Below are 115,343 nucleotides of genomic sequence, written 5' to 3'. Positions count from 1 at the left end.
GCCGAAGATCGCCGACTACCCCTTCACCACCCTGGTGCCCAACCTCGGTGTGGTGACGGCCGGTTCGACCGTCTACACCATCGCGGACGTCCCCGGCCTCATCCCCGGCGCCAGCCAGGGCAAGGGCCTGGGCCTGGAGTTCCTGCGGCACGTCGAGCGCTGCTCGGTGCTCGTGCACGTCCTGGACACCGCGACCCTCGAATCCGAGCGCGACCCGGTCTCCGACCTCGACATCATCGAGGAGGAGCTGAAGCAGTACGGCGGCCTCGGCGACCGGCCCCGCATGGTCGTCCTCAACAAGATCGACGTGCCCGACGGCAAGGACCTCGCCGAGATGGTCCGCCCTGACCTGGAGGCCCGCGGCTACCGCGTCTTCGAGGTCTCCGCCGTCGCCCGCACCGGCCTCAAGGAGCTGTCGTACGCGCTGGCCGAGGTGGTCGCGGAGGCCCGTGCCGCCAAGCCCGTCGAGGAGGCCACGCGGGTCGTGATCCGGCCGAAGGCCGTGGACGAGAGCGGCTTCACCGTGAAGGCCGAGCAGCTCGACGGCGAGCCGGTGTTCCGCGTACGCGGTGAGAAGCCGGAGCGCTGGGTGCGCCAGACCGACTTCAACAACGACGAGGCCGTCGGCTACCTGGCCGACCGGCTCAACCGCCTCGGCGTCGAGGACGAGCTGATGAAGGCAGGCGCCCGCGCGGGTGACGCCGTCGCGATCGGCCCCGAGGACAACGCGGTCGTCTTCGACTTCGAGCCGTCGATGATGACCGGCGCGGAGATGCTGGGCCGCCGCGGCGAGGACCACCGTTTCGACGCACCGCGGCCGGCGGCGCAGCGACGCTCGGACAAGCAGGCGGCGCGGGACGAGGCGCAGCAGGAGTTCGACGACTTCGAGGCGTTTTGATCCGCGCCGTACTGGCAGGTCCGACACAGATCCATCCATGGCCCGCCGCACAACAGTCCAGGCCTCCGTTCTCGGAGGCCTGGACTGTGGCAGGTGGACGCCCTAGGTGAGTGAGGCTGCCTCGAGGCGTTCCGACGGAACCCCGGAGTGCCGAAGTGTGTCGCTCATGGGGTGCTCTGGTCCCGCGCGGGGCGTTCAGCCTCCTGCCGGAATGCCCACTCCATCTTCGGCTCCGTCACGAACCGGAAGAGGGACCGCACCGGCGAGGTGCACAGAAGGGTGACCGCGGTGGCCGCGACGAGAGAAACAAAGATCATTCCCACTGGCTCGTGCAGCCATCCGTCCCAGGCGTCGTACCAGCCCGCGTAGAGGGCGCCCTTGGCGAGGAAGCCATGGAGGAGGTAGCCGTACAGAGTGCCTGTGCCCAGGGCCGTGAACCAGAGTCTCCGCCTCGGGGTCCAGGCGAGGAAACAGGTGGTCAACAGCATGGCGCAGGCGAAGAGCGCCAGAGCCATGACGATCCCGATCCACGACGGGAAGCCGATCTCCTGAGCGCTGCTGCGGTGGAAGAACCACTCTCGGTCCATCCGCGGTACCGCCCAGTAGGCCGTCAACAGCGCACACACGGTGACCGGTATCGATGCCAGGCGTACCTCGCGGCGTTGAACGAACGCGAAGTGCTCGGGCTTCAGGTGAAGGCCGATGACAAAGTACGGCAGGAACTGGAGCGCGCGCTGGAGATCGAGGTCGTTGCTGATCGAGGGCGACACCGAGGCGAGCACGGAGACGCTCAGTGCGATCGGCACCGGATACCGGACCAGCCGCCACAGGGGTGTGGTCAACCGCCAGATGAACAGTGCGGCCAGGAACCACATCAGATACATGGGGTTGAGGAGACTGAAGGGATGGGTCGGATCGTCGTCCGCCCACCTCTTGTGGAGGGTGTATGCGACCTCGAAGACCAAGTAGGGCACCACTACACCGGTGACCAGCCGCTTGAGCTGGTCGGGCCGCATGGTGAATCCACGCGAGAGGTAACCGGAGATGAGGATGAACGCCGGCATGTGAAAGGCGTAAACCGTCATATACAGTGCGTCTGCTGTCCGGCTGTCGTCGCGGAACGGTTCCCAGGAGTGGGCCACGGCCACGAGGACGATCGCGAGGTACTTGGCGTTGTCGAAGTACGGGTCACGCTGCTTGGCGCGAGACGTGACAGCCGGGACGCCGTTCCGCTCCGTGCGGGGATGCCGTGCCGGGGCGAGGAGCGTCCTTTGCAGCCGTCCGCTGGGATGATGGACCTGCGTCACAGGTTCTCCCATGAGGAACTCGCCCCTGAAGCGCTGAGCTGTTCGACGGGCGCGGTGGGGAAACTGGCACTCTGGAACATCCCAGCGACGGTAGTCGGCTGTGTGAACCCGCGCAAACCTGGCTCAAACATCCAGGCCTGTGGGATCGGTCACGGAGTGTCTCCGTGAAACTGTCCCAACTTGCCTGATGGCAAAGTGAACACAGGCTTTCCGATGCGCAAGGGGTACACGTACTCCACCTTGCAGTCTGGCAACACAGAGTGAGAGCATCACGGAGCGCCTCATCATCCCAAGGTAGGTAGAACGTGTCCCAGCACATAGCCAAAACGCGTACCACCGCAGTGATCCTCGCTGGTGGTACCGGCCAGCGAGTGGGTCTGTCGATCCCGAAGCAGTTGCTGAAGATCGCTGGCAAGGCTGTGATCGAGCACACTCTGACAACGTTCGAGCAGGCTGACTGCATCGACGACGTCATCGTGCTGATGGCCCCGGGCTATGTGCCGGACGCCGAGAGTATCGTCGCCAAGTCGGGGCTCACCAAGGTCGTCAAGGTCATCGAGGGTGGGGGGACCCGGAACGAGACCACCGAGCGCGCGATCGCGGCGCTGGGTGAAGGCCTTGCGGAGGGCGAGGACCGCAATGTCCTGTTCCATGACGCCGTGCGTCCGCTGCTGTCTCAGCGGGTCATCCGTGACTGCGTGGCGGCGCTGGACCGATACCAGGCCGTCGACGTCGCCATTCCGTCCGCGGACACGATCATTGTCACGCGCACACACGGCGAGGACGGCGAGTTCATCACGGACGTTCCGGACCGCTCCCGGCTGCGGCGCGGTCAGACTCCGCAGGCATTCAAGCTCTCCACGATTCGTCGAGCCTACGAGGTCGCCGCGAACGACCCCAACTTCCAGGCGACCGACGACTGCTCGGTGGTCCTCAAGTACCTCCCCGATGTGCCGATCCATGTCGTCGCGGGTGACGAGTACAACATGAAGGTCACACAGCCGGTGGATGTCTTCATCGCGGACAAGCTGTTCCAGCTCGCCTCGTCCGCAGCGCCGGCGCCGGCAGACGAGGCCGCCTACCGTGAGCTGCTCAGCGGCAAGACCGTGGTGGTGTTCGGCGGCTCGTACGGCATCGGCGCAGACATAGCCGAGCTGGCCAAGCGATACGGTGCGAACGCGTACGCGCTGGGTCGATCCAGCACCGGTACCCATGTCGAGAACCCGGAACACGTGGACGACGCACTCTCGCAGGCGTATGCCGAGACCGGTCGCATCGACTACGTGATCAACACGGCGGGTGTGCTGCGCATCGGCAAGCTCGCGGAGACGGAGAACTCGACCATCGAGGAAGCGCTGAAGGTCAACTACCTTGCCCCGGTGCAGATTGCCCGCGCTTCCTACAAGTATCTCGCAGAGACCCGCGGTCAACTGCTGCTCTACACCTCCAGCAGCTACACCCGGGGCCGAGCAGAGTACAGCCTCTACTCCTCCACCAAAGCAGCCATGGTGAACCTCACTCAGGCGCTTGCGGATGAGTGGGCGGTCGACGGGATTCGGGTGAACTGCGTGAATCCCGAGCGCACGGCGACTCCGATGCGAACCAAGGCGTTCGGGCAGGAACCGGCGGGATCGCTGCTTTCCTCCGAGGCAGTGGCTCGAACCTCGCTCGATGTGCTGGTCTCCGACCTGACGGGCCACGTCATCGACGTACGGCAGCAGGATCCGACCAAGGACGCGGCCACGGCCTCTGGCTTCGAGCAGGCGCTTGCCGTTGTGTTGGACCGCCAGAACGAGGTGTAGTTCCGACCCCTCACTCTCTATGGCCAGGCCTCCGTTTTGCCAGTGGTGCACTCGGGGGCCTGAGCCGTGCGGGCTCAGAAGGGCAACCAAAAGTACGAGCCGCTCCACGGCTCAGCGAACGAGGCAGTGGTTCAGCGGAAGCCGCTCGATGAGCCCCATGAACAAACCAATGAATCGATCGTGCCAGGTCACCCATGGCCTGAGCGGTTACGCGGAAGGAACGGTGAACGACTCATGGCGCGGCTCAAGCGTCTACGTTCCCATGCACTTGTAGGTTACGTCCTTGCTGTTGCGCTGGTGCTGTCCTACGCGCTGCTCCTGGTCGGTATCGTGTCGCAGTCGATGCCGGTGTTCCTGAGCGCAACGGTGGCAGGGTACGCAGCGGAGTTCGCGCTGCCGCACGTGCATTCCTCCGGCTTGGCCTTGCTGCGCCGTACAGGGGCCGGCCTGACGAAGAGGTTCCTGCTGCGGCAGATTCTGGTCCTCGGTTTCCTGGGTTATGCCGCGTCGACGGACCTGCGAGCGGGCGTGGCGCTGATCGGTGCCCTGGTCGTGCTCTTCAACGCTCAACTGCTCTACGGCGTGGCGATGGAGCACATCAAGCGGAAGCATCGACGACTTCCCGTGACCGCACGAGGCTTGGAATTCGGGCTGCACATACCGCCTCAGCCCCCGAGGGTGCTTTCGCGTCGGTATGAGCGAAAGCTCTGGTTCGCGGATGTACCTGCCATTCTCGGTGCGCTCCTGTCCGTCGTGCTTGGCGTTGAAGCCGCGACTTTCGCGGGAGCGGCTGTTACCGCTCTGGCCGGGCTGATTGCGCTGGCAGCGGTGCTTCCGTACGCCAAGCAGGTGCGGAGGATGCCCACGCGTGAGGAAGTGCTGGCCGCGGCAGGCCAGGCCATTGACTCCCACCGGCCGCGAGTGGGCCTCTACTTCAGTTTCGCCTCTGTCGGCAAAGACTTCATGTACCAAGTGAACATGTGGCTGGAGACGCTGGAGCAACTGGAGCAGCCCGCGCTGATCATTCTCCGCGAGCGTCAGTCCATGAACTTCTTGACGGCGACCACCGTTCCCGTCATTTGCGTGCCGAAGGCTGACGACTTGGCGGAGCTGGCGCTGCCTGACATGCGTGTAGTGCTGTACCCGGGCAACGCGGGCAAGAACGTGCATATGCTGCAGCGCGCTGAGATGAAGCATGTGTTCATCGGCCATGGCGACAGCGACAAGCTGGCGAGCAGCAATCGGGCGAGTAAGACGTATGACGAGATCTGGGTGGCGGGAGAGGCCGGGCGGGCGCGCTATGGGAGGTTGCGGGGTGCGGTCGCGGAGGAGTCGATTGTCGAGGTCGGGCGGCCCCAGGTAGCTTCCGTCAAGCAAGCGGACGGGCCGGCTGGCGACGCCCCCACGATCCTTTACGCGCCGACCTGGGAGGGGTGGACCTCCGAAAACGACTACACCTCGGTGACCGGCATGGGTGTCGCGCTCGTCAAAAGGCTGATGGAGCTCAATCCCCGTGGACGGATCATTTACCGCCCTCACCCCCTGCTCGGTCACCGCTCGCCGAAGGCCGCAGCTGCGCACGGGGAAATCCTTGCGCTGCTGCGGGACGACAACTTGCGTCGCCACCGCGATCTCGGTGTACCGGAGCCGGACCCGCAAATGCTGCGGCAGCTGCGTCAACTCGAAGAGCGCATCAGTGCTTTGCTGAGCCGAGAGCCTGATTCACCCGCCTGCCACCTCTCGGAGGAGGAGCGGGTTCTGCGGGTGCGAGAAGCCCACGCGCGATGGGATGAGTGCTACCGCGCGACATACAGCGGGCAATCACATTTCGTGTCGATGGGCAGATTGCCCACCCTGATCGACTGCTTCAACGCGTCGGACGCCATGATCAGTGACGTCTCCAGTGTGGTGTCGGACTTCGTAGCCAGCGGAAAGCCCTATGTGCTGAGCAATCCGCAGGCGCTCGACGAGGCGGAATTTCTGCGGCAGAACACGGCTGCCGGTGCCGCGTTCATCCTGACGGAGAATCTTGCTGCGGTGGACCGACTGTGGGAAGCGATACGGTCACCCGAAAGCGATCCGCTGCGTGAGGACCGCTCGATGCTTCGAACCTTTCTGCTCGGAGAGGATCATCAGGCCGCGCCGGAGCTGTTCCGTAACGCCACCACGCGTCTCCTGGCCCGTGCAGAAGCTCAGTTCCCGCCGGGAACTGTCGCGGAACCGATCGTTCCTTCCTTCAAGAGTCCGATTCTCCTTGAGGGGCAGGTTCAGGGTTGACCTGTATGCCTTGATCCCGGAGCGCTGCTGGGTGACCCGCTGGTATCAACCAACCCCCGGTCTTGCCAATTGCTCGGGCGTGGTCGGGGAAGCGTTCGGGGGTTCTCCTGGGTGATCCGGGCTCGGTGCGCGTCGGCTGCCGCCACCAAGGACTGGGCCGCGTCGCTGAAGCGGTCCACGGACGGCGGATCCGAGGGGCCCAGCAGGCGAAGCTTCAGTGCGGCCCGCTCCTTTGCCTGTTTGTCCTTTCCAGGGTCGCGTACGGCGGTCAGCAGCTCCGACACCCCGGACGCGTCCGGGGTGAGGATGGTGGCCGCCCCTACCGTCGGGAACGCCTCGAGGAACGCTTGCTCGGGCATGCCGTCGGCGTTGACCACCGCGTACGGTTTGCCGCTCGCCAGGAAGTCCGAGACGACGCTCGACACATCGCTGATCAGAAGGTCCGCCTGGTTGAAGCACGTGTACAGCGCAGGCTCCGCGCCGGCGACGGTCTGGTGCTCCCACTCCGGGAGTGAGGCCCAGTAGGCCGCCTCCCAGGCAACGGTCGCCTCGCCCACCACCGCTGCACGGCCGGGCTCGGGAGAACCCTGGAGGAGCATCCGCTCCACAGCGTCCGCGCCGCGCCGGAACGAGGTCATGGTGAGGCGCATCAACTCCTTGCTGCGGAGGGCGAGTTCGGCCTGCCGTTCCGGCCCTGGACGGCACCCCGAACGGTGTCGGTTCGCCTCGCGGATCAGTTCCCGGATGCGCAGGTCCGCAGCCCCCGCGCGCGGGTCGACGGACCCTGTCATCGGGTGCGGTTTGTAGAGCAGCCGAATGCCGTCGTCGTCCAACAGCGCCCGCACGATGTTCTCGCCCGCCACGAGCAATGAGGTGTTGCCCGGGGCGCCGTCCCAGCCCTCCCAGGTGGGGGCGTAGAGCACAGTCGTGAAGGCGCGCGTGGGCGGACCGGTGTACGGCAGGATCGACTGCAACTGGGGGCGACCGATCTCGACCACGTCCCGGTCGTCGACTCCGACATCAGCCAGCGCGTAGCGCTCACGGGCCGCGGGCCCCGCGACCCACACCTCGTCGTAGGCTTTCGCGTACGGGTTGCAACTGGAGGCCTTGTCGCTCTCGCCGTGGTTGACGAAGGCGTGCTTGATCGTCGGAATGCGCAGGACCTGTGAGGTCTTGCCGGAATTCGCCGGGTGGATCAGGACCCTCAGCGTGGAGTGCTCGAGGCGCATCAGGGTGGCGACCTTGGGAAGGCAGACGACGGGGATGTCCGTCGCCGCGATCTTCTGCACCATGAAGCGCTCGCGCAGCACGATCAGCGGGCGGCCCTCCAGGCGGGCCAGCGGTTCCAGCCACATGTTCGCCTGGTACGCGGACGAGGCGCTGCCCGAGAAGTACATGCCGACCGTGGGCCGGTACTCCGCCAGCCAGGCGTCGAACCACTCCAGAACGTCGGCCTCCGACGCAGGGCGGTGGCTCGGGAGCAGCCGCAGCACCAGCTGCCCGAGCCCGCCCGCCGCGACGGCGACGGCCAGGGCGATCCCGCATGCCGCGAACTCCGGTACGCCACTCGCGGCGGTGGCAAGCAGCCCGGCCGTCGTGGGCAGGCCGAACACCAACAGGCGAGGGGCGGGCCGGGTCAACAGGACCGGCGGGCCGGGGGTGAGCCGCAGTGCCGACGCGTCGATGTTGCGGGTGACCACCGGAAGGGTGCGGGTGCGGCGGACCAGGATCGCCGCCGCGTGGCCGGCGAAGTGCAGGGCGTAGAAGAGCAGAAGGCCGGAGACCATCGGCAGGTAGAGCACCGACGGGCCCTCCGTGTCGAGGTTCAGCAGCCCCGATACCAACAGCAGGTCACGCATCACCTGGCGCACCGCGATGTCCGCGTGAACCCTGTCCAGCGCCGAGGCCACGCGCTGCTGCCAGTGGAACAGGGCAGCCTCGGTGGCGAGCCCCGTCGCCGTGGCGACGACCAGCAGTGGCGCGTGGGGGAGCAGCGCGCCCACTACCTGGGCGGCGAAGGTCGTCACCAGCGTTGAAGGGAGCAAGAGTCGGATCGCGATACGAGGGATGCGGCGGGTTGGGGACACTCCTGGGACTCCAAGCAGGTCGAAGACGCGCCATGGCTCTGCCTTCGACGCGCCCCGGACGGCGGGCTTGATGGCTAACGGCGCGCGCAGGGCACGGGAATGGACTGCCATGGGTTTTCACGCGATCGGGGTAGGAGGTCTCGTTCGGCGTTCCACTCACCGAAACGTGGGCGCGCCGTCCGCCCGCTCTCGCGTAGATTTCATGCGCTGCGAACGATGTGAGAGACGTCAGAAGGACTGTGGAGTGTCAAGCGCAAGGAAGCCGGTGGCCGAGGCGCACCGGATCGTGGTCAAGGTCGGTTCCTCCTCGTTGACCACGGCCTCCGGAGGGCTGGACGCGGACCGCGTCGACGCGCTCGTGGACGTGCTCGCGAAGGTGCGCAGCGGCGGTGAGCGGGAGATCGTTCTCGTCTCCTCCGGCGCCATCGCCGCGGGGCTCGCCCCGCTCGGGCTGCGCCGCCGGCCCAGGGATCTGGCCCGCCAGCAGGCCGCGGCCAGCGTCGGTCAGGGGCTGCTCATGGCCCGCTACACCGCTTCTTTCGCGCGCTACGGCCTGCGCCCCGGGCAGGTTCTGCTGACCAGCGACGACATGGCCCGCCGCGCCCACCACCGCAATGCCTCGCGCACCCTCGACCAGCTGCTCTCCATGGGTGCGATGCCGATCGTCAACGAGAACGACACCGTCGCCACCGACGAGATCCGCTTCGGTGACAACGACCGGCTCGCCGCGCTCGTCGCCCATCTCGTACGCGCGGATCTCCTGGTGCTCCTGTCGGACGTGGACGGGCTGTACGACGGGGACCCCAGCAGGCCCGGGACCTCGCGGATCGCCGAGGTGTACGGCCCGGACGACATCGCACATGTGAAGATCGGCAGCGCGGGCAAGGCGGGTGTCGGCACCGGCGGCATGGTCACCAAGGTGGAGGCCGCCCGGATCGCCGCGGCCGCCGGCATCCCCGTCGTCCTCACGTCCACGGTGCACGCCGCCGACGCCCTGGCCGGGCGGGACACCGGAACCCTCTTCCACCGCACCGGGCGGCGCAGCGCGGACCGGCTGCTCTGGCTGCAGCACGCCTCGACCCCGCAGGGCGGTCTGATCCTCGACGCAGGCGCGGTGCACGCCGTCACCGAGGGCCGCAAATCCCTGCTGCCCGCAGGGATCAAGGGGGTCGAGGGCGAGTTCTCGGCCGGGGATCCGGTGGAGCTTCGGGATGCCGAGGGGCGCGCGGTCGCCCGGGGGCTCGTCAACTTCGACGCAAAGGAGATCCCCCAGCTGCTCGGCCGTTCCACGCGTGAGCTCGCCAAGGAGCTCGGCCCCGCCTACGAACGTGAGGTCGTCCACCGTGATGATCTGGTGCTGCTGCACGGCTGATGACGTGGTGCTGCTGTACGGCTGAGGGGCTGGAGTGCTGCCGCAGGCCCTCCGAACGGGCGCTCGAACCGGCCGAAATCGGTTGCCCTGAGTGAGGGACCTTGCGTAAAACCGTCACGCGGCGGCTCTTTGCCTGGTCAACTTTGTCGAGGGCTTGAAGGAGCACCCCGACCGCACCACAGACGCGTGACGCTCGACAGGAGGCCGTCCGGTGAGACGAGTGGCACTGACAAGTGTCGTGGGCGGGGCGGGCGCTCCCGCCGGCCGGGGCGACACCGAGGACGCGCAGGAGCAGCAGGAACAGCGGCGGGAAGAGCCCCGGGACCTGCCCCGCCTCTGGCATGTCACGCTCAGCGTCTCGGGCCCCGAGACGCCGCTCGCGGACGTCCGGCGCGCACTCGAACAGCTCGCCCACGACCACCCCTTTCTCCTGACCAGCCGCTATGCCGCGGACCATGCCGAGATCAGGTACTGGGAGGAGGCCCGCGACCTGCACGATGCCGCAGCCGTCGCGCTGCGCCTGTGGGGCGAGCACCGCCAGAGCGCCCAGCTGCCGCCCTGGGAGATCGTCGGCCTCGAGGTCATCGACCGCGAGACGTACCACCAGCGCATCGCGGCGGGCTACGGCCCGGCCCCGGCGACCCCCGTGGGCGTACATCCGTTTTGAGCCGTCTCGCAGGCTGGGATGGCGCGGGGCGCAGCGGACCGCCCGCATTACCCTGCGAGCTATGACCTCGCCGCTCACCGCCCCGTATGACAACCTCTCGCCGGTCGTCCAGGCCGCCTACCGCGCCCGTGCCGCGGCCGCCGAGATCGCGCCGCTGCCGCGGGCCGTCAAGGACGATGCGCTGCTCGCCATCGCGGACGCCCTCGAAGTGCGCACGACGGAGATCGTCGAGGCCAACGCCGAGGACGTCGCCAGGGCCCGTGAGGCCGGCACCAGCGAGTCCATCGTCGACCGCCTCACCCTCACCCCGGAGCGGGTGCGCGCCATCGCCTCCGACGTACGCGACGTCGTGGCGCTGCCCGACCCCGTCGGCGAGGTCGTGCGCGGCTCCACGCTGCCCAACGGCATCGACCTGCGCCAGGTCCGCGTCCCGCTCGGCGTCGTCGGCATCATCTACGAGGCCCGGCCCAACGTCACCGTCGACGCGGCCGCCCTGTGCCTCAAGTCCGGCAACGCGGTCCTGCTGCGCGGCTCGTCCTCCGCGTACGCCTCCAACACCGCGCTCGTACGCGTTCTGCGCGATGCGGTCGGCGGCGCGGGCCTGCCCGCCGACGCCGTGCAGCTCGTGCCGGGTGAATCCCGCGACTCCGTACGGGAGCTGATGCGCGCCCGCGGTCTCGTCGACGTGCTCATCCCGCGCGGCGGCGCCTCGCTGATCAGGACGGTCGTCGAGGAGTCCACCGTCCCGGTCATCGAGACCGGCACCGGCAACTGCCATGTGTACGTGGACGCCGAGGCCGACCTCGACACGGCCGTCGAGATCCTCGTCAACTCCAAGGCCCAGCGCCCCAGCGTCTGCAATGCCGCCGAGACCCTCCTCGTCCACCAGGACATCGCCGAGGCCTTCGTGCCGCGCGCCCTCGACGCGCTCGCCGAGGCCGGCGTGACCGTGCACGCCGACGAGCGGATCGCCGCGTACGCCGAGGGCTCCAAGGCCACCGTGGTGCCGGCGACGGCCGAGGACTGGGAGACCGAGTACCTCTCGTACGACATCGCCGCCGCCGTCGTCGACTCCCTCGACAAGGCCGTCGAACACATCCGCCTGTGGACCTCCGGGCACACCGAGGCCATCGTCACCACCTCGCAGCAGGCCGCCCGCCGCTTCACTCAGCTCGTCGACTCCACGACGGTCGCGGTGAACGCCTCGACGCGGTTCACCGACGGCGGCCAGTTCGGCTTCGGCGCCGAGATCGGCATCTCCACCCAGAAGCTGCACGCCCGCGGGCCCATGGGGCTGCCCGAGCTGACCTCCACGAAGTACATCGTCACGGGAGACGGGCACACGCGGAACTGACCGTCACGTGTGGGACCGATGGGCAGTCGCGGAACTGCGGAACTGACGGGCACACGCGGAACAGACGGGCAGTCGCGGAACTGACGGACAGATGAATTTCCGTACTGTCTGCCCAAAATGACCCCCCAGGTCTACTCTGGAACGCGTGCCGGAGGACGTGGGGGGCATGCCGTTTCCGGACGGCCGGGAGCCCGACGACGACCACGACCACGGGGGCGCGGACGAGGACTTCGCCTCCGTGGTTTTCGACGAGGACTTCGTACGGGCCGCGCGCGTCCATGAGCCGACCGCCGTCGAGCGGCTGCTCGCCGCCGCCCAGGAGCGCGCCGAGGCCGAGGCGCACCGGGCCCGCCGCCGCGGCCGTGCGGCCGAGGACGACGGGGACGACGGGGACGAGGGCCACGAAGCCCACGAAGGCTACGAAGGCTACGAAAAGCGCCTCCGCCGCGGCCGGTACGCGGACGAGGGCGCGACCGGGTACGGCCATGGCTGGGCCCGGCCGGACGACCCGGAGGACATGGAGGCGTACGGCCACGGGTTCGCCCGCCGCGGCCACTCGCGCTGGCACCGGCCCGTCGCCTGGCTGCTCGCGCTCCTCATGGGCATCGGCATGATCGCGCTCGCGTTCAGCGCCGTCTACCGCGGGGCCGCCGCGCCCGGCCGCGAGGAGGACCGTACGCCGCCCGCGACGACGGGCGTGGACCGGACGACGGGCGTGGACCGGACGGCGGGCGGGGACAGCACCGCGGGCGCGGACGGTGCGGCGGGCGTGGGCGGTGCGGACGAGGGCGTGGACGAGTCGGCGGGCGCCGGGCGCACCGCCGGGGCCGAGCAGCAGCCGGCCGGAGTGGGCCCGCCACCCTCGCTCTCCGCCGACTCCTCACCCCAGGCCGGCCCGGCCCTGCCACGCGTGCCCTGAAGGGGCCAACGCCCGCATGCTGCCGGAAAGTTGACCCGTACCGCGGCGTTTACCCGAGGCCCCTGACACCTACCCTGAAGGTATGGCCGGGCCTGGAGAGCCACCGGACGGCACACCTGAGGGCGGTCCTGGTGGGGGCGAGGAAGAGTTCCGTTCCGTAGTCTTCGACGAATCGTTCATCCGCGCTGCGCGGCTGCAGGAGTACTCCGCGCGTGAACGCATCACCGACCATGCGCCGGCGGTGCGCAGGCGTGCGGCCGGCCATGGCACGGCGCACCGTCGCCTCTCGGCGCGGGCCCTGCTGATGGTGGTGCTGCTCGCCATCGCCTTCTCCGTCGCCGTCTACATGGGCGTACGGCAGCCGGCGGGGGAGCCGTCCGAGGACAGACCCGCCGATCCGCTGCGGATGACGGTGATACCGCTCGTGCCGCAGGGCGCCGTGCCCGGTGCGGAGAGCGCCGCGGTGCTCTTCGAGCACAGTCCGGCCGCGGAGTTCGAGCCGGGTGCCGCCGGAATGCCGTTCCCCGCCGTCCGCCGCACCCCGCATTTCACCGCGGACCAGGTCACGGCGGCGCTCGAAGCGACCAAGAACTACCTCGTGGCCTCCTCGCTCGATCCGGCCGTTCTGACCGGTGAGGAGACGAGGCCGGTCCGCCGGCTCGTCGCACCCGGTCAGCTCGGCCAGTTCGACGATGCTCTCGACCGGCCCACCGCGGACGGGCGGCACGCCCCCAGCGGCTGGATGGTGCGCTTCGATCCGGCCGAAGCCGCGCTCGCCGGCGACGAGGTGCGGGTGCGCGGTTCGTTCAAGGCCGCCGAGACCGGTGGCGACACCCTTGAGGTGGTCTCGAACCACACCTTCGTCTACGCCCTGCGCGCGGTGGCCGGTGAGGACTCGCGTGTCTCGCTGTTCACCGTGCGGCGCGAGCTGCACTTCCGGTTCGACGCGGACACCCTGCGGCTCGGGCAGGTCGAGCTGACCTTCTCGTACCTACAGGCCGGGCCGCTGTCCTGCGGCACCGACACCGCCGACCGGCTGCGGCCCCTGCTCGCCGGGCAGACCGCCGAGCAGGGCGGGCCCGCGGGCACCGATCCGTACGCGAGCACACAGCCGACGGCGCTGTGCGGAGCGCTCGCCCCCTCCGCACAGCCCACACCGCCATCGCGCGGCCCGTAGCGCCGCCACCGGGCACCTTGAAGCGCCGCCACGGCGCATCCGCAGCGCAAGCCAGTGGCGGCCGTCCGCCGGCCGACCGGGCTACTTGCCGGACTCGCCACCGCCGCTGCCATCGCGCCGGTCGCCGTCACCCCGGTTGCCGCCGTCACCCCGGTTGCCGCCGTCGCCCCGGTCGCCGCCCTCGCCCCGGTCCGGGCCGTCCGCGGGCCTGGAGCCGCCGAAACCGCCGAATCCGCCGAAGCCCCTGCGCACCCGTCCGCCCAGATCGCCTGCGCCGCCCGCGATGTCCGAGACCAGCTTCATCAGCGGGTCCTTCGAGTTCTTCACCTCGCTCGCATACGCGCCGGCCGACTGCCGGAACGAGTCCGAGACCGAGGTGTCCTTGTCCTCGTCGCGCTTCGGATAGTGACCGTCCATGATCCGCTGGAAGTCGCGGGACTCGGCCCACTTCTTCAGCTCGGCCGCGCGCACCGTGGTGAAGGGGTGGGTGCGCGGCAGCACGTTCATGATCTTCAGTACGGAGTCGCGCAGATCGCCGCCCGCCTCGTACTCCTCGGCCTGCTCCAGGAACGCGTCCACGTTCATCTCGTGCAGATGGTTGCCGCCCGCGATCTTCATCAGGCCGCGCATCGAGGCCTTGAGGTCCTGGCCGACCAGCAGGCCCGCGCGGTCCGCGGACAGCTCCGACTTGCGGAACCACTCGCGCAGCGCCGTGACGATCGCCATGATCGCGACATTGCCGAGCGGGATCCAGGCGATCTTCAGCGCCAGGTTGGTCAGGAAGAGCAGGATCGTGCGGTACACCGCGTGGCCGGACAGGGCGTGGCCCACCTCGTGGCCGACGACGGCGCGCATCTCCTCCTCGTCGAGGAGCTCCACCAGGCCCGTGGTCACCACGATGATCGGCTCGTCGAGACCGATGCACATCGCATTGGGCTTGGGGTCCTGCGTGACGTACATCGGCGGGACCTTCTCCAGGTCCAGGATGTAGCAGGCATCGCGCAGCATCACGTTCAGATGCGCGAACTGGGCATCGCTCACCCGTACCGAGTCCGAGAGGAACAGCAGCCGCAGGCTGCGCTCGGGCAGCAGCGCGCTCAGCGCCTTGAACACCGTGTCGAAGCCGCTGAGCTTGCGCAGGGCCACCAGGGCCGAGCGGTCCGCCGGGTGCTCGTAGGCCCGCGAGGAGATACCGGGGAACCGCCTGCGGTTGCGGCCCGGCAGGTTCTCGTGGTGCTCGCCGCTTCCCCGGCCCCCGCCGGCGTGACCCCCGCCGGCGGGACCCCCGTCGCCGCGGCTGTCGCCGTTCGCGTTGCTTGCGTTGTCAGTGCTGTCAGGCATCCGGCCCCCATAAGTTCGGCGCGCGCCGCGCACGGTGCGAGTTCTCTCGCCCTCCCTTATGAACGCCCAGCCTAGGAGCAGGGTTCCATGCCGTCTCCTGCTGGATTCCCCGGTTTCCACGGTACTCGCACCCCGTACGCCCGAGTCGGCGTGAGCGCCGCCGGGCGCCCCCCGTACGATGTGCCGGAAGTCTCAAGCCCCGTTCCCACCCGGATAGGTCCTGTCGAGAATGAGCCTCACCGCCACCGCAGCCCAGCTGGTCACCCTCGCCTCCGAGGGCGGCGAGCACGGCGGCGAACACGCCAGCCTCAACCCCTACGTCACGGGCGGCGGCGCGCTGGTCGCCCTGCTGCTCCTGCTGTGGATCACCACCCGCTTCAACCGCGACCGCTGACCGGCTCCGGGGACGGGCCCCGGGGGACGGGCCGGTAAGGTCTGCTCGCATGGGAGAGCAGGACAGGCCTACCGGCCCCGCCCGCCGCGGCGTGCGGGACGCAGCCGCCGCGCAGGGCAAGCGCAGGCGCCGCCTGGGCGTCATGGGCGGCACCTTCGACCCGATCCACCACGGGCACCTGGTGGCCGCCAGCGAGGTCGCCGCGCAGTACGAGCTGGACGAGGTCGTCTTCGTGCCGACCGGTGAGCCGTGGCAGAAGAGCCACAAGCAGGTCTCGCCGGCCGAGGACCGCTATCTGATGACGGTCATCGCCACGGCCGAGAACCCGCAGTTCTCCGTGAGCCGTATCGACATCGACCGCGGCGGCCCCACGTACACCAAGGACACGCTGCGCGAGCTGCGCACGCTCAATCCCGACACGGATCTCTTCTTCATCACCGGCGCCGACGCCCTCGGCCAGATCCTCACCTGGCAGGACGCAGCCGAGACGTTCGCCCTGGCCCACTTCATCGGCGTCACCCGGCCGGGGCATACGCTGGCGGACCCCGGCCTGCCGGACGGCGCGGTCTCCTTCGTGGAGGTCCCCGCGCTGGCCATCTCCTCCACGGACTGCCGGGAGCGGGTCGCCAAGGGCGAGCCGGTCTGGTATCTGGTGCCGGACGGAGTGGTGCGGTACATCGACAAGCGTGAGCTCTACCGTGGCGCATGAGCCAGGAGCCACGGGCGTAGCGGACACGGCCTGAGGCCGAGGTCCTGTCCGGACCGAGAGCTAAGAGGGGCACCCGGTGAACGACCAGTACGACCCTTACGCGGGTCAGCAGTACGAGATCGTCGGCTACGACGAGTACGGCCAGCCGGTCTACCAGCCTCTCGCGCCCCCGCAGAGCCCGCAGGGCGGCTACGGGCAGTACGGGGGCGGGGTCCCGCAGCAGCAGGGTTACGGGTACGAGGAACCGTACGGCGGCTCGTACGCGCCGGACTCCGGGTATCCGGACAACTCCGATTACCACGGGGAGCGCTACGACTCGGGCGCCTCGGGTGCCTCGTACGGCAACGGCATCCCCGCCGCGTACGACCCTTACGGCCAAAGCACGGGCACGGGCCAGTACCCGCCGGTCGCGGACACCGGGCAGTACCCGCCGGTCCACGACACCGGCCAATATCCGCCGGTCCACGACACCGGGCAGTACCCGCCGGTCCAGGACGCGGGCCAGTACCCGCCGGTCCGAGACACCGGCCAGTTCGCCTCCGTGGGCGACACGGGGCAGTACTTGCCCGTCGCCGACCCCGCCCCGTACCCGCGGGCCGAGGAGCAGCCCGCCCGGGTGCCGCGGCAGCACACCCCGGAGGAGCCGCCGCGGCGGTCGACCGCGGGCGACTACCGGACCGGGCAGTTCTCCTTCATCGAGGAACCCGATGACGAGTCCGAGGACGTCATCGACTGGCTCAAGTTCACCGAATCGCGCACCGAGCGCCGCGAGGAGGCCAGGCGCCGCGGCCGCAACCGGATGGTCGCGCTCGTGGTCGTCCTCGCGCTGATGCTCGTCGGCGGCGTCGGCTACCTCTGGTACGAGGGGAAGCTGCCGTTCACGTCCGGCGATTCCGGGACCCAGGCGACCTCGAGCGGACCGCAGAAACGCGATGTCATCGCCGTGCATCTGCACAACACCAACGGCAAGGGCACCTCGACCGCGCTGCTCGTCGACAACACCACCACCGAGCGCGGCGCGACGATTCTGCTGCCCAACTCCCTCGTCGTGACCGATGGGGAGGGCCAGACCACCACTCTCGGCAAATCCGTCGAGGACAACGGTTCGAGCGGGACCCGGGCGGCCGTGGACGGCCTGCTCGGCACCCGGATCGAGGGCAGTTGGCGCCTCGACACACCGTTCCTCGACAGCCTGGTGAACAGCATCGGCGACATCGAGATCGACACGAACGCCGATGTGCCCGATCCGAAGGCCAAGAAGAAGGGCCAGGAGCCGCTCGTCACCAAGGGCGAGGCGCAGACGCTCAGCGGCCCGATGGCCGTGGCGTACGCCACCTATCGCGCCCCCGGCGAGAGCGAGACGGCGCAGCTCGAACGTTTCGGCGCGGTGCTCAGGGGCGTGCTGCGCAAGCTCTCCACCGATCCGAAGGCCGCCACCACCACCATCGAGACGCTCGGCCAGATCATCGAGCCGCCGCTGACCGAGAAGGACCTCGGCGCCTTCCTCGCCCGGCTCTCGGAGCGGGCCAAGGGCGGCGACTACGACAGCGCCGTGCTGCCCGTGCAGCAGGACGGCACCGTCAGCCAGAAGGCCACCGAAACCGTGGTCGAGAAGCTGCTCGGCGGCGCGGTGAAGAACCCCGACCCGGACGCGGCCGTGCGGATCAGCCTCTCGGGCTCGAAGGAGGCCGTGCAGAGCGCGCGCGTCGACCTGGTCAACGGCGGCTGGACGGTCATCGCCGGCAGCACGGACCCCGGCTCGTCCTCCCGGGTCACCTACGCCGACGAGACCCGCAAGGCGGAGGCGCAGGAGGTCGCGAAGACGCTGGGCCTGCCGGCGGAGTCGGTGAAGGAGGGCAAGGTGCCGGGGAACGCGGACGTGGGGGTCGTGCTGGGGTCCGACTACGAAGGGGAGTAGTCCTGGGAACGGTCCCCACTCGTACCCGGCGGCGCAGGGGGCCCGCTAATCGGTGGGGCGGCACCCTGGTGTCATGCGATCCTGGAGGGACAGCACGCCCGGGTCCCCGCATACGCACGGCCCCGCCCACCGACCGGAAAGCCCACGCAGTGACCGCGACAGACCGTTCCATCGAGCTCATCAACGTGGCCGCCCAGGCCGCCGCCGACAAGCTCGCGCACGACATCATCGCCTACGACGTCAGCGACGTGCTGTCGATCACGGACGCCTTCCTGCTGGCCTCCGCCCCCAACGACCGCCAGGTCAAGTCGATCTCCGACGAGATCGAGGAGAAGCTCAGCAAGGAGCTCGGCGCCAAGCCGGTCCGCCGCGAGGGCGACCGCGACGCGCGCTGGATCCTCCTCGACTACGTCGACATCGTCGTCCACATCCAGCACAGCGAGGAGCGGGTCTTCTACGCGCTCGAACGCCTGTGGAAGGACTGCCCCGAGCTCGACCTGCCCGAGGACGCCAAGGCCACCCGCGGCAAGGGCGCCGAGCACGCCGAGCGCGCCGAGGCGGAGCAGGCCGCCGGGGACCTGCGATGACCGTCCCCTCGGTGATCGACCAGCCGAGCGGCCGTGACCGCCGCATCGTGCTGTGGCGGCACGGCCAGACCTCCTGGAACCTGGAGCGCCGCTTCCAGGGCAGTACGGACATCGCGCTCACCGAGGAGGGCCTGGCCCAGGCCCGCCGCTCGGCCCGACTGCTCGCCTCCCTGAAGCCGGACACGATCGTCTCCTCCGACCTCGGCCGCGCAGCCACCACGGCCGGGGAGCTGGCCCGTCTGACCGGCCTCGACGTCACGCACGAAGAGAACCTCCGGGAAACCTTCGCGGGCGTCTGGCAGGGCCTGACGCACGACGAGATCCTCGCGCAGTACGGCGAGGAGTATGCGGCCTGGAAGCGCGGCGAGCCGGTGCGCCGCGGCGGCGGCGAGCTGGAGACCGAGGTGGCCGACCGTGCCGCCCCCGTCGTCCTGCGCCATGCCGACAAGCTGCCCGACGGCGGCACCCTCGTGGTGGTCAGCCACGGCGGCACGATCCGCACCACGATCGGCCGCCTCCTCGGCCTCGACCCGCACCTGTGGGAGGGCCTCGGCGGCCTCTCCAACTGCTGCTGGTCCGTCCTCGGCGAGGGCGCCCGCGGCTGGCGCCTCCTGGAACACAACGCGGGCACCCTGCCGGAGCCGGTCCTCGGCGACGACACCTGAGACCTGCTGGTCAGCGCCCCGCGACCCGGATTTCACTTTCTGCCGGGGAGCAGGCTAGAGTTCTTCTTGTTCGCCCGCCGAAGCGGCCGGGAAGAACGAATGGGGCTATAGCTCAGTTGGTAGAGCGCTTGCATGGCATGCAAGAGGTCAGGAGTTCAATTCTCCTTAGCTCCACATCGCACGGAAGATCCCGTCTGATCGAATCGATCAGACGGGATCTTCTGCTTTCCGGGCCGCGACCGGAATGCCTGCGGCTGTCGGTCTGCACCGATGAGCGACCGACTCGCGCCCGCTCGCCGCCGGGGATTCCGCACCGGGGTCACCCGCCGATGCGCTGCTTCGCCGCCGGGGCGAGGAGGAGGGCGTGCGATCGGTGTCTGTCACAGCCAGGAAGGTATAGATTCTATACCGGTATCCACAACGCTACCGGGAGGCACGCATGGGCAAGGCCTACAACGTCATGGCCGCGAGCTGCCCCAGCCGCACCGTCCTGCATCGGATCGGCGCGCGCTGGACGGTCTTCGTCGTCAACGCGCTGGATGCGGGGCCCATGCGGTTCACCCAACTCAAGGCGCATGTGCGGGGGATCACGCCGAAGGCGCTCACCGAGACGCTGCGCGCGATGGAGTACGACGGTCTCGTCTCCCGCACGGAGCTCCCCGCGAATCCACCCCACGTCGAGTACGCGCTCACCGACCTCGGCCGGTCCCTGCTGATCCCGCTGCGCGCGGTGCGGGAATGGGCCGAGCGCCACGTCCCCGACATCGAACGAGCCCGCGCACGGGCCGAGGCGCGGGACTGAGGCTGCTCGTGGCCGTATACGCGCTGGCCGGAGCTGCGTTTCCGGGCGCTGTGTCAGGACTGGTGCGCGTACGTCGCTGACCCATCCGGAGGACCGTGGCACAATCGAGCGGGCTGGGATCGGGGGACGGCGGCGGTCCCATCGGGAGGGAGTAGCGCGATGCCTGGGTGCGTCAACGTGCTCGGTGACGGCTGGGCGAGCTCCCGTGTGTGCACGGCCTGCGGCCACAGCTGGAGCTGAGCGGAATACATGGGTGCCCACAGGAGGAAGTGCGACTGGTGCGGCAGGGGTACGCCGATCGTCCGCGACATGGAACCGGTCAACCCGGAGTACCAGTACTGGTGCGAGGAATGCGCGCGGGCGCTGATCATAAAAGGCGACCCGATCGAGACGTACCGCGAACTCGAGGGCGAGCCGATCTACGGCCGACTGCTCGACGAGCACTGCACCCTGAAGCGCTTCTACTCCTTCGCCCGGGCCTGAACGGGTACGTGACCGGAGGCCTCCCTGCCCGGGGTCGTTCCGGGGGACGGCCCGTCCGCGTCCGTGGTGGCGGCACTCCCCGCGCTTAGCGCCACGTACGCCAGGAAGCCCAGACCGGCCAGCACGTAGCCGGCCGACAGCAGCAACTCCAGCACGTTCTGGTCGAGTTCGGGCCGCACCGTGGTGCTGGTGCCGGCATGCGGGACCCACCACAGCGAGTACGAGAAGAAGACCGCGGCCACGGCCCCCGTACCCGCCCGAAGCGCCCGCCCGCCCCTGCGCCGGACCTCCGCGGCGAGCAGCATCAGGACCGGGACCGCCCACACCCAGTGGTGCGACCAGGACACCGGGCTGATCAGCAGGGCGGTCACGGCGCAGGCGGTGACCGCCCAGGCCGTACGCCCGAGCAGCAGCGAACGCACCGCCAGGGCGAGGCCGCACACCGCCACCACGGCCGCCGCGCCCACCCACCACAGGCCCGGATCGGTGGTGTGCAGCAGCCGGGCGAGCACCCCGCGCAGCGACTGGTTCGCGGTGTCCTCGATCTGGCCGGGGCGGTCCGCGGAGAACACGACCTCGGTCCAGAACCGCTTCGAGTCGTACGGCAGCACGACCGCCGAGGCCAGGGTGACCACCAGGAAGGTGGCGGCGGCGGTGACGGCACGGCGCAGATGGCTGTTCCACCAAGGCCGACCGGCCCGTATGCGCCGGACGGCCGTGGCGATGCCGGCGAGCGCGAGCATCACCGCGAACAGCGCGGGCGTCAGCTTGATCGCGGCGGCCAGCCCGATCCCGACACCCGCCCAGCGGTGGTCCGCGCGGCGGGTGAGATCCCACAGCACGAGCACCGCGAGCAGCAGATTGATCTGCCCGTACCGCAGCGTCGTCCACACCGGCTCGCACCACACCAGGGCGGCGGCGACGAACAGCGCAGGGGCCAGTCGCTTCACGCGCTCCTCGACGCCGGTCAGGCGCAGTGCCAGATACGCGAGCGCGAGGACGAGCAGCAGATTGAAGCCGGTCGCGAACGTCCTCATCTCCGGTATGCCGAGCAGCGTCAGCGGCGTGAAGAGCAGGGCGGCGAACGGCGGATAGGTGGTGGGCAGCTTGGCGACCGTGGCCTGCATCGCGTACAGGTCACCGCCGTTGCGCACGGTCAAGCCCTCGGCGCGGTAGACCATGACGTCCAGGAGCGTGACGCCGACGAGCCGCTGGGTGATCCAGAACGCGGCGAACGAGCCCAGGCACACCGCGGCGGCGAGCAGCAGCCGTCCGGGGACCTGGTGTCGCGAGGCGGTGGTCGGTGCGGCGGTACGTTCCGGGGAGGTCACGCGGTCCGACAGTACCGGCAGCGGGGGCGGCCGGAGAGTGTCGTGCGCATGGTCACCAAGAAACCGATTTGGTGGAGCACCGGGGTGACCGTGTACTGTTGTCGACGTCGCCGAGGGAAACAACCGAGGCGGCGAAAGCAAGGGGCTATAGCTCAGTTGGTAGAGCGCTTGCATGGCATGCAAGAGGTCAGGAGTTCAATTCTCCTTAGCTCCACATCGAAGAAGGTCCCGCCCGGTCGCCACGACCGGGCGGGATTTTCATTTTGGCCTGTGGCCACCACCGTCCTGTGGCCACCGCTGCCCTGTTGCCACTACGTGGCCGGCGGGCTCAACTCCAGCCGGTCTCCAGAGCCTTGCGCCCCGGAGTGCTCGGCAGGGCGGCCCGCTGCGGGGCGGGCGCGTCCGCCCCGCGCTCCAGGCGCAGCGCCAGCGCCGGGCAGCGGCGTACCGCGCGCTGGGCGCGGGCGCGCAGCGACAGCGGGACGGGCGCGTTCGCGAGCGCGGGGAAGCCGTCGGGGCCGAGGCTGATCAGCTCCGGTACGACATCGGCACACAGGCCGTGGCCCTGGCACAGCGTCCAGTCGACGACCAGGGACTCACCGCTCGGCACCCCCGGATCGGCCTGCCCCGGGCCCGGCAGCGGCAGCACCCCACGGGGCGTACGGCCGCAGCCGCCGCTCAGGACGTGCATCGCGAGGTCGTCCTTGAAGGCCGCGAGCGTGGAGGTGATGAACCGCGCCGAACCGTCCGGATGCTTGCACGCACCACGGCCCGTGACGGCCCGGGTGATCTCGCGCAGCGCTTCGAGCGCCGCCGGACCTCCGCCGTTCAGGACGTCCGCGAGCCCGCTCGCCGCCGCCGGCAGACCGAGCCGGCACGGACCGCACTGTCCCGCGCTCTCCCCGGCGAGCCAGCGCGCGACCCGCAGCCCTTCGCCGAGCGCACACGTCTCCGGCCCGAGCGGCAGCACCGCACCCGCCCCGAGTGCTCCGCCGAGCGCCATGAGGGAGGCGCGCGAGACCACCGCGTCGTGCGCGGCGGCCGGGCCGAGCCAGCTGCCGTGGTAGCCGCCGGTCAGCACACCCTGGGGGAGCGGCGGCGCTCCGGCCAGCTGCAGTACGTACCGCAGCGGGACGCCGGACGGGGCCTCGATCACCATGGGGCGGGACACGGCGCCGGAGAGCGTGAGCAGTACGGTGCCGGGCTCGTCGTACAGGCCCGTGCTCCGGTAGCGGACCGGGCCGATCCGGGCGGCGACCGCCAGCTGGGCGAAGGTCTCGGCGTTGGAGAGCAGGGTGGGCGCGTCGCCCACGCCCGATTCGGCGGCGCGCACCCGGCGGCCCGGCGGCAGCGCGGGCCCACCCTCGGCGGAGCGGACCAGGGCCGATGCCTCGCCGCTGACCATGCGCTCCGGATTGCGCTGGACGCGGGCGCGCAGGGCGGCGCCGCGGCGGTTGCTCAGGCCGCGTTCGGCGAGTGCCGCGGTCATCGAGGCCTCGGTGGAATCCCGGGTCACGCCGACGACGAGCGTGCGGGCGCCCAGTGCCTCGGCGGCGAGCAGTGCGCCGTCGAGGATGAGGTGCGGGGCGCGGTTGATGAGGACGGTGTCCTTGCGGCAGGCGGGCTCGTCCTCACTGCCGTTGACGACGACCACCGGCCGTACGCCCCGCCGGATCGCCGCATCGGCGACGGCCCGCAGCTTCTTCGCGAACGGGAAACCGGCGCCGCCGCGGCCGCGCAGCACCACGTCCTCGGCGAGCCGGGCCAGCTGCTCGCCGCCCATGGGGGCGAGCGGGCCGTGCACCTTGAGGTGCATGGCCGGATCGAGCCGCTCCACGAGATCGAACCCCGAGGTGAGCTGCGGCAGCCCGACCACCCGGACCTCGGGGACATCGGGCAGGGGAGATGCACTCAACGACGGCCCCCTGTCGACGAGGCGGCACCGGGCGCGGGCGCGGACCAGGGATCGCCTGGCGCGGGCGCGGACCAGGGTTCGCCGGGGGCGGGCGGGGTGAAGGGGCTCGACGGCGGTGACGCCGGCGGCCGGGCCGCCTCGCCGGGCGGTGGCGGGGAGGGAGCGGGCCAGCGGCCGGGCTGCTCGGGCGGCAGCGGCACGGGCCGCCCGGCGGGCGCGGAGGAGACGACCCGGTAGGCGGCCGCCATCCGCCCGCCCCCGGCCCGGGGGTGCTCCTCGTACGGCCGCGGTGGCTCGTACGACGCGTGGGAGTGTTCCTCGTGTGATGTGTGGGACTGCTCCTCGTACGACCAGGGTGCCTGCTCCCCGTACGGCCGCCGCTCCTCGTACGACCGGCGCGGCCGCTCCTCGTACGACCGAGGCGCCCGATCCTGGGGTGCGGGAAGTCCGCGTCGCGTGGGGGCGGGCTGGGGGAGGGTGATCATGCCCGGGAGTGGTCCTGTGCGGTGCGGGACCGGTGGCGGTTCGGCGTGGGCGGCCGGTTCGCGGGGCGTCAGGAGGGCGAGGACGCGCACCGCCACCCGCCGCTTGATGCGCGGTGGAGCCGCCCGCAGCGCGAGGGCGGCGGTGACTCCGGTCAGGCAGAGGCAGTACAGCGCGACCACCCAGGACGCCGGCGCCCGCCCCGCGTACAGGCCGTGCACGAGGGCCGAGCACCAGGCGGGATAGGCCAGCATGTGCAGCGTGCGCCAGCGGCCCGCGATCCGGGCGGGGGAGGCGAAGGAGCTGCGCAGGGCGCCGGTGACGCCGGTGGTGATCAGCAGGAGCCCGGCGAGCGAGCCGAAGCCGATCAGCCCGTCCGTGCCGGTCACCCCCAGGCCGAACGGGATCAGGGCGCCGACCGCGGACACATGGTCGAGCGCGAGCTTCACCGTGCCGTGCAGCAGGAGGAAGCCGAGCGAGGCGAGTGCGGTGGCCCGGTGCACCGCCTGGGCGAGCAGTCGTTGGCGCGGCGCGAGGAAGAGCCGGTCGGAGGCGACGAGGCCCCAGACGATGCTGCAGGTCAGGGCGACGAGGCAGAGCACCCCGGTCGTGTGGTCGAGCGCGGTGCGGAAGCGCTCGCTGCCGGTGAGGGCGACCAGGGGGAGGAGGAGCAGTACCGCGCCCGCTGCTGCTCCGCGTGCCGCGTGGCCCGTCCCGGGGGAGGGGCGGCGGGCGCGGCCATGGGAGGTGGGTGGGTTCATGGGGATACTCCGGACGGTGGACGGTTCGAAGGTGAGTCCCGTTGCCGCATGCTAGGTCGCCTCATACCGGTGAGTACGTGGTTTGAGTTATTGGGTTGTTATCGATTGGTGATCATCTTCTCTTGCTGTCCTGGTAAAGGCCGGTACGCCGAGTAACCACGGTTCGTGGAAGTCCGGTGCGGGTCGCTCGGGCGCTGCGGTACCCTGACGCCATGCGTGCCGTACGCCTTCTGCTTAGCGAGCCGCGCTGATCAGTACCGGCCTTCGCCCCCTCCCTGCGGCAGGGCGGGCCGGAATCGGCGCGGCGTCCCCTCCTGTGCGAGGGGCTTTTTCGTTTCGGGGTGCAATGAGGCGATCCCGTACGAGACTTCGCCGGCAGAGACGATCGATGGAGCCTTGAGGATCATGAGCGAGACGAATACTGCTGCTGCCCAGGACGCAGCCCCGCACCGCTACACCGCGGCGATGGCCGCGGACATCGAGGCGCGCTGGCAGGACTTCTGGGACGCCGACGGCACGTACGAGGCGCCCAACCCGAGCGGCGACCTGGCCGGTGATCCGGCGATCGCGGCGCGGCCCGAGAAGTTCATCATGGACATGTTCCCGTACCCCTCGGGTTCGGGTCTGCACGTCGGCCACCCGCTGGGCTACATCGCCACCGACGTCTACGCCCGGTATCACCGTATGACCGGGTTCAACGTGCTGCACACGCTGGGCTTCGACGCCTTCGGCCTGCCCGCCGAGCAGCACGCCGTCGCCACCGGCACCCACCCGCGGGTGTCCACCGAGGCGGCCATGGACAACATGAAGTCCCAGCTGCGCCGCCTGGGCCTGGGCCACGACAAGCGCCGCTCGATCGCCACGATCGACCCGGACTACTACAAGTGGACCCAGTGGATCTTCCTGCAGATCTTCAACTCCTGGTACGACGCGGAGGCGAAGAAGGCCCGCCCGATCGACGAACTGGTCGCGCAGTTCGAGAGCGGCGCGCGTCCCGTGCCCGGTACTTCTCGTGCCTGGGCCGAGCTGAGCGCCACCGAGCGCGCCGAGGTCCTGAGCGGATTCCGCCTGGCCTACGCCTCCGACGCGCCCGTCAACTGGTGCCCCGGCCTGGGCACCGTCCTGGCCAACGAGGAGGTCACCGCCGACGGGCGCTCCGAGCGCGGCAACTTCCCGGTCTTCAAGTCCAAGCTGCGCCAGTGGAACATGCGGATCACCGCCTACGCGGACCGCCTGATCGACGACCTGGACCAGCTGGACTGGCCCGAGGCGATCAAGCTGCAGCAGCGCAACTGGATCGGCCGCAGCGAGGGCGCCCGCGTCGACTTCCCGATCGACGGCGAACGCATCACCGTCTTCACCACGCGCCCCGACACCCTGTTCGGCGCCACGTACATGGTCCTGGCGCCCGAGCACCCGCTGGTCGAGAAGTTCACGCCGGACGCCTGGCCCGAGGGCACCCACGAGGTGTGGACCGGCGGCCACGCGAGCCCCGCCGAGGCCGTCGCCGCCTACCGCAAGCAGGCCGCGTCGAAGTCCGATGTGGAGCGTCAGGCCGAGGCCAAGGACAAGACCGGCGTCTTCATCGGCGCCTACGCGACCAACCCGGTCAACGGCGAGCAGGTCCCCGTCTTCATCGCCGACTACGTCCTGATGGGCTACGGCACCGGCGCGATCATGGCCGTACCGGCCGGCGACCAGCGCGACTTCGAGTTCGCCCGCGCCTTCGAACTGCCGATCCACTGCATCGTCGAGCCCACCGACGGCCGCGGCACGGACACCTCCACCTGGGAGGACGCCTTCGCCTCCTACGAAGCGAAGATCATCAACTCCTCGAACGAGGAGATCTCCCTGGACGGCCTGGGCGTCGCCGAGGCCAAGGCGAAGATCACCGACTGGCTGGCCGAGCGCGGCTACGGCGAGGGCACCGTCAACTTCCGGCTGCGCGACTGGCTGTTCAGCCGCCAGCGCTACTGGGGCGAGCCCTTCCCGATCGTCTACGACGAGGACGGCGTCGCGCATGCGCTGCCCGACTCGATGCTGCCCCTGGAACTGCCCGAGGTCGACGACTACTCGCCGCGCACCTTCGACCCCGACGACGCGGACACCTCCCCGGAGACCCCGCTGTCGCGCAACGAGTCCTGGGTCGACGTCGAGCTGGACCTGGGCGACGGCGCCGGTGTGAAGACCTACCGCCGCGAGACCAACACCATGCCCAACTGGGCCGGTTCGTGCTGGTACGAGATGCGCTACCTGGACCCGCACAACAGCGAGCAGCTGGTCGCCCCGGATGTCGAGCGCTACTGGATGGGCCCGGGCGAGGCCAAGCCGCACGGCGGCGTCGACCTGTACGTGGGCGGTGCCGAGCACGCCGTACTGCACCTGCTGTACGCGCGGTTCTGGTCCAAGGTCCTGTTCGACCTGGGGCACGTGTCGGCCGCCGAGCCGTTCCACCGGCTGTTCAACCAGGGCATGATCCAGGCGTATGTCTACCGGGACAGCCGCGGCTTCCCGGTGCCCGCCACCGAGGTCGAGGAGCGGGACGGCGCCTTCTACTACGAGGGCGAGAAGGTCAAGCGCGAGCTGGGCAAGATGGGCAAGTCCCTGAAGAACTCGGTGACTCCGGAGGACATCTGCGCCGAGTACGGCGCGGACACCCTGCGCCTGTACGAGATGGCGATGGGCCCGCTGGACGTCTCGCGGCCCTGGGACACGCGGGCGGTCGTCGGCCAGTTCCGGCTGCTGCAGCGCCTGTGGCGCAACGTCGTCGACGAGAGCACCGGCGCCGTGACCGTTGTGGACACCGAGCCGGACGAGGTCACGCTGCGGGCCCTGCACAAAGCCATCGACGGGGTGCGCCAGGACCTGGAGGCCCTGCGCTTCAACACCGCGATCGCCAAGATCACGGAGCTGAACAACCACCTGACGAAGACCGGCGCCCCGGTCCCGCGCACGGTCGCCGACCAGCTGGTACGGATGATCGCGCCGCTGGCGCCGCACGTCGGCGAGGAGCTGTGGCGCAAGCTGGGCCACGAGGACTCCGTCGTGTACGCCGAGTTCCCGGTCGCGGACCCCGCGTATGTGGTCGACGAGAGCGTGACCTGCGTCGTTCAGATCAAGGGCAAGGTCAAGGCGCGCCTGGAGGTCTCCCCGTCGATCTCCGACAGCGATCTGGAGACGCTGGCGCTGGCGGACGAGAAGGTCGTCGCCGCGCTGGGCGGGGCCGGGATCCGCAAGGTGATCGTGCGGGCGCCGAAGCTGGTGAACATCGTTCCGGCGTGAGTGCGGGCGTGTGCGTGTGTGCGTGTGTGTGCGCCTGCGTATGCATGATCGCGTGTGAGTGCTGATTGAGCCGCTTCGGCGTGTTGATGGCGCTTTGGGGGCATCCCCTAAGGGCAGGTTGGGGGTTCTGCGGAACCCTCAACCTGCCCTTGGGCGTTTACGGTGGGGAGTAGCCCCGTTTCGTAGCCCTGCCTGTTGGCCGTACCGCTGCTTAGGAGCCCCTCATGGGTGAAGTACTCGCCGTACTGGCGGTGCTCTTCGTGCTGTTCGTGGCGCTGGGGGTGTTCGTCACGGTGAAGGTCGTGAAGGCCGCCAAGCGCGGAATGGACCGCACGATCACGCAGGCCCGCCGGCATGTCGAGGACTCCACGCTGAAGGCGCGGAGCTTCACCCAGGTCGGCCCGGCGGGCGAGCTCGCCGAGCTGCGGCTCAAGCTGCGCACCTCGATGCGCGCCACCCAGGACGCGCTGCACGCGGCGGTCGAGGAGGACGCCTCGCTGCGGGAATCCCTCGGCCTCTTCGAGCGCCTCAGCGAGCACGGCTGGGAGCTCGACGCCGACCTGAGGCGCCTGGACCGCGAGCCGGACAGGAACCGACTGGGCGCCCAGCTCCCCGAGTTGCGCGAGCGCACCCGGCGGATCACCGAAGCGGCGGACTCCCTGCGCTTCGCGGCCCAGGACCGCGCACGCAAATTCGCCGACGAGGGCTTCGAGGCGCTGCGGACGCAGATCGACGTGGAGGCGGGGGCGTTGCGGCACTGGACCCGGGAGGGGGACCAGCGGGACGCTACGGCCACCTCCTCGGCGACGACGCCGACTTCCGCGCCCACGGCTACGCCCACTCGTGCGTCGGGGTCCACGTCCGGTTCCATGTCGGGGGCCACGCCTGCACCGGCTCCTGCGTCGGGGGCCACGTCCACCTCCACTCCCGCGTCTGCGCCCACTCCTGCACCTGCGCCCAGGCCGTCGGCGTGGCCCGAGCCGACCCTGGTCGACGGGCTCGGCGACGTATCGGAGCAGACCTGGCCGGACCGGCCCGGGGAGGGCGGCCCCCAGGCGATCGAGCCTCCGGCTCAGCGGGTGGCTTATCCATGGGAGAAGGAGGCCGACCCGGCGCGTCCGGCGAACCCAGCCCGTCCGGCGAACCCGGCGCGTCCGGTGTTTGAGGACGAGCGCCCTTAAGGCGCGGTACGGGGGCAAGCAGCGACGCCCAAAAAGGGAGTCCAGGGGGTGAAGCCCCGGGTGGCCCACCCACCGGTGGGTGCTCCGCACGGATACCGCCCTCCCGGGGGCTCCGCGCAGCGGGGGCCCACCCACCGCAGGGGGCGCCGGACCCAGAGGGGCCGGACTCCCCCCGCCCGGCCCCCGCCAGGTAATCTCCAGCTCATGTCCCGCCATGTCGCGATCGTCACGGATTCCACGGCCTACCTGCCGCAGCCCGCGATGGAACGGCACGGCATCACCTCCGTCCCCCTGACCGTCGTCCTCGGCGACCAGGCCCTCGAAGAGGGCACGGAGATCTCCGCCCGCTCCCTGGCCGAGGCGCTGCAGAAGCGCCGCCCGGTGACCACCTCCCGGCCGGGCCCCGAGACCTTCGCGCAGACCTACCGCAGGGTCGCCGATTCCGGCGCCGAGGCGATCGTCTCGCTGCACCTGTCCTCCGAACTCTCCGGTACGTACGACGCGGCCGTGGTCGCCGCGAAGGACGCGCCGGTCCCCGTACGCGTCGTGGACACCGGCATGGTCGCGATGGCCCTCGGCTTCTGCGCCCTCGCGGCGGCGGAGACCGCCGAGGCGGGCGGCACCGTGGACGAGGCGGTGGCCGCGGCGGAGAAGCGCGCGGCGGGCACCTCCGCGTACTTCTACGTGGACACCCTCGACTTCCTGCGCCGCGGCGGCCGGATCGGCGCCGCCCAGGCGCTGCTCGGCTCGGCACTCGCGGTCAAACCGCTGCTGCAACTCGAGGGCGGGCGGATCGAGTCGCTCGAGAAGGTGCGGACCGCGTCCAAGGCCATCGCGCGCCTAGAGGAGATCGCCGCGGAACGTGCCGGATCGGCGCATGTGGACCTCGCCGTGCACCACCTCGCGGCCCCGGAGCGGGCGGCGGCGCTGGCCCAGCGGCTGCAGGGGCGGCTGCCGGGGCTCGGGGAGCTGCATGTCAGCGAGGTCGGCGCCGTGATCGGGGCGCACACCGGGCCCGGGCTGCTGGGTGTGGTGGTTTCGTCCCGGTGAAGGGCCGCAGTGCTGGGTGCTTGTCACCCGCACGGGTGGCGGAGTTTTCCACAACCGGGTAGTTATCCCCGGAAATTGAGCAAGATCCACTTGGCTGGGCGGGGCTGTCTACCGTCCTCCGCATGTCGCCTTCGCCCTCACCCAGCACGCACTCCTCGCCCTCCGGGCCGGCCTCCGGCGGACCCGGCCGCCGCCCGTCCTCCGACGGCCGGGCGGCGCATCGCCGTGTCCGCCGTCGGCGGCGCCGACGTGCCCGGGCCGATGCCGAGCTGATGCGGCGCAGGGCGGTTCGCCTCTTCGACGAACGCCCGGACACCGCTTCCGGCGTGGACGCGCCCGCGCTGCCGCGGTGGGACGGCCCGCCCGCTCCCCGCTGGGCGGTCGGCCGGGCCGCGGCGGAGGACCTCGCCCGGCGCACCCACGAGCCCACCGAGGACAGCCCGGGCTTACGGACCACGGTGGCGCGCCGCCGGGGGACGGCTGCGGACGAAGGCGTACGGGGGTCGCCGTCGTCCGCAGCCGGCCAACTGGGGCTGGATGCACCGGACGCACCGGACGCACCGGACGCACCGGACGCACCGGATGCACCGGACGCATCGAACGAAGCCGATGGGGCCACCGGCCCTCCCGGCCCCTCGGCCGCCTCCGGCAGGGACGGTGGTCGCCGGGAGCGCTGGCGCTCGGCCGTCCGGGAGCGGCTGCCGCTGTGGCTGCAGCTCCGTTGCGGGCTGGAGCGGCGCAGCGTCGTGGTGCTCGCCGTCCTCCTCGCCGTCGGCGCCGCGCTTGCCGTGCAGCACTTCTGGCTGGGCCGCCCGCAGCCGGTCGGCGCGCCCGATGTCGTACAGGCCGCTCCGACCGCACCGGCCGGCGCGGAGCTGGGCACCTCTGCGCTTGGGGGAGACCCGGCCGGACAGGGTCCGGCGACCGGCTCGGGAGCGGACCGTCCCGTAGCAACGGCCTCCGCCGCGCTGCTGGTGGTGGACATCGGCGGCAAGGTCCGCGAGCCGGGCGTGCACCGGCTGCCCGTGGGCTCGCGGGTCGCGGACGCACTGCGCGCGGCGGGCGGCGCCGAACCGGGCACCGACCTGTCGGGCCTCAACCGGGCGCGGCTGCTCGTCGACGGCGAACAGGTCGTGGTCGGAGCGTCGCCCGGCGCACCGGGCGTGGCACCGGGCGCCTCGGGCCCGGGGCCTGGCGCGCCCGTCAGCCTCAACTCCGCGACGGCGGAACAGCTCGACACACTCCCGGGCGTCGGTCCCGTCCTCGCCCAGCACATCATCGACTACCGCACGCGGCACGGCGGTTTCCGCTCGCTGGACGAGCTGCGTGAGGTGAGCGGGATCGGCGAGCGCAGGTTCGCCGAGCTGAAGGACGCGGTGCGGCTGTGACCGGGCGGGTGGCGGAGCCCCGGGCCGCAGTGCGCGAGCGGCCTGCGGAGCCCGGGTCCGCAGTGCGCGAGCGGCCGACAGCGCGTGGCCGACCCGCGCCGCACGAGCGGTCCGCAGCGCGCGGGACCGAAACAGCCCGTCCGCGCCAGGCCGTTCACGCCGACTCGGGGCATCGTCTGGGTGCGTCCAACCCCCGTCAGGAGGGGCCCGCCGACCTCCGCCTGATCCCGCCCGTACTGGCGGCCTGGGCTGCGGCAGCGCTCTCCGTGGGCCGACCCATGGCCGAGGTCTGGCCTGCCGTGGCCGCCTGCCTGGCGCTCGCGCTCGCACTCGCACTCGCGCTTGCTGCGTGGGGGGTGCGGCGCAGGGGGGTGGTGCGTCACGGCGGGACGGCCCACTCCACCAGCGGGCGGCCACGGCGCCGCATGCCCATCCTCCTCGCCGCCGTCGCCGCCTTGCTGTGTGCGGCGGGTGCGGCCCTGTCCGGCGGGCTGCACTCGGCCGGTCTGTATCAGGGGCCGCTGCCCTCCCTGGCCGAGGAGTACGCCACCGTCGACGTCGAGCTGACCGTCACCTCGGATCCGCGGATCGCCGGACCGCGCGTCAAGGGCAACCGCCAGGCACCGCCGAGCATCGTCTTCGAGGCCGATGTCCACCGCGTGACCACCACCGCCACCGGAACGGTCACCACCCGCACCCCTGTCCTGGTCATCGCGCGCCACACCTCGAACGCGCGCCACACCTCGAACGCGCGCCACACCTCGAACCCGCGCCAAACTTCGCCGAACGGATCCGACACCTCGCAGATCGGAGCCGACACACCGAACGCCACCCAAAACCTGCCCGCTTCCCCGTGGTTGTCCCTTCTCCCCTCCACCCGTCTTCGCCTGCGCGCCCCGCTCGCACCGCCGATGTCCGGGAGAGCTCAGCGCATCGCCGCCGTACTGCGCGTCCCGGGCTCGCAGGAACCGCGGATCATCGAGGCCCCCACCGCACTGCAGCGCACCGCGGGCACACTGCGGGCCGGGCTCCGCGCGGCGACCGACGACCTCCCGGCGGATGCCCGCGCCCTGCTGCCGGGACTGGTCGTGGGCGACACCACCCGCGTGCCCTCCGATCTGCAGGAGGCCTTCCGCGCGACCGACCTCACCCATCTGCTCGCCGTCTCCGGCAGCAATCTCACCATCGTCCTGGCCCTGCTCATCGGCCCGCCCGCGCTCGCGATGCGCGCCGAACGCCGGGGCCTCGCCCCGCGCCTGGGGCTCTCGCTGCGGACTACGGCCGTCTGTGGAGGCGCCCTGACCCTGGCGTTCGTCATCGTCTGCCGGCCCGACCCCAGCGTGCTGCGTGCGGCGGCCTGCGGGGCGCTCACCCTCCTCGCGATCGCCACCGGCCGCCGCCGCTCCCTCATCCCCGCGCTCGCCGCGGCGGCCCTGCTGCTCCTCCTGTACGACCCGTGGCTGTCGCACAGTTACGGCTTCCTGCTCTCCGTCCTCGCCACCGGATCCCTGCTCGTCATCGCTCCCCGATGGAGCGCCGCACTGCAGAAGCGGCGCGTCCCGCCCCGGATCGCGGAGGCGCTCGCGGCCGCGGCCGCCGCGCAGATCGTGTGCGCGCCCGTGGTCGTGGTCATCTCCTCCCGGGTCAGCCTGGTCGCGGTGCCCTGCAACCTTCTGGCCGAACTTGCCGTCGCCCCCGCCACGGTGCTCGGCTTCGCCACGCTCGCGACGGCGCCGTTCGCGATGCCCCTCGCCAAGGCTCTGGCGTGGTGCGCCGGCTGGCCGACCGGCTGGGTGGCCGCCATCGCCCGCACCGGGGCGGGCCTGCCCGGCGCCCAGGCCGACTGGCCCGACGGCTGGAGCGGTGGACTGCTCCTCGCCGTGCTCGTCCTCGCTCTGCTGCCCCTGGCCCGCCGCGCCCTGAAACACCCCTCGGCGCTGGTCGTCTGCGCCCTGCTCCTGGTGCTCGCCATCGTGCGACCGGCGCCATTGACCCGTGTCCTGACCGGATGGCCGCCGCCGGACTGGCGTCTGGTGATGTGCGATGTGGGCCAGGGCGATGCCTCCGTCCTCGCCACCGGGCCCGGTACCGCTGTCGTCGTCGACACCGGTCCCGATCCGCACCTCGTGGACCAGTGCCTGCATGCGCTGGGAGTGACCCGCGTCCCGCTCGTGCTGCTCACCCACTTCCACGCGGACCATGTGGCGGGACTGCCGGGCGTGCTCAAGGGCCGCAGTGTCGGCGTGATCCAGACGACCGGGCTGCAGGAGCCGCCCGGACAGGCCGCGTTCGTCCGGGCGGAGGCCGGGCGCCACGGTGTGCCCGTCGTCGCCGCGGCGGCGGGGGAGCACCGCCGGGCGGGTCCGGTCAGCTGGCAGGTCCTGTGGCCACCGGCCGACCCGTCAGGAGCCGTACCCGGACCGGGCGCCGCGCAAGGCCCAGGCTCCGCACCCGGCCCACGAGCCGCGCAAAGCCCGGGTGCCGCGCAAAGCCCAGGCTCCGCGCACGGCCCACGAGCCGCCACGCCACGCGAGCCCAACGACGCCAGCGTCACCCTCCTCGTCCGCACCGCCGGGCTGAGCCTGCTGCTCCCCGGAGACCTCGAACCCCCGGCCCAGCGAGCCCTGTTGCGGAGCCATCCCGGTCTCCCGAGGGTGGACGTCCTCAAGGTCCCGCACCACGGCTCGCCCTACCAGGACCCGAGGTTCCTGCACCGCACAAGACCCCGCCTGGCCGTGATCGGCGTGGGCCGCGACAACGGCTACGGGCACCCCTCGCCCCGCGTCATCGCCGCCCTGCACTCCATAGGCACGACGGTCCTGCGCACGGACACGGACGGAGCGGTGGCAGTCACCGGTGACGGCAGGTCACTGCGCGTCCGGACAGCCAACAGCACCGCCGTTCTCTGACTTCATCGGCATGGCGCACGCCGGGCGCGGTGAAATCCGGCATGTGCCGATGCCATGCTCGCAGAGACAGGGCTCGCCGAGTGGCCCGCAACCAAGCCCGGCCCGACGGTGCTGCCCCGGAGGCGAGCGGTCCTGCCCGGCTGGACCGGATGCTGACCGAGGCCCGCAGTGTCACGCCATGGCTGCGGGCGGGCAGTTCGGTTCCGCAGCAGCAGATCATCCGCGACTTCGGCAGGTCCAGGGCGAAGGCCCTGAAGGACATCCAGGAGCGGCTTCCGCAGCGCCTGAGGGCCGGGATGCCGGGCATGAGCCGGCGGACGATGCCGCCGGTACGCGGTATCGCGCCGGGATCCCGGGCTCCGCACCAGCTCCCCGTTCCCGTACGAGAGAATGGCCAGGTGAGCGACGTACGACATGTCCTGGTGCTTCCCGACCGGGACGCAGCGGAAGAAGTGGCCGAGGCCCTGCACGCCCGCTTCGGCGTCACGGAGGAGCCTCAGCTGGTACGGGACGCCCTGGCCGGTGAGGACGACGCCGAGGACGCCCAGTGGCTGGTGGTCCTGGCCGACGAGGACGACGCCCTCGCGGCCGCCGAACTCGACGCGTTCGCCGCCGAGTTCGAGGGCTGGCGCGAGGACCCCTGAGAGCCTGTTCCTGCCGACCGGCTCGGTGGGCGCGCTTGCCGGTGGGGGACTGTCAGTGACCCGTGGGATCCTTGACGACGATGGCCAGGAACGCTGCTCAAGACAACCCGCTCGCCCCCGTCACCCTCGCCGTGGGCCAGGAGGACCTGCTGCTCGACCGCGCCGTGCAGCAGGTCGTCGCCGCCGCGCGCGCCGCCGACGCGGATACGGACGTTCGCGATCTCACCTCCGACCAGCTCCAGCCGGGCACGCTCGCCGAGCTGACCAGTCCCTCGCTGTTCGCGGAGCGCAAGGTCGTGGTCGTGCGCGGTGCGCAGGATCTGTCCGCGGACTCCGTCAAGGATGTGAAGGCCTATCTCAAGGCCCCCGTCGAGGAGATCACGCTCGTCCTGCTGCACGCGGGCGGCGCCAAGGGCAAGGGGCTGCTCGACGCGGCCCGCAAGGGCGGTGCGCGGGAGGTCGCCTGCCCGAAGATGACCAAGCCCGCGGACCGGCTCTCGTTCGTACGAGGGGAGTTCCGCACCCTGGGGCGCTCGGCCACCCCGGAGGCCTGCCAGGCCCTCGTCGACTCGATCGGCAGCGATCTGCGGGAGCTGGCGAGCGCGGTCGCGCAGCTGGTCGCGGATGTCGAGGGGACGATCGACGAGTCGGTGGTCGGGCGCTACTACACGGGCCGCGCCGAGGCCTCCAGCTTCACCGTGGCGGACCGGGCCGTGGAGGGCCGGGCGGCGGAGGCGCTGGAGGCGCTGCGCTGGTCGCTGTCCACGGGTGTGGCACCCGTCATGATCACCAGCGCGCTGGCCCAGGGCGTACGGGCCATCGGCAAGCTCTCCTCGGCCCGCGGCGGCCGCCCCGCCGATCTGGCGCGTGAGCTGGGCATGCCACCGTGGAAGATCGACCGCGTCCGCCAGCAGATGCGCGGCTGGACCCCCGATGGCGTCGCGGTCGCACTGCGCGCGGTCGCGGAGGCGGATGCGGGCGTGAAGGGCGGCGGCGACGATCCGGAGTACGCCTTGGAGAAGGCAGTCGTCACGATCGCCCGCGCGGCACGATCGCGGGGGCGCTGAGGTTCCCGGCGGGGCCGGGCATGCCCCGGCCCCGGAAGCGAGCCGAGGCTCCGTCGAAGCGCGCCGAGGCCCCGTCTCCGTCCTGGGGAAGGACAAAGACGGGGCCTCGGTCACAAGCAATACGCTCCGCACCCGCGTGGCGAACGCAGGCCGCGTGCGGAGCAGGGGTGCCGGTCAGGAGCGGATGAGAGGGCCCGCTGGGTCCTTCCCGGCGATCAGATCGGGAGCTCAGCCCTGGAGGGAGGCAACCTTCGAAGCAAGCGCCGACTTCTTGTTGGCGGCCTGGTTCTTGTGGATGACGCCCTTGGAGACGGCCTTGTCCAGCTTGCGGGAGGCCTCGCGGAGGGCCGAAGTGGCCTTCTCGACGTCGCCCGCGGCGGTCGCCTCACGGGTCTTGCGGATCGCGGTCTTGAGCGAGGACTTGACGGCCTTGTTGCGCAGGCGCGCCTTCTCGTTCGTCTTGTTCCGCTTGATCTGGGACTTGATGTTCGCCACGAAAAAGAGCCTTTACAGGTTCGTCGCCCCCCGGGGAGTTCCCCGGAAGACTGGTTCTTGATGACGTGTCTCGTTGCTGAGAGGGCAGTGAGACACAGCTGCCCAGGCTAGCAGCCGCCCTCGCACCGCCCCAAACCGAGCCCGGCCCGCCCCCAAACCGAGCCCGGCCCGCCCCGGAACCGAGCGCCGCCCACCGTTCATGGGACGATGGAGGCTACGTAAAGATCCGACCCGAGGCCGCAGAGAGCTGCGGACGTCTCAAGAATCAGGACCCTGCGTGCCCGCGACTCCTACGAATGTGCCCGAGCCGAGCCGTACCGACCCGGCGCTGATCCGCAATTTCTGCATCATCGCGCACATCGACCACGGCAAGTCCACTCTCGCCGACCGCATGCTCCAGCTGACCGGTGTGGTCGAGCAGCGGCAGATGCGTGCTCAGTACCTCGACCGTATGGACATCGAGCGCGAGCGCGGCATCACCATCAAGTCCCAGGCGGTCCGGATGCCCTGGGCGCCCACCGAGGGCCCCGATCAGGCCAGGACGCACATCCTGAACATGATCGACACCCCGGGCCACGTGGACTTCACCTACGAGGTCTCGCGTTCGCTCGCGGCCTGTGAGGGCACGATCCTCCTGGTCGACGCCGCCCAGGGCATCGAGGCGCAGACCCTCGCGAACCTGTACCTGGCGATGGAGAACGACCTCACCATCGTCCCGGTGCTCAACAAGATCGACCTGCCGGCCGCCCAGCCGGAGAAGTTCTCCGAGGAGCTCGCGAACCTCATCGGCTGCGAGCCGGAGGACGTCCTGAAGGTCTCCGCGAAGACCGGCCTCGGCGTCGAGGCGCTGCTCGACCGTGTCGTCCGGGACGTCCCGGCCCCGGTCGGCGTCAAGGACGCCCCCGCCCGCGCGATGATCTTCGACTCGGTCTACGACTCGTACCGCGGTGTGGTCACCTACGTCCGTGTCGTGGACGGCACGCTCAACAAGCGCGAGCGCATCCGCATGATGTCCACCGGCGCCACCCACGAGCTGCTCGAGATCGGCGCGAACTCGCCGGAGATGCTGCCCGCCGACGGCCTCAGCGTCGGCGAGGTGGGCTATCTGATCACCGGTGTGAAGGACGTCCGCCAGTCGAAGGTCGGTGACACCATCACCTCCTTCCACAAGGGCGCCGAGGAGGCGCTCGGCGGCTACAAGGACCCGAAGCCGATGGTGTTCTCGGGCCTGTATCCGCTGGACGGCTCCGAGTACCCCGACCTGCGCGAGGCCCTCGACAAGCTGCAGCTCAACGACGCGGCGCTCGTCTACGAGCCGGAGACCTCCGCCGCCCTCGGCTTCGGTTTCCGCGTCGGCTTCCTCGGCCTGCTGCACCTCGACGTGATCCGTGAGCGCCTGGAGCGCGAGTTCGGTCTCGACCTGATCGCCACCGCCCCCAACGTGGTCTACCGCGTGATCATGGAGGACGGCACCGAGCACACGGTCACCAACCCGAGCGAGTTCCCCGAGGGCAAGATCGACAAGGTCTTCGAGCCGGTCGTACGGGCCACGATCCTCGCGCCCTCCGAGTTCATCGGCGCGATCATGGAGCTCTGCCAGAACCGGCGCGGCAGCCTGCTCGGCATGGACTACCTCTCCGAGGACCGGGTGGAGATCCGCTACACGCTGCCCCTCGCGGAGATCGTCTTCGACTTCTTCGACCAGCTGAAGTCCAAGACCCGCGGCTATGCCTCGCTCGACTACGAGCCCACCGGCGAGCAGGCCTCCAGCCTGGTCAAGGTCGACATCCTGCTGCACGGCGACAAGGTCGACGCCTTCTCCGCCGTCACCCACAAGGACGCCGCCTACCAGTACGGCGTGCGGCTCGTCGCCAAGCTCAAGGAACTGATCCCGCGGCAGGCCTTCGAGGTGCCCGTCCAGGCCGCCATCGGCTCGCGGGTCATCGCCCGCGAGACCATCCGCGCCATCCGCAAGGACGTGCTCGCCAAGTGCTACGGCGGTGACATCTCCCGTAAGCGCAAGCTGCTCGAGAAGCAGAAGGAGGGCAAGAAGCGGATGAAGATGGTCGGCTCCGTCGAGGTGCCGCAGGAAGCCTTCATCGCGGTGCTCTCCAGTGACGAGGGCGCGAAGAAGAAGTAGGCACCCCTCAGGGGCGGAAGCGGCCGGCAGGCCGACCGTCCACCATGGGCCCGCAGCGCTCCGGCACTGCGGGCCCGTTGCCGTTCTGTGAGCAACCTGGAAGGAAGCCGGTAGAAACTGACTGCTCAAGGCCCCTTACGCGCCGGGCCCGGGAGCTCTACTCTGATCACTGCTCGTTAGTTACTCGCAAGTTAAACAAGGCACAGACCGTACGAATCAGCAGCCACTCTCAGTCGCACGCACTGTCGCGGGGCCGGAGGATGTCGTGAGCGACACACAGAACCTGATCGAGAACCGCCCGCCCTCCGTGGCGAATCTGTTCCTGGAGCGCGTGGCCAAAACCCCCGACGGGGAGGCCTACCGCTACCCGGTGCCCCCGGCCTCGGGTCAGGGCCCGGACGACTGGAAGTCGCTGAGCTGGGCGCAGGCAGCCGAGCGCGTCTTCGCCATCGCGGCCGGGCTCATGGACCTCGGCATCCAGCCCGAGGAGCGCGTGGCGCTCGCGGCCAACACCCGCGTCGAGTGGATCCTCGCCGACCTCGGCATCCTCTGCGCCGGCGCCGCCACGACCACGGTCTACGCCTCGACCAACGCCGAGGAGGCCGCGTACATCCTCGGCGACTCGGACAGCAGAATCCTGATCGCCGAGGACGCCGCGCAGCTGGCGAAGGTGCGCGAGCGCCGCGCCGACCTGCCGCAGCTGGGGCACGTCGTGGTGATCGACGCCGAGGGCGTCGAGCCCGCCGAGGACGACCCGGAAGGCTGGGTGCTCTCCCTCGACGATCTGCGCAAGCGCGGCGCGGACTACCTGGAGAAGAACCCCGACTGCGTCAAGGACCGGGTCGCGGCCCTCACCAAGGACCAGCTCGCCACCCTGATCTACACCTCGGGCACCACCGGCAAGCCCAAGGGCGTCCGCCTCCCGCACGACAACTGGTCGTACATGGCGAAGGCCATCGCGCAGACCGGCCTGTGCGGTCCGGACGACGTGCAGTACCTGTGGCTGCCGCTCGCGCACGTCTTCGGCAAGGTGCTGACCAGCGGCCAGATCGAGGTCGGGCACGTCACCGCCGTCGACGGCCGGGTCGACAAGATCATCGAGAACCTGCCCGTCGTCCAGCCGACCTACATGGCGGCCGTGCCCCGGATCTTCGAGAAGGTCTACAACGGGGTCGCCGCCAAGGCGAAGGCCGGCGGCGGCGCCAAGTACAAGATCTTCCAGTGGGCCGCGGGCGTCGCCCGCGAGTACGCGCAGGTCACTCAGGACAACTTCCGCCGCACCGGCAAGGCCACCGCGCCCTTCGGCCTGCGCACCAAGCACGCCGTCGCCGACAAGCTGGTCTACGGCAAGCTGCGCGAGGCCTTCGGCGGGAACCTGCGCGCCTGTGTCTCCGGCTCGGCCGCCCTCGCGCCCGACATCGGCCTCTTCTTCGCGGGCGCCGGCATCCACATCCTGGAGGGCTACGGCCTCACGGAGTCGAGCGCCGCGTCCTTCGTCAACCCCGGCGAGGCCTACCGCACCGGCACGGTCGGCAAACCGCTGCCCGGCTGCGAGGTGCGGATCGCCGAGGACGGCGAGATCCTCCTTCGCGGCCCCGGCATCATGCAGGGCTACCACGGGCTGCCCGAGAAGACCGCGGAGGTCCTGGAGTCGGACGGCTGGTTCCACACCGGCGACATCGGCGAGCTCTCCGTCGACGGCTACCTGCGGATCACCGACCGCAAGAAGGACCTGATCAAGACCTCCGGCGGCAAGTACATCGCGCCCACCGAGGTCGAGGGCCAGTTCAAGGCGATCTGCCCGTATGTCTCGAACATGCTGGTCATCGGCGCCGACCGCAACTACTGCACCGCCCTGGTCGCCCTGGACGAGATCGCCATCACCGGCTGGGCCAAGGAGGAAGGGCTCTCCTCCACCTCGTACGCGGACGTCCTGGCCGATCCGAAGACGAACGCGCTCATCGAGGGCTACGTCAAGGAGCTCAACGAGGGGCTGCAGCGGTGGCAGACCATCAAGAAGTTCCGCATCCTGCCGCGCGACCTCGACGTCGAGCATGGTGAGCTGACGCCGAGCCTCAAGCTGAAGCGGCCTGTCGTGGAGCGGGAGTTCAAGGAGCTCGTGGACGAGATGTACGCGGGGGCGCGGGAGGCGTAGCGCCTCAGTGGCCGGAGCGGGTGGAGCCGGATCAGTCGGCTCCACCCGCACCGGCCTGCCTGCTCACACGGGCCTGCCCGCGCACCGGCCTGCCCGCCGGGGCGGCGGCACATGGGCGGCCGGATGGCCCGCCGCCGCGATGGCGGACAATGGGTGAATGCCTTCCGTACTGCCCGACGGGGAACCCGTGCCCGACGACGGGACACTCCCCGCATCCGCGCTCGCCGACGGCGCGGCGCGGCCCCTCGGCTTCTATGTCCACGTGCCGTACTGCGCGACCCGCTGCGGCTACTGCGACTTCAACACGTACACCGCCGGTGAGCTGCGCGGATCCGGCGGTGTGCTCGCCTCCCGCGAGAACTACGCCGACACCCTGATCGACGAGATCCGCCTCGCGCGGAAGGTCCTCGGTGACGATCCGCGCGCCGTCGAGACGGTCTTCGTCGGCGGCGGCACCCCCACGCTGCTGCCCGCCGCCGATCTCGTACGGATCCTCGGCGCGATCCGCGAGGAGTTCGGCCTCGCGCCCGGGGCCGAGGTGACGACGGAGGCGAACCCGGACTCGGTCGACCCCGCGTATCTGGCCGCGCTGCGGGCCGGGGGCTTCAACCGGCTCTCCTTCGGCATGCAGAGCGCGAAACAGCATGTACTGCGGATCCTGGACCGCACCCACACGCCCGGTCGGCCCGAGGCGTGCGTCGCCGAGGCACGCGCGGAGGGCTTCGAGCACGTCAACCTCGACCTGATCTACGGGACCCCCGGCGAGAGCGAGGACGACTGGCGGGCCTCGCTCGACGCGGTACTCGGGGCCGGACCCGACCACGTCTCGGCGTACGCGCTGATCGTCGAGGAAGGCACGCAGCTAGCCCGGCGGATCCGGCGCGGCGAGATCCCGATGACGGACGACGACGTCCACGCGGACCGCTACCTGATGGCGGACTCCGTGCTCGGGGCGGCCGGGTTCGGCTGGTACGAGGTGTCGAACTGGGCCACCTCACAGGCCGCGCGCTGCCTGCACAACGAGCTGTACTGGCGGGGCGCCGACTGGTGGGGTGCGGGCCCCGGGGCCCACTCCCATGTGGGTGGGGTGCGCTGGTGGAACGTCAAGCACCCCGGGGCCTATGCATCCCGGCTTGCGGCCGGGATGTCGCCCGGGGCCGGGCGTGAGCTGCTCTCGGCGGAGGACCGCCGTGTGGAGCGCATCCTGCTCGAACTCCGACTCCTGTCCGGCTGCCCGCTGTCCCTCCTGCGCCCGGACGGCCTCGCGGCCTCCCGCCGCGCCCTGGAGGACGGTCTCCTGGAGCCCGGCCCCTACGCGGAGGGGCGGGCGGTGCTGACGCTGCGGGGGCGGTTGCTGGCGGATGCGGTGGTCAGGGACCTGGTGGACTGAGGGCCGGGTTCGGCTGGGCTTCAGCCCGTCCGGCGTTTGAGGACGAGCGCGTTCAGCGCGATACGGGGGTCCGGGGGCTATGCCCCGGTTTCCGGAAGGGGCGGGGCGGGGAGAGAAGCCCGCCGCAGGCGCCACTCCAGCTCAGCCGCCGTCCACCGTCACGAAGTCGATCAGCTCCTCCACCCGCCCCAGAAGCTCCGGCTCCAGGTCCCGGAAGGAGCCGACCCGGGACAGAATGTGCTGCCACGCCGCCCCCGTGTTCGCGGGCCAGCCCAGCTCCCGGCACACCCCCGTCTTCCAGTCCTCGCCCCGCGGGATCCGGGGCCAGCCCCGGATCCCGACCGCCGCCGGCTTCACGGCCTCCCAGATGTCGATGTACGGGTGCCCCACCACCAGCACGTCCGCCCCGGTGACCGAGGCCGCGATCCGGGACTCCTTCGTCCCGGGCACCAGGTGGTCCACCAGGACACCGAGCCGCGCATCTGGCGCGGGCCCGAACTCCGCCACGATCGCGGGCAGATCGTCGATGCCCGAGAGGTATTCGACGACCACACCCTCGATCCGCAGGTCGTCACCCCAGACCTTCTCCACCAGCTCCGCGTCGTGGCGCCCCTCGACGTAGATCCGCCCGGCCCGGGCGACCCGCGCCCGCGCCGTGGGCACGGCCACCGAACCCGATGCCGTACGCGAGGGCCGCACCGGCCCGGGCGCGGCGGGCCGGGTCAGAGTGACGACCCGACCGTCGAGCAGGAACCCGCGCGGCTCCAGCGGAAACACCCGGTGTTTGCCGAAGCGGTCCTCCAACGTGACCGTCCCCGCCTCGCAGCGGATCACCGCCCCGCAGAACCCCGTCGTGACCTCCTCGACGACCAGGTCCGCGGTCGCCTCCACGGAAGGCACGGCCCGGGGCTTCTTCCAGGGCGGGGTGAGGTCGGGGCTGTAGCTGCGCATCCGTCCGACGATAGGAAGAGTCCGGGCCGGGTGTACGGCGACACGCCGAGCCGGATCCGGACCACTTACGCGACGCCGGACCACGTATGCGACGCCGGACCACGTACGCGACGGCGAACCGCTCACGCGACGCCGAACCGTTCGGCGAGCGCGGACCGCTGCGCACGGACGAAGGCTCCGTCGACCACCCCACCGTGCCCGGGCACGTAGCGGACGTCCGGCCGCGGCCCGCCGAGTTCGAGCAGCCGGTCGAGCGCGTGCGGCCACAGTCCGGGCGTCGCATCCGGCCCGGCCTGCGGCTCGCCCGATTCCTCGACCAGATCGCCGCACAGCACAAGACCGGCGTCCGGGACGAGAGCCACCAGGTCGTACGGGCTGTGCGCGGGGCCCGCCAGGGACAGCAGGACGTCCCGGCCGCCCAGGTCGAGCGACCAGTCGTGGGTGATGAGGTGGTGCGGCCGGATGACGATTTCCGTCGAGGAGGCGGCGTCGCCCTCGGGCAGCCCGTGGCGTACCGCATCGCGCGCGAGCTCCTCCCGGCCGGTGTTCAGGATCCGGTCCATCCCGGCGGCCGCGTAGACTCGCACGCCCGCGAACGCCCCCGTACCGAGCACATGGTCGAAGTGCGGATGGCTCAGCGCGATATGGGTGACGCGGCGCCCGCCGAGCAGTGCCTGCGCCTGCCTGCGGATCTGAGCGCCCTCGCGCAGCGACGCGCCCGTGTCGAAGAGCAGTGCCCCGGTGGAGCCGGCGACCAGCGCGACGGTCGCGTCCCAGACCGGGAGCCGCCGACGGCCGATCCCGTCGCCCAGCTCCTCCCACCCGAACTCTTCCCACCTGATGTCCATAGCGTGACGCTAACCGCATCAGAGGGGATCGGCCTTGCTAGGGCGCCACCCGACGGCCGTACACTGACCATGCGGTTTTGCTGGCACTCACCTCGTACGAGTGCCAGAGGAGCCGGATCGGGGCCGGAAGGGAGGCCCGGGCGGGCGACAGATGGAGGTGCGCGGATGCTCAGTGAACGCAGGCTGGAGGTGCTGCGCGCCATCGTCCAGGACTATGTGGGCACCGAGGAGCCGGTCGGCTCCAAGGCCCTCACCGAGCGGCACAAGCTCGGGGTCTCGCCCGCGACCGTCCGCAACGACATGGCGGCCCTGGAGGACGAGGGCTTCATCGCCCAGCCGCACACCAGCGCGGGGCGGATCCCGACCGACAAGGGCTACCGGCTCTTCGTCGACAGGATGGCCGGGGTCAAGCCGCTCTCGGCCGCGGAACGGCGCGCCATCGAGAACTTCCTGGACGGCGCCGTCGACCTCGACGACGTCGTCGGCCGCACCGTACGGCTGCTCGCGCAGCTGACCCGGCAGGTCGCCGTCGTGCAGTACCCCTCGCTGACCCGGTCCACGGTGCGGCATGTGGAACTTCTCTCGCTCGCACCCGCCCGTCTGATGCTCGTGGTGATCACGGACACCGGACGGGTGGAGCAGCGCCATGTCGACTGCCCGGCGCCGTTCGGCGAGACCTCGCTCGCGGATCTGCGGGCCCGGCTCAACAGCAGGGTGGCGGGACGCCGGTTCTCCGACGTGCCGCAGCTCGTCCAGGATCTGCCCGAGTCCTTCGACCCGGGCGACCAGGGCACCGTCGCGACCGTCCTCGCGACGCTCCTCGAAACCCTTGTCGAGGAGTCCGAGGAGCGCCTGATGATCGGCGGCACCGCCAATCTGACGCGCTTCGGACATGATTTCCCGCTCGTGATCCGGCCGGTGCTCGAAGCGCTCGAGGAGCAGGTCGTGCTTCTCAAGCTGCTGGGCGAGGCCAAGGATCCGGGCATGACCGTACGTATCGGGCATGAGAACGTCCATGAGGGGCTCAACTCCACCTCGGTCGTCTCGGTCGGCTACGGTTCGGGCGGCGAAGCAGTCGCCAAACTCGGCGTGGTCGGCCCGACCCGCATGGATTACCCCGGAACGATGGGAGCAGTACGCGCAGTGGCACGTTACGTCGGACAGATCCTGGCGGAGTCGTAAGTGGCCACGGACTACTACGCCGTACTCGGCGTGCGCCGCGACGCTTCCCAGGACGAGATCAAGAAGGCCTTCCGGAGGCTTGCCAGGGAACTTCACCCGGATGTGAATCCGGATCCGAAGACCCAGGAGCGCTTCAAGGAGATCAACGCCGCCTACGAGGTGTTGTCGGACCCGCAGAAGAAGCAGGTCTACGACCTCGGAGGCGACCCGCTGTCCCAGGCGGGCGGCGGTGGCGCGGGCGGCTTCGGCCAGGGCGGGTTCGGGAACTTCTCGGACATCATGGACGCGTTCTTCGGTACGGCGTCCCAGCGCGGACCCCGTTCGCGTACCCGCCGCGGCCAGGACGCCATGATCCGGCTCGAGGTCGAGCTGGACGAGGCGGCCTTCGGGACCACGAAGGACATCCAGGTCGATACGGCCATCGTGTGTTCGACGTGTTCCGGTGAGGGTGCCGCGCCCGGCACCTCCGCGCAGACCTGTGACATGTGCCGCGGCCGCGGTGAGGTCTCGCAGGTCACGCGGTCCTTCCTCGGCCAGGTCATGACCTCCAGGCCCTGCCCGCAGTGCCAGGGTTTCGGTACGGTCGTGCCGACGCCGTGCCCCGAGTGCGCGGGCGACGGGCGGGTGCGTTCGCGCCGGACCCTGACCGTGAAGATCCCGGCCGGTGTCGACAACGGCACACGCATCCAGCTCGCCGGCGAGGGCGAGGTGGGCCCCGGAGGCGGGCCCGCCGGTGACCTCTACGTCGAGATCCACGAGCTGCCGCACCCCGTGTTCCAGCGGCGCGGCGATGACCTGCACTGCACCGTGACCATCCCGATGACGGCGGCGGCGCTCGGCACGAAGGTGCCGCTGGAGACGCTCGACGGGCTCGAAGAGGTCGACATCCGGCCCGGTACGCAGTCGGGGCAGTCGATCCCGCTGCACGGGCGGGGTGTCACGCATCTGCGCGGCGGCGGGCGCGGTGACCTCATCGTGCATGTCGAGGTGCTGACGCCTTCGAAGCTGGATGCGGAGCAGGAGCGGCTGCTGCGTGAGCTTGCGGCTCTGCGCGGGGAGGAGCGGCCCACGGGGCAGTTCCAGCCCGGACAGCAGGGGTTGTTCTCCCGGCTGAAGGACGCCTTCAACGGGCGCTGAGTTCCGGTATCCGGGGGCTTCGCCCCCGGATGTCCGTATCCGACCCGTGGATGGGGGCTGAATGGTGAGCGATCTCTGCCCGGTTCCGATTGTGCAGGCCCCCATGGCCGGGGGTGCCTCCTGTCCCGCGCTCGTCGCCGCCGTCTCGGAGGCGGGCGGGCTCGGGTTTCTCGCCGCCGGGTACAAGACCGCCGACGGGATGTACCAGGAGATCAAGCAGACCCGCGGCCTGACCGGCCGGCCCTTCGGCGTGAACCTGTTCCTGCCGCAGCCCGACACCGCCGACCCGGCCGCCGTGTCCGTGTACGCGGACCAGCTCGCCGGTGAGGCCGCCTGGTACGCGACTGAGCTCGGCGATCCCGAGAGAGGCCTCGACGACGCCTTCGACGCCAAGCTGGCGCTCCTGCTCGACGACCCCGTGCCCGTCGTCTCCTTCACCTTCGGCTGCCCGGGCCGCGAGATCCTCGACGCCCTGGCCGGCGTCGGCACGTACACCGTCGTCACCGTCACCACGCCCGAGGAGGCGCAGGCCGCGCAGTGGGCCGGTGCGGACGCAGTCTGTGTGCAGGGCATCGAGGCCGGCGGGCACCAGGGCACGCACCGCGACGATCCCGAGGCGGAGGGCAGCGGGATCGGTCTCCTCTCGCTCGTCACCCAGGTCCGCGAGACCATACGGCTGCCGCTCATCGCGGCCGGCGGGCTGATGCGCGGCAGCCAGATCGCGGCGGCGCTCGCGGCGGGCGCCGACCTGGCCCAGCTGGGCACCGCCTTCCTCGTCTGTCCCGAGTCCGGAGCGAACGTGCTGCACAAACAGGCCCTGACCAACCCCTTGTTCGTACGCACGGAACTGACCCGTGCCTTCACCGGGCGCCCCGCCCGCGGCCTGGTCAACCGCTTCGTGCGCGAGCACGGGCCCTACGCGCCCGCCGCGTATCCGCAGGTGCACCACCTGACCGGCGGCCTGCGCAAGGCCGCCGCGAGGACCGGTGACGCGCAGGGCATGGCGCTGTGGGCCGGTCAGGGGCACCGGATGGCGCGGGAGTTGCCGGCCGGGCAGCTCGTGGAGGTGCTGGAGGCCGAATACCGTGCGGCGGCCGCCGAGCTGGGTTCGCGAGGTGCGGCATGACCGCCCCCGTCTTCGTGGTCGAGTCCCTCGAAGGGGCCGCGCCCGGTGCGCTGCTGACCCTGGACGGGCCCGAGGGGCGGCATGCCGTCTCGGTGCGCCGGCTGCAGTCCGGTGAGGAGATCGTGCTCACCGACGGGCAGGGGCGCGCGGCCGCCGGGACCGTGCAGCGCACGGAGGGCAAGGACAAGCTCTTCGTCGAGGCCGCCGAGCTGCTGACCGAGCCCGAACCGAGCCCGCGCATCACCGTCGTACAGGCGCTGCCCAAGGGCGACCGGGGCGAGCTTGCCGTGGAGACGATGACGGAGACCGGGGTCGACGCGATCGTGCCGTGGGCCGCCTCGCGCTGCATCACGCAGTGGAAGGGCGAGCGGGGCGTGAAGTCCCTCGGCAAGTGGCGGGCGACGGCCCGCGAGGCGGGGAAGCAGTCGCGGCGGCTGCGGTTCCCGCCGGTGGCGGAGCTGGCGTCCACCAAGCAGGTGGCGGCGCTGCTCGCCGAAGCGGACTTCGCGGGCGTCCTGCACGAGACGGGCAGCGAGCCGCTCGCCTCGGCCGAACTGCCCGCCTCGGGGTCGGTCGTGCTCGTGGTGGGGCCCGAAGGCGGTGTCTCTCCGCAGGAGCTGGAGAGCTTCGCGGCGGCCGGTGCCCTCCCGTACCGGCTCGGGCCCAGCGTCCTGCGCACGTCCACGGCGGGAACGGCCGCGGCGGCGCTGCTGCTCGGGCGCAGTGGGCGCTGGGGGTAGGGCTTCCTCGGCCGGTTCGGCCCCCTCGGCCCCTCGGCCCCTCGGCCCCTCGGCCCCTCGGCCGGTTCGGCCTGATCCGCCGGACGGCCCTGGCGGCGCTCCCCGTGGGAGGTGGCGCGCTGCCCCCCCGGTAGCGGCGGCCGTCACTTCCCCGGTCGGCAGTCGCACGTCGGCGGGTGCACGGTGACGGTCCGCGTCACCGTGACCGTCGGCCCGGGCCGGTTGTCCGGTGGCCGTGAACGCGGCGTGTAGTCCGCGCAGTTGCCCAGGACGTCCGCCCGCAGCACGGTCTTCCCCGCGACCTTCCCGGTGAGGTCCCCGCGTACGCACGCACCGCCGCGCTCCTCGGTCACCTTCCCGGTGAGGGTGATCTCTCGGTCGTCCTCGGTGCGGCCTTCGCAGTCGACGGTCGCGATGCTGCGCACGGAGGGGGACTTGGCGGCGGTGGAGGCGCCTCCGTTGCCCCGGCCCTCGCCCTCTCCCAAGGAGGCACCGCAGTTGAGCCACTGGACCTCGATGCCCTTCTTCTCCAGCGCGTCGGTGCCTTTGCGGTCCGTGGTGAGCGCCACCGCGGCCGTACTGAGCTCCCCGTCCACCGGCTGACACGCCACGACCCCGAGCGCGGCACCCGCCACCACCGCCCCAGCGACAACGACCCGCCGACCACGTAAGCGCCTCAAAGCCCCCATACGGGACAGGTTCCCACCGAGCACGCCGCAGCGGAAGAGGGCCCGCCCCGGGGCAGGGCCCGCCCCGGGACGGACCCGGTGACGCGTGGACAACGGTGACACCGAACCGGCGAGCGGTCGTCCGGGTCACATCCGCGTGGACGGCGGCTCCGTGATGTGCCGCGGGCGCCCGCAGGGCGCGGGCCGCTTGTAGCATGCGCAGGAAATGATCGACGGACTTGAGGGAGGCGGCCCCATGGCCGGAGAACCGCAGGCCGACTGCCTGTTCTGCAAGATCGTGGCCGGGGAGGTGCCGGCCACCGTCGTGCGGGAGAGCGAGACGACCGTGGCCTTCCGGGACATCAACCCGCAGGCGCCCACGCACATCCTGGTGATCCCCAAGGTGCACCACCCGGACGCCGCCTCGCTGGCCGCCGCCGAGCCCGCGATCGCGGCCGACGTGCTGCGCGAGGCCGGGGCGGTCGCCGAGGACGAGAAGCTGGAGAGCCACCGGGTCGTCTTCAACACCGGCTCCGGCGCCGGACAGACCGTGTTCCACGCGCACGCCCATGTGCTGGGCGGGCGGGGGATGCAGTGGCCGCCCGGATAGGCACGGTGTCGGCTTCCCTCAGCTACGAGAGTCGGTAGGTCTCCTTGTCGTCACGCGAATGCGTGCTGCTCGGCACCGCGAGTCAGGTGCCCACCCGGCACCGCAACCACAACGGCTATCTGCTGCGCTGGGACGGCGAGGGCATCCTCTTCGACCCGGGCGAGGGCACCCAGCGCCAGATGCTGCGGGCCGGGGTCGCCGCGCACGACATCAACCGGATCTGCATCACGCACTTCCACGGCGACCACTCGCTCGGGCTCGCGGGCGTCGTCCAGCGCATCAACCTCGACCGCGTCCCGCACCCGGTCACCGCGCACTACCCGGCGAGCGGCGGGCACTTCTTCGAGCGGCTGCGGTACGCGACGGCCTACCGCGAGACCGTGCAACTGGCCCAGGAGCCGGTGGCGCAGGACGGCGTCCTGGCCGAGACACCCGCGTACCGCCTCGAAGCCCGGCGGCTCTCGCACCCCGTCGAATCCTTCGGCTACCGCCTCGTCGAACCCGACGGGCGGCGGATGCTCCCCGAGGCGCTGCGTGCGCGGGGGATCTCCGGGCCCGACGTGGGGCGGCTGCAGCGGGAGGGCTCGCTCGGGGGCGTGGCCCTCGAGGACGTCAGCGAGGTGCGGCGCGGGCAGCGGTTCGCCTTCGTCATGGACACGCGGCTGTGCGAGGGCGTGTACGCGCTGGCGCAGGCGTGCGATCTCCTCGTCATCGAGTCGACCTTCCTCGACGAGGACGTACAACTGGCCGAGGACCACGGGCATCTGACCGTGGGCCAGGCCGCGGGGGTGGCGCGGGAGGCCGGGGTGCGGCATCTCGTGCTGACGCACTTCTCGCAGCGGTACACCGACCCCGGCGAGTTCGAACGGCAGGCGCGGGCGGCCGGGTTCGAGGGGGAGCTGACGGTGGGCGCGGACCTGCTGCGGGTGCCCGTCCCGAAGCGGAGCGCGTAGGCCGACAGGTCACATGGCCGTCCGGGGCCGACAGTTCACATGGCCGTTGACCGTGCCGACAGGTCACATGGCCGGCCGTTCACATGGCCGTCCGGGGTCGGCCGTTCACATGGCCGCCCGCTCCAGGATGCGGGCCGCCACCGCCGGTGAGTCGACGAGCGGATGCAGGGCGAGGGCCCGGAGCGCGGCCTCGCGGTCCTTGAAGACCGCGGCCTCGATCGCCGCCCGCTCCACCGCCTTCAGCTGCAGCATGAGCCCCAGCTCGGCCGGGCCGAGCGGCGCGCAGGGCAGCGGGCGGGCGCCGCCCGCGTCCACCTCGCAGACCGTCTCGATGATCGCGTCGGCAGGGAGTTCGGGGACGGTTCCGTCGTTGCGTACGTTCAGGATCAGCCGGGTCGGCGCCGCACCGCCGGTCCGCTCCCCGGCGCCGGTGGACAGGGCCCGCATCAGGGCCAGCGCCACCCGGTCGTAGCCCCCGCCGTCCAGATCGCAGGCATCGCGCTCCCAGCCGCCGCTCGCCGCCCGTGCCTCCGCCATGTACGTGGACTCGCGTTCGCGCCGGGCCGCCTCCCACAGGGAGTGGGCCCGTGCGGGATCGGCGGCCGCGCGGGCGAAGAAGCCGCCCTGCTGCTGGTCGAGGAACTCGCCGCGCGTCTCGGCGGCCGCCTCCGCGGCGGCCAGGGTCTCGCGGCGGAAGTAGTAGTAGTGCAGATACTCGTTGGGGAGCGAACCGAGCGCGCGCAGCCACTTGGCGCCGAACAGCCGCCCCTCCTCGAAGGAGCCGAGTGCCGCCGGATCGGCCAGCAGCGAGGCCAGCAGGTCCGTGCCGTCGGGGCCGGTCAGCCTCCGCAGCCAGCCGAGATGGTTGAGCCCCACATAGTCGTACGTCACCGAGTCCGGCGCCGCTCCCGCCGCGCGCGCCGCACGCCGTACGAGCCCCACGGGAGAATCGCAGATGCCGATCACCCGGTCACCGAGCACCGAGGCCATCGCCTCGGTGACCATGCCCGCCGGGTTGGTGAAGTTGATGACCCGGGCGCCGGGCGCGAGCGCCTCGACGCGCTCGGCGATGTGCAGGGCGACCGGGATCGTGCGCAGCCCGTAGAGCACCCCGCCCGCGCCGACCGTCTCCTGGCCGAGCACGCCCTCGCCGAGCGGTACACGCTCGTCGCGCACCCGGCCCGCGGTGCCGCCGACGCGGATCGCCGAGAAGACGAAGTCGGCGCCGCGCAGGGCATCGTCCAGGCCGTCCGCGATCCGCAGCGCCGGGCCGCCCCCGGGCAGTCCCGCGATCACCGCCCGTACGACATCGAGCCGCGTGCGGTCCGTGTCGTACAGCGTCAGCTCACTCACCTCGGAGCCGAGCAGCGCCCCGTACACCAGCGGCACGCGGAAACCGCCGCCGCCCAGAATCGTCAGCCTCATGCCACGGAACGTACCCGAGAGCCGCCCGCGGAGGCGGTTCTCGGGGATTGTCGGTGGCATGCGGCAGACTGGCCGCATCTGCTGGCACATCCCGTACGGAGCACCAGGTGAGCGCTATCGACGGCAGCGTGCCGGGCGGCGGCGGAGGCCGACCCGGACCGGCGAGGATCCCGGCCGACGGCGAGGGCCGCGCGGAGCCCTTCCCGCGCTCGGGATGCCATGCCGACAGTGATCCCATCGCCGCGCTGCGCACGCCCGGTGCGCCGCCATGGGACGTGTATCTGACCGGCAATGTCTTCCTCGACATCATCTTCACCGGCCTCGACTCCGCGCCCGTGCGCGGCACCGAGAGCTGGGCCCGCGGCATGGGGCAGAGCCCCGGCGGCGTGGCCAACATGGCGACTGCGCTCGCCCGGCTCGGGCTGCGCACCTCGCTCGCCGCGGCTTTCGGGGACGATCACTACGGTTCGTACTGCTGGCAGGTACTCGAAGAGGGCGAGGGCATCGACCTCGCGCACTCGCGCACGGTGCCCGGCTGGCACTCGCCCGTCACCGTCTCGATGGCGTACGAGGGGGAGCGGACGATGGTCTCGCACGGCCACGACGCCCCGCCCGCCGAACCCGCGCCCGACTGCCCGCCCCGCTCGCGTGCGGCGATCGCCTCGCTGGCGCCGGGGGTGCGGGAGGAATGGGTGGCGCAGGCCGCCGCGAAGGGGGCGCTGATCTTCGCGGATGTCGGCTGGGACGACAGCGGACGCTGGGATCTCGCCGGGCTCGCGGACCTCGAACACTGCGAGGCGTTCCTGCCCAATGCCGAGGAGGCGATGCGGTACACGCGCACGGACTGCCCGCGGGCGGCGGCCCGCGCGTTGACCGCCCACGTACCGCTCGCGGTCGTGACGCTCGGCGCGGAGGGCGCGTACGCCGTGGACGGGCGGACGGGGGAGACGGCCGAGGTGCCGGCGATCGCGGTCGAGGCGCTCGATCCGACCGGCGCGGGGGACGTCTTCGTGGCGGGCTTCGTCACCGGGACGCTCGCGGGCTGGCCGCTCGCCGACCGGCTCGCCTTCGCCGGTCTCGTCGCCGCGCTCTCCGTCCAGGAGTTCGGCGGCTCGCTCTCGGCGCCCGGGTGGGTGGAGATCGGGGCGTGGTGGCGCCGGATCCAGTCCCACGAGGACCAGGACCCCTCGGCCCTGCTGCGGTATGCGTTCCTGGAGGACCTGGTCCCGGAGTCGGCCCGCCCCTGGCCGCTGCTGCGGGCTGTCCCGACGATCGGGTTCGGCCAACGCTGAGGACGGTCGGGCGCGCGCCCGGCTCTGCGGAGCCCCGCCCCGACGCTGCTCCGCCCCGACGCTGCTCCGCGGCGGCGGTGGTGTGCGGGCCGGGGGGGAAGCCGCCTCAGGCGGCGGGCGTGGTGGAGCGCACCGTTCCGTCCGGCCCTGCGAGCAGCACCGGAGTCCCCGCGCCGCCGAGGTCCCGTACGGCCGCGAGGTCCTCCGCCGGGAGTGCCTCGGCGCCGCTCACCACGGCCGCCGCCTCCAGCGACCGCGCCCCGCTCGCCACGGCCATCGCGACGGCCGTGCGCAGCGCACTCAGCTGCAGCGATGCGAGCGCCACGGTGCCGGCCACATACGTGCGCCCGGTCTCGTCGCGTACGGCGGCACCCTCGGGCACCTCGTTGCGGGCGCGGGCGCTGCGGGCCAGCGTGACGATCTTCTGGTCCTCGGGGGAGAGGGTGTTCTCGGTCATGGGGCGAGCATATGGGGGCGCCCCTCCCGTACCGGCCGACGGGTCCGCGGAGCCCTTTTTCCGGCACGCCGGTCGGTCCCTCGGCCCGCCACGGGGTACAGGGCCTCCGCCGTACAGGGCGGCGAGGGCGCACCGGTTCACCCGCAGTGCCCTCGCCACCCGGTGGGGGGGGGAGACCCGCTGGGGCGTGCGCCGGAAAATGGGGTCCGCCCTGTCGGTGGTGAGTCGTACCCTTGGCAGTGCAAGGTCCGTCCAGGTGGGCGGAGCCCCGTACGAGGAGGACGACCTCAGGCCATAGCGCCGGCCCATGACTCAGACACCCACAGCTCAGCCCTCCGCGCAGGGCCCTGCTCGAGCCCACTTCACCGTGCCCGCCAAGCACCCCATGGTGACGGTCCTCGGCTCCGGAGACGCCCTGCTGCGTGTGATCGAAGAGGCCTTCCCGGCGGCCGACATCCATGTCCGGGGCAATGAGATCAGCGCCGTCGGCGACCGGGAGGAAGTCGCCCTTGTACAGCGCCTGTTCGACGAGATGATGCTGGTGCTCCGCACGGGGCAGCCGATGACGGAGGACGCAGTGGAACGCTCGATCGCCATGCTCCGGGCGAGCGAGAACGGGGAGGGCGCCGAGGAGACACCGGCCGAGGTGCTCACGCAGAACATCCTGTCCTCGCGGGGCCGCACGATCCGCCCCAAGACCCTCAACCAGAAGCGCTACGTCGACGCGATCGACAAGCACACGATCGTCTTCGGCATCGGCCCCGCCGGTACGGGCAAGACCTACCTCGCCATGGCCAAGGCGGTGCAGGCCCTGCAGTCCAAGCAGGTCAACCGCATCATCCTGACCCGCCCCGCGGTCGAGGCCGGCGAGCGTCTCGGCTTCCTGCCGGGCACGCTCTACGAGAAGATCGACCCGTATCTGCGCCCGCTCTACGACGCGCTGCACGACATGCTGGACCCGGACTCGATCCCCCGGCTGATGGCCGCCGGGACGATCGAGGTGGCGCCGCTCGCGTATATGAGGGGCAGGGCGCAGCCGGTCTTCACGAACGTGCTGACGCCTGATGGCTGGCGTCCGATCGGCGACCTTCAGGTCGGTGACCTGGTCATGGGGTCGAACGGTGAGCCCACGCCGGTCCTCGGTGTCTACCCGCAGGGTGAGAAGGATGTCTACCGGGTCAGCGCACAAGACGGCTCCTGGACGCTCTGCTGCGGCGAACACCTCTGGACGGTCCGCACTGCCTCGGACAAGCGGCGCGACAGGCCGTGGCGGGTCCTGGAGACCCAGGACATGATCGGCAACCTGCGGGCAGCGCACGCGCGGCGGTATGAGCTGCCGATGCTGACCGCGCCGGTGGAGTTCCCCGAGTGCGAGGTCCCGATGGACCCGTACGCGCTGGGGCTGCTGCTGGGCGACGGATGTCTGACAGGCTCGACAACCCCCTCGTTCGCGACCGAGGACCCGGAGCTCGCGCACTTGCTGGAGGCGGCGCTGCCAGGGGTCAGCGTGCGCCACAAGCGCGGCCCCGATTACGTCCTCAACCGGGTCAAGTCTCCCGGCGACGTGGTCACGATGGAGAATCCGGTCAGCCGTGTGATGCGAGAGCTCGAACTGATGCCCTCGCGCTCGCACAACAAGTACGTACCGGACAGCTACCTGTACAACTCGTCAGCGGTACGGCTTGCTGTACTGCAGGGCCTTCTGGACTCCGACGGCGGTCCCGTCACGCAGAAGGACCGGACCTGCCGTATCCAGTTCACGACGACGTCGATCCTGCTCCGGGACGACGTGATCTCGCTGGTCCAGTCGCTCGGAGGCGTCGCGTACACCCGTCGTCGGACAGCCGAGGGCCGGGAGCCGGGGCTGGCGAACGGGCGGCCCGTGGAGCACCGCCGCGATGCTCACGTCGTCGACATCCGCCTCCCGGAAGACATCGAGCCCTTCCGCCTCGCCCGCAAGGCGGAGAAGTACCACGAGGCCGGTGGCGGTGGGCGCCCGATGCGGTTCATCGACAGCATCGAACCGGCGGGGCGTGAGGAGACGGTCTGTATCCAGGTCGCCGCCGAGGACTCGCTGTACGTCACGCAGGACTACCTGCTGACGCACAACACCCTCAATGACGCCTTCATCATCCTGGACGAGGCGCAGAACACATCGCCCGAGCAGATGAAGATGTTCCTGACGCGGCTCGGTTTCGATTCGAAGATCGTGATCACCGGCGATGTCACCCAGGTCGACCTGCCGACCGGCACGAAGAGCGGCCTGCGGCAGGTGCAGGAGATCCTGGAGGGCGTGGAGGATGTGAACTTCTCGCGGCTCACCTCGCACGACGTCGTCCGGCACAAGCTCGTCGGCCGTATCGTCGACGCCTACGAGAAGTACGACACCGAGCACGGGACGGAGAACGGCACCCACAAGGGGCGCCGGGACCGGGCCCGGGACACCAAGCGGAAGTAGCGAACGCACAGCCATGTCGATCGACGTCAACAACGAGTCCGGAACCGAGGTCGACGAACAGGCGATCCTCGACATCGCCCGCCACGCGCTCGCGCGGATGCGGATCCACCCGCTCTCCGAGCTCTCGGTGATCGTCGTGGACGCGGAGGCCATGGAACAGCTGCACATCCAGTGGATGGATCTGCCGGGGCCGACGGATGTCATGTCGTTCCCCATGGACGAGCTGCGGCCACCCATGAAGGACGACGAGGAGCCGCCGCAGGGTCTGCTCGGTGACATCGTGCTGTGCCCGGAGGTCGCCGAGCGGCAGGGCAAGGAGGCGCCGACGCAGCACTCCATGGACGAGGAGCTGCAGCTGCTCACCGTGCACGGCGTGCTGCACCTGCTCGGCTACGACCATGAGGAGCCGGATGAGAAGGCCGAGATGTTCGGGCTGCAGGCCTCGATCGTCGACGGCTGGCGTACGGAGCGCGGGCTGAGCGGCCCCTCGCCGGCGCCCACGGTCTCGTGAGTACCGCCCTGGTCCTGGGCGTCGTCGCCCTGGTGATCGTCGCGTGGCTCGCCTCCTGCGCGGAGGCGGGCCTCGCGCGCGTCTCCACCTTCCGCGCGGCGGAGGCGGAGCGCTCGGGCCGCCGGGGCAGCGCCAAGCTGGCGCAGGTCGCCGCCGATCCGACGCGGTACCTGAATGTGGCGCTGCTCGTGCGGGTGGCCTGCGAGATGGCGGCCGCCTCGCTCGTCACGTACGCCTGTCTGCGGGAGTTCGAGGAGACCTGGCAGGCGCTGGCGGTGGCGATCGGTGTGATGGTGCTCGTCAGCTATGTGGCGGTCGGTGTCTCGCCGCGCACCATCGGGCGTCAGCATCCGCTCAACACGGCGACGGCCGCCGCGTATGTGCTGTTGCCGCTCGCGCGGATCATGGGTCCGGTGCCGCGCCTCCTCATCCTGATCGGTAACGCGCTGACCCCGGGCAAGGGCTTCCGACGCGGCCCGTTCGCCTCTGAGGCGGAGCTGCGGGCGATGGTGGACCTCGCGGAGCAGGAGTCGCTGATCGAGGACGAGGAGCGCCGGATGGTGCACTCGGTCTTCGAACTGGGCGACACCCTCGTACGCGAGGTGATGGTGCCGCGTACGGACCTGGTGGTCATCGAGCGCTACAAGACGATCCGGCAGGCGCTCACGCTCGCGCTGCGCTCCGGTTTCTCGCGTATCCCGGTGACGGGCGAGAGCGAGGACGACGTGGTCGGCATGGTGTATCTGAAGGATCTGGCGCGCAAGACGCACATCAGCCGGGACGCGGAGTCGGAGCTGGTGTCGACGGCGATGCGGCCCGCTTCGTTCGTGCCCGACACGAAGAACGCCGGGGATCTGCTGCGGGAGATGCAGCAGGACCGCAACCATGTGGCGGTCGTGATCGACGAGTACGGCGGCACGGCCGGGATCGTCACGATCGAGGACATTCTGGAGGAGATCGTCGGTGAGATCACCGACGAGTACGACCGGGAGATCGACCCCGTCCAGGTGCTCGGCGACGGGTGCTTCCGGGTGACCGCGCGGCTCGACATCGAGGATCTGGGCGAGCTGTACGGGCTCGGGTCCTTCGACGACGACGATGTGGAGACGGTCGGCGGCCTGCTCGCCAAGGCGCTCGGGCGCGTCCCGATCGCGGGTGCCGGGGCGGTGGTGGACCTGCCGGACGGCCGGGCCCTGAAGCTCACCGCGGAGGCGGCGGCGGGGCGCCGCAACAAGATCCTGACGGTGCTGGTGGAGCCGGTGGCCGTGGCGGGACCGGAGGGTGCGGGCGTCGGCGAGGTCCGCTGAGTTGGTTTGAGTTCGTTGTCCAGGGAAGGGGCTGGCCGATGTTTCCGGCCGAACTGCGGACGTTCTGTCTCTCGTTCGACGCGGTGACGGAGGAGTTCCCGTTCAATGCGGAGACCTCCGTCTTCAAGGTGCTCGGGAAGATTTTCGCACTGTCCGCGCTGGATGCCTCGCCGCTGAAGGTCTCCTTGAAGTGCGATCCGGAGGACGCGGTACGGCAGCGGGCGCAGCATGCGGCGATCGTGCCGGGCTGGCATCTGAACAAGCGGCACTGGAACACGGTGACCGTCGACGAGCTCCCGGACGCGTTCGTCCGGGAGCTCGTCGAGGATTCCTACGATCTGGTGGTGGCGGGGCTGCCGAAGGCACAGCGGCTGCGGCTCGACCGGCCCTGAGCGGCCGGGCCGGGCACAAGGCCAGCCCCTGGCAGGCATCACCCCCACCATCGGGGACAATGGTCGTCATGAGCGCACCTTCCACCGAGCCGCAGGCAGAACACCACGCAGGTTTCGCCTGCTTCGTCGGCCGCCCGAACGCGGGCAAGTCCACCCTGACCAACGCTCTCGTGGGCCAGAAGGTCGCCATCACCTCGAACCGGCCGCAGACCACCCGGCACACGGTGCGCGGCATCGTGCACCGCGAGGACGCGCAGCTGATCCTGGTGGACACCCCGGGGCTCCACAAGCCGCGCACCCTCCTGGGCGAGCGCCTCAACGACGTCGTACGCACGACGTGGGCCGAAGTGGACGTCGTCGGTTTCTGTCTGCCGGCGAACGAGAAGCTCGGCCCCGGTGACCGCTTCATCGCCAAGGAACTCGCGGGCATCAAGAAGACCCCGAAGATCGCGATCGTCACGAAGACGGACCTCGTCGACTCCAAGACGCTCGCCGAACAGTTGATCGCCGTCGACCAGCTCGGCAAGGACCTGGGCATCGAGTGGGCCGAGATCATTCCGGTCTCGGCGGTCAAGGACGAGCAGGTCGGCCTGGTGGCGGATCTGCTGATCCCGCTGCTTCCGGAGAGCCCGCCGCTCTACCCCGAAGGTGATCTCACGGACGAGCCGGAGCAGGTGATGGTCGCGGAGCTGATCCGCGAGGCCGCGCTCGAAGGCGTACGGGACGAGCTGCCGCACTCCATTGCGGTGGTCGTCGAGGAAATGCTGCCGCGCGAGGGCCGCCCGGCGGACAAGCCGCTGCTCGACATCCACGCCAATGTGTTCATCGAGCGTTCCAGCCAGAAGGGCATCGTCATCGGCCCGAAGGGCAAGCGTCTCAAGGACGTGGGGATGAAGTCCCGCAAGCACATCGAGGCGCTGCTCGGCACACCGGTCTTCCTCGACCTGCATGTGAAGGTCGCGAAGGACTGGCAGCGGGATCCGAAGCAGCTTCGACGACTGGGATTCTGAGATGTTCGACTTTCTGATCGATGCGGTACGCGGCGTGTGGCGCGCCGTGGCCACCCTCCCCAAGCGCGCCAAGCGCCGCGACTGACCGCACCGGCCGCGCGGGGCGGCCGGCTCAGGCGCCTTCCTTCAGGACCTTCGAGATCAGGGTGCGCTGGGGTTCCGTCAGGCGCGGGTCCGCGCAGTAGACGGTCCGGTCGTCGATGGTGATCTGATACGTGAAGCCGTCGGGGACGCCGACCGGGGGTTCGGTGCGGGCCTCGGTGAGTGTCTGCTCGGCGAGGCTGTGCAAGGCGGCCGCGTCGCCGCGGCCCGTCGTGTCGATCTCGCGGTGGTGTTCGATTCCGGCGAAGCCGCCGGTGCGCCTGACTTGGATTCGCATGTCTTCCTGTCTAGTACGAGCCGGGCGGACGCGAAACCTGGACGGGGCCGGGGCCGGGGACACGGGTACGGGGAGCGGGGCGGGCCGGTGCGGAACCCGCCCCGCTCGGCCGGGGTCAGGCCGGCGGGACGCCGACCTGGTTCCAGGCCTTCACCACGGCCTCGTGCTCCTCGCCCTCCCCGTAGCGCGCGGCCGCCGCGGCCACCGTCGCTCCGGCGAAGTCGGAGAAGTCCGCGTCGACGGCGAGGCCGCCGGCGGTGAGCGTGTCGTACCAGATGCGGCCCGCCCGCTCCCAGGCCTTGCCGCCGAGAGCCTGGGCGAGGAGGTAGAAGGCGTGGTTGGGGATGCCCGAGTTGATGTGCACGCCGCCGTTGTCGCGGCCGGTGTGCACGTAGTCGTCCATGGTTGCGGGCTGCGGGTCCTTGCCGAGTACGTCGTCGTCGTAGGCCGAACCGGGCTCCTTCATGGAGCGCAGCGCCTTGCCTCTGACCCCGGGGGCGAGCAGCCCGGCGCCGATCAGCCAGTCGGCCCGGTCGGCGCTCTGGCCGAGTGTGTACTGCTTGATGAGGGAGCCGAAGACGTCCGACACGGACTCGTTGAGTGCGCCCGACTGGCCGAAGTACGCGAGGTTGGCGGTGTACTGGGTGAGGCCGTGGGCGAGTTCGTGGCCGATGACGTCGACCGGGATGGTGAAGTCGAGGAAGATTTCGCCGTCCCCGTCGCCGAACACCATCTGCTCGCCGTTCCAGAAGGCGTTGCCGTAGTCCTCGCCGTAGTGGACGGTGGCGACGAGCGGGAGGCCCGCGTCGTCGATGGAGTTGCGCGCGTAGGCCGTCAGGAGCAGTTCGAAGGTCGCGCCGAGTCCCGCGTACGCGCGGTTGACGGTGGCGTCCTTGGTGGGTTCCTCGCCCTCGCCGCGCACCTTCCTGCCGGGCAGTTCCCTGCGGTGCTGCGCGTCGTGGACGGTGCGGTGCGGCTTGTCCGCCTCGGCGTCCGGGGGCGGGACGCAGGCGGGCGCGCCGACGACGGTGGTCAGGCGGCGGGCGGTGCGCTCGGCGGCGTCCGTGGCCAGGGTCCTGCGGGCGGCCGCGGACAGCCGGGGGTCGGGGGACTGGGCGAGGCGGTCGAGGACGTGCGGCGGCACGATCGTGCAGAAGACGGGTTCGTGGCCCGGTGCGTTGGTGGTCATGGCCGCACAGTGGCACTGCGTGACGGAGCTGTCACCCCTCGCCACCATGATTGGTGAACGCGATACGCGAGATCGGGCGAAGATTCGGGCGAAGGCCGGACGAAGGCCCCACCATTGGAGGGGTACGTCACTTCTCGTCCGATATGCGCACCCGGTCCCGCATAATGAAACGGTCCCGCGCCCGGCGCCCGCCTCGGTTACTCTGCTGTGCATCATGCGTTACGGGCTGCTTCTCCTTAGCTGCCGCGGCGAGGGCCAGTAAGACGTAGGCCGACCCCCTCCCCGCGGAGTCTGGTGCTGCGCTACGACCCGTCGGCCGCCCCGAGCGGACCAATGAGGAGCCCTACGCATCATGACCACGTTTCAGAGTGTCGCAGTCGCCGGCAACGAGACGCCGATCACCAACGCCACGCACGACCAGAAGCCCTCGGGCATGCCGATCCACAAGTACGGGCAGTACGAGCAGGTCGACATCGAGGACCGCACCTGGCCCTCGCGGCGGATCACCAAGGCGCCCCGCTGGCTGTCCACGGATCTGCGCGACGGAAACCAGTCGCTGATCGACCCGATGTCGCCGGAGCGCAAGCGCCGGATGTTCGACCAGCTGGTCAGGATGGGCTACAAGGAGATCGAGGTCGGCTTCCCGGCCTCCGGCCAGACCGACTTCGAGTTCGTACGCTCGATCATCGAGGATCCGACGGCCATCCCGGACGATGTGACGATCTCCGTACTGACGCAGGCCCGTGAGGACCTGATCGAGCGGACCGTGGAGTCCCTGAAGGGCGCCAGGCGTGCCACCGTGCACCTGTACAACGCGACCGCGCCGGTCTTCCGCCGGGTCGTCTTCCGCGGCTCGAAGGACGACATCAAGCAGATCGCCGTGGACGGCACACAGCTGGTCATGGAGTACGCCGAGAAGCTGCTCGACGAGCGGACCGTCTTCGGCTACCAGTACAGCCCGGAGATCTTCACCGACACCGAGCTGGACTTCGCCCTGGAGGTCTGCGAGGCCGTCTGCGACGTCTGGCAGCCGGGCCCGGGCCGCGAGATCATCCTCAACCTGCCCGCCACGGTGGAGCGTTCGACTCCGTCCACGCACGCGGACCGCTTCGAGTGGATGAGCCGCAAGCTGACCCGCCGCGAGCACGTCTGCCTGTCGGTGCACCCGCACAACGACCGCGGTACGGCGGTGGCGGCCGCCGAGCTGGCCGTGATGGCGGGCGCCGACCGTGTCGAGGGCTGCCTGTTCGGGCAGGGCGAGCGGACCGGCAACGTCGACCTGGTCACCCTGGGCATGAACCTGTTCAGCCAGGGCGTCGACCCCGAGATCGACTTCTCCGACATCGACGAGATCCGCCGTACGTGGGAGTACTGCAATCAGATGGAGGTCCACCCGCGCCACCCGTACGTGGGCGACCTGGTCTACACGTCCTTCTCCGGCTCCCACCAGGACGCCATCAAGAAGGGCTTCGACCAGATGGAGGCCGACGCCAAGGCCAAGGGCGTCACCGTCGACGACATCGAGTGGGCCGTCCCGTATCTGCCGATCGACCCGAAGGACGTCGGCCGCTCCTACGAGGCGGTCATCCGGGTCAACTCGCAGTCCGGCAAGGGCGGTATCGCCTATGTCCTGAAGAACGACCACAAGCTGGACCTGCCGCGCCGGATGCAGATCGAGTTCTCCAAGCTGATTCAGGCCAAGACCGATGCCGAGGGCGGCGAGATCACCCCGTCGGACATCTGGGCCACGTTCCAGGACGAGTACCTGCCCAACCCCGAGAACCCGTGGGGCCGTATCCAGGTACGCAACGGGCAGTCCACGACCGACCGCGACGGCATCGACACGCTGACCGTCGAGGCCGCGGTGGACGGCGAGGAGACCACGCTGGTGGGCACCGGCAACGGTCCGATTTCCGCCTTCTTCCAGGCACTGCAGGGCATCGGCATCGACGCCCGCCTGCTCGACTACCAGGAGCACACGATGAGCGAGGGCGCCTCCGCGCAGGCCGCCTCGTACATCGAGTGCGCGATCGACGGCCGCGTCCTGTGGGGCATCGGCATCGACGCCAACACCACGCGCGCCTCCCTGAAGGCCGTGGTCTCTGCGGTCAACCGCGTCTCGCGCTGAGGCCCGCGGCCACCGGGCCGCACTCCCGCACCACCGGCCCAACGGGGTCCCGTCCGCCCACCCGCGGGCGGGGCCCCGCCGGCTTCCCGCGGGCAGGCGCAGGCGTTCCCCCGTACCCACGTACGTACGGTCTTGGCCAATGTGCCGTCACAACTACTGACGCGCTCTCACCGATGTGGCTAACATCACGCGAACACGGCGGCGTTGCCGATGCGTTACGGAGGTGTGGCGTGCGGACCAGTGGACGAATGGGTCGAAGCCCCGGTGTTCTGGGGCGCGTCTGCGGGGTCCGTACCGCGTGGAACACCGTCGCCGACGGGGAGTTCTTCTGCCCCGGCTGCGGCGGCGACCGCAACTACCGCCGCCGGACCGGCCGTCGGCGCCTCACCGTGCTCGGCCTGCCGCTGCTGCCGCGCGGCACGGCGGGCCCGGTCGTCGAATGCGCCTCGTGCCGCGAGCACTTCGCGCCCGACGTCCTCGATCACCCGACCACGCTGAAGCTCTCCGCGATGCTGCGGGACGCGGTGCACACGGTGGCGCTCGCGGTCCTCGCGGCGGGCGGCACCTCCTCGCGTACGGCGCTGTCCCGCGCCGTCGGGGCCGTGCGGTCGGCCGGTTTCTCCGACTGTACGGAGGACCAGCTGACCACCCTCGTGGAGGCGCTCGCCGAGGACACCGGACGCCTCCCGGGCGGCCCCTGCGACCCCTCGGGCGTCACGCTCGCCATCGAACTCCACGAGGCCCTCGACCCCCTGGCCCCGCACCTGGCCGCCCCCGGCCGCGAGTCGATCCTCCTCCAGGCAGCCGGCATCGCCCTGGCGGACGGGCCGTACACGCCCGCCGAGCGGGAGGTCCTGGCCACGGTGGGGGCCGCGCTGACGATGGGCTCGCAGGACGTCGAGCGGCTGCTGGCTTCGGCTCGTACGCCTTCCTGACGCCCCGGCCCGTACGCATTCCCGACCACCGCCCGGCCCGTACGTCGTCCTGGCCGCCCCCATCCCGTACGCCCACGGGGGCACCCTCCGTACTCCCGCGGGAGTAACCCCACCCCACGGCCGCCCCCGGCAGTACGCCCCGCCTCGCCCCCACGCCCGACGTATCCCGCCCCACCCCGCGGAAGTCTGGAAACGGACCCGGACACCGGATGAGGGAGGGCGCCCGACATGGGGGCGAACAGGGCGAACAGGGCGAACAGCGTGAACAGAGCGAAAGTACAGGCAAGCCCACGCAGGCGAGCCGTACCGTGGATCGTGCTCGGCCTGTGGGCCGCGGTCATGGCGCTCGCCATGCCCTTCGCCGGCAAGACCGGCGACGTACAGCAGGACCGCGCCGTCGACTACCTGCCGGCCGGCGCCGACTCCACCCGGGTCGCCAGGATCCAGGAGCAGCTGCCCGGCGGCGAGACCACCGAACTGGTCCTCGTCTACCACCGCGAGGGCGGACTGACCGCGGCCGACCAGGCCACCGCGCGGACCCAGATCGACGAGATCGCCGCACAGCACGAGCTGACCGGCACCCCACAGCCCGTACCCGCCAAGAGCGGCGACACCCTCTTCTACCCGCTCGCCAGCAACGAGCCCGGCACCGACGAGAAACTCCGCGACGCCTTCGTCAACGAGGTGCGCGAGGTCGCCGAAGGCGGCGAAGGGCTGAGCGTCGACGTGGGCGGCCCCGGGGCCCTCGCCACCGACGCCTCCGAGGTCTACAACGCCCTCGACGGGCCGCTGCTCTACACCACCGTCGCCGTCGTCGCGATCCTGCTCATCCTCATCTACCGCAGTCCACTGCTCTGGCTCGTGCCGCTGGTCGTCGCCGGTCTCGCCGACATGCTCTCGCTCGGCGTGACTTACGGACTGCACCAGGCCTTCGACATCACCGTCAGCGGACAGTCCACCGGCATCATGACGATCCTCGTCTTCGGCGCGGGCACCGACTACGCCCTGCTCCTGATCGCCCGCTACCGCGAGGAACTGCGCCGCCAGGAACGCCCCCTCGACGCCATGGCCACCGCGCTGCGCGGCTGCGGCCCCGCGATCCTCGCCTCCTCCGGCACGGTCGCCGCCGGCATGCTCTGCCTGCTCGCCGCCGACCTCAACTCCAGCGCCGGGATGGGCCCGACGGCCGCCGTCGGTGTGCTGTGCGCGCTGGCCGCGATGACCACGCTGCTGCCCGCGCTGCTCGTGCTGCTCGGCCGCCGCGTGTTCTGGCCGCTGATCCCCGCCTTCGGCTCCACGCCCAAGCAGCGCCGCAGCCTGTTCGGCGCGATGGGCGCCTCGGTGCGGCGCCGCCCGCTCGCCGTCCTCGCCGCCTCCGCCGTGATGCTCGGCGCGCTCGCGCTCGGCACATTCAACCTCTCCGGGAGCGTCAAGCAGGAGGACTCCTTCACCACGACCCCCGAGGCCGTACGGGCGATGAAGACGCTCGCCGAGGCCTACCCGGAGCGCTCCACCCAGCCGATCACCGTGCTCGCGCCCAACGGCGAGGCGCCCCGAGTTCTCGACACCGCACGGGACATCGGGGGCGTCGCCGCGGCCGAACAGGGGCGCAGCGGCGAGGAGTGGACGGAGATCTTCGTGATCGCCGAGGCCGCCCCGCAGTCAGCCGCCGAGACCGCGACCATCGAGGAGCTGCGGGACACCCTCGACAGCAGCCTGGTCGGCGGGCCCAGCGCCCAGCAGATCGACCTCGCCGACACCAGCGCACGCGACACCAAGGTCGTGGTACCGATCGTGCTGGTCTCCGTACTCCTCATCCTGATCGTGCTGCTGCGCTCCCTCGTCGCCCCACTCCTGCTCACCGCGGCCGTGGTCGCGGTGTGGGGTGCGGCGCTCGGGATCGGCGGGCTCGTCTTCGAGCCGGTCTTCGGCTTCGAGGGCTCCGATCCCGGACTGCCGCTGATCTCCTTCGTGTTCCTCGTCGCCCTCGGCGTCGACTACGGCATCTTCCTGCTGCACCGGATGCGCGAAGAAGTGATCGGCGGCCTCGACACCCCGGACGCGGCGCTCACCGCGCTGCGCACCACCGGAGCGGTGATCGCCTCGGCGGGCCTGGTGCTCGCGGCGACCTTCTCGGTCCTGATGAACATGCCGCTCGTCCAGCTCGTCGAGATGGGCTTCGTCATCGCGATCGGTGTGCTGCTCGACACCTTCCTCGTGCGGACCTACCTGGTCACCTCGGCGAGCATGGCGCTCGGGAACAAGGTGTGGTGGCCGGGCCCGCTGTCCCGCGGTCCGGCGGCCGCCGCCGAGGAGACGGAAGGCGCCCGGGTTCCCGTCGGCTGACCGGGCTGTCGGCAGGGTGCCCCTCCTGTCGGCAGGGTGCCCCTCCTGCCGGAGGGGCACCGCCGTCGCGCAGGATGAGTGGATGCAGGAGACGACGATGCGACCGCAGCTGGGCGAGCGGATCATCACGGCGATCAACACACCGCCGCAGGACGCGCCGCACGCCAGGCGCAATGACGCGCTGCTCGCCCTGGCGTGCGCCGTGTCCGCCGTGCTGCTCGGTCTGAAGGGCCAGGACGGTCCGCGGCCCGACGCGCTCGGCTGGGTCCTGCTGCTGGCCGTCCATCCGCTGCTCGTATGGCGGCGCGAGCACCCCATGCGCGTCCTCGTCGTGGCCCTCGCCCTCATCGCCACGTACCACGCGCTCGACAACGACCACAGCGCGCCGGCCGCCGCGACGATGGTGGTGCTCTACACGATCGCGGCGACCGGCACCGTACGCCGCACCCTGATCGTGGGCGGCTGCGTGCTCGGCATGACGCTGACCGTCAACGTGCTCACCAACCCCGAAGGGGTGGGGGAACTGCTGCGGATCTCGGGCTGGGTCCTCGCTGCCCTCTTCTGCGGGATCGACGTCCGCTTCTACCGCGCGTACGTGGCCTCCATCGTCGAACGGGCCGAACGCGCCGAACGCACCCGAGAGGAGGAGGCCGCGCGGCGGGTCGCCGAGGAACGCCTGCGCATCGCCCGCGATCTGCACGATCTGCTCGCGCACTCCATCACCCTGATCGGTGTGCAGACCTCCGTCGCCTCCCACGTCCTGACCGTCGACCCGGAGCGCCTGGACCGCGCGGCGATCTCCAGAGCCCTCGACGACATCTCCGAGACCTGCCGCACGGCCCGCGGCGAACTGCGCTCCACCCTGGAAGTCCTGCGCGAGGCCGAACTCCCCGACGGCCGCGGCCCGCTGCCCGGCCTCACCGCCCTGCCGGACCTGGCGGACTCGGCCCGCACGGCGGGCGCGCAGGTCACCCTCGACGTGCGCGTCACCGACGCCCCGGCCGCGGTGGGCGCGGCCGTCTACCGCCTCGTGCAGGAGGCGCTCACCAATGCCGTACGGCATGCCGGGCCCGGCGTGAAGGTCACGGTGAACGTCGTGCCGGAAGGCGGCTGGGGGCTGCGCCTGAGCGTCGAGGACGAAGGCCCCGAGGGGCCTCCGCCCGTCGTCACCGGCAGCCCCGGATACGGTCTCGTCGGAATGCGCGAACGGGTCCGCAGCGTCGGCGGCACCCTGGACGCGGCGCCGCGCGAGGCGGGCGGTTTCGCCGTGACGGCGGTCCTGCCTCTGAACCCCTCGGTCGTGACGGACACGACGACGGAAGGAGCCCGACCTTGACCTCCCCCACGGCCTCGCCGATGGCCACCACCATCCGAGTCCTGCTCGCGGACGACCAGCGCCTGGTGCGGGCGGCGTTTGCGATGCTCGTCGAGTCGGCCCCCGACATGGAGGTCGTCGGCCAGGCGGGCACCGGCCGCGAGGCCGTCGCACTCGCCCGCAGCGAGCGCGCCGACCTCGTGGTCATGGACATCCGGATGCCGGAACTCGACGGGATCGAGGCGACCCGCCTGATCGCCGCTGACGACGACCTCGCGGGCGTCAAAGTCCTCGTCCTCACCACCTACGACACCGACGAACACGTCGTGGACGCGCTGCGCGCGGGAGCCTCCGGCTTCCTGGTCAAGGACACCAGGCCCGCCGAGCTCCTCGACGCCATCCGCACGGTCGCCGCAGGCGAGTCCCTCCTCTCCCCGGGCCCCACCGCCCGCCTCATCGCCCGCGTCCTGCGCGACCCGGCCACCGTCCGCACCGGCGGCCCCGAAGTCCTCCCCGACCGGCTCTCCGACCGCCTCTCCGACCGCGAACGCGAAGTCCTCACCCTGGTCGCCCGAGGCCTCAACAACACCGAGATCGCCGAATCCCTGGGCCTGAGCCCCCTGACCGCCAAGACCCACGTGAGCCGCATCATGGGCAAGCTGGGGGCGCGAGACCGGGCGCAGCTGGTGATGTGCGCGTACGAATCGGGCCTGGTCTCTCCGGGCGGCAACGGCGGCTGAGGGCAGTGCGTAGAATCCCCGAGGCCGTCGCCCAGCCGGGCCGGCCGGCAAGCATGTGAACGACAGAACGGAAACCGCTGTGAGCGCCACCATGGAAGCGCCGATCTACGAGGAACTTGTCCAGGAGCTCGGGGACGTACCCGGCGAGGTGCGGTCGGTGGCCGAGAAGGAGCTCAACAGACTCCGGGACGACTTCGGCCTCGACCACCCGCATCGCGGATAGCGACCCGATGGCCGGCCTTGAACCCACTTGCTGTACCTACATTACGTAGGTACATTTGATGGATGGAGACCATCGGGCTGCGTGAGCTGAACCAGAACCCGTCCAAGGCTGTGGCCAGGGTGCGGGCCGGCGCTTCGATACTCGTCACCGACCGTGGCAAGCCAGTGCTCAGGATGGTGCCCGAGACCGAGCAGCCCGGCATATTGCGTCGGATGATCGAGTCCGGCGATGTCGCGCCCCCCGCGGAGCAGGGCATGGCCGACCTCATTCCCGACCTGGCGCCGGAGCTGCCGAGCCTGTCGGACGTACTCGTCGATGAGCGGCGCAAGGAGCGAGAGCGTTGATCTATCTCGATTCGTGCGCGCTGCTCAAGTTCATCAAGCCCGAGGCCGAAACCGTCGCACTCCGCGCCTGGCGTGCCGCGCTGCCCGGCGGAACAGAGCTCATCACCAGCGATCTCGCCCGCCTGGAGATCACTCGCACGCTGCACCGCGCGGGCGTCGATGCGCAACGAGTGCCGTACTACGTCAGCCAGGCGGTGCGCGGCCTGTACCTCATGGACCTGACCAGTACGGTCCTTTCGAGGGCCATGGCCTACCAGACGCGCCGCCTAGGTGCGCTGGACTCGATCCATCTCGCGAGCGCCGAGCCGTTCCGGGTGGAACTCTCCGGGTTTCTCACCTACGACAAGGAGCTGGCAGCGGCGGCCACGGATCTGGGGTTGCCGGTGATCACACCGGAGTGAGCCGGCGATCGTGAGAGCGCGTGGCGGCGGTGTGAAGGCCCTGGTGTCAGTCAGTGCTTGACGGAATCGATGAAGGCGGTCCATACCGAGGCCGGGATGATCAGGGCCGCCGCGGTCGGGGTTTTGCTGTCGCGGACGGGGACGACGGCAAGGGGCTCGGCGTGGAGGAGGTCGTGCGAGACCTCGACGCACTCGCCCCCGTTGCCGTCGCTGTAGCTGCTCTTGCGCCAGCGCACGTTGCTCAGGTCGTACTCGCGCATGATCGATGATCCTCCGCCGCCGACTCGATCAGGGGCAGGGACGCCTCCGGCGACAATGCGGCGGCCCTGATCAGATCGTAGTCGTCCTGTGCCTGCTTCACCATGGCCGGATCGTCCAGCAGGTTTCCCGAATACACGGCTTCGGTATAGGCAGTTGGCGGTGCGTCCTCGAAGTCCATGAGCCGCAGCATCTTGCCCATGAGCGGATGCCCGCCCGCCGAGAACGGCAGCACCTGGACGACGATCGTGCGCTGCCGCCGGAGCGCGAGGATGTGATCCAGTTGCCGGGCCATCGCGGCGGAACCGCCGACGGCCACCCGCAGCACGGACTCGTGCAGCACGGCCCAGTACGTCGGCCGCTTGTCGCCCTTGAGCAGGGCGCCGCGGTCGATCCGGGCGCGGACCTTCTCCTCGATGTACTCGTCCGGCGCGAAGGGGTTGCTCGCGACCGTGATGGCTCGTGCGTACGCGGCTGTCTGGAGCAGCCCGGGGACGGATCCCGATGCGAAATCGCAGATCCGCGTCGCCAGTTGCTCCAGCTCCGCAGCCTTCTCGAAGTACGGCGCGTAGCGGGTGTCACGGATCAGCGTGTGCCACATCCGCTCGAAGACTCCGCCGGTCCGCAGTGCGGTGTCGAGCCGCTGGGCCACGTCGAGTTGGGGCTTGCGGCGGGCGTGTTCGAACAGGCCGATGTACGCGCCGGAGACGAAGACGTGCTCGCCGAGCTCCGCCTGCGTCAGCCCGGCCTCCTCGCGTAACCGCCGCAGTTCGTCGCCGAAGTACTCCCAGGCCGCTTGTCGTGGGGCTTTGGTCATGGCTCAACTCCCTTGTCGCACCTGAAAGTTGCGATGGTGGCCGCGCTCTTCGACGGTACCGGTGTCCGGGGATCGGGATATGGGCTTTGTCCTGTTCAGGGACCCATCGCTAATGTGTACGACTGCAATCTGACTTCACGGGGGTGGGCGCAATGACGCCGCAGGAACCGCAGCCGCAGCAGCCGTGGGCGGCCTCGCCGCCGCAGTCCGGTGTGCCTGTGCCGGACAATCCGTATGTCCAGTCCGCCCAACCCGGCCCGCCTGCCCAACCCGGCCCGCCTGCCCAGCCTGGCCCGCCCGCCCAGCCGTACGCGGGGCAGCCGGCGCCGCACGGGCAGCAGTACGGCGGGCCGGTGCCTCCGCCGCCCGGGCCCGGGAAGCGGCGGACCGGGCTCATCGCGGCGGCCGCCGTGGTGGCTCTCGCGGTCGTTGCCGGTGGAGTGTGGCTCGCGGTGGGCCGGGGCGATGACTCGGGCTCGGCAGCCACCGGATCCGCCACGAGCAGTGCGGAGCCCGGCGGGCCGACGGACCCGGACTCGGGCGCGGGCTCGGATTCCTCCGGTTCCGGCTCCTCGGATTCCTCCGGTCACGGCTCGGCCGCCTCCCGGATCGAAGCGGTCAACGAGACGATGCGCGCCACCGCCTTCACCGCCATCGGTACGACGACGGCTTTCGGCAACGGCATACAGCAGGCCGTCTGGAACCCCGGTCAGGGCTACCACATGAAGGTCATCGGTCGTGGTCCCGACGCTCCCAGCGGCGAAATGTTCTGCAAGGACGGTACTTCTTATACGAGTTCGGGTCTGCTGGCGGCGTCGTTGAAGTCGAAGGGGCACGAGATCGTGGTCCCCGAGCGTCTCGACGATGTGTTCGTGACCAGCGAACTGGGCCAGGACTGCTCGGTGCTGTTCACGATCTCCCCCACGGGAACGTTCGCCCCGGAACAGAACACGAGCGTCGACGGTGTCGAGACGCTCGCGATCGAGGTCTCGGCGGGGGCGACCTCCGATGTCTACTTCGTCAGCGCCTCGGGCGAGGACCGGCTCCTCAGGATGACCTCGCAGCGCGACGGCAGGAGCAGCACCGTCAACTACGTCGAATTCGGTGAGAAGAAGCCGATCGTCATCCCGGCGCCGGACAAGACGATGACCATGAGCGAGTTCCGCGGCGAGGTGACCGGTGGCTGACGTGACCGAGGAGGGCGCGCCCGAGGCGAGCGCGCCCGAGGCGAGCGGGCCCGAGGCGAGCCGTGCCGGAGAGCGTGCGGAGATGGTGCGCAAGGCGGACCGCCTGGGGGTCTGGTCGACCGCCTGGCTGATTCTGAGTCTGCTGCTCTGGGCGTGGTTCACCGTCCTGATGGTGGGGGACTACGGGGCGCTGAGAGGGTACGGCGATTACCGTGCGGAATGCCGGGGGCCGCTCGTGGAGCTCGCCCGGGCCGGCAGCACGTGTGCCGAGGACAGCTGGCATCAGTGGCCGGCGGCGCTGGGGATGCTGGCGCTCGCGGTCCTGTCGACCATCCTCGCGGCGGCGACCATCGTCTACGGCAAGGTGCTCACACGGATCACCACCCTGGTCCCGGCCGCCGAGGCCACCGGACCGCGCCCCGGAGACCCCGCCCCGTAGGGGAGAATGGCTCCCATGAGTCTGTTCCGTGATGACGGCATCGTGCTGCGCACCCAGAAGCTGGGTGAGGCCGACCGCATCATCACGCTGCTCACCCGCGGGCACGGGCGGGTGCGGGCCGTGGCGCGCGGGGTGCGGCGGACCAAGTCCAAGTTCGGGGCGCGGCTCGAACCGTTCTCGCATGTCGACGTGCAGTTCTTCGCGCGCGGCAGCGAGCTGATCGGCCGCGGGCTGCCGCTGTGCACCCAGAGCGAGACGATCGCTCCGTACGGTGGCGGCATCGTCACCGACTACGCGCGCTACACCGCCGGTACGGCGATGCTGGAGACGGCGGAACGGTTCACCGACCACGAGGGCGAGCCGGCCGTGCAGCAGTATCTGCTGCTCGTGGGCGGGCTGCGCACCCTCGCGGCGGGGGAGCACGCGCCGAATCTGATCCTCGACGCGTTCCTGCTGCGCTCCCTCGCCGTCAACGGCTACGCACCGAGCTTCGACAGCTGCGCGAAGTGCGGGATGCCCGGGCCGAACCGGTTCTTCTCGGTCGGCGCGGGCGGTGTGGTGTGCGCCGAGTGCCGCGTACCGGGAAGTGTCGTACCGTCTGCGGAGGCCATCGCCCTGCTCGGCGCGCTGCTCACGGGGGACTGGGCGACCGCCGACGCCAGTGAGGCGAGGCACGCGAGGGAGGGCAGCGGCCTGGTGTCGGCGTATCTGCACTGGCATCTGGAACGCGGACTGCGCTCCCTTCGTTACGTGGAGAAGAGCTAGGGGAGCGAGAGAACACATGGCACGACGCGGGATCCTGGGGCGCAACCGCCGCGAGTACGTCACGCCCGAACCGCACCCTTCGGGCGCCCGCCCGCCGAAGCTCCCCGGAGAGCTGGTCCCCGGGCATGTGGCGATCGTCATGGACGGCAACGGGCGCTGGGCCAAGGAGCGCGGTCTGCCGCGCACCGAGGGGCACAAGGTCGGCGCGGAGCGGGTGCTCGATGTGCTGCAGGGCGCGATCGAGATGGGTGTGGGGAGCATCTCGCTCTACGCCTTCTCGACCGAGAACTGGAAGCGTTCGCCCGACGAGGTCCGCTTCCTGATGAACTTCAACCGCGACTTCATCCGCAAGACCCGCGACCAGCTCGACGCGCTGGGCGTACGGGTGCGGTGGGTCGGGCGGATGCCCAAGCTGTGGAAGTCGGTCGCCCGGGAGCTGGAGATCTCCCAGGAGCAGACGAAGGACAACGACAGGCTGACGCTGTACTTCTGCATGAACTACGGCGGCCGCGCGGAGATCGCCGATGCGGCGCAGGCGCTGGCGGAGGACGTACGGGCCGGGCGGCTCGACCCGTCGAAGGTGACCGAGAAGACCTTCGCGAAGTACCTGTACTACCCCGACATGCCGGATGTGGACCTGTTCCTGCGCCCCAGCGGCGAGCAGCGTACCTCCAACTACCTGCTCTGGCAGAGCGCGTACGCGGAGATGGTCTTCCAGGACGTCCTGTGGCCCGATTTCGACCGCCGCGACCTGTGGCGCGCCTGCCTCGAATACGCCTCCCGGGACCGGCGGTTCGGGGGCGCGATCCCCAACGAGCTGCAGCAGGGAGATGTCCGGCGGCAGGGAGATGAGCAGCGGCGGCAGAACGACGAGCAGCAGCAGAGCGGCGAGCCGCATGAGAGCAGCGAGCAGCAGGGCTGAGCCGGGCAGGCGAAGCGGATGAGGCGGGTGACGCGGCTCAGCTCCGAGCCGCGTCCTTGCTCGCGCAGTCCGCGCAGGTGCCGAAGATCTCCACGGTGTGGGCCACGTTGACGAAGCCGTGTTCGGAGGCGATGGCCTCGGACCACTTCTCCACGGCGGGCCCCTCCACCTCGACCGCCTTGCCGCAGACGCGGCAGACCAGATGGTGGTGGTGTTCACCGGTGGAGCAGCGGCGGTAGACGGACTCGCCGTCGCCGGTGCGCAGCACGTCGACCTCGCCGGCCTCGGCGAGGGACTGCAGGGTGCGGTAGACGGTGGTCAGGCCCACGGACTCGCCGCGGTGCTTGAGCATGTCGTGCAGATCCTGTGCACTGCGGAACTCGTCCACCTCGTCGAGAGCCGCCGCCACGGCGGCGCGCTGCCGGGTCGCTCGGCCGCGTACGGGCGCTGTCACAGGGGCCTCCTCACGAATGCTCCGGCCATTGTGCCAGGTTGCCCTGCCACCTTAGGCATGCCTCAGACGCCAGGGCCGGCAGCGTGGCGGATCACGCCTCGCCACGGCTGGAATCAAGCCTCTCCACGGGCTGGAATCAAGCCGGGCGGCGCGGCTCAGACCTTCATGCGGCGCGGTTCAGACCCTCACTTCGTCCCGGCCGTCGCGTGCCTCGGGCACCCGCAGCGTGCACGCGGCCTCCGCCTCCTCCGCCGCCTGCAGCGCCCGTGCCCGGCGCCGTGCGAGCGGGGTGGCGAGCACGGCCAGGAGCAGGAAGGCGCCGATGGCCATCAGGACGATCGTCGCTCCGGGCGGTACGTCGCGGTAGTACGAGGTGACCGTGCCGGACAGCGCCACGGTCGTACCGATCGCCACCGCGAGCGCGAACGTCACCTTGAAGGAGCGGGTGATCTGCTGGGCCGCGGCGACCGGCACCACCATCAGGGCGCTGACCAGGAGCAGCCCGACGACCCGCATCGCGACCGTCACGGTCACGGCCGCGGTGATGGCGACCAGCAGGTTGAGCAGCCGCACCGGCAGGCCGGTGACCCGGGCGAACTCCTCGTCCTGGCTGACCGCGAACAGCTGCCGCCGCAGCCCGACGGTCACGAGGACCACGAACGCCGCGAGCAGCACGATCGCCGTGACGTCCGAGTCGGAGACGGAGGCGAGCGAGCCGAAGAGGTACGAGGTCAGGTTCGCGTTCGAGCCCGCGTCCGAGAGGTTGATCAGCATCACACCGCCGGCCATACCGCCGTAGAACAGCAGGGCGAGCGCGATGTCGCCGCGGGTCCTGCCGTACCAGCGGATCAGCTCCATGACCACGGCGCCCACGACGGAGACAAGGGTCGCCATCCAGACCGGGTTGGTGGAGAGCAGGAAGCCGAGGCCGACACCGGTCATGGCGACATGGCCGATGCCGTCGCCCATCAGGGCCTGGCGGCGCTGCACGAGGTAGATGCCGATCGCGGGCGCGGTGATGCCGACGAGCACCGCGGCGATCAGCGCGCGCTGCATGAAGGGGTTCTGGATCAGTTCCAACATCGCTTCGGGTCCGTCCTCAGCTCAGGATTCCGGTGCGGACCGGTTCGTGCGCGGCATGCGGGTGTACGTGGTCGTGGCCGGGCAGGGCGTGCTGGCCTACGGCCTCCGGGGGCGGCCCGTCGTGCACGCAGCAGCCGTCGCGCAGCACGACCGCGCGGTCGATCAGCGGTTCCAGGGGGCCGAGTTCGTGCAGGACGAGCAGGACCGTCGCGCCGCGTTCGACCTGGGCGCGCAGGGTCGTGGCGAGGATGTCCTGGCTGGCCAGGTCCACGCCCGCCATCGGCTCGTCCATGATCAGCAGATCGGGGTCGGCGGCGAGGGCGCGGGCGATGAGGACGCGCTGGTGCTGGCCGCCGGAGAGCGCGCTCACCGAGTCCTTCGCGCGGTCGGCCAGGCCCACGAGCCCGATGGCCGTGTCGACCGCGGCCCGGTCGGTCCTCGAGGGCAGCCGCAGCTTCGTACGCGAGAGGCGTCCTGAGGAGACGACCTCGCGGACCGTGGCCGGGACGCCGGAGGCGGCGGTGGTGCGCTGCGGCACGTAGCCGACGCGGCCCCAGTCCTTGAAGCGCTTCAGCGGCTTGCCGAACAGCTCCACGGAGCCGCCGGTCAGAGGCACCTGGCCGATCACCGAGCGTACGGCCGTGGACTTGCCGGAGCCGTTGGCGCCGAGCAGCGCGACGACCTCGCCGCGGTCGACGGTCAGGTCGATCCCGCGCAGCACCGGGCGGGAGCCGAGCGTGGCGCGCGCCTCGCGCAGGGATATGACGGGGTCCATGGCCCGTGCCTCCGATCGTTGCGTGAGCGGGTGGCTCACTTGGCGCCGAGCGCCTTCTGCAGTGCGGCCAGGTTCGACCGCATGACCTCGAGGTAGTCAGCGCCCCTGGACTTCTCAGTGATTCCCTCCAGAGGGTCGAGGACGTCCGTCCTGAGACCGGTGTCACCGGCGAGGGTCTTGGCCGTCTTGTCGCTGGTGAGGGTCTCGAAGAAGACCGTGCTGACGTTCTCGCGCTCGGCGGTGTCCTGCAGTTCCTTGATACGGGCCGGGCTGGGCTCGGCCTCGGGGGAGAGGCCGGAGATGGCCTCCTGGTCCAGGCCGTAGCGCTCGGCGAGGTAGCCGAAGGCGGCGTGGGTGGTGATGAAGGTCTTCGTCTCGGTGTTCTTGAGACCGTCGGCGAAGTCCTTGTCGAGGGCGTCGAGCTTGGCGACGAGCTCCTCGGTGTTCTTCTCGTAGTCGGCCGCGTGCTCGGGGTCGGCCTTCTGCAGGGCCTTGCCCACACCCTCGGCGACCTCGGCGTACTTCACGGGGTCGAGCCAGATGTGCGGGTCCTCGCCGGCCTCGGTCTCGTGCGAGTGGCCCTCTTCGGCGTGCTCGTCGGAGTGGCCTTCGTCGGAGTGGCCTTCGTCGGAGTGGCCGTCCTCCCCGTGCCCCTCGTCCTCATGGCCGTGGCCTTCGTGGTCCTCGGAGGCGGTGTGCGCCTCGAGGCTGGTGAGGGTGGCCGCGTCGACGATGTGCTCGACGCCGGACTGGCCGATGGCCTTGTCGACGGCGGGCTGCAGATCCTTGAGGTAGAGGATCATGTCGGCGTTCGCGAGGTCGACGGTCTGCTTCGGGCTGAGCTCCAGGTCGTGCGGCTCGACGCCCGGCTTGGTGAGGGCGTCCACGTGTACATGCTCGCCGCCGATCTGCTCGGCGAGGAACTGCATCGGATAGAAGGAGGCGACGACGTCCAGCTTCCCGCCGCTCTTCCCGTCCGCCGCGTTCGAGCTGCCGCAGGCGGACAGGGCGAGCAGTCCGGCGGCGGATGCGGCGGCGGTGGCTATGAGGCGGCCATGGGAGGGGACTCGTCGTACGTTCATGACATCCATTTTCATCAAAAATGGAAACGGTTGTCAACAAGCCTTCGGTGGCTCACCCACCGGACTCCTCTCCTCCCACCCGCCGGACGCTCTTGCGATACCGATTTGGCCGAGGGGCAGGCGCCGCCGGTAACCTGAGGCATTCGCTCCGGAGCGCGTATCCAGCGCGCTCACCGCCGTCGTACTGAAGAGAGCACCGTGGCCGCCGACAAGATCGACACCATCGTCAGCCTCAGCAAGCGCCGTGGCTTCGTTTTCCCCTGCAGTGAGATCTACGGCGGTCAGCGCGCCGCCTGGGACTACGGACACCTGGGCGTCGAGCTCAAGGAGAACATCAAGCGCCAGTGGTGGCGCTACATGGTCACCTCGCGCGAGGACGTCGTCGGTATCGACTCCTCGGTGATCCTGGCCACCGAGGTCTGGGAGGCCTCGGGTCACGTGGCCACGTTCACCGACCCGCTGACCGAGTGCACCTCGTGCCACAAGCGCTTCCGCGCCGACCACCTCATCGAGGCGTACGAGGAGAAGAAGGGCCGCGAGCCGGAGAACGGTCTCGCCGACATCAACTGCCCCAACTGCGGCAACAAGGGCCAGTTCACCGAGCCCAAGCAGTTCTCCGGTCTGCTCTCCACGCACCTCGGTCCGACCCAGGACAGCGGCTCCGTCGCCTACCTGCGTCCCGAGACCGCCCAGGGCATCTTCACCAACTTCGCCCAGGTGCAGACCACTTCGCGCCGCAAGCCGCCGTTCGGAATCGCCCAGATGGGCAAGTCCTTCCGCAACGAGATCACGCCCGGCAACTTCATCTTCCGCACCCGCGAGTTCGAGCAGATGGAGATGGAGTTCTTCGTCAAGCCGGGCGAGGACGAGAAGTGGCAGGAGTACTGGATGGAGCAGCGCTGGAACTGGTACACCGGCCTGGGCCTGCGCGAGGAGAACATGCGGTGGTACGAGCACCCGCAGGAGAAGCTCTCCCACTACTCCAAGCGCACCGCCGACATCGAGTACCGCTTCCAGTTCGGCGGCTCCGAGTGGGGTGAGCTGGAGGGCGTCGCCAACCGCACCGACTACGACCTCTCGGCGCACTCCAAGGCCTCCGGCCAGGAGCTCTCCTACTTCGACCAGGAGAACAACGAGCGCTACACGCCGTACGTCATCGAGCCCGCGGCCGGTGTCGGCCGTACCATGCTCGCCTTCATGCTCGACTCGTACTTCGAGGACGAGGCGCCCAACGCCAAGGGCAAGATGGAGAAGCGCACCGTCATGCGCTTCGACCACCGCATCGCCCCGGTGAAGGTCGCGGTCCTCCCGCTCTCCCGCAACCCGGAGCTGTCGCCGAAGGCCAAGGGCCTGGCCCAGGCACTGCGCGCCAACTGGAACATCGACTTCGACGACGCCGGCGCCATCGGCCGCCGCTACCGCCGCCAGGACGAGATCGGCACGCCGTACTGCGTCACCGTCGACTTCGACACCCTCGACGACAACGCGGTCACCGTCCGCGAGCGCGACTCGATGAAGCAGGAGCGCGTCTCCCTCGACCAGATCGAGGGCTACCTGGCGACCCGCCTGGTGGGTTGCTGACGCACCGCCCGGCGGGCTGCTGACGCGACCTGCGTACGACGCCCCCGTGTCCCATGCCGGACACGGGGGCGTCGGCCTGTCCGGGAACGTGATGTGTCCCCACATGGGCCCGGTGTCCGAGATGTGGTGACGTGAAGCGGGCGAAACTCTGCCGGTGAACGGCAATGCGGCAGGTCAGGGGCTATGGCAGAGTGCGGCGCGGCATCCCCCACGCCCCTATGAACGCAAGGACCACGCGTGACGTTTCCGCCGCCGCAGCAAGCGCGCCAGCCGGACGAGGATTTCCGGGCCCCCGGTCCGTACCCGAATGACCCCTGGGTGCACGGGACGTCCGCGCCGGCCCCGCCCGTCCACGGTGCGTACGCCGGTCCTCCGTACGGTCACCTGCCGGGTGCTTCCGGAGGTCCGCCGCTCGAGCCCGCCCTCAACGGTCTTGCCGTCGCCTCCCTCGCGACCGCGCTCGTCCTCCTTGCCCCGCTCTCGGTGGTCTTCGGGATCGTCGCCCTGGTGCAGATATCCCGGACGGGGAGCCGCGGCAAGGGACTCGCCATCGCCGGCATCACGATCTCGGGTGTGGTGATCTCCGGCGTCGTCGCCCTGCTCCTGAGCGGTGCCCTGAACTTCCGGGTCTGGGTCCAGGACGGGACCGGCGCGCCCGTGCGGCCCGACCGGCCGGACGTATCGCGGGTCCACATCCTCACGCTGCGCGAAGGCGACTGCTTCACACCGGCCGAACTCCCCGGCCAGAACCAGGAACGGCTGGCCGATCCGACCGCGGAACGGAAGCCCTGCACGGCATCGCACCGCGGCGAGGTGTACGCCACCTTCGACCTGCCCGACAAGCAGGCGTACCCCGGCGTCGAGCAGATCAACGAGACCGCGTCGCGGACCTGCGGCGAGCTGCTCTTCGACTACACCCCCGATGTGGGGGAGTTCAGCATGCTGCTCACCTTCTTCTACTACCCGCAGGCCGACCGCTGGGCGCTCGGTGACCGCACCGTACGCTGCTGGGCCGGGCGGCCCACGGGCGACCTCGACCGTTCCGTCCGCCAGGACATCGACGCACTGACCGCCGAGCAGCGCGCGTATGTCACTGCGCTGCACCCCCTGTACAAGACCCAGGCGCGCAGGCCGGTGAAGAACCCGGAGGCGGATCTGGCCGGTGCCCGGAAATGGGCCCGGGAGATGGCGACGGCGCAGGAGGAGACGGCGCGGCTCCTGAAGGAGGCCGAGCTGCCCCGGGCGGCGAAGGAGAAGGCCGGGGAGCTGGCCGAGGCGTTCGAGGACGGCGTACCGCACTGGGAGGCGGCGGCACGTGCCGAGGACGCGGGCGCCTTCCGCGCCGCCATGAAGAAGTCCGCCGTGGATCCGGCCGTCGGCGTCGAGCTGGAGCGCTCGATCCGGGAGACTCTCGGACTTCAGTCCCTGAGCTGAAGCCCACGGAGCAGCAGGTCCAGGACGTCGTCCAGGTCCTGCTCGATGCCGGGCAGCCTCCACTGCGCCGCGTGGACCGGGTCGTGGAAGCGGAGGGTGGCGTCGAAGACCGCGCGGGCGCCGCGCCCGGCATCCGCGGCGCCGAGCGTGAACTCGCCGGCCGCGATGCCGGCCTCCAGGATCTCGGTCAGCTGGCCGACCAGGTCCGTGATGTGCTCGTCGACCGCCTCGCTGTTCTCACGGAGCAGCACCTCGTACGTGGCGAAGAGCTGAGGGTCCGCGCCCGCCTTGGCGCGCTTGGCCTCGAAGAGGCGGATGTTCCAGCGGCGCAGGCGGTCCTCGGCGGTGTCCGAGGAGTCCTCGACGATCCGGCGCAGCTCGTCCGTCGTGCGGTCGAGCCACCGCTTCGTCACGGCCTCGCGCAGCGCCGCCTTCGTGCGGAAGTGGCGGTACACGCTGCCGTGACTGACGCCGAGCGCACGGGCCACGTCGACGACGGTCGCCTTCGCAGGCCCGTAGGTACGGAGGACGTCCTCGGTCGCGGCGAGGATCCGCTCGGCGGTCAGTGTCTCGGTGGCCATGGCCGAAACCTACCCGGCCGGTGGTCAGCGCTCGCTGTCGAGGTGTGCCATCTGGTTCGCCGGGTAGCGCTCGCCGGACGCGGCGCCCGCGGGCACGGCCTGCTCGATGGCGGCGAGATCGGACGCGTCCAGGGTCACGTCGAGCGCGCCGATGGACTCGGCGAGCCGGGCGCGGGTGCGGGCGCCGATCAGGGGCACGATGTCCTCGCCCTGGGCCGCCACCCAGGCGATCGCGGTCTGCGCGACCGTCACTCCCTTCTGCTCGGCGACCTTGCGCAGGGCGTCCACCAGGTCGAGATTGCGGTCGAGGTTCCGGCCCTGGAAGCGGGGGCTCATCCCTCGGAAGTCGTTCGCGGCGAGCTTGCGGTCGCGGCCGAAGTGGCCCGATATCAGGCCGCGCGAGAGCACGCCGTACGCGGTGACGCCGATGCCCAGCTCGCGAGCCGTGGGCAGGATCTCGGCCTCGATGCCGCGGGAGATCAGCGAGTACTCGATCTGCAGGTCGGAGATCGGCGCGACGGCGGCGGCCCGGCGCAGGGTCTCGGCGCCGACCTCGGAGAGCCCGATGTGCCGTACGTGACCGGCCTCGACAAGCTCCTTGATCGCGCCGATCGTCTCCTCGATCGGGACATCGGGGTCGACGCGGGCGATCCGGTAGACGTCGATGTGGTCGGCGCCCAGGCGCTGCAGCGAGTACGCGGCGAAGTTCTTCACGGCGTTCGGGCGGCCGTCGTAGCCGGTGAAGCCGCCCTCGACGGTGCGCAGGGCACCGAACTTGACGCTGGTGAGCGCCTGCTCGCGGCGCGCGGCGGGGGCGGTGCGCAGGGCCTCGTTGATCAGCAGTTCGTTGTGGCCCATGCCGTAGAAGTCGCCGGTGTCGAGCAGCGTGATGCCCGCTTCCAGGGCGGCGTGGAGCGTGGCGATGGACTCGGCGCGGTCGGCATCCCCGTACAACGCGGACATGCCCATGCAGCCGAGGCCGAGGGCGGAGGTCTGCGGGCCGGTGGTGCCGAGGGTGGTGGTGCGCATGATGCGGCTCCTTCTGGAGGGGGTGTGCCACCAGCCTGGCATGACGGATGACAGATTTCAATATCTGTCATCCGTCATCCGTCACTTGTCATTCAGTGTCTTGTCAGGAGTGCCGTCCGGTGCGGGACACTGGTGGGATGACCGCGCTCGACCATGCCCCCAGTCACGCCCCCGGCCACGCCCCCGGCCGGGGCGGCACGCCCTCCCTCGCCATCGGCCCGCACCAGGTGCAGCCGCCGGTGGTGCTCGCGCCCATGGCCGGTATCACCAACGCGCCGTTCCGCACCCTGTGCCGTGAGTTCTCCGGCGGGAAGGGGCTGTTCGTCAGCGAGATGATCACCACGCGCGCCCTGGTCGAGCGCAACGAGAAGACCATGCAGCTGATCCACTTCGACGAGACGGAGAAGCCTCGTTCGATCCAGCTGTACGGGGTGGACCCGGCGACCGTCGGCAAGGCCGTCCGCATGATCGCGGAGGAGGATCTGGCCGACCACATCGACCTCAACTTCGGCTGCCCGGTGCCCAAGGTGACCCGCAAGGGCGGCGGCTCCGCGCTGCCGTACAAGCGGCATCTGCTGCGTTCGATCCTGCGCGAGGCCGTGAGCGGGGCCGGGGATCTGCCGGTGACGATGAAGATGCGCAAGGGCATCGACGATGACCACATCACGTATCTCGACGCGGGGCGGATCGCGGTCGAGGAGGGTGTGACCGCCATCGCGCTGCACGGGCGCACGGCCGCGCAGCACTACGGCGGCACGGCCGACTGGGAGGCGATCGCGCGGCTCAAGGAGCATGTGCCCGAGATCCCGGTGCTCGGCAACGGGGACATCTGGTGCGCCGAGGACGCGGTCCGGATGATGCGGGAGACCGGCTGCGACGGGGTGGTCGTGGGGCGCGGCTGCCTGGGGCGGCCGTGGCTGTTCGGGGATCTGGTCGCGGCCTTCGAGGGCGGTGGCGCGCCGGCGGCTCCTTCGCTTCGAGAGGTCGCGGAAGTGATGGTGCGGCACGCGGGCCTGCTGGGTGAGTGGATCGGTGACGAGGCACGCGGTGTCATCGACTTCCGCAAGCATGTGGCCTGGTATCTCAAGGGCTTCGCGGTGGGCTCGGAGATGCGCAAGCGGCTCGCGGTCACCTCGTCCCTCCAGGAGCTGCGCTCCGGGCTCGACGAGCTGGATCTCGACCAGGCCTGGCCGGTCGGCGCGGACGGCCCCCGCGGCCGTACGTCGGGCAATAACCGGGTCGTACTGCCGGACGGCTGGCTCAAGGACCCCTATGACTGCGCGGGTGTGGGCGAAGAGGCCGAGCTGGACACGTCCGGGGGCTGAGACGGGGGCCGCCGGGTCCCCTCGATCGGGTCCGATTGATGATCGATAATCGCGTGATCCTCGCCACCCTGAGAGGTAGGCCGCTCAGATGAGCGGCTCCGGAGGGTGTGTGGAGCCTGAAGGGTGGCACCCGGTGCCACCCTTCTTTGTGTTCAAGAGTTGAACTCAACTGCTTTAGATCCCGCTCATGTGAGCGTCGATCATCCCGATCGGGTCAAGTGACCTTCGGGGGATGAAAACTTCGCCTACCGAAGGGTTGCTTTCGATCTCCTGGCGGACGGGTGGTTACGGCCGTACGTCACTCAGGTGTATCTCCTCAGACGCCTTTGATCTGGGTACATTCCTCGGCGTCAGGGCAGCCACCGAGCCTCGAGGAGTCGAGACCCGTGTCGGAAAACAAGCAGCAGAAGTTCGTCTACGACTTCACCGAGGGCAACAGGGACCTCAAGGACCTCCTCGGCGGAAAGGGCGCCAACCTCGCCGAGATGACCAACCTCGGCCTGCCGGTCCCTCCCGGCTTCACCATCACCACCGAGGCCTGCAAGGTCTACCTGGAGAGCGGTGAGGAGCCCGCTGAGCTGCGCGAAGAGGTCAGCGGCCACCTGGACGCCCTCGAACAGAAGATGGGCAAGAAGCTCGGCCAGGCCGATGACCCGCTGCTCGTCTCCGTCCGCTCGGGCGCCAAGTTCTCGATGCCCGGCATGATGGACACCGTCCTCAACATCGGTCTCTCGGACGCCTCCGTGAAGGGTCTGGCCAAGCAGTCCGGCGACGAGCGCTTCGCCTGGGACTCCTACCGCCGCCTCATCCAGATGTTCGGAAAGACCGTTCTCGGCGTCGAAGGCGAGCTCTTCGAGGACGCCCTCGAAGCCGCCAAGAAGGCCAAGAAGATCACGGTCGACACCGACCTCGGCCCCGCCGAACTCCAGAAGCTCGTCAAGGAGTTCAAGAAGATCGTGAAGCGTGAGGCGGGCCGTGAATTCCCGCAGGACGCGCGCGAGCAGATGGACCTCGCCATCACCGCGGTCTTCGACTCTTGGAACGGCGACCGCGCCAAGCTGTACCGCCGCCAGGAGCGCATCCCGGGCGACCTCGGCACCGCCGTCAACGTCTGCTCCATGGTCTTCGGCAACCTCGGCCCCGACTCCGGCACCGGCGTCGCCTTCACCCGCGACCCGGCCTCCGGCCACCAGGGCGTCTACGGCGACTACCTGCAGAACGCGCAGGGCGAGGACGTCGTCGCCGGTATCCGCAACACCGTGCCGCTCGCCGAGCTGGAGTCGATCGACAAGAAGTCGTACGACCAGCTGATGCAGATCATGGAAACCCTCGAGACGCACTACAAGGACCTGTGCGACATCGAGTTCACGATCGAGCGCGGCCAGCTGTGGATGCTGCAGACCCGCGTGGGCAAGCGCACCGCGGCCGCCGCCTTCCGTATCGCCACCCAGCTCGTGGACCAGGGCCTCATCGACGAGGCGGAGGCGCTGCAGCGCGTCAACGGCGCCCAGCTCGCCCAGCTGATGTTCCCGCGCTTCGACGACGACGCGAAGGTCGAGAAGGTCGCCCGCGGTATCGCCGCCTCGCCGGGCGCCGCGGTCGGCAAGGCCGTCTTCGACTCGTACACCGCCATCAAGTGGTCGCGCTCCGGCGAGAAGGTCATCCTGATCCGCCGCGAGACCAACCCCGACGACCTGGACGGCATGATCGCCGCCGAGGGCATCCTGACCTCGCGCGGCGGCAAGACCTCGCACGCCGCCGTCGTCGCCCGCGGCATGGGCAAGACCTGTGTCTGCGGCGCCGAGGAGCTGGAGGTCGACACCAAGCGCCGCCGGATGACCGCACCGGGCGGTGTAGTGGTCGAGGAGGGCGACGTCGTCTCCATCGACGGCTCCTCCGGCAAGGTCTACGTCGGTGAGGTGCCCGTCGTGCCCTCGCCCGTCGTCGAGTACTTCGAGGGCCGGATGCACGCCGGTGCCGAGGAGGCCGGCGAGCTGGTCGCCGCCGTGCACCGCATCATGTCCTTCGCCGACGGCAAGCGCCGCCTGCGCGTGCGCGCCAACGCCGACAACGCCGAGGACGCGATGCGCGCCCGCCGCTTCGGCGCCCAGGGCATCGGCCTGTGCCGCACCGAGCACATGTTCCTCGGCGAGCGCCGCGAGATGGTCGAGAAGCTGATCCTCGCCGACACCGAGGACGAGCGCGAGGACGCCCTCAAGGAGCTGCTGCCCCTGCAGAAGGCCGACTTCGTCGAGCTCTTCGAGGCCATGGACGGCCTGCCCGTCACGGTCCGGCTGCTCGACCCGCCGCTGCACGAGTTCCTGCCCGACATTACCGAGCTCTCGGTCCGGGTCGCGCTCGCCGAGTCCCGCAAGGACGCCAACGAGAACGACCTGCGCCTGCTGCAGGCCGTGCACAAGCTGCACGAGCAGAACCCGATGCTGGGTCTGCGCGGCGTACGCCTCGGCCTGGTCATCCCCGGCCTGTTCTCCATGCAGGTACGCGCCATCGCCGAGGCCGCGGCCGAGCGCAAGGCCGCCAAGGGCGACCCGCGCGCCGAGATCATGATCCCGCTGGTGGGCACCGTCCAGGAGCTGGAGATCGTCAAGGACGAGGCGGACCAGGTGATCGCCGAGGTCGAGGCCGCCACCGGCACCAACCTCAAGCTCACCATCGGCACGATGATCGAGCTGCCGCGGGCCGCGCTCACGGCCGCGCAGATCGCCGAGGCCGCGCAGTTCTTCTCCTTCGGCACCAACGACCTCACCCAGACCGTGTGGGGCTTCAGCCGGGACGACGTGGAGGCCAGCTTCTTCACCGCGTACCTGGAGAAGGGCATCTTCGGGGTCTCGCCCTTCGAGACCATCGACAAGGACGGCGTCGGCTCGCTCGTGAAGCACGCCGTCAAGCAGGGCCGCGCCACCCGGCCCGACCTCAAGCTGGGCGTCTGCGGCGAGCACGGCGGCGACCCCGAGTCGGTGCACTTCTTCCACGAGGTGGGTCTCGACTACGTGTCCTGCTCGCCGTTCCGCATCCCCGTCGCGCGCCTCGAAGCGGGCCGCGCGGCCGCGGGCTCGCAGGGCAGCGACAGCCGCTGAGCCCGCACCTGTACCACCTGTACCACCGGGGCCGTCGGCGGGTCATGCCCTGACAAACCCTCACCGGTTCGCCGCCGGCCCCGGGTTCACCAAGGGTGTCTCCTGCGGCATGTTCCGCGGAACACCCCGTGGCCTGTCCCGCGGACAGGCCCGATGATGGGGGCGCCCCGTGCGGGGGGCGCCCCCATCCGGCGTACGGAGCCTTCGGTCTCCGTGCTTTCAGGCCGCCGCGGGCGGCGCCAGGTGGGCCACCTCGCGCGGGAAGTACGAGGCGATGTCCTCTCCCGCCTCGTACAGGCCGCGGACGAAGTCCCGGGCCTTCGCGACCACGTCGGCCCGGGTGAAGAGCACCGCCCCGTTGGGCACGCCCTCGGGCGTGTACTCGACGAGGTAGGCCGTCGCGTCCCCCAGCACACACAGCTCGGGCAGCGGCCCCTGCGCCTCGTACGCCGTGACCCGTTCCGCGTCCAGGACCGCGGCGTCCTGCCCGTAGCCGCTCTTGACGTGCAGGATGTTCAACTCCCACTGGACGTACGGGACCAGCGGCCGCTCGACGATCCGCACCCTGCGGTACGGGAACCCGGCCTTCGAGATCCGCGCCTCGTCCTCCGCGTACTCCGGCCGCAGTTCCTCGATGAGCCGCAGCGACTCCTCCCACGCGCCGCGGCGCAGGGCCAGCCAGCTCGGGAAGTCGCCCTCGTCATAGGCCTGCAGCCGCTCCAGCTTCCAGAAGCCCGCCGGACCGATGCGCCAGAACCGCTCGTTGAATCCGGCGAGGTACTCGTCCTGCCCGATCCGGACCCCGTCGCCGCCCTCGAACACCTCACGCCACTCGTCCACCTGCCGTTCTCCTCCTCCGCGAGCGGGGCCGCCGCCGCGAAGGCCGCATGCTTCGGGACAGCGACAGTGATGGTTGTCATGCTAGTGCCAAGCGGCGGCGAGGGGCGGCCACGGAGAGTCAGCCGCGGAACGGCCCCGTCACCTCGTAGGTGATGCCGCCGGAGGAGCTGCCGCTGGTGCCGCGCTGGCTGGAGAAGTAGAGGCGGCTGCCGTCGGGGGAGAACGCCGGGCCGGTGATCTCCGAGCCCGACTGGCCGCCGATCCTCAGGAACGGGGCGACCACACCCTCCGGGGTGATCATGCAGATCTCCATGTTGCCGCCGTCCTCGGCGATGAAGAGATCGCCGGAGGCGCTGCCCGTGATGTTGTCGACGCCGGTCAGCGGTGCACGGCGCACGAGGGAGTCGTCATAGGCGAGTTCGATGGTCTGCGCGGCCGCGTCGTACTGCCAGACCCGGTTGTCGCCCTTCGTCGTGAACCAACAGGTGTCGTCCGCGTAGTGGCAGCCCTCGCCGCCCGAGAAGCGCTTGGCGCCGGGGACCTGGTCGCGGGTGGGGGTGGCGCCGCTCGGGTCGGGAACCTCGGCCCAGGTGACCGGGCCGCTGGTGCCCGAGCCCATCTTGAGGACCTCCAGCCTGCCCGCCGAGAGATCGCCCCAGGTCGTCGGCGTGAAGCGGTAGAAGCAGCCGTCGGAGACGTCCTCGGTCAGATAGATCGTCCGGCGGACGGGGTCCGCGGCGGCCGCCTCGTGCTTGAAACGGCCCATCGCATCCCGTCGCACGGCCGCCTTCACGCCCCACGGGTCGGTCTCGTAGACATAGCCGCGGTCGACCTCCTCGCAGGACAGCCAGGTGTTCCACGGCGTCGTGCCGCCGGCGCAGTTCCGGCGCGTGCCGGACAGGATGCGGTGTGCGCCCGTGACCGCGCCGGTCGAGGAGAAGACGATCGCGCTCGCGCCGCCGTCCGGGCTGATCTCCGAGTTGGATACGTAGATCCAGCCCGATCCGTCGCCGTAACAGGCGCCGCCGTCCGGGGCGTTGTGCCAGCGGTACGAGGTGGGGCCGACGTACTCGCCGGAACGGGCGACCACGGTGCTGGTGAAGCCGGACGGCAGCCGGATCCCGTTGGCGTCCGCCTTGCCGGGCTTGCCGTAGGGGCCGGTGCCGGGCTGGGCGGGACCGGCGTAGGCGGCGCCGCGCCATAGCGTGCCGCCGAAGGCGGCTGCCGAGCCGCCGATGACCGCGCCGCGCAGGAAGGATCGACGTTCCACTCTCACTCCAGGTGGTGGGGGGAGGGCCCGGCGCCGGTATGGCGGCGGGTCGCGCGGTTCGTGAAACTAGACGTCGCAGATTGTCTGTGCATGAACAAGCGTAGAAGAGCGGGCGCACGTTTGCCGGGTGTACGCGGCACGCCTAGCGTCGGATCCATGAGTGCGGGCAAGAAGATCACCGAGAAGCTCTCCGCCGCGGCACTGAGCGAGACCACCGGCAAGGACTGGATCGGCTGGTTCGCCGTGCTCGACAAATGGGGTGCGCGGCAGCGCAGCCACACCGAGATCGCCCGGCATCTGCGCGAGGAACACGGTGTCAACGGCTGGCACGCCCAGTCGATCACCGTCGGCTACGAGCAGGAGCGCGGGCTGCGCGAAGTCGGCCAGTCCAGCACGGGCACCTGGGAGGCCTCGGCAAGCAGGACGGTGAACGCACCGGCCGCCCGCATCACGGAGGCCTTCACCGACGAGAGCCTGCGCCGCCGCTGGCTCCCGGACACCGAGCTGAGCATCCGCACCCACCGCCCCGGCAGATCGCTGACAGCCGACTGGGACGACGGTACGAGCCGGATCTCGGTGTGGGTGGAGGGGAAGGGCCCGCAGCGGGCCCAGCTCGGCGTCGGCCACCACAAGCTGGCGGACGCGGATGCGGTGGCGGCGTACAAGGAGTTCTGGCGGGAGCGGCTGGGGGAGCTGAAGCGGGTGCTCGAAGAGGAGTGAGCTGCACTACTGCCCGGCGAGCGGCCTCACCGCTTCAGTTCGTATGTCACCCCGGTCAGCCGCTCCGAAGCCGCCCACAGCCGTGCGCTGGTGGTGTCGTCGAGGGTCCGCCTCGCGCGTACGGACTTCACCGGCGCGCCCCGCCAGCCCTGGATGCGCGGCCCGATGAACGAGTCCGGGCGCACACCGGGCGCCGTCGCCGCGTACAGCGTGGGCAGGGCGCCCGCCTCGGCGGACTGGGCGATCAGCCGCGTGGCGCGGTCGGCGATGCGGCCCCTCAGGCGCCGGCCCTCCATCCGGGGCCCCGCCGTCACCAGGTTCGTGTGTGCGTAGCCCGGGTGCGCGGCCGCCGCGACCACCTGTGAGCCCGCCTCCCGCAGGCGGAGCGCAAGCTCGTGCGTGAAGAGGAGGTTGGCGGTCTTGGAGCGGCCGTAGGCGATCCAACGCCGGTAGTTCTTCTCCGAGTCGAGGTCGCCGAGGTCGATGTCCGCCAGGAAGTGCAGCCCGCTGGAGACCGTCACGATCCGTGCGCCCGGTGTCGCGAGCAGCTTCGGGAGCAGAAGGCCCGTGAGGGCGAAATGGCCGAGATGGTTGACGCCGAACTGCGTCTCGAAGCCGTCCGCCGTCCTGCGGTACGGGAGCGCCATCACGCCCGCGTTGTTGATCAACAGATCGAGCCGCTCGCCACGGAAGGCGGCCGCGAAGTCCCGTACGGACTGCAGATCGGCCAGATCGAGGGCGGCGAACTCCACGTCCGCGCCGGGGACTTCGGCCGCGATCCGCGCCTCGGCCTCCTTGCCGCGCGTCTCACTGCGGCAGGCGAGCAGCACCCGCGCCCCGTGCCGGGCCAGTTCGCGGGCGGCCGCGAGGCCGATACCGCTGTTGGCGCCGGTGACGACGGCGGTGCGGCCGCTCTGGTCGGGGATGTCACGCGCGGTCCAGGCGGTCATACCGGTCCTTCCGGAGGGTGGGCTTCGGCTGACGGCCAGGGTACGGCTGGTCTTACCGGCGGGTAAGACCAGCCGTGGTCCGTGGTCCATGGCCCGGAGCTTGTGGTCCGGCCCGTGGCCCGGAGCCCGTGGTCCGTGGGGCCGTGCGCGGTGCCTCAGGCCGCCGCGCCGCCGTCGATCACCAGATCCGTCCCCACCACGGACGCGGCGTCCCCGGAGGCCAGATACAGCACGGCCGCCGCGACCTCGTCCAGGCTCGACACCCGCCCGAGCGGACTGGCGGACTTCATCCGCACGGCCCGGTCGGCCTCGCTCTCGCCCGGCAGCAGCGACATCGTGGTGTCGGAGGCGCCCGGGCTCACCGCGTTGATCCGCACGCCGTCGCCGATGTGGTCGAGCGCGGCCGCACGGGTGAGCGCCGAGACGGCGGCCTTGGAGGTGATGTAGCCGCCCACGCCGGGGATACGGGTGTGGGCTCCGAGGTTGGAGGCGATGTTGACGATCGCGCCGCCGCCCTCCTGACCGCGCATCACGGCGATCTCGGCCTGCAGGGCGTGGAACACACCGGTGACGTTGATGTCCAGGAGCGTCCGCCAGTCCTCGACGGGCAGCTCGGCCAGGGGCTGCCCGCCGCGGAAGACCCCGGCGTTGTTGACGGCGACGTCCAGGCGGCCGTGCCGGCGTACGGTCTCGGCCACCAGTTCCCGTACGTCCTCGGCCTTGCTGACATCCGCCGTGACCGCGGATGCCGTACCGCCGGCCGCCTCGATCAGGGCGACCGTCTCGTCCAGCGGCGCCCGGCCGCGCCCGGCGAGGACGAGCTTCGCCCCCTCGGCGGCGAAGGCGAGCGCGACGGCCCGGCCGATTCCGGAGCCGGCGCCGGTGACGAGGGCGGTCTTGTCGGTGAAGCGGGTGCTGCTCATGGTGGGTGACTCCTCGGTGGGGTGGTCGGTGGTGAGCTGGTCGGTGGTGAGCTGGTCGATGTTGCTCTGGTCGGTGTCGTCCGGTGCCCTCGTGGCGTGCGATCCCTGGAGGGCGGTCATCATGCCCCTCTTTCTTGACTGATCGGTTCAATATCAGGGTCGAAGAAAAGGGTGCCTCAAGGGCACCCCTTTCCCGCCCGCGCGTACGGGCCGGACTCAGCCGTCCAGCAGCCTCAGCGCCTGCTCCGCCGCATCCCGCACCCGCCCCGGATCGCTTGAAGCCTTGCCCGTCACCCGTAGCCCCTGCATCAGGACCAGCAGCATCCGGGCGAGCGCCAACGGCTCGCTGTCCCGAGGCAGTTCGCCCTGCGCCCGCGCCCGTACGAGTGCCGAGTGCAGCGGGGTCTCCAGTTGCTCCCAGCTGCGCTCGACCCGGCGCGCGGCGGCCGTGTCATGGGGTGCGAGCTCGGCCGCGGTGTTGGTGACCAGGCAGCCGTCGAGCCGGGTCGCCTCGTCGGCGGCCTCCGTGGCGAAGCGCCGCACGAGCGCGCGGACCGCCGGCAGTACGGGCCCCGGCTGCGAGAGCTCCTCGACGAGCGCCGGGTTGCGGGTCTCGCCGTATCGGTCCATGGCCTTCAGGTACAGCTCGTGCTTGCCGCCGAAGGTCGCGTACAGGCTGGCGCGCCCGATGCCCAGGTGCTCGGTGAGGTCGGCCAGCGAGGTCGCCTCGTAGCCGCGGCGCCAGAACAGCTCCATCGCGGACTGCAGTGCTGCGTCGGGGTCGAACTCCTTGGTGCGGGCCATGCCGCGACCCTAGGTCTTACTGAATCGATCGGTCAAGAATCGCTCGGGCCGCCCAGCCGCGCCTCATACGTCCGCACCGTCACCTCGGCGTCATCGAGGCAGGCGCCCGACTCCAGGTCGAAGCGCTGCTTCAGGAGCGGTGAGGCCACGAAGGCGCGCCCCTCGGAGGAGCCGAGCAAGCCGCGCGAGAGGACCGCCGCGCCCGTGAACGGGTCGCGGTTGTCGATCGCGTACGCGCGCCCGGCGCGGTCCACGAACACGGCGACCTGGCGGCCGTCGGGCAGCAGCGCCGCCGCGCCGCGGCCCGACTGGAGGGCCGTGCTGTCGCAGACCGTGAACCAGTCCTCGTTCGCGGGGTCCAGCAGGATTTGCAGCGTCATCGGATGCTCAGCGCTCCTTCGGGGATCAGGACCTCGAGGTCCGGCTTCATCTGGTCACGCTCGGCGACGAACTGGACGGTCGGGTCGGGCGTGCCGGGCGCGTTCACGAAGGAGACGAAGCGGGCGAGGCGCTCGGGGTCCTGCAGGGTCTCGGCCCATTCGTCGCGGTAGCCCGCGACATGCGCGGCCATCAGGGACTCCAGTTCCTCGCAGAGCCCCAGCGAGTCCTCGACGATCACCTCGCGCAGATGGTCGAGGCCACCCTCCAGGCGTTCCAGCCAGCTCGCGGTGCGCTCCAGGCGGTCGGCGGTGCGGATGTAGAACATCAGGAAGCGGTCGATCAGGCGGATCAGTTCGGCATCGCTGAGGTCCTGGGCGAGCAGGTCCGCGTGGCGCGGGGTCATGCCGCCGTTGCCGCCGACGTACAGGTTCCAGCCGCTCGCGGTCGCGATCACCCCGAAGTCCTTCGACTGGGCCTCGGCGCATTCGCGGGCGCAGCCGGAGACCGCCGACTTCAGCTTGTGCGGGGCCCGCAGCCCCCGGTAGCGCAGCTCCAGGTCGATGGCCATGCGGACGGAGTCCTGCACGCCGTAGCGGCACCAGGTCTGTCCGACGCAGGACTTCACGGTGCGCAGCGCCTTGCCGTACGCGTGCCCCGATTCGAAGCCGGCGTCCACGAGCCGCGCCCAGATGGCCGGCAGCTGGTCGACGCGGGCGCCGAAGAGGTCGATGCGCTGACCGCCGGTGATCTTCGTGTAGAGGCCGAAGTCGCGGGCGACCTCGCCGATCACGATCAGCTTCTCGGGGGTGATCTCACCGCCGGGGACGCGCGGGACGACCGAGTACGAGCCGTTGCGCTGCATGTTGGCGAGGAAGTGGTCGTTGGTGTCCTGGAGCGCGGCCTGCTCGCCGTCGAGGACGTAGCCCTCGGCGCCGATCGCGGGCGCCAGTGAGGCGATGATCGAGCCGACCGCCGGCTTGCAGATCTCGCAGCCCTCGCCGCCGCGGGCGCTCTCGCGGCCGTGCTCGTCGAGGAGTCGCGCGTACGACGTGATCCGCTTGACCCGGACGATCTCGTACAGCTCAGCCCGCGTGTGCCCGAAGCAGCCGCACAGGCCCTGGTCGCCGGTCTGCGGCAGCAGCTGCAGGATCGTCTTGACGCAACTGCCGCAGCCCGTACCGGCCTTGGTGCACTTCTTGACCTCGGGCAGGTCGCCGCAGGCGCAGATCTCGCCCTTGGTGACGTTGTGGCAGGAGCAGACGATCGCATCGTCGGGCAGCGCCTCCGGGCCCAGCTTCACCGGCCCGCCCGCGCCCGCCGGAAGCACCAGCTGCTCGGGTGCGACCGGCGGCACGCTGCCGGTCAGCGGCCGCAGCATCCCGTACGCCTCGGCGTCGCCGACGAAGACACCGCCGAGCAGCACGCCCTCCGGATCCATCACCAGCTTCTTGTACGTGCCGGAGCGCGAGTCCGCGTACACCACGTCCAGACAGCCCTCGGCCGTGCCGTGCGCATCGCCGAACGAGGCGACATCGACGCCGAGCAGCTTCAGCTTCGTCGACATATCGGCCCCGGTGAACGAGCCGGGGAACCCGGCGAGCGCGTCCGCCGCCGCCTCCGCCATCGCGTAACCGGGCGCGACCAGCCCGTACACCCGGCCGTCCACGGCCTGCGCGCACTCGCCGATCGCGAAGACCGCCGGATCGCTGGTCCGGCAGGCCTCGTCGACCGTGATCCCGCCGCGTTCGCCGACCGCGAGACCGCACTCGCGGGCGAGCTGGTCGCGCGGCCGCACACCCGCCGAGAACACCACCAGATCCGTGGCGAGTTCACTGCCGTCGGTCAGCCGCATCCCGGTCACCCGGCCGTCCGCGCCGGTGACGACCTCCTCGGTCCCGGCGCCCGTGTGCACCGTCAGGCCCATGTCCTCGATGGTCCGAAGCAGCGCCGCGCCACCGCCCTCGTCGACCTGCGCGGGCATCAGCCGCGGCGCGAACTCCACGATCCGCGTGCCGAGCCCGAGCCCCTTCAGTGCCCCCGCCGCCTCCAGGCCGAGCAGCCCGCCGCCGACGACCGCGCCGCGCGTCCGGCCCTTCGCGTACGCCTCGATCGCCTCCAGATCCTCGATGGTCCGGTAGACGAAGCAGCCTTCGGCGTCCTTGCCCGGCACGGGCGGTACGAAGGGGTACGAGCCGGTCGCGAGCACCAGCGTGTCGTAGGCGAAGGCCCGCCCGGAGCGGGAGACGACCTTGCGGCTTTCGCGGTCGATGGACTCGGCGGCCTCCCCGAGATGCAGCTCGATGCCGTGCTCGGCCATGAAGGCGGCCGGCGTCAGCGAGAGGTCATCGGCGCTCTTGCCCTCGAAGTACGAGGTCAGGTGGACGCGGTCGTACGCGGGGCGGGGTTCCTCGCACAGCACGACCACGCGCCGGCGCTTGTGCTCGCCGCGTTCGACGAGCGCTTCGAGAAACCGCTGGCCGACCATGCCGTGGCCGATGAGCAGAAGGGTGGGGAGCGTGTCCGGCATCGGCGTCATGTCTGGCTTCGGCATCGTTACTGGCCTCCGTCGTGGGTGAGCAGATGGTGCAGTGGGGCGTCCTGGGGCAGGGGTTCGGCGGTGTGCCAGGCCTCGGCGAGCGCGCCGACCGCGCCGAGTTCACCGAGCAGCACCCCGCCGACCAGGCGGTCCTCGCGGAGGACGACCTTGCGGTAGGTGCGGCGGGTGGCGTCGGTCAGCCGGATCACGTCATCGCCCTCGCGTGTCGAGGTGTCACCGAACACGGCGAGATCCAGGGGGAGTTGACCCGCTTCGGCGAGGGTCAGGCGGGTGAGGGCGCGGGTGCCCTCGTATACCGGGGCGTCCTCGCCCTGCGCGCCGGAGGTCAGCAGTCCGGCCAGTGCGTCGGCCTGTTCGAGCGCGGGTGTGGCAAGTCCGTAGGTGCGGCCCCGGTGTTCGGCGCAGTCCCCGATCGCGCGGATCGCCGGATCGCTCGTGCGCAGCTCGTCGTCGACGACGATCCCGGTGCGGACGGCGAGCCCGGCCTCCCGCGCGAGATGGGTGCTGGGCCGTACCCCGCAGGCGAGCACCACGAGATCCGCCCCGAGCACGTACCCGTCGGCGAGCGCGACCCCGACGGCCCGCCCGCCCTGGGTGCGCACCTCGCGTACCCGGCACTCGGTGTGCACCTCGACACCGCGCAGGCTGAGATGCTCCCGTACCAACCGGGCGGCCTCCGCGTCGAGTTGCCGCTCCATCACATGTTCGCCCTGCTGCGCGAGCACCACCTGCGCGCCGCGCTCGGCCAGCGCCCGCGCGCACAGCACCCCGAGCAGCCCGCCGCCGATGACGACGGCGCGCGCCCCTTCCCGTACGGCGTCCGAGAGCGCCAGGCAGTCGTCCATGGTGCGGAAGGCGTGCACATTGGCGGGCAGTCCGCCGGTGAGGCCGCGCAGGGGCGGCAGCACCGGGTTGGAGCCGGTCGCGAGCACCAGTGTGTCGTACGGCAGCGGCCGCCCGGCGGCCGCGAGATGCAGCTCGCGGGCGGCACGGTCGATGCGCACCACCCGGTCCTGCACCACGGGGCCCGGATCGGGCAGCGCCGCCACCTGGGCCGGATAGCGCCCGGCGAGAACGTCGGCGAGCAGCACCCGGTTGTACGGCGCGTGCGCCTCGGCACCCACCAGCGTGACGTCCACGCCGGCGGCCGACGGAGTTTTCGCCGCACTCCCGAGCCGCCCGGCCAGCCGCGCCCCGGCGGTGCCGGCTCCGATGACCACGATCCGCTGCTTCATGCGTCTCAGCGTGCGCGGCGGGTGTTGCCCGGCCGGATCGGGCCGGTTTCGGCTTGGGGACCGGATGCTCAGCGGGGTGGGGCGGTGGGTGTGAGGGCGGGGGTGGGGTGGCCGGGCGGTGTCCGGTGGCTCGGCCCACGCCGGTCGGTGCCCGGTGGGTCAGCGCACGCCCGTCATATGGGCGAAGACCACCACGTTGCCCAGGTAGCCGCGCTTCTTCGAATAGCCGCCACCGCAGGTGATCACCCGCAGCTCGGGGCGCTGCGCCGCACCGTACACCTTGTCGTCGGGGAAGGCGCGGCTGTCGTAGACCTCGACCGCGTCGACGGTGAACACGGCGGTCCGCCCGTCGGTGCGGTCGACCTCGATGCTCCGGCCCTTCGTCAGGGAGCCGAGGGAGTAGAAGACCGAGGGGCCCTCGGCGTTGTCGACGTGCCCGGCCACGATCGCGGTGCCGGTGGCGCCAGGCGTCGTACCGGACTCGTACCAGCCCGCGAGGTCGCTGCGCTCGGCGGGCGGCACGTCGAGGCTGCCGTCCTCGGTCAGGCCCAGGCCGGTCAGCGGAACGTCGACGTCGATGGCCGGGATCCGTATCCGGGTCGGCGGGGACGGCGGCAGCGCCTGCGCGCCGGCCTGCCGCGCGGGGGCCCCGCCGCCGTCGGCGGCCTGCGCGGCGGACGGCTGCGGGGGCGCGCCCGCGGCGTCGTGCTGCAGCAGCCACACCCCGGAGCCCAGCGCCAGCACGCTCACCGCGGCTATCGCCGTGTTCAGCGTGCGGGCCCGGGCGGGGCTGCGGCCGCCCCGGCCGGTGGAGCGGTGACCGTCCGTGCCTCGGCCGTCCGTGCCTCGGCCGTCGGTGCTTTGGTCGTCCGCGCGAGGGCAGGCCGATCCCGGGCCGGTGGAGCGGTGACCGTCCGTGCCGGTATCGGTGCCGGTGCTGATCGGTCCGGCCCCGGAGGATTCGTACGACATCGTGCCCCCTGAGGGTTCGTCCGCCGGTCGCCCCGCCCTCTCCGGCTCGGCGGAGGCGGAGGCGGAGAGGGTGGGGGCGGCGGTACCGGTGGACAGCGGAGGTGTCCGTCAGATCCCGTCGCCTCTCGCCCGGCGATGCAGGAGCCAGGTACCGCCCGCGGCGGCGACGGCCAGCGCCGCCACACCCGCCGCGGTCCGCACGGGGTCGGTGCCGACCGCGCCGCCGACCCCCGTCTTCACATGCCCCTTGGGGGTGACCTGCTGATTCGTCGCGGTCAGCGTGACCACCAGATCGCCCGAGACCTCCGCACCGCCCGCGCACTTCGCACGGATCGCATACGTGCCGGGGGAGGCCGAGTCCGGCACGGTGAAGGCGCCCACCGCGTCCTGCGCGTGGGTGGTCGGCCGCAGCTTGAACGCACCGGCCCCCACGGCGCTGGCATCACCGGCCGCGGTGCCGCTCGTGCCGCAGGCCGGGGTGTTCGCGGTGACCTCCGCACCCGGGGTGACGGTCGTCGGATACAGCTCCAGCGACCCGCTGCCCTCCGCTGCGGCCGGTCCCGCCGCCGCGACGGCCGACAGGGCGAGTGCGGATGCGGCGAGCAGACGGGTGGCGGCGATGCGCATGGGCTTCCTCCGGCAGGCGCGCGGCCCGCGGCACCCCCTGTGCCGCCGTCTCGGTCGCACCCCTGCGTACGAGGAAAGTGGCACTCGGCGCCGTACGCCTGTTGAAGCATGTGAACGGGTGACGTATGAGGGCGGACGGGGAACCACCCGCCTGTGTAGCCGCAGGCTGTGGTGGCGATGAATGGGCTGGACAGCACATCGGCCGTGGAAGGGAAGACGGGCAGACATGGACGAAGGCACGGACAGGGCGGACGGAACAGGTAGGAAGGGCGGGCCGGACCGGACGGGCAGCGCGGAGGGCTCCGGCGTATGGACCGTTCTGACGACGACGGACGCGGCGCTCAAGGCGCAGCTCCTGGCGCGCGGCGCGGTGGACGCACGGCTCGCGGCCTGCGCGCAGATCGCCGCGCCGGTCACCTCGGTGTTCCGCTGGGAGGGCAGGATCGAGACCGCCGAGGAGTGGCAGATCCTCTTCAAGACGACGGCGGAGCGCTACCCCCTGCTGCAGGAGTGGCTCCAGGAGGTGCACGACTACGACACCCCCGAGATCATCGCCACCCCGGTCGCCGCGGGGAGCGCGGCCTATCTGGACTGGGTGCGCCGGGAGACCACCCCGTGAGACTGCCCTTCTTCGTCTACGGGACGCTGCGCCCCGGCGAGTACAACCACCGGCGCTTCCTCGCGGGCCGGATCACCGCCGCGGAGCCCGCCCGGTGGACCGGGGCGGTCCTGTACGAAGGCCCCGGATATCCGTACGCGGTGGAGGGCGGCGGCACGGTCCACGGCGAGCTGGTCACCGCGGACCCGGCCGCGTACGAGGCCCTCCTCGCCCTCCTCGACCGCCTGGAGGACTACGTACCGGGCGATCCGCACAACGACTACGAGCGCGTGGCCCGCCCGGTACGGACCGCGGCGGGCGAAGTCCGCGCCTGGGTGTACGTGGCCGCACCCACGGTGGCGGCGAGGCTGCGGGCCTCGGGGCGGCGGATCGAGGGCGGGGACTGGTGCGCGCGGCCCGGTGGGGAGGGCGTCACGCCTGGGAGCGGGCAGCCTCGAGGCGGACCGCGCACACCTTGAACTCCGGCATCCGCGAGACCGGGTCGAGCGCCGGATGCGTCAGCGTGTTGGCCCGCCCCTCCCCGGCCCAGTGGAACGGCATGAACACCGTGTCCGCCCGGATCGCCGCCGTGATCCGGGCCGGTGCCACGGCCCGGCCCCGCCGCGAGACCACCGCGACGGGCTCGCCCTCCTCGACCCCGATCCGCTCCGCGAGCCGCGGATGCAGCTCGACGAACGGCCCCGGGGCGGCCGCGTTCAGCTCCGGCACGCGGCGGGTCTGCGCCCCCGACTGGTACTGCGCGAGCACCCGTCCGGTCGTCAGGACCACCGGATACTCGGCATCGGTCTCCTCACCGGCGGGCCGGTGACTGACGGCGGCGAAACGGGCGCGGCCGTCGGGCGTGGCGAAACGGTCGAGGAAGAGACGGGGGGTGCCGGGGTGCAGGGTGCCGGGATGCCGCCCTTCGCGCGGCGCACCGGCCCCGGTGCCGCCCCCCGCAGCGGCGCCGACACCCGAGCCCACCGAGCCCACCGTGGCTGCCCTCCCGCTCGCTTCCCCTGCCCCCTCCACCTCCACATCCGGACAGGGCCAGAACACCCCCGCACCGTCCTCCTCGGCGAGCCGCCGGTACGTGATCCCCGAATAGTCCGCCGCACCCCCCGCACTCGCCCGCCGAAGCTCCTCGAAAACCTCCTCCGGATCGGCCGGGAACCCCTTCTCCACGCCCAGCCGCGCGGCGAGTTCACCCAATACGGCCAGATCGCTCCGTACCCCCGAAGGCGCCGTGACCGCCTGGCGCCGCAGCAGGACCCGGCCCTCCAGATTGGTGAGCGTGCCGGTCTCCTCGGCCCACTGCGTCACCGGCAGGACGACATCCGCGAGCGCCGCGGTCTCGGAGAGCACCACATCGGCCACGGCGAGGAAGTCGAGCGCGCGCAGCCGCTCCTCGACGTGCGCGGCGCGCGGCGCCGAGACGACCGGGTTGGAGCCCATGAGCAGCAGGGACTTGATGTCGCCCCCGAGCGCGTCGAGCAGCTCGTACGCACTGCGCCCCGGACCGGGCAGCGCATCGGGATCGATGCCCCACACCCCGGCGACATGCGCCCGCGCCGCGGGATCGGCGAGATCGCGATAGCCCGGCAGCTGGTCGGCCTTCTGCCCGTGTTCCCGCCCGCCCTGGCCGTTGCCCTGCCCGGTCAGACAGCCGTAGCCGGACAGCGGACGGCCCGCGCGGCCGGTCGCCAGACAGAGGTTGATCCAGGCGCCGACCGTGTCCGTGCCCTTGGCCTGCTGCTCGGGGCCGCGCGCGGTCAGCACCATCGCGTGCTCCGGGGCGCAGAACAGCTCGACGGCGCGCCGCAGTTGAGGCACCGGCACGCCGGTGATCCGCTCGACCAGTTCCGGCCAGTGCGCCATGGCGCCGGCGCGTGCGGCCTCCCAGCCGTCGGTCCGCTCCCGGATGAACGCCTCGTCCGTGTGCCCCTGGGTGACGACCAGATGCAGCATCCCGAGCGCGAGCGCGAGGTCCGTGCCGGGGCGGGGCGCGAGATGCAGATCGGCCTGCTCGGCGGTTCTGGTCCGCCGCGGGTCGATCACGATCAGGGTGCCGCCGTTCTCCTTCAGCTCGGTGAAGTACCGCAGCGCGGGCGGCATGGTCTCGGCCGGATTGGACCCCACGAGGATCACGCAGCCGGTCCGTGGAATGTCCTCCAGCGGGAACGGCAGCCCACGGTCGATCCCGAAGGCCTTCTTTCCCGCGGCCGCCGCCGAGGACATGCAGAACCGGCCGTTGTAGTCGATCTGAGAGGTCCCGAGCACCACCCGGGCGAACTTCCCCAGCGTGTACGCCTTCTCGTTGGTGAGCCCGCCGCCGCCGAACACGGCACAGGCATCGGCCCCGTGCTCCTCGCGCGTGGCCGAGAGCCGCCCGGCGATCCGTCCGAGCGCCTCCTCCCAGCTCGCGGGCACGAGCTCGCCGCTCCCCGGATCCCTGACGAGCGGCTCGGTCAGCCGCGTGGCACGGCCGAGCAGCGCGGGCGCGCTCTGGCCCTTTCCGCACAGGGCGCCCTTGTTCACCGGGAACTCCGGCCGCGGCACCACGTCGAGCCCGCCGCCCGCGCCCTTGGGCGCGAGCCGCATCCCGCACTGCAGCGCGCAGTACGGACAGTGCGTCGAAGTCGCGTCCGAGGCGTCGGCTCGGTCGTTCCGGGGCGGAGCGTGGTTCGGCATGCCATAAGGGTGCGATGCCGTTGTTACGTCGCCCGTCGAGGCGCGTTACGCGGGAGGTACCGCGACCTCAGCGGGAGCGGCCCACCGCTGTGAGCGCCGCCACCGCGAGTGAGCGGCGCCCGAGCGGTCGCCGCGGGCTGGTGAACACTCCGAAACCCGTCGTCACGGCCGCGCAACCGCCCTGCAACGTGCCCCCGGCACGCTGAAGCGCATGACGGCTGAGATCCCCCGCGCGACGGACCGTACGACAGCCCACACGACGGCGCGTACCACTGCCCGCACGACGGACCGTACGACGGACCGCACGACGGACCGCACGACGGACCGTACGACAGCCACTCCGACGGCCGACCTCACCGTGGCCGACGAAGCCGATGTGCGTGTCCTCGACAGCACCGCCCAACTCATGGGCCGGATCACCGCCCAGCTGGGCCGTCGGCTCGGTCACGTCGGACTCGACGGCCGCCTGCGCGCGGAAGCCCGCCGCGCCGAGGCACCTCCGGCGGGGGCCCGTCCCGCCCCGGCCCTGGTCCTCGTCGGCCACGGCAGCCGCAACCCCGCGACCCTCGCCACCGTAAAGGCACTGCGCGAGCGCATCCGCGAACTGCGGCCCGGACTCGACGTGCGGATCGGGCACATCGAGATCGACGAGCCGTTGCTGCCCGACACCCTCGCCCGGCTCGCCGCCGAAGGCACCGGGGAGGCCGTCCTCGTACCGCTGCTCCTGAGCCGTGGCTTCCACGTCAAGCACGATCTGCCCGCCGCCGCCCGCGAGAGCGCCCTGCGCACCCGCATCGCCGAGCCGCTCGGGGAGCATCCGCTGCTGATCGAGGCGCTGTACGAGAGGCTCGTCGAGGCGGGCTGGCCGGGAGAGGAGCCGCTGACCGAGGGGCTGCGCCGGGGGAGCGGCGTCGTCCTCGCCGCGGCCGGATCGCGTGACCCCGAGTCGGCCGCAGGAACCCGGCGCATCGCCGGACAACTCGCCGAACGCCTCGGCGTCCCGGTCGTCGCCGCCTACGCCTGCGCCGCCGCGCCCGCCGTACCCGCCGCGGTCCGCGCGCTGACCGCCCGCGGCCGGCACCGCGTGGCGGTCGCCTCGTGTTTCACGGCCCCCGGACGCTTCGCCGAGGCCACCGCCGCGGCCGCGCCCTGGATCGCCTCCGCCCCGCTCGGCACCCACCCGGCGATGGCCCACCTCCTCCTGCACCGCTACGACCAGGCCCTGCGCACCCCGGCCCCGACGGGACAACGGCGGCTGGTCCCCGCGTAGGAGCACGAGCGCACAAGGCACCCGGGAGCCGCCCCACCTCCCCCGAACCACGGGGCGTCCGGCCGATCATGCCGCTGCCGCCGGACACCCCGTACTGTCATGGCATGGCAGGCACGCACCACGAAGGCAGCACGCACCACGACGACGCCCGGCACGAAGCCCGCACCACACCCCCCGGCTACGAGGACGCCGCCCTGGAGCGCTGGGCCCCCGAGCCGGACAAGCGTCCCGGCCGTACCGCCTTCCAGCGTGACCGCGCCCGGGTCCTGCACTCCTCGGCGCTGCGGCGCCTCGCGGGCAAGACACAGGTCGTCACGCCGGGGACGCTTCCCCAAGCTCTCGACTCCGCTCGAGCAGGGGGGACCCCACTCCAGGCCTGGGACGCCAGCCCGCGCACCCGGCTGACGCATTCCCTCGAATGCGCCCAGGTCGGCCGCGAGCTGGGCGCCGCGCTCGGCTGCGATCCCGATCTCGTCGAGGCGGCCTGTCTCGCGCACGACTTGGGGCATCCGCCCTTCGGCCACAACGGGGAGCAGGCGCTCAACGAGTTCGCCGCGGACTGGGGCGGTTTCGAGGGCAACGCCCAGTCGCTGCGCCTGCTCACCCGGATCGAACCCAAGCGGTTCGTCCGCTCGCAGCGCCCCGGCGGCGAGGGCGAGATCGTCAGCGTGGGCCTCAATCTCACGCGTGCCGCCCTGGACGCCGCCACCAAGTACCCGTGGCCGCGCGGCGCGCACCCCGGCGATCCCGGCTCGCCGAAGTTCGGGGTGTACGAGGACGACCTGCCGGTCTTCGCCTGGGCGCGCGAGGGCGCGCCGGCCGGGCGCACCTGTTTCGAGGCGCAGGTCATGGACTGGTCCGACGACGTCGCGTACTCCGTGCACGATGTCGAGGACGGGCTGCACGCGGGCCACATCGACCCCAACTTCCTGCACGCCGAGCCCGAACGGCAGGCCGTCTTCGAGGTCGCGATCGGCCGCTACGTACCCGGGGACACCGATCCGCAGGAGCTGGCCGCCGCCCTCGACCGGCTGCTCGACCAGGAGTGGTGGCCGCACGGCTACGACGGCACCGCGGTCGCCCAGGCCCGCCTCAAGGACGCCACCAGCCAGCTGATCGGCCGATTCTGCCTGGCCGCGGAGGGCGCCACGCGCGCGCGGTACGGGCCGGGGCGGCTGACCCGGTACGGCGCCGAGCTCGTCGTACCGAATCAGACGCGCCACGAATGCGCGGTCCTGAAGGCCGTCGCCGACCGGTACGTGATGCAGCGCGAGGAACAGGAGCGGCTGCGCGCGGACCAGCGCATCGTCATCGCGGAACTCGCCGCGGCCCTCACCGCCCGTGCCCCCGAGGGCCTCGACCCGCAGTTCCGCGCCCTGTTCGACGCGGCGGCCGACGACCGCTCCCGGGCCAGGGTCCTGACCGACCAGATCGCCGCCCTGACGGATGCCTCGGCCCGCTCCCTGCACGCACGGCTCACGGCCCCGCGCGCGTGACGGAAGGGGGGCGCGCAGCCCCCGGGCACACCCGCACCACCCCCTCCCCGCACACCCGGAGTGACGAAAACCGGCCTGATCGGCTCATGCCCTCTTCCCCCCTCACGCTCTGTGCGGGACGCTCGCTCAGAGGCCGCCACCCAGGCGGGGGACCGGCGGACGGCCTCTCGGGCAGCACGCGGAAACATGGGAGGCATCAAGTGGTCGACGCGGATGAGACGTTCGTCATCGTCGGAGGCGGACTCGCCGGAGCGAAGGCGGCCGAAACCCTCCGCGCCGAAGGGTTCACCGGGCGGGTGATACTGCTCTGCGACGAACGTGACCGGCCGTACGAGCGGCCGCCCCTGTCCAAGGGGTTCCTCGTCGGCAAGGAGGAGCGCGAGAGCGTCTTCGTGCACGAACCGTCCTGGTACGCGCAGGCCGATGTCGAGCTCCACCTCGGCCAGCCCGCCGTGGCGATCGACCGTGCCCGCCACGAGGTGCGGCTCGGCGACGGCACCGTCGTCGGCTACGACAAGCTGCTGCTCACCACCGGCGCCGAACCGCGCCGCCTGGACATCCCCGGCACCGACCTGAACGGCGTGCACCACCTGCGCCGTCTCGCCCACGCCGAACGCCTCAAGGGCGTCCTCGGCGCGCTCGGCCGGGACAACGGGCATCTGGTGATCGCCGGCGCGGGCTGGATCGGCCTCGAAGTGGCTGCCGCCGCCCGCGGTTTCGGCGCCGAGGTCACCGTCGTCGAGCCGGAGCCGACCCCGCTGCACGGGGTGCTCGGCCCCGAGCTGGGCGGCGTCTTCCAGCAGATGCACAGCGAGCACGGGGTGCGCTTCCACTTCGGCGCGAAGCTCACCGAGATCGTCGGCCAGGACGGTCTGGTCCTTGCCGCCCGCACCGACGACGGCGACGAGCACCCGGCCCACGCCGTGCTCGCCGCGATCGGCGCCGCCCCGCGCACCGCGCTCGCCGAGTCCGCGGGCCTCGACCTGGCCGGGCGCGCGCACGGCGGCGGAATCTCCGTCGACGCCTCGCTCAGGACCTCGGATCCCGACATCTTCGCGGCCGGTGACGTGGCAAGCGCCCGGCACCCGGTCCTGGACACCCGCCTGCGCGTCGAGCACTGGGCCAACGCACTCAACGGCGGCCCCGCGGCGGCCCGCGCGATGCTCGGCCGCCCCGTCTCGTACGACCGCATCCCGTATTTCTTCTCCGACCAGTACGACATGGGCCTGGAGTACTCGGGCTGGGCGCCCCCGGGCTCGTACGACCAGGTCGTGATCCGCGGGGATGCGACGAAGCGGGAGTTCATCGCGTTCTGGCTGTCCGAGGGCCGCGTCCTGGCCGGGATGAACGTGAACGTATGGGATGTGACCGACCCCATTCAGCAGCTCATCCGCACCGGAGCCCGCCCCGACCAGGAGCGCCTGGCCGATCCCGGCACCCCGCTGGAGTTCCTGCTGGAGGCATCCGAGGGCGACTGACCCGGGCGGGCAGAGGCGGCCGGATCCGACTGTCACACGTGACCCGTAGACTTCACGCGTGGCAGGCAGGATCAATGACGAGGACGTGAAGGCGGTACGGGACGCGGTCCCGATCGACGCCGTCGTCTCCGAGTACCTGCAACTGCGCAACGCGGGCGGCGGGAACCTCAAGGGCCTCTGCCCCTTCCACGACGAGAAGTCGCCGTCCTTCCAGGTCAGCCCGAGCAAGGGGTTCTTCCACTGCTTCGGCTGCCAGGAGGGCGGCGACACCATCACGTTCGTGATGAAGATCGACCACCTCACCTTCTCGGAGGCGGTCGAGCGCCTCGCCGGCCAGGCGGGCATCACGCTGCGTTACGAGGAGGGCGGGTACAACCCCTCCCACCAGCGCGGCGAGCGGATCCGCCTGATCGAGGCGCACAAGATCGCCGCGCAGTACTACCAGGAGCAGCTCGCCACCGGCCCCGAGGCCGAGATCGGCCGGGTCTTCCTCGCCGAGCGCGGCTTCGACCAGGCCGCCGCCGAGCACTTCGGCGTGGGCTACAGCCCGGCAGGCTGGGACCACCTCACCCGCTTCCTACGCGGCAAGGGCTTCTCCGACAAGGAGCTGATCACCTCCGGCCTCTCCCAGGACGGCCGCCGCGGCCCCATCGACCGCTTCCGCGGCCGCCTGATGTGGCCGATCCGCGACATCGGCGGCGAGGTCGTCGGCTTCGGCGCCCGCCGCCTGCGCGAGGACGACAACGGGCCGAAGTACCTCAACACCCCCGAGACCCCGGTCTACAAGAAGTCCCAGGTCCTGTACGGCATCGACCTGGCGAAGAAGGACATCGCCAAGACCTCGCGCGCGGTCGTCGTCGAGGGCTATACGGACGTCATGGCCTGCCACCTCGCGGGCGTGCCCACCGCCATCGCGACCTGCGGCACCGCCTTCGGCGGCGAGCACATCAAGATCCTGCGCCGCCTGCTCATGGACAACGGCAGCGCCCGCGTCATCTTCACCTTCGACGGCGACGCGGCCGGGCAGAAGGCGGCCCTGCGCGCCTTCGAGGACGACCAGAAGTTCGCCGCCGAGACCTTCATCGCCATCGCACCCGACGGCATGGACCCCTGCGACCTGCGCCTCGCCAAGGGCGACGAGGCGGTCGCCGACCTCGTCCAGCCCCGCACCCCGCTCTACGAGTTCGCGCTGCGCCAGATCGTCGGCCGCTACAACCTCGACACCGCGGGCGGCCGCGCCGCCGCGCTCGACGAGGCCGCGCCGATCGTGGCCCGCATCAAGGGCGCCACGCAGCACGAGGTCGCCGTCGACCTCGCCGGCATGCTCGGCATCCTCGACACCCAGTTCGTGGTCAAGCGCGTCGCCCAGCACGCCCGCTGGGCCCGCGAGCGCGGCGGCCGCGAGGGGCGCGGCGGGCGTGGCGGCGGCCCGGCACAGCAGCAGCGACAGCAGCCCGCGTACGAGGAGACGCAGCCCCGCCGTCCCTCCGGAGCGCCCCTGAACCTGCGCAACCCGGCCTACGCCACCGAACGCGAGCTCCTCAAACTCGCCTTGCAGCGCCCCGAGCTGGTCTCCCCGGCCTTCGACGCCTACGGGGTCGACGAGTTCACCGCCCCGCCGTACGCCGCCGTTCGCCAGGCCATCCTGGAGGCGGGCGGCGCCGAGTACGGGGCCGCCGATCCGCAGGCCTACCTCGTACGCGTCCGTGAGGCGGCCCCCGACGACCAGGTCCGCGCCATGGTCACCGAGCTGGCGGTCGAGGCGATCATGCGCCGGACCGTCGACGAGACCTACGCGGGGGAGCAACTGGTGGCCGTACGCCGCCGCGCCGTCGACCGCCGCGTCCACGACATCCAGGGCTCCCTGGCCCGCCTCGGCCAGCACGCGGACCCGGCGCAGTACGCGGCCGTCCAGGAGGAGCTGATGGTCCTTCAGCGCTACAACAGGGCGCTGCAGGACCGGGGCGCGGCAGCGCTCTGACGGACGGGCCGCCGCGCGGGGTCGGTGCAGGAACCGACGGACGCCTGCGTCGTACGGTCCGGCACACGGCCCTGTCCTGCGGGTAACCGCCCGGTCACGGACCGGACTCAAAAAGTCACCGCACGCCCCTCGTGGCAGGGATGTGTCGTACCCCACACTGGGGGCGGTGCCGCGAGTCCCTGCCCTACCGCTGCCGCGGATACCCCCCGTGCGGCGGCGATCACCCTGGAGGTCGCCCCGGTGCAGACCCAGACCCAGACGTTGAGCAGCACACCCGGCAGCACACCCGGCAGCACGACCGGCAGCAGGACCGGGGGCACGACCAGCGGCACGCAGACCGGCGAGGAGCCCGCTGCCGAGTTCCTCCCCGCCCTCCCCACGCAGAGCCCGTCCACCCGTCACCCGGAGACCACGGGCGAATCCGCTTCGGCCGCCGAGCAGCCAGAACCCACACCGGCCGCCGAACAGCACGAACCGCGCACCGCGCGCGCCGACACCGGCGGCCCCTCGTCGGACCTGTTCCGCCAGTACCTGCGGGAGATCGGCCGGATCCCCCTGCTCAGCGCCGCCGAGGAGGTCGAGCTCGCCCGCCGCGTGGAGGCCGGGCTCTTCGCCGAGGAGAAACTCGCCCGCACCCCGGACCTCGACACCCGCCTCGCCCTCGACCTCGACCGGCTCGTCGTCATGGGCCGGATGGCGAAGCGCCGCCTCATCGAGGCGAACCTGCGCCTGGTCGTCTCGGTCGCCAAGCGGTACGTGGGCCGCGGCCTGACCATGCTCGACCTCGTCCAGGAAGGAAACCTGGGCCTGATCAGGGCCGTCGAGAAGTTCGACTACGCCCGCGGCTACAAGTTCTCCACGTACGCGACCTGGTGGATCCGCCAGGCCATGTCCCGCGCCCTCGCCGACCAGGCCCGGACCATCCGCGTGCCGGTGCATGTCGTCGAGCTGATCAACCGGGTCGTCCGGGTCCAGCGCCGCATGCTGCAGGAACGCGGCTACGAACCCACCCCCGAGGAGGTCGCCGGCCACCTCGACCTGACTCAGGAGCGGGTCAGCGAGGTCCTCCGCCTCGCCCAGGAACCGGTCTCGCTGCACACCCCGGTCGGCGAGGAGGACGATGTGGCGCTCGGCGACCTCATCGAGGACGGCGATGCCACCTCGCCCGTCGAGTCCGCCGCGTTCCTGCTGCTGCGCCAGCACCTGGACGCCGTGCTCTCCACCCTCGGCGAACGCGAACGCAAGGTCGTACAGCTGCGCTACGGCCTGGCGGACGGCCGCCCGCGCACCCTGGAGGAGATCGGCCGCATCTTCGGCGTGACCCGCGAACGCATCCGCCAGATCGAGTCGAAAACCCTCAACAAACTCCGCGACCACGCCTTCGCGGACCAGCTCAGGGGCTACCTGGACTGATCGGACCGGGAGCGGGGACACCTGCCCGGCGTCGGCATCGGCGTTGGTGTCGGCATTGGCATTGGCACTGGCGTCGGAACCGGAACCGGGGCCGGGGCCGGGGCCGGGGAGACGCCCCGACTGCCGGGCCGCCCCCGCCCCCGCCCCGTCCCGGCTCACTCCACCTCGACCACGGCCTCCGCGAACTGCGCCTTGTACAGCCGCGCATACGCTCCGCCCGCATCGAGCAGGGCCTCGTGCGTGCCCTGTTCCACGATCGAGCCGTCCTCCATCACCAGGATCGTGTCCGCGTCCCGGATCGTGGAGAGGCGGTGCGCGATCACGAAGGACGTACGGCCGTGCGCGAGCCGCGCCATCGCCTTCTGGATCAGCACCTCCGTACGGGTGTCGACGGAGCTGGTCGCCTCGTCGAGGACCAGGATCACCGGATCGGACAGGAAGGCCCGCGCGATGGTGATCAGCTGCTTCTCACCGGCGCTGACCCCCGTGCCCTCGTCGTCGATCACGGTGTCGTAGCCCTCGGGCAGTGTCCGGATGAACCGGTCCGCGTGCGCCGCACGCGCCGCGTCCTCGATCTCCTCACGCGTGACGTCCTTCGCCGCTCCATACGCGATGTTCTCCGCGATCGTGCCGCCGAACAGCCAGGTGTCCTGGAGCACCATGCCGATCCCGGAGCGCAGCTCGTCCCGGGACATCCGCGCCAGGTCCACGCCGTCGAGCGTGATGCGGCCGCCCGTCACCTCGTAGAACCGCATCAGCAGGTTGACGAGCGTGGTCTTGCCCGCGCCGGTCGGGCCGACGATCGCGACCGTGTGCCCGGGCTCCACCCGGAGCGAGAGGTCCTCGATGAGCGGCTTGTCCACCTCGTAGCGGAAGGAGACGTTCTCCAGGGCGACCCGGCCCTCCAGGCGCGCGGGGCGCTCGGCGGGCCGGGGGTCCTCGGACTGCTCCTCCGCGTCGAGGAGCTCGAAGATCCGCTCGGCCGAGGCGACACCGGACTGCACCAGGTTCGCCATCGAGGCGACCTGCGTCAGCGGCATCGAGAACTGCCGCGAGTACTGGATGAACGCCTGTACGTCACCGATCGACAGCGAGCCCGAGGCGACCCGCAGACCGCCGACCACGGCGACGAGCACGTAGTTCAGGTTGGAGATGAAGAACATCAGCGGCTGCATCGCCCCGCTGTTGAACTGCGCCTTGAACGAGGCCTCGTACAGCGCCTCGTTGTGCTCCTCGAACTGCCGCGCCGACTCCTCCTGCCGCCCGAAGACCTTCACCAGGTTGTGCCCGGTGTACATCTCCTCGACGTGCGCGTTGACCTTGCCGGTCGACTTCCACTGCTGCACGAAGTGCGGCTGCGAGCGTTTGCCGACCGTCTTCGCCACGTAGAACGACAGCGGCACGGTGATCAGCGCCACGAGCGCGAGCAGCGGCGAGATCCAGAACATCATCACCAGGACGCCGACGATGGTGAGCAGCGAGTTCACCAGCTGGCCCATGGACTGCTGCAGCGTCTGCTGGATGTTGTCGATGTCGTTCGTGGCCCGGCTGAGCACCTCGCCGCGCTGCCGCTTGTCGAAGTACGACAGCGGCAGCCGCGAGAGCTTCGCCTGCAGGTCCTCGCGCATCCGGTAGACCGTCAGGTTCACGGCCCGGTTCACCAGGCGTGTCGCCACCGCCATCAGGGCGCCCGCGAGCAGGAACACCGTCAGCGCGAGAAGCAGCGTCTCGCCGACCGCACCGAAGTCGATGCCCTCGCCGGGCGTGAAGTCCATCCCGGACAGCATGTCCGCCTGGCCGTCGTCGCCGCGCGCCCGCATCTCCTCGAGCACCTCGGCCCTCGTGGCACCCTCGGGCATGTCACGGCCGATGATCCCGCCGAAGATCAGGTCGGTGGCGTGCCCGAGGATCTTCGGGCCCACCACGGACAGCGCCACGCTCAGCATGACCGCGATGATCATCGCGTACATGATGAAGCGCTGCGGTCTGAACTGCGCGAGCAGCCGCTTGCCCGAGCCCTTGAAGTCCATGGACCGCTGATCGGGCCCGCCCCCGGCCATCATCCGCCCCGCCGGCCCCGCCATTACTGTGCCTCCTTGTTCGCCCCGCCGCGGCAGCGGCTGATGTCACGGTCGCCCACGCGACGCAGAGGTGCGGCCTTCGTCCTCGTCTGCGGCCCGGTGGCCGCGTGTGCGACGCTCACGCAGCCTCCGCTTCCGTGAGCTGGGACAGCACAATCTCCCGGTACGTCCCGTTGTCCTGCATCAGTTCCTCATGCCGCCCGACCCCGACGACCCGGCCCTCGTCCATCACCAGAATCCGGTCGGCATCGCGGATCGTCGACACCCGCTGGGCGACGATCACCACCGTCGCCTCCGAGGTCTCGCGCGCCAGTGCGCCCCGCAGCGCCGCGTCCGTCGCGTAGTCGAGCGCCGAGAACGAGTCGTCGAAGAGGTAGATCTCCGGCCGCTGCACCAGCGTCCGCGCGATCGCGAGCCGCTGGCGCTGACCGCCCGAGACGTTCGTGCCGCCCTGCGCGATCGGCGCGTTCAGCCCGTTCTCCAGGGCCCGTACGAAGTCGGCCGCCTGCGCCACCTCCAGCGCCTGCCACAGCTCCTCGTCGCTCGCGTCCGGATTCCCGTAGCGCAGATTCGTCGCCACGGTCCCGGAGAACAGATACGGCTTCTGCGGTACGAGCCCCACCGTCCGCGCGAGCAGCCGCGGATCGAGCGTGCCCACCTCGACCCCGTCGACGAGGACCTCGCCCTCGGTCGCGTCGTACAGCCGCGGTACGAGCCCGAGCAGCGTCGACTTGCCGGAGCCCGTCGACCCGATCACCGCCGTCACCTCACCGGGCCGGGCGGTCAGCGAGACCGCCTTGAGCACCGGTTCCTCGGCACCCGGATAGCGGAAACCCGCGTCCCTGATCTCCAGCTGCCCGTGCGTCCGGAGTTCCCGCACCGGATCCGAAGGCGGCACCACGGAGGACTCGGTGTCGAGCACCTCCATGATCCGTTCGGCGCAGACCTCGGCGCGCGGCACCATCATGAACATGAACGTGGCCATCATCACGCTCATCACGATCTGCATCAGATACGCCAGGAACGCGGTCAGCGCCCCGATCTGCATCCCGCCGCTGTCGATGCGGTGCGCACCGAACCACACCACGGCGATCGACGAGATGTTCACGACCGTCATCACGATCGGGAACATCAGCGCGAGCAGCCGGCCCGTGCCGAGGGAGACCTCGGTCAGCTCCTCGTTGGCCTTCCGGAACCGCTCCTTCTCGTAGGCGTCCTTCACGAAGGCCCTGATCACCCGGTTGCCGGTGATCTGCTCCCGCAGCACCCGGTTCACGGTGTCGAGCCGCTCCTGCATCGAACGGAACAGCGGCCGCAGCCTGAGCACGATCGTCGAGACCGCGATGCCGAGCACCGGCACCACCGCCACGAGCACCCCGGACAGCGGCACGTCCAGGCCGAGCGCCATCACGATGCCGCCGACGCACATGATGGGAGCCGAGACCATCAGAGTGAACGCCATCAGGCAGAGCATCTGCACCTGCTGGACGTCGTTCGTGGTACGAGTGATCAGCGAGGGCGCGCCGAAGTGACCCACCTCGCGGGCCGAGAACGACTGCACCCGGGCGAAGACCGCGGCCCGTACGTCACGGCCGAGCGCCGCGGCGGTCCGTGCGCCGAAGAAGACCGCGCCGATGTTGCACACCACCTGGACGACGGTGATCCCGATCATCAGGGCGCCGAAGGTGAGGATGTAGCCCGTGTCGCCCTGCACGACACCGTTGTCGATGATGTCCGCGTTCAGGGTGGGCAGGTAGAGCGTGGCGCAGGTCTGCAGGAACTGCAGCAGCACCAGGATGGAGATCGGTTTCTTGTACGGAGCGAGGTGTTCCCGCAGGAGTCGTATGAGCACGCGATACCTATCGCAGTAGCCGGAGGCAACGTTTCAGTCCTCCGCCATCCTGCGACACTCCGGCGGCGCCGGCTCAACCGATTTTCCCAAGCCCGGGTCAAGAAAAGCCGGGGCGGACCCGGGGCCGCAGCCCCGGACCCTTGGGGCTGAGCCGCGAACCGGGCCGCCCGGGCGCCTTCCGCGGGCGGCCCGTGCCTCAGACTCCCGTGGGCCCGAAAGCACCCGGATGGGTCTGCTCCCGCGCCGCGATGTACTGCTGGCGCAGCGCCTGCCCCACGGCCAGCTCCTCACCCGGCTCGAAGACCTGCGTCGCCGCGCCCTGCCAGGCCGGGGGAGCGGCCGCGTGCAGCGTGCCCTCCCGCACCCCGAGCGCCCAGGCCGCCTGGCGCGCCGCGCCGAGCGCCGCGTAGTCCGCGGGCTGCGGCACCAGGACCTGCGCACCGAGCAGCATCGGAGCGGCTGCCTGCACGGCCGGCAGCTCGGCGGCCGCGCCGAGCAGGAACACCCGCCGCACCTCCACCCCGCGCGCCCGCAGCACGTCGAGCGCGTCCGCGAGCGAGCAGAGCATGCCCTCGAAGGCGGCCCGCGCCAGATGCTCCGGCTTCATCGACTCGCGCCGCAGGCCGTGCAGCGAACCCGCCGTATGCGGCAGCTGCGGCGTCTTCTCGCCCTCCAGATACGGCAGCAGGACCATCCCGTGCGCACCCGGGGTCGACTTCGTCGCGAGCTCGCTGAGCCCGTTCAGATCGGTGGACAGCAGATCCGCGGTGCCGCGCAGCGCCCGTACGGCGTTGAGCGTGTGCACCACCGGGAGGTGCATCCCGGTCGCATCGGCGAGGGAGGTGATCATCCCGCTCGGATCCACCAGCGCCTCGTGATGCACGGCCATCACCGAGCCGGACGCACCGAGCGAGACCACGGCGTCCCCGACCCCGATTCCGAGGCCGAACGCGGCCGCCATCGTCTCGCCCGTACCCGAGGAGATCAGCAGCCCCTCCGGAGTCGTCCCCGCCGTCTCGGCCGGACCGAGCACCTCGGGCAGCGCGACCTGATGCCCGAGCGCGAGCTCCACCAGATCAGGGCGGTACGAGGACGAGGCGGCCGACCAGTACCCCGTACCCGAGGCGCCACCGCGGTCCGCCGTCCGGCGCGCGGGCCGCCCCAGCAGCTGCCACACCAGCCAGTCATGCGCCTGCAGCACCCCGGCCACCCGCTGCGCCGCCTCCGGCTCGCTGCGGGCCAGCCAGCGCAGCTTCGTCACCGGATGCTGGGCCTGCGGCACACAGCCCACCGCCTCCGCCCAGGCCTGCCGCCCGCCGAAGGCATCGATCAGATCCGCCGCGGCGACCTGCGTGCGCTTGTCGCCGCCGACGAGCGCGGGGCGCACCGTGTTCCCCTGCGCGTCCAGCGGGACCAGCGCGTTCTGCTGCGCCGAGACCCCGATGGCCTGCACCCCTTCGAGCAGCCCGCCGGTCGCGGCCTCACCGAGACTGAGCAGCCACGCCTGCGGATCGACGTCGGCGGGCTTGCCGCCACCGGAGCTGCCGACGCCCCCGCCGGTCTCCAGCGGATGCGGGGCATAGCCCTGCCTGACGACGGCACCGGTGTCGGTGTCGCAGACCACGATGCGTGTGAACTCGGAAGAGCTGTCCAGCCCGGCGACTATCCCCATGCCGCAAGATTTTGCCCTACGCGCGGGGCGGGGCGGCGGGGACTACGCGTGACACGTCGGCAAGGGCCCCGGGCCTACGTGTTGCTGGTGCCCCAGTCGTCCTCGGTGCCGCTGCCGGACTTCTCGCGCAGCGAACGCACCCGGTCCGCCACCGAGTCCGGCACCCTGTCGCCGACCTTCTCACTGACCGAGGCGAAGGCCTTGCCCGCCGCCTGACGGCCGGTCTGGGCCGCCGACTCGACGGTGTTGCGGACGGCGGGATTCTCCGCGAACTGACGAGCCGACTTCCTGAGCTGCTCGTAGCGCTCCCGGCCCGCACGCGTGCCGATCACGTATCCGAGGGCCAGTCCGGCGAGGAACGTGAGCTTGTACCGCATGCCTGCCACCCTTTCGTAGCGTCCGGGGCCGCGTCGTCAGCGTCCGGTGCTGCGCCCCTACCCGGAACCGATTGGCGGAGCACCCCCCTGCTTGCGCTAATGTATGTGTCGCAGCGAGCGCACGCCGTCCTGGGGACACCCAGGCAGGTGATCTTGCTGCACACGAGGCATTCCCCTGTAGCTCAATTGGCAGAGCAGCCGGCTGTTAACCGGCAGGTTACTGGTTCGAGTCCAGTCGGGGGAGCTTCGGTCTCCTGTAGCTCAATTGGCAGAGCAGCCGGCTGTTAACCGGCAGGTTACTGGTTCGA

The 115,343-nt window shown here is 70.9% G+C and carries 97 protein-coding genes, 3 tRNA genes and 1 pseudogene (1 of these 101 running past the window's edge); 64 read left to right on the top strand and 37 right to left on the bottom strand.

What is annotated here, in order from left to right; all coding sequences use genetic code 11:
• Positions 1-898, top strand: the 3' portion of a protein-coding gene (gene obgE / locus ACLF6P_RS12985) for a GTPase ObgE (RefSeq protein WP_415950315.1). 548 nt of this gene lie to the left of the window's left edge; 898 of the gene's 1,446 nt are visible here — the last part of the coding sequence; its start codon lies off the left edge, out of view; it ends in the stop codon at positions 896-898.
• Positions 899-1,062: 164 nt separating this feature from the next.
• Here obgE and ACLF6P_RS12980 read toward each other — a convergent pair whose 3' ends face one another.
• Positions 1,063-2,046 carry an acyltransferase family protein gene (locus ACLF6P_RS12980; protein ID WP_415950313.1) on the bottom strand — a complete coding sequence of 328 codons (984 nt, stop codon included), beginning with the start codon at positions 2,044-2,046 and terminating at the stop codon, positions 1,063-1,065.
• A gap of 464 nt (positions 2,047-2,510) precedes the next feature.
• Here ACLF6P_RS12980 and ACLF6P_RS12975 point away from each other — a divergent pair, with 464 nt between their 5' ends.
• Together ACLF6P_RS12975 and ACLF6P_RS12970 are read left to right on the top strand one after the other, a co-directional pair.
• Positions 2,511-4,007, top strand: coding sequence for a D-ribitol-5-phosphate cytidylyltransferase (locus ACLF6P_RS12975; RefSeq protein ID WP_415950312.1), 1,497 nt, complete (start codon positions 2,511-2,513; stop codon positions 4,005-4,007).
• 234 nt (positions 4,008-4,241) lie between these two features.
• Positions 4,242-6,284 (top strand): hypothetical protein, encoded by a 2,043-nt coding sequence (locus ACLF6P_RS12970; protein ID WP_415950311.1) that lies wholly within the window; start codon positions 4,242-4,244, stop codon positions 6,282-6,284.
• On the opposite strand, the gene ACLF6P_RS12965 is transcribed toward ACLF6P_RS12970, so the two are convergent.
• The gene (locus ACLF6P_RS12965; RefSeq protein ID WP_415950495.1) at positions 6,275-8,314 is read right to left on the bottom strand and encodes a hypothetical protein; all 2,040 of its coding nucleotides are present in this window, start codon (positions 8,312-8,314) and stop codon (positions 6,275-6,277) included. The two genes, ACLF6P_RS12970 and ACLF6P_RS12965, sit on opposite strands and share 10 nt — an antisense overlap.
• Positions 8,315-8,636: 322 nt before the next feature.
• Between ACLF6P_RS12965 and proB the strand changes: the two genes are divergently transcribed.
• From proB to ACLF6P_RS12940, 5 genes and pseudogenes are all read left to right on the top strand, one after another.
• On the top strand, positions 8,637-9,743 hold the full coding sequence (proB, locus tag ACLF6P_RS12960) for a glutamate 5-kinase (RefSeq protein WP_415950494.1): 1,107 nt from the start codon (positions 8,637-8,639) through the stop codon (positions 9,741-9,743).
• Positions 9,744-9,954: 211 nt separating this feature from the next.
• Positions 9,955-10,410 carry a hypothetical protein gene (locus ACLF6P_RS12955; protein WP_415950310.1) on the top strand — a complete coding sequence of 152 codons (456 nt, stop codon included), beginning with the start codon at positions 9,955-9,957 and terminating at the stop codon, positions 10,408-10,410.
• A 61-nt stretch (positions 10,411-10,471) separates the two neighbouring features.
• Positions 10,472-11,764 (top strand): glutamate-5-semialdehyde dehydrogenase, encoded by a 1,293-nt coding sequence (locus ACLF6P_RS12950; protein WP_415950309.1) that lies wholly within the window; start codon positions 10,472-10,474, stop codon positions 11,762-11,764.
• Between the two features lie 145 nt (positions 11,765-11,909).
• Positions 11,910-12,518, top strand: a pseudogene (locus tag ACLF6P_RS12945) (SCO2584 family spore wall biosynthesis protein); the annotation flags it as partial.
• A 247-nt stretch (positions 12,519-12,765) separates the two neighbouring features.
• A complete protein-coding gene (locus ACLF6P_RS12940) occupies positions 12,766-13,860 on the top strand; it encodes an SCO2583 family membrane protein (protein ID WP_415950307.1) in 1,095 nt (364 codons plus the stop codon).
• Positions 13,861-13,941: 81 nt separating this feature from the next.
• Here the strand turns inward: ACLF6P_RS12940 and ACLF6P_RS12935 are convergent, their stop codons facing one another.
• Positions 13,942-15,201, bottom strand: a complete 1,260-nt coding sequence (locus ACLF6P_RS12935; RefSeq protein ID WP_415950306.1) for a M48 family metallopeptidase — start codon at positions 15,199-15,201, stop codon at positions 13,942-13,944.
• Between the two features lie 229 nt (positions 15,202-15,430).
• Here ACLF6P_RS12935 and ACLF6P_RS12930 point away from each other — a divergent pair, with 229 nt between their 5' ends.
• The 8 genes from ACLF6P_RS12930 to ACLF6P_RS12895 all read left to right on the top strand — a co-directional run bounded on the left by ACLF6P_RS12930 (position 15,431) and on the right by ACLF6P_RS12895 (position 20,759).
• Positions 15,431-15,595, top strand: a complete 165-nt coding sequence (locus ACLF6P_RS12930; protein ID WP_415950305.1) for a hypothetical protein — start codon at positions 15,431-15,433, stop codon at positions 15,593-15,595.
• Positions 15,596-15,644: 49 nt separating this feature from the next.
• On the top strand, positions 15,645-16,304 hold the full coding sequence (nadD, locus tag ACLF6P_RS12925) for a nicotinate-nucleotide adenylyltransferase (RefSeq protein ID WP_415950303.1): 660 nt from the start codon (positions 15,645-15,647) through the stop codon (positions 16,302-16,304).
• A gap of 76 nt (positions 16,305-16,380) precedes the next feature.
• A complete protein-coding gene (locus ACLF6P_RS12920) occupies positions 16,381-18,222 on the top strand; it encodes a LytR C-terminal domain-containing protein (RefSeq protein WP_415950302.1) in 1,842 nt (613 codons plus the stop codon).
• A gap of 149 nt (positions 18,223-18,371) precedes the next feature.
• Positions 18,372-18,809, top strand: coding sequence for a ribosome silencing factor (gene rsfS / locus ACLF6P_RS12915; RefSeq protein WP_415950300.1), 438 nt, complete (start codon positions 18,372-18,374; stop codon positions 18,807-18,809).
• On the top strand, positions 18,806-19,474 hold the full coding sequence (locus ACLF6P_RS12910) for a histidine phosphatase family protein (protein ID WP_415950299.1): 669 nt from the start codon (positions 18,806-18,808) through the stop codon (positions 19,472-19,474). Before rsfS ends, ACLF6P_RS12910 begins: the two co-directional genes overlap by 4 nt.
• 101 nt (positions 19,475-19,575) lie before the next feature.
• Positions 19,576-19,648 (top strand) — tRNA-Ala (locus ACLF6P_RS12905).
• Positions 19,649-19,913: 265 nt separating this feature from the next.
• Positions 19,914-20,276, top strand: a complete 363-nt coding sequence (locus tag ACLF6P_RS12900; RefSeq protein WP_415950298.1) for a winged helix-turn-helix transcriptional regulator — start codon at positions 19,914-19,916, stop codon at positions 20,274-20,276.
• A 249-nt stretch (positions 20,277-20,525) separates the two neighbouring features.
• Positions 20,526-20,759, top strand: coding sequence for a hypothetical protein (locus ACLF6P_RS12895; RefSeq protein ID WP_415950297.1), 234 nt, complete (start codon positions 20,526-20,528; stop codon positions 20,757-20,759).
• Here the strand turns inward: ACLF6P_RS12895 and ACLF6P_RS12890 are convergent.
• On the bottom strand, positions 20,738-22,090 hold the full coding sequence (locus tag ACLF6P_RS12890; protein WP_415950296.1) for a glycosyltransferase 87 family protein: 1,353 nt from the start codon (positions 22,088-22,090) through the stop codon (positions 20,738-20,740). The genes ACLF6P_RS12895 and ACLF6P_RS12890 overlap by 22 nt on opposite strands.
• Positions 22,091-22,231: 141 nt before the next feature.
• Between ACLF6P_RS12890 and ACLF6P_RS12885 the strand changes: the two genes are divergently transcribed.
• Positions 22,232-22,304 (top strand) — tRNA-Ala (locus tag ACLF6P_RS12885).
• 114 nt (positions 22,305-22,418) lie between these two features.
• On the opposite strand, the gene ACLF6P_RS12880 is transcribed toward ACLF6P_RS12885, so the two are convergent.
• Both ACLF6P_RS12880 and ACLF6P_RS12875 read right to left on the bottom strand, forming a co-directional pair.
• Positions 22,419-24,005: an NADH-ubiquinone oxidoreductase-F iron-sulfur binding region domain-containing protein gene (locus tag ACLF6P_RS12880; RefSeq protein WP_415950295.1), complete on the bottom strand. Its 1,587-nt coding sequence runs from the start codon at positions 24,003-24,005 to the stop codon at positions 22,419-22,421.
• Positions 24,002-25,249 (bottom strand): hypothetical protein, encoded by a 1,248-nt coding sequence (locus ACLF6P_RS12875; protein ID WP_415950293.1) that lies wholly within the window; start codon positions 25,247-25,249, stop codon positions 24,002-24,004. The genes ACLF6P_RS12880 and ACLF6P_RS12875 overlap by 4 nt, the downstream gene beginning before the upstream one ends.
• Before the next feature lie 405 nt (positions 25,250-25,654).
• Between ACLF6P_RS12875 and leuS the strand changes: the two genes are divergently transcribed.
• The 7 genes from leuS to holA all read left to right on the top strand — a co-directional run bounded on the left by leuS (position 25,655) and on the right by holA (position 36,770).
• Entirely contained in the window at positions 25,655-28,531 is a 2,877-nt protein-coding gene (gene leuS / locus ACLF6P_RS12870; RefSeq protein ID WP_415950291.1) for a leucine--tRNA ligase, read from the top strand.
• Between the two features lie 224 nt (positions 28,532-28,755).
• Positions 28,756-29,712: a hypothetical protein gene (locus ACLF6P_RS12865; protein ID WP_415950290.1), complete on the top strand. Its 957-nt coding sequence runs from the start codon at positions 28,756-28,758 to the stop codon at positions 29,710-29,712.
• A gap of 204 nt (positions 29,713-29,916) precedes the next feature.
• Complete coding sequence (locus ACLF6P_RS12860; RefSeq protein ID WP_415950289.1) at positions 29,917-30,762, top strand: DegV family protein; 846 nt, start codon at positions 29,917-29,919, stop codon at positions 30,760-30,762.
• Positions 30,763-30,884: 122 nt separating this feature from the next.
• The gene (locus ACLF6P_RS12855) at positions 30,885-32,150 is read left to right on the top strand and encodes a ComEA family DNA-binding protein (protein ID WP_415950287.1); all 1,266 of its coding nucleotides are present in this window, start codon (positions 30,885-30,887) and stop codon (positions 32,148-32,150) included.
• A gap of 278 nt (positions 32,151-32,428) precedes the next feature.
• Positions 32,429-35,059 (top strand): ComEC/Rec2 family competence protein, encoded by a 2,631-nt coding sequence (locus ACLF6P_RS12850; RefSeq protein ID WP_415950286.1) that lies wholly within the window; start codon positions 32,429-32,431, stop codon positions 35,057-35,059.
• Positions 35,060-35,457: 398 nt separating this feature from the next.
• Positions 35,458-35,703, top strand: coding sequence for a hypothetical protein (locus tag ACLF6P_RS12845; RefSeq protein WP_415950493.1), 246 nt, complete (start codon positions 35,458-35,460; stop codon positions 35,701-35,703).
• A gap of 80 nt (positions 35,704-35,783) precedes the next feature.
• Positions 35,784-36,770, top strand: coding sequence for a DNA polymerase III subunit delta (gene holA / locus ACLF6P_RS12840; protein WP_415950285.1), 987 nt, complete (start codon positions 35,784-35,786; stop codon positions 36,768-36,770).
• Between the two features lie 228 nt (positions 36,771-36,998).
• On the opposite strand, the gene rpsT is transcribed toward holA, so the two are convergent.
• Positions 36,999-37,265 (bottom strand): 30S ribosomal protein S20, encoded by a 267-nt coding sequence (rpsT, locus tag ACLF6P_RS12835; RefSeq protein WP_415950284.1) that lies wholly within the window; start codon positions 37,263-37,265, stop codon positions 36,999-37,001.
• 277 nt (positions 37,266-37,542) lie between these two features.
• Here rpsT and lepA point away from each other — a divergent pair, with 277 nt between their 5' ends.
• The 3 genes from lepA (at position 37,543) to hemW (ending at position 42,950) form a co-directional block, all read left to right on the top strand.
• A complete protein-coding gene (gene lepA, locus ACLF6P_RS12830) occupies positions 37,543-39,405 on the top strand; it encodes a translation elongation factor 4 (protein ID WP_415950283.1) in 1,863 nt (620 codons plus the stop codon).
• A gap of 265 nt (positions 39,406-39,670) precedes the next feature.
• Positions 39,671-41,560, top strand: a complete 1,890-nt coding sequence (locus ACLF6P_RS12825; RefSeq protein WP_415950282.1) for an AMP-dependent synthetase/ligase — start codon at positions 39,671-39,673, stop codon at positions 41,558-41,560.
• Positions 41,561-41,717: 157 nt separating this feature from the next.
• Positions 41,718-42,950: a radical SAM family heme chaperone HemW gene (gene hemW / locus ACLF6P_RS12820; RefSeq protein WP_415950281.1), complete on the top strand. Its 1,233-nt coding sequence runs from the start codon at positions 41,718-41,720 to the stop codon at positions 42,948-42,950.
• Positions 42,951-43,091: 141 nt separating this feature from the next.
• Here hemW and ACLF6P_RS12815 read toward each other — a convergent pair whose 3' ends face one another.
• Complete coding sequence (locus tag ACLF6P_RS12815; RefSeq protein ID WP_415950280.1) at positions 43,092-43,901, bottom strand: DUF3097 domain-containing protein; 810 nt, start codon at positions 43,899-43,901, stop codon at positions 43,092-43,094.
• A 122-nt stretch (positions 43,902-44,023) separates the two neighbouring features.
• Complete coding sequence (locus ACLF6P_RS12810) at positions 44,024-44,749, bottom strand: MBL fold metallo-hydrolase (protein ID WP_415950279.1); 726 nt, start codon at positions 44,747-44,749, stop codon at positions 44,024-44,026.
• A gap of 165 nt (positions 44,750-44,914) precedes the next feature.
• Here ACLF6P_RS12810 and hrcA point away from each other — a divergent pair, with 165 nt between their 5' ends.
• The 4 genes from hrcA (at position 44,915) to ACLF6P_RS12790 (ending at position 48,934) form a co-directional block, all read left to right on the top strand.
• Positions 44,915-45,931, top strand: coding sequence for a heat-inducible transcriptional repressor HrcA (hrcA, locus tag ACLF6P_RS12805; protein WP_415950278.1), 1,017 nt, complete (start codon positions 44,915-44,917; stop codon positions 45,929-45,931).
• On the top strand, positions 45,932-47,068 hold the full coding sequence (dnaJ, locus tag ACLF6P_RS12800) for a molecular chaperone DnaJ (RefSeq protein WP_415950277.1): 1,137 nt from the start codon (positions 45,932-45,934) through the stop codon (positions 47,066-47,068).
• Between the two features lie 61 nt (positions 47,069-47,129).
• On the top strand, positions 47,130-48,194 hold the full coding sequence (locus ACLF6P_RS12795) for a nitronate monooxygenase (RefSeq protein ID WP_415950275.1): 1,065 nt from the start codon (positions 47,130-47,132) through the stop codon (positions 48,192-48,194).
• Complete coding sequence (locus tag ACLF6P_RS12790; protein WP_415950274.1) at positions 48,191-48,934, top strand: 16S rRNA (uracil(1498)-N(3))-methyltransferase; 744 nt, start codon at positions 48,191-48,193, stop codon at positions 48,932-48,934. Before ACLF6P_RS12795 ends, ACLF6P_RS12790 begins: the two co-directional genes overlap by 4 nt.
• 143 nt (positions 48,935-49,077) lie before the next feature.
• Here ACLF6P_RS12790 and ACLF6P_RS12785 read toward each other — a convergent pair whose 3' ends face one another.
• Positions 49,078-49,545 carry a hypothetical protein gene (locus ACLF6P_RS12785; RefSeq protein ID WP_415950272.1) on the bottom strand — a complete coding sequence of 156 codons (468 nt, stop codon included), beginning with the start codon at positions 49,543-49,545 and terminating at the stop codon, positions 49,078-49,080.
• 313 nt (positions 49,546-49,858) lie between these two features.
• Here ACLF6P_RS12785 and ACLF6P_RS12780 point away from each other — a divergent pair, with 313 nt between their 5' ends.
• Both ACLF6P_RS12780 and ACLF6P_RS12775 read left to right on the top strand, forming a co-directional pair.
• Complete coding sequence (locus ACLF6P_RS12780) at positions 49,859-50,212, top strand: histidine triad nucleotide-binding protein (protein ID WP_415950271.1); 354 nt, start codon at positions 49,859-49,861, stop codon at positions 50,210-50,212.
• Positions 50,213-50,256: 44 nt separating this feature from the next.
• A complete protein-coding gene (locus ACLF6P_RS12775) occupies positions 50,257-51,165 on the top strand; it encodes a ribonuclease Z (RefSeq protein WP_415950269.1) in 909 nt (302 codons plus the stop codon).
• A 105-nt stretch (positions 51,166-51,270) separates the two neighbouring features.
• Here ACLF6P_RS12775 and ACLF6P_RS12770 read toward each other — a convergent pair whose 3' ends face one another.
• Complete coding sequence (locus ACLF6P_RS12770) at positions 51,271-52,590, bottom strand: family 4 glycosyl hydrolase (protein ID WP_415950267.1); 1,320 nt, start codon at positions 52,588-52,590, stop codon at positions 51,271-51,273.
• A 167-nt stretch (positions 52,591-52,757) separates the two neighbouring features.
• Between ACLF6P_RS12770 and ACLF6P_RS12765 the strand changes: the two genes are divergently transcribed.
• Positions 52,758-53,882, top strand: a complete 1,125-nt coding sequence (locus ACLF6P_RS12765; protein WP_415950492.1) for a carbohydrate kinase family protein — start codon at positions 52,758-52,760, stop codon at positions 53,880-53,882.
• 106 nt (positions 53,883-53,988) lie between these two features.
• On the opposite strand, the gene ACLF6P_RS12760 is transcribed toward ACLF6P_RS12765, so the two are convergent.
• Complete coding sequence (locus ACLF6P_RS12760) at positions 53,989-54,339, bottom strand: cytidine deaminase (protein WP_415950265.1); 351 nt, start codon at positions 54,337-54,339, stop codon at positions 53,989-53,991.
• Between the two features lie 307 nt (positions 54,340-54,646).
• Here ACLF6P_RS12760 and ACLF6P_RS12755 point away from each other — a divergent pair, with 307 nt between their 5' ends.
• Genes ACLF6P_RS12755 through era form a run of 5 tightly spaced genes read left to right on the top strand, consistent with a single transcriptional unit; the run spans position 54,647 to position 60,017 of the window.
• Positions 54,647-56,797 carry a PhoH family protein gene (locus tag ACLF6P_RS12755; RefSeq protein ID WP_415950264.1) on the top strand — a complete coding sequence of 717 codons (2,151 nt, stop codon included), beginning with the start codon at positions 54,647-54,649 and terminating at the stop codon, positions 56,795-56,797.
• 13 nt (positions 56,798-56,810) lie between these two features.
• Positions 56,811-57,308 (top strand): rRNA maturation RNase YbeY, encoded by a 498-nt coding sequence (ybeY, locus tag ACLF6P_RS12750; protein WP_415950263.1) that lies wholly within the window; start codon positions 56,811-56,813, stop codon positions 57,306-57,308.
• Positions 57,305-58,615, top strand: a complete 1,311-nt coding sequence (locus tag ACLF6P_RS12745; RefSeq protein ID WP_415950262.1) for a hemolysin family protein — start codon at positions 57,305-57,307, stop codon at positions 58,613-58,615. Before ybeY ends, ACLF6P_RS12745 begins: the two co-directional genes overlap by 4 nt.
• Before the next feature lie 38 nt (positions 58,616-58,653).
• Positions 58,654-59,007, top strand: a complete 354-nt coding sequence (locus tag ACLF6P_RS12740; RefSeq protein WP_415950261.1) for an MmcQ/YjbR family DNA-binding protein — start codon at positions 58,654-58,656, stop codon at positions 59,005-59,007.
• Between the two features lie 59 nt (positions 59,008-59,066).
• Positions 59,067-60,017 (top strand): GTPase Era, encoded by a 951-nt coding sequence (gene era / locus ACLF6P_RS12735; protein WP_415950260.1) that lies wholly within the window; start codon positions 59,067-59,069, stop codon positions 60,015-60,017.
• Between the two features lie 112 nt (positions 60,018-60,129).
• Here the strand turns inward: era and ACLF6P_RS12730 are convergent, their stop codons facing one another.
• Positions 60,130-60,396 carry a protealysin inhibitor emfourin gene (locus ACLF6P_RS12730; RefSeq protein WP_415950259.1) on the bottom strand — a complete coding sequence of 89 codons (267 nt, stop codon included), beginning with the start codon at positions 60,394-60,396 and terminating at the stop codon, positions 60,130-60,132.
• A gap of 115 nt (positions 60,397-60,511) precedes the next feature.
• Complete coding sequence (locus ACLF6P_RS12725; protein WP_415950258.1) at positions 60,512-61,585, bottom strand: M4 family metallopeptidase; 1,074 nt, start codon at positions 61,583-61,585, stop codon at positions 60,512-60,514.
• A 433-nt stretch (positions 61,586-62,018) separates the two neighbouring features.
• Between ACLF6P_RS12725 and leuA the strand changes: the two genes are divergently transcribed.
• The 8 genes from leuA to ACLF6P_RS12685 all read left to right on the top strand — a co-directional run bounded on the left by leuA (position 62,019) and on the right by ACLF6P_RS12685 (position 70,017).
• On the top strand, positions 62,019-63,713 hold the full coding sequence (gene leuA / locus ACLF6P_RS12720) for a 2-isopropylmalate synthase (protein WP_415950491.1): 1,695 nt from the start codon (positions 62,019-62,021) through the stop codon (positions 63,711-63,713).
• Between the two features lie 248 nt (positions 63,714-63,961).
• On the top strand, positions 63,962-64,648 hold the full coding sequence (locus ACLF6P_RS12715) for a tellurite resistance TerB family protein (RefSeq protein ID WP_415950256.1): 687 nt from the start codon (positions 63,962-63,964) through the stop codon (positions 64,646-64,648).
• Between the two features lie 228 nt (positions 64,649-64,876).
• A complete protein-coding gene (locus ACLF6P_RS12710; RefSeq protein ID WP_415950255.1) occupies positions 64,877-66,994 on the top strand; it encodes an MMPL family transporter in 2,118 nt (705 codons plus the stop codon).
• Positions 66,995-67,076: 82 nt separating this feature from the next.
• Positions 67,077-68,330, top strand: coding sequence for a sensor histidine kinase (locus ACLF6P_RS12705; RefSeq protein WP_415950254.1), 1,254 nt, complete (start codon positions 67,077-67,079; stop codon positions 68,328-68,330).
• Between the two features lie 20 nt (positions 68,331-68,350).
• A complete protein-coding gene (locus ACLF6P_RS12700) occupies positions 68,351-69,049 on the top strand; it encodes a response regulator transcription factor (RefSeq protein WP_415950490.1) in 699 nt (232 codons plus the stop codon).
• A gap of 79 nt (positions 69,050-69,128) precedes the next feature.
• A complete protein-coding gene (locus ACLF6P_RS12695; RefSeq protein WP_415950252.1) occupies positions 69,129-69,272 on the top strand; it encodes a hypothetical protein in 144 nt (47 codons plus the stop codon).
• A 62-nt stretch (positions 69,273-69,334) separates the two neighbouring features.
• Positions 69,335-69,616 (top strand): type II toxin-antitoxin system Phd/YefM family antitoxin, encoded by a 282-nt coding sequence (locus ACLF6P_RS12690; protein WP_415950251.1) that lies wholly within the window; start codon positions 69,335-69,337, stop codon positions 69,614-69,616.
• The gene (locus ACLF6P_RS12685; RefSeq protein ID WP_415950250.1) at positions 69,613-70,017 is read left to right on the top strand and encodes a type II toxin-antitoxin system VapC family toxin; all 405 of its coding nucleotides are present in this window, start codon (positions 69,613-69,615) and stop codon (positions 70,015-70,017) included. The genes ACLF6P_RS12690 and ACLF6P_RS12685 overlap by 4 nt, the downstream gene beginning before the upstream one ends.
• A 50-nt stretch (positions 70,018-70,067) precedes the next feature.
• Here ACLF6P_RS12685 and ACLF6P_RS12680 read toward each other — a convergent pair whose 3' ends face one another.
• Both ACLF6P_RS12680 and ACLF6P_RS12675 read right to left on the bottom strand, forming a co-directional pair.
• On the bottom strand, positions 70,068-70,277 hold the full coding sequence (locus tag ACLF6P_RS12680) for a DUF397 domain-containing protein (RefSeq protein WP_415950249.1): 210 nt from the start codon (positions 70,275-70,277) through the stop codon (positions 70,068-70,070).
• A complete protein-coding gene (locus ACLF6P_RS12675; protein WP_415950247.1) occupies positions 70,259-71,092 on the bottom strand; it encodes a helix-turn-helix domain-containing protein in 834 nt (277 codons plus the stop codon). Before ACLF6P_RS12675 ends, ACLF6P_RS12680 begins: the two co-directional genes overlap by 19 nt.
• A 152-nt stretch (positions 71,093-71,244) precedes the next feature.
• Here ACLF6P_RS12675 and ACLF6P_RS12670 point away from each other — a divergent pair, with 152 nt between their 5' ends.
• The 4 genes from ACLF6P_RS12670 to ACLF6P_RS12655 are packed head-to-tail and all read left to right on the top strand — an operon-like array spanning position 71,245 to position 74,405.
• Positions 71,245-72,279 carry a hypothetical protein gene (locus ACLF6P_RS12670; RefSeq protein WP_415950246.1) on the top strand — a complete coding sequence of 345 codons (1,035 nt, stop codon included), beginning with the start codon at positions 71,245-71,247 and terminating at the stop codon, positions 72,277-72,279.
• The gene (locus tag ACLF6P_RS12665; protein ID WP_415950245.1) at positions 72,272-72,718 is read left to right on the top strand and encodes a hypothetical protein; all 447 of its coding nucleotides are present in this window, start codon (positions 72,272-72,274) and stop codon (positions 72,716-72,718) included. The genes ACLF6P_RS12670 and ACLF6P_RS12665 overlap by 8 nt, the downstream gene beginning before the upstream one ends.
• A 15-nt stretch (positions 72,719-72,733) precedes the next feature.
• A complete protein-coding gene (gene recO, locus ACLF6P_RS12660; protein ID WP_415950244.1) occupies positions 72,734-73,483 on the top strand; it encodes a DNA repair protein RecO in 750 nt (249 codons plus the stop codon).
• Between the two features lie 16 nt (positions 73,484-73,499).
• Positions 73,500-74,405: an isoprenyl transferase gene (locus ACLF6P_RS12655; RefSeq protein ID WP_415950243.1), complete on the top strand. Its 906-nt coding sequence runs from the start codon at positions 73,500-73,502 to the stop codon at positions 74,403-74,405.
• Positions 74,406-74,442: 37 nt separating this feature from the next.
• Here ACLF6P_RS12655 and ACLF6P_RS12650 read toward each other — a convergent pair whose 3' ends face one another.
• The 4 genes from ACLF6P_RS12650 to ACLF6P_RS12635 all read right to left on the bottom strand — a co-directional run bounded on the left by ACLF6P_RS12650 (position 74,443) and on the right by ACLF6P_RS12635 (position 77,799).
• A complete protein-coding gene (locus ACLF6P_RS12650; protein ID WP_415950242.1) occupies positions 74,443-74,859 on the bottom strand; it encodes a Fur family transcriptional regulator in 417 nt (138 codons plus the stop codon).
• 177 nt (positions 74,860-75,036) lie between these two features.
• On the bottom strand, positions 75,037-75,942 hold the full coding sequence (locus ACLF6P_RS12645; protein ID WP_415950240.1) for a metal ABC transporter permease: 906 nt from the start codon (positions 75,940-75,942) through the stop codon (positions 75,037-75,039).
• 16 nt (positions 75,943-75,958) lie between these two features.
• Positions 75,959-76,717: a metal ABC transporter ATP-binding protein gene (locus ACLF6P_RS12640; protein WP_415950239.1), complete on the bottom strand. Its 759-nt coding sequence runs from the start codon at positions 76,715-76,717 to the stop codon at positions 75,959-75,961.
• Between the two features lie 35 nt (positions 76,718-76,752).
• Positions 76,753-77,799 carry a metal ABC transporter substrate-binding protein gene (locus ACLF6P_RS12635; RefSeq protein WP_415950238.1) on the bottom strand — a complete coding sequence of 349 codons (1,047 nt, stop codon included), beginning with the start codon at positions 77,797-77,799 and terminating at the stop codon, positions 76,753-76,755.
• Positions 77,800-77,997: 198 nt separating this feature from the next.
• On the opposite strand from ACLF6P_RS12635, the gene ACLF6P_RS12630 reads away from it, so the two are divergent.
• Positions 77,998-79,380: a glycine--tRNA ligase gene (locus ACLF6P_RS12630; protein ID WP_415950236.1), complete on the top strand. Its 1,383-nt coding sequence runs from the start codon at positions 77,998-78,000 to the stop codon at positions 79,378-79,380.
• A gap of 237 nt (positions 79,381-79,617) precedes the next feature.
• Positions 79,618-80,814, top strand: coding sequence for a DUF4190 domain-containing protein (locus tag ACLF6P_RS12625; protein ID WP_415950235.1), 1,197 nt, complete (start codon positions 79,618-79,620; stop codon positions 80,812-80,814).
• Here the strand turns inward: ACLF6P_RS12625 and ACLF6P_RS12620 are convergent.
• Both ACLF6P_RS12620 and ACLF6P_RS12615 read right to left on the bottom strand, forming a co-directional pair.
• Complete coding sequence (locus ACLF6P_RS12620) at positions 80,799-81,395, bottom strand: TetR/AcrR family transcriptional regulator (RefSeq protein WP_415950233.1); 597 nt, start codon at positions 81,393-81,395, stop codon at positions 80,799-80,801. The two genes, ACLF6P_RS12625 and ACLF6P_RS12620, sit on opposite strands and share 16 nt — an antisense overlap.
• A 24-nt stretch (positions 81,396-81,419) precedes the next feature.
• Entirely contained in the window at positions 81,420-82,424 is a 1,005-nt protein-coding gene (locus tag ACLF6P_RS12615; RefSeq protein WP_415950232.1) for an aldo/keto reductase, read from the bottom strand.
• Between the two features lie 254 nt (positions 82,425-82,678).
• Here ACLF6P_RS12615 and dusB point away from each other — a divergent pair, with 254 nt between their 5' ends.
• Together dusB and ppdK are read left to right on the top strand one after the other, a co-directional pair.
• Complete coding sequence (gene dusB / locus ACLF6P_RS12610) at positions 82,679-83,749, top strand: tRNA dihydrouridine synthase DusB (RefSeq protein ID WP_415950489.1); 1,071 nt, start codon at positions 82,679-82,681, stop codon at positions 83,747-83,749.
• Between the two features lie 386 nt (positions 83,750-84,135).
• Positions 84,136-86,847 carry a pyruvate, phosphate dikinase gene (gene ppdK / locus ACLF6P_RS12605; protein ID WP_415950230.1) on the top strand — a complete coding sequence of 904 codons (2,712 nt, stop codon included), beginning with the start codon at positions 84,136-84,138 and terminating at the stop codon, positions 86,845-86,847.
• A 219-nt stretch (positions 86,848-87,066) separates the two neighbouring features.
• On the opposite strand, the gene ACLF6P_RS12600 is transcribed toward ppdK, so the two are convergent.
• Both ACLF6P_RS12600 and ACLF6P_RS12595 read right to left on the bottom strand, forming a co-directional pair.
• Positions 87,067-87,687, bottom strand: coding sequence for a DUF6879 family protein (locus tag ACLF6P_RS12600; RefSeq protein WP_415950228.1), 621 nt, complete (start codon positions 87,685-87,687; stop codon positions 87,067-87,069).
• Between the two features lie 118 nt (positions 87,688-87,805).
• A complete protein-coding gene (locus tag ACLF6P_RS12595; RefSeq protein WP_415950226.1) occupies positions 87,806-88,957 on the bottom strand; it encodes an alkaline phosphatase PhoX in 1,152 nt (383 codons plus the stop codon).
• A 156-nt stretch (positions 88,958-89,113) separates the two neighbouring features.
• On the opposite strand from ACLF6P_RS12595, the gene ACLF6P_RS12590 reads away from it, so the two are divergent.
• The gene (locus tag ACLF6P_RS12590) at positions 89,114-89,677 is read left to right on the top strand and encodes a hypothetical protein (protein ID WP_415950224.1); all 564 of its coding nucleotides are present in this window, start codon (positions 89,114-89,116) and stop codon (positions 89,675-89,677) included.
• A gap of 26 nt (positions 89,678-89,703) precedes the next feature.
• Here ACLF6P_RS12590 and ACLF6P_RS12585 read toward each other — a convergent pair whose 3' ends face one another.
• The 8 genes from ACLF6P_RS12585 to ACLF6P_RS12550 all read right to left on the bottom strand — a co-directional run bounded on the left by ACLF6P_RS12585 (position 89,704) and on the right by ACLF6P_RS12550 (position 98,126).
• A complete protein-coding gene (locus ACLF6P_RS12585; RefSeq protein ID WP_415950222.1) occupies positions 89,704-90,627 on the bottom strand; it encodes an oxidoreductase in 924 nt (307 codons plus the stop codon).
• A 155-nt stretch (positions 90,628-90,782) separates the two neighbouring features.
• Positions 90,783-91,550 (bottom strand): SDR family NAD(P)-dependent oxidoreductase, encoded by a 768-nt coding sequence (locus ACLF6P_RS12580; RefSeq protein ID WP_415950488.1) that lies wholly within the window; start codon positions 91,548-91,550, stop codon positions 90,783-90,785.
• A 216-nt stretch (positions 91,551-91,766) separates the two neighbouring features.
• Positions 91,767-92,354 carry a TetR/AcrR family transcriptional regulator gene (locus tag ACLF6P_RS12575; RefSeq protein WP_415950220.1) on the bottom strand — a complete coding sequence of 196 codons (588 nt, stop codon included), beginning with the start codon at positions 92,352-92,354 and terminating at the stop codon, positions 91,767-91,769.
• Between the two features lie 32 nt (positions 92,355-92,386).
• Positions 92,387-92,734 (bottom strand): nitrite reductase small subunit NirD, encoded by a 348-nt coding sequence (gene nirD, locus ACLF6P_RS12570; protein ID WP_415950218.1) that lies wholly within the window; start codon positions 92,732-92,734, stop codon positions 92,387-92,389.
• Positions 92,731-95,286, bottom strand: coding sequence for a nitrite reductase large subunit NirB (nirB, locus tag ACLF6P_RS12565; protein WP_415950216.1), 2,556 nt, complete (start codon positions 95,284-95,286; stop codon positions 92,731-92,733). The genes nirD and nirB overlap by 4 nt, the downstream gene beginning before the upstream one ends.
• 2 nt (positions 95,287-95,288) lie before the next feature.
• Entirely contained in the window at positions 95,289-96,527 is a 1,239-nt protein-coding gene (locus ACLF6P_RS12560) for an NAD(P)/FAD-dependent oxidoreductase (RefSeq protein ID WP_415950214.1), read from the bottom strand.
• Positions 96,528-96,686: 159 nt separating this feature from the next.
• Positions 96,687-97,298, bottom strand: coding sequence for a class F sortase (locus ACLF6P_RS12555; protein ID WP_415950487.1), 612 nt, complete (start codon positions 97,296-97,298; stop codon positions 96,687-96,689).
• A 309-nt stretch (positions 97,299-97,607) separates the two neighbouring features.
• The gene (locus ACLF6P_RS12550; RefSeq protein WP_415950212.1) at positions 97,608-98,126 is read right to left on the bottom strand and encodes a hypothetical protein; all 519 of its coding nucleotides are present in this window, start codon (positions 98,124-98,126) and stop codon (positions 97,608-97,610) included.
• 226 nt (positions 98,127-98,352) lie between these two features.
• On the opposite strand from ACLF6P_RS12550, the gene cutA reads away from it, so the two are divergent.
• On the top strand, positions 98,353-98,745 hold the full coding sequence (gene cutA, locus ACLF6P_RS12545; protein WP_415950210.1) for a divalent-cation tolerance protein CutA: 393 nt from the start codon (positions 98,353-98,355) through the stop codon (positions 98,743-98,745).
• Positions 98,742-99,203, top strand: a complete 462-nt coding sequence (locus ACLF6P_RS12540; RefSeq protein ID WP_415950209.1) for a gamma-glutamylcyclotransferase family protein — start codon at positions 98,742-98,744, stop codon at positions 99,201-99,203. Before cutA ends, ACLF6P_RS12540 begins: the two co-directional genes overlap by 4 nt.
• Here the strand turns inward: ACLF6P_RS12540 and ACLF6P_RS12535 are convergent.
• The gene (locus ACLF6P_RS12535) at positions 99,157-101,415 is read right to left on the bottom strand and encodes a molybdopterin oxidoreductase family protein (protein ID WP_415950208.1); all 2,259 of its coding nucleotides are present in this window, start codon (positions 101,413-101,415) and stop codon (positions 99,157-99,159) included. The two genes, ACLF6P_RS12540 and ACLF6P_RS12535, sit on opposite strands and share 47 nt — an antisense overlap.
• 406 nt (positions 101,416-101,821) lie before the next feature.
• On the opposite strand from ACLF6P_RS12535, the gene ACLF6P_RS12530 reads away from it, so the two are divergent.
• The 5 genes from ACLF6P_RS12530 (at position 101,822) to ACLF6P_RS12510 (ending at position 109,053) form a co-directional block, all read left to right on the top strand.
• A complete protein-coding gene (locus tag ACLF6P_RS12530) occupies positions 101,822-102,685 on the top strand; it encodes a sirohydrochlorin chelatase (protein ID WP_415950486.1) in 864 nt (287 codons plus the stop codon).
• 104 nt (positions 102,686-102,789) lie between these two features.
• Positions 102,790-104,181: a deoxyguanosinetriphosphate triphosphohydrolase gene (locus ACLF6P_RS12525; RefSeq protein ID WP_415950207.1), complete on the top strand. Its 1,392-nt coding sequence runs from the start codon at positions 102,790-102,792 to the stop codon at positions 104,179-104,181.
• Between the two features lie 200 nt (positions 104,182-104,381).
• Positions 104,382-105,659: an NAD(P)/FAD-dependent oxidoreductase gene (locus ACLF6P_RS12520; protein WP_415950206.1), complete on the top strand. Its 1,278-nt coding sequence runs from the start codon at positions 104,382-104,384 to the stop codon at positions 105,657-105,659.
• A 58-nt stretch (positions 105,660-105,717) separates the two neighbouring features.
• The gene (gene dnaG / locus ACLF6P_RS12515) at positions 105,718-107,640 is read left to right on the top strand and encodes a DNA primase (protein ID WP_415950205.1); all 1,923 of its coding nucleotides are present in this window, start codon (positions 105,718-105,720) and stop codon (positions 107,638-107,640) included.
• Between the two features lie 240 nt (positions 107,641-107,880).
• Positions 107,881-109,053, top strand: coding sequence for an RNA polymerase sigma factor (locus ACLF6P_RS12510; RefSeq protein ID WP_415950203.1), 1,173 nt, complete (start codon positions 107,881-107,883; stop codon positions 109,051-109,053).
• Positions 109,054-109,208: 155 nt separating this feature from the next.
• Here ACLF6P_RS12510 and ACLF6P_RS12505 read toward each other — a convergent pair whose 3' ends face one another.
• The 4 genes from ACLF6P_RS12505 to ACLF6P_RS12490 form a co-directional block, all read right to left on the bottom strand.
• The gene (locus ACLF6P_RS12505; RefSeq protein ID WP_415950202.1) at positions 109,209-111,137 is read right to left on the bottom strand and encodes an ABC transporter ATP-binding protein; all 1,929 of its coding nucleotides are present in this window, start codon (positions 111,135-111,137) and stop codon (positions 109,209-109,211) included.
• Between the two features lie 115 nt (positions 111,138-111,252).
• Entirely contained in the window at positions 111,253-112,986 is a 1,734-nt protein-coding gene (locus ACLF6P_RS12500; protein ID WP_415950201.1) for an ABC transporter ATP-binding protein, read from the bottom strand.
• Positions 112,987-113,182: 196 nt separating this feature from the next.
• A complete protein-coding gene (locus ACLF6P_RS12495) occupies positions 113,183-114,658 on the bottom strand; it encodes an FGGY family carbohydrate kinase (protein WP_415950199.1) in 1,476 nt (491 codons plus the stop codon).
• A 74-nt stretch (positions 114,659-114,732) separates the two neighbouring features.
• Positions 114,733-115,035: a YtxH domain-containing protein gene (locus ACLF6P_RS12490; RefSeq protein ID WP_415950198.1), complete on the bottom strand. Its 303-nt coding sequence runs from the start codon at positions 115,033-115,035 to the stop codon at positions 114,733-114,735.
• A 171-nt stretch (positions 115,036-115,206) separates the two neighbouring features.
• Between ACLF6P_RS12490 and ACLF6P_RS12485 the strand changes: the two genes are divergently transcribed.
• Positions 115,207-115,279: transfer RNA gene (locus ACLF6P_RS12485), tRNA-Asn, on the top strand.
• The last annotated feature ends 64 nt before the right edge of the window (positions 115,280-115,343 follow it).

This window comes from Streptomyces lothianensis, assembly GCF_047779955.1.
GTDB lineage: Bacteria > Actinomycetota > Actinomycetes > Streptomycetales > Streptomycetaceae > Streptomyces.
Note: the sequence above shows the minus strand (reverse complement) of the source record. Positions and strands in the feature narration are given on the sequence as shown.

Excerpts from the sequence above, each read along its gene's own strand:
- ACLF6P_RS12970 (WP_415950311.1), top strand. The coding sequence starts at position 4,242 with ATGGCGCGGCTCAAGCGTCTACGTTCCCATGCACTTGTAGGTTACGTC.
- ACLF6P_RS12950 (WP_415950309.1), top strand. The coding sequence starts at position 10,472 with ATGACCTCGCCGCTCACCGCCCCGTATGACAACCTCTCGCCGGTCGTC.
- ACLF6P_RS12940 (WP_415950307.1), top strand. The coding sequence starts at position 12,766 with ATGGCCGGGCCTGGAGAGCCACCGGACGGCACACCTGAGGGCGGTCCT.
- ACLF6P_RS12935 (WP_415950306.1), bottom strand. The coding sequence starts at position 15,201 with ATGCCTGACAGCACTGACAACGCAAGCAACGCGAACGGCGACAGCCGC.
- ACLF6P_RS12930 (WP_415950305.1), top strand. The coding sequence starts at position 15,431 with ATGAGCCTCACCGCCACCGCAGCCCAGCTGGTCACCCTCGCCTCCGAG.
- nadD (WP_415950303.1), top strand. The coding sequence starts at position 15,645 with ATGGGAGAGCAGGACAGGCCTACCGGCCCCGCCCGCCGCGGCGTGCGG.
- ACLF6P_RS12910 (WP_415950299.1), top strand. The coding sequence starts at position 18,806 with ATGACCGTCCCCTCGGTGATCGACCAGCCGAGCGGCCGTGACCGCCGC.
- ACLF6P_RS12900 (WP_415950298.1), top strand. The coding sequence starts at position 19,914 with ATGGGCAAGGCCTACAACGTCATGGCCGCGAGCTGCCCCAGCCGCACC.
- ACLF6P_RS12895 (WP_415950297.1), top strand. The coding sequence starts at position 20,526 with ATGGGTGCCCACAGGAGGAAGTGCGACTGGTGCGGCAGGGGTACGCCG.
- ACLF6P_RS12875 (WP_415950293.1), bottom strand. The coding sequence starts at position 25,249 with ATGAACCCACCCACCTCCCATGGCCGCGCCCGCCGCCCCTCCCCCGGG.
- leuS (WP_415950291.1), top strand. The coding sequence starts at position 25,655 with ATGAGCGAGACGAATACTGCTGCTGCCCAGGACGCAGCCCCGCACCGC.
- ACLF6P_RS12865 (WP_415950290.1), top strand. The coding sequence starts at position 28,756 with ATGGGTGAAGTACTCGCCGTACTGGCGGTGCTCTTCGTGCTGTTCGTG.
- ACLF6P_RS12860 (WP_415950289.1), top strand. The coding sequence starts at position 29,917 with ATGTCCCGCCATGTCGCGATCGTCACGGATTCCACGGCCTACCTGCCG.
- ACLF6P_RS12855 (WP_415950287.1), top strand. The coding sequence starts at position 30,885 with ATGTCGCCTTCGCCCTCACCCAGCACGCACTCCTCGCCCTCCGGGCCG.
- ACLF6P_RS12850 (WP_415950286.1), top strand. The coding sequence starts at position 32,429 with ATGGCCGAGGTCTGGCCTGCCGTGGCCGCCTGCCTGGCGCTCGCGCTC.
- holA (WP_415950285.1), top strand. The coding sequence starts at position 35,784 with ATGGCCAGGAACGCTGCTCAAGACAACCCGCTCGCCCCCGTCACCCTC.
- hemW (WP_415950281.1), top strand. The coding sequence starts at position 41,718 with ATGCCTTCCGTACTGCCCGACGGGGAACCCGTGCCCGACGACGGGACA.
- ACLF6P_RS12815 (WP_415950280.1), bottom strand. The coding sequence starts at position 43,901 with ATGCGCAGCTACAGCCCCGACCTCACCCCGCCCTGGAAGAAGCCCCGG.
- ACLF6P_RS12810 (WP_415950279.1), bottom strand. The coding sequence starts at position 44,749 with ATGGACATCAGGTGGGAAGAGTTCGGGTGGGAGGAGCTGGGCGACGGG.
- hrcA (WP_415950278.1), top strand. The coding sequence starts at position 44,915 with ATGCTCAGTGAACGCAGGCTGGAGGTGCTGCGCGCCATCGTCCAGGAC.
- ACLF6P_RS12795 (WP_415950275.1), top strand. The coding sequence starts at position 47,130 with ATGGTGAGCGATCTCTGCCCGGTTCCGATTGTGCAGGCCCCCATGGCC.
- ACLF6P_RS12790 (WP_415950274.1), top strand. The coding sequence starts at position 48,191 with ATGACCGCCCCCGTCTTCGTGGTCGAGTCCCTCGAAGGGGCCGCGCCC.
- ACLF6P_RS12780 (WP_415950271.1), top strand. The coding sequence starts at position 49,859 with ATGGCCGGAGAACCGCAGGCCGACTGCCTGTTCTGCAAGATCGTGGCC.
- ACLF6P_RS12770 (WP_415950267.1), bottom strand. The coding sequence starts at position 52,590 with ATGAGGCTGACGATTCTGGGCGGCGGCGGTTTCCGCGTGCCGCTGGTG.
- ACLF6P_RS12760 (WP_415950265.1), bottom strand. The coding sequence starts at position 54,339 with ATGACCGAGAACACCCTCTCCCCCGAGGACCAGAAGATCGTCACGCTG.
- ACLF6P_RS12755 (WP_415950264.1), top strand. The coding sequence starts at position 54,647 with ATGACTCAGACACCCACAGCTCAGCCCTCCGCGCAGGGCCCTGCTCGA.
- ybeY (WP_415950263.1), top strand. The coding sequence starts at position 56,811 with ATGTCGATCGACGTCAACAACGAGTCCGGAACCGAGGTCGACGAACAG.
- ACLF6P_RS12740 (WP_415950261.1), top strand. The coding sequence starts at position 58,654 with ATGTTTCCGGCCGAACTGCGGACGTTCTGTCTCTCGTTCGACGCGGTG.
- era (WP_415950260.1), top strand. The coding sequence starts at position 59,067 with ATGGTCGTCATGAGCGCACCTTCCACCGAGCCGCAGGCAGAACACCAC.
- ACLF6P_RS12730 (WP_415950259.1), bottom strand. The coding sequence starts at position 60,396 with ATGCGAATCCAAGTCAGGCGCACCGGCGGCTTCGCCGGAATCGAACAC.
- ACLF6P_RS12725 (WP_415950258.1), bottom strand. The coding sequence starts at position 61,585 with ATGACCACCAACGCACCGGGCCACGAACCCGTCTTCTGCACGATCGTG.
- leuA (WP_415950491.1), top strand. The coding sequence starts at position 62,019 with ATGCCGATCCACAAGTACGGGCAGTACGAGCAGGTCGACATCGAGGAC.
- ACLF6P_RS12715 (WP_415950256.1), top strand. The coding sequence starts at position 63,962 with ATGGGTCGAAGCCCCGGTGTTCTGGGGCGCGTCTGCGGGGTCCGTACC.
- ACLF6P_RS12710 (WP_415950255.1), top strand. The coding sequence starts at position 64,877 with ATGGGGGCGAACAGGGCGAACAGGGCGAACAGCGTGAACAGAGCGAAA.
- ACLF6P_RS12705 (WP_415950254.1), top strand. The coding sequence starts at position 67,077 with ATGCAGGAGACGACGATGCGACCGCAGCTGGGCGAGCGGATCATCACG.
- ACLF6P_RS12700 (WP_415950490.1), top strand. The coding sequence starts at position 68,351 with ATGGCCACCACCATCCGAGTCCTGCTCGCGGACGACCAGCGCCTGGTG.
- ACLF6P_RS12690 (WP_415950251.1), top strand. The coding sequence starts at position 69,335 with ATGGAGACCATCGGGCTGCGTGAGCTGAACCAGAACCCGTCCAAGGCT.
- ACLF6P_RS12680 (WP_415950249.1), bottom strand. The coding sequence starts at position 70,277 with ATGCGCGAGTACGACCTGAGCAACGTGCGCTGGCGCAAGAGCAGCTAC.
- ACLF6P_RS12675 (WP_415950247.1), bottom strand. The coding sequence starts at position 71,092 with ATGACCAAAGCCCCACGACAAGCGGCCTGGGAGTACTTCGGCGACGAA.
- ACLF6P_RS12670 (WP_415950246.1), top strand. The coding sequence starts at position 71,245 with ATGACGCCGCAGGAACCGCAGCCGCAGCAGCCGTGGGCGGCCTCGCCG.
- recO (WP_415950244.1), top strand. The coding sequence starts at position 72,734 with ATGAGTCTGTTCCGTGATGACGGCATCGTGCTGCGCACCCAGAAGCTG.
- ACLF6P_RS12655 (WP_415950243.1), top strand. The coding sequence starts at position 73,500 with ATGGCACGACGCGGGATCCTGGGGCGCAACCGCCGCGAGTACGTCACG.
- ACLF6P_RS12645 (WP_415950240.1), bottom strand. The coding sequence starts at position 75,942 with ATGTTGGAACTGATCCAGAACCCCTTCATGCAGCGCGCGCTGATCGCC.
- ACLF6P_RS12640 (WP_415950239.1), bottom strand. The coding sequence starts at position 76,717 with ATGGACCCCGTCATATCCCTGCGCGAGGCGCGCGCCACGCTCGGCTCC.
- ACLF6P_RS12635 (WP_415950238.1), bottom strand. The coding sequence starts at position 77,799 with ATGAACGTACGACGAGTCCCCTCCCATGGCCGCCTCATAGCCACCGCC.
- ACLF6P_RS12620 (WP_415950233.1), bottom strand. The coding sequence starts at position 81,395 with ATGGCCACCGAGACACTGACCGCCGAGCGGATCCTCGCCGCGACCGAG.
- ACLF6P_RS12615 (WP_415950232.1), bottom strand. The coding sequence starts at position 82,424 with ATGCGCACCACCACCCTCGGCACCACCGGCCCGCAGACCTCCGCCCTC.
- dusB (WP_415950489.1), top strand. The coding sequence starts at position 82,679 with ATGGCCGGTATCACCAACGCGCCGTTCCGCACCCTGTGCCGTGAGTTC.
- ACLF6P_RS12590 (WP_415950224.1), top strand. The coding sequence starts at position 89,114 with ATGAGTGCGGGCAAGAAGATCACCGAGAAGCTCTCCGCCGCGGCACTG.
- ACLF6P_RS12585 (WP_415950222.1), bottom strand. The coding sequence starts at position 90,627 with ATGACCGCCTGGACCGCGCGTGACATCCCCGACCAGAGCGGCCGCACC.
- ACLF6P_RS12580 (WP_415950488.1), bottom strand. The coding sequence starts at position 91,550 with ATGAGCAGCACCCGCTTCACCGACAAGACCGCCCTCGTCACCGGCGCC.
- ACLF6P_RS12575 (WP_415950220.1), bottom strand. The coding sequence starts at position 92,354 with ATGGCCCGCACCAAGGAGTTCGACCCCGACGCAGCACTGCAGTCCGCG.
- nirD (WP_415950218.1), bottom strand. The coding sequence starts at position 92,734 with ATGACGCTGCAAATCCTGCTGGACCCCGCGAACGAGGACTGGTTCACG.
- nirB (WP_415950216.1), bottom strand. The coding sequence starts at position 95,286 with ATGCCGAAGCCAGACATGACGCCGATGCCGGACACGCTCCCCACCCTT.
- ACLF6P_RS12560 (WP_415950214.1), bottom strand. The coding sequence starts at position 96,527 with ATGAAGCAGCGGATCGTGGTCATCGGAGCCGGCACCGCCGGGGCGCGG.
- ACLF6P_RS12550 (WP_415950212.1), bottom strand. The coding sequence starts at position 98,126 with ATGCGCATCGCCGCCACCCGTCTGCTCGCCGCATCCGCACTCGCCCTG.
- cutA (WP_415950210.1), top strand. The coding sequence starts at position 98,353 with ATGGACGAAGGCACGGACAGGGCGGACGGAACAGGTAGGAAGGGCGGG.
- ACLF6P_RS12535 (WP_415950208.1), bottom strand. The coding sequence starts at position 101,415 with ATGCCGAACCACGCTCCGCCCCGGAACGACCGAGCCGACGCCTCGGAC.
- ACLF6P_RS12530 (WP_415950486.1), top strand. The coding sequence starts at position 101,822 with ATGGGCCGGATCACCGCCCAGCTGGGCCGTCGGCTCGGTCACGTCGGA.
- ACLF6P_RS12525 (WP_415950207.1), top strand. The coding sequence starts at position 102,790 with ATGGCAGGCACGCACCACGAAGGCAGCACGCACCACGACGACGCCCGG.
- ACLF6P_RS12505 (WP_415950202.1), bottom strand. The coding sequence starts at position 111,137 with ATGGCGGGGCCGGCGGGGCGGATGATGGCCGGGGGCGGGCCCGATCAG.
- ACLF6P_RS12495 (WP_415950199.1), bottom strand. The coding sequence starts at position 114,658 with ATGGGGATAGTCGCCGGGCTGGACAGCTCTTCCGAGTTCACACGCATC.
- ACLF6P_RS12490 (WP_415950198.1), bottom strand. The coding sequence starts at position 115,035 with ATGCGGTACAAGCTCACGTTCCTCGCCGGACTGGCCCTCGGATACGTG.